At 50.1% G+C, this 114,333-nt stretch carries 106 protein-coding genes, 9 pseudogenes and 1 riboswitch (1 of these 116 cut by a window edge); of the genes and pseudogenes, 52 read left to right on the top strand and 63 right to left on the bottom strand.

Annotation, left to right across the window (positions count from 1 at the left end; translation table 11 throughout):
- A protein-coding gene (locus tag ACM1PF_RS07450; protein ID WP_416673689.1) for an aldo/keto reductase crosses the window boundary here: on the bottom strand, positions 1 to 450 show its start. 633 nt of this gene lie to the left of the window's left edge; 450 of the gene's 1,083 nt are visible here — the first part of the coding sequence; the start codon lies at positions 448 to 450; its stop codon lies off the left edge, out of view.
- A gap of 127 nt (positions 451 to 577) precedes the next feature.
- Between ACM1PF_RS07450 and ACM1PF_RS07455 the strand changes: the two genes are divergently transcribed.
- The 3 genes and pseudogenes from ACM1PF_RS07455 (at position 578) to folB (ending at position 3,268) form a co-directional block, all read left to right on the top strand.
- Positions 578 to 997: a DUF29 domain-containing protein gene (locus tag ACM1PF_RS07455; protein WP_416673692.1), complete on the top strand. Its 420-nt coding sequence runs from the start codon at positions 578 to 580 to the stop codon at positions 995 to 997.
- A gap of 442 nt (positions 998 to 1,439) precedes the next feature.
- A pseudogene (locus ACM1PF_RS07460) lies at positions 1,440 to 2,764 on the top strand (glutamate-5-semialdehyde dehydrogenase).
- Between the two features lie 153 nt (positions 2,765 to 2,917).
- Positions 2,918 to 3,268, top strand: coding sequence for a dihydroneopterin aldolase (gene folB, locus ACM1PF_RS07465; protein ID WP_416673694.1), 351 nt, complete (start codon positions 2,918 to 2,920; stop codon positions 3,266 to 3,268).
- 346 nt (positions 3,269 to 3,614) lie between these two features.
- Here folB and ACM1PF_RS07470 read toward each other — a convergent pair whose 3' ends face one another.
- Positions 3,615 to 5,981: a protein kinase domain-containing protein gene (locus ACM1PF_RS07470; protein ID WP_416673695.1), complete on the bottom strand. Its 2,367-nt coding sequence runs from the start codon at positions 5,979 to 5,981 to the stop codon at positions 3,615 to 3,617.
- Positions 5,982 to 6,442: 461 nt separating this feature from the next.
- Here ACM1PF_RS07470 and ACM1PF_RS07475 point away from each other — a divergent pair, with 461 nt between their 5' ends.
- The gene (locus ACM1PF_RS07475) at positions 6,443 to 7,255 is read left to right on the top strand and encodes an SAM hydrolase/SAM-dependent halogenase family protein (RefSeq protein WP_416673698.1); all 813 of its coding nucleotides are present in this window, start codon (positions 6,443 to 6,445) and stop codon (positions 7,253 to 7,255) included.
- A gap of 164 nt (positions 7,256 to 7,419) precedes the next feature.
- On the opposite strand, the gene ACM1PF_RS07480 is transcribed toward ACM1PF_RS07475, so the two are convergent.
- The gene (locus ACM1PF_RS07480; protein WP_416673700.1) at positions 7,420 to 10,233 is read right to left on the bottom strand and encodes a sensor histidine kinase; all 2,814 of its coding nucleotides are present in this window, start codon (positions 10,231 to 10,233) and stop codon (positions 7,420 to 7,422) included.
- Between the two features lie 219 nt (positions 10,234 to 10,452).
- Between ACM1PF_RS07480 and ACM1PF_RS07485 the strand changes: the two genes are divergently transcribed.
- The gene (locus tag ACM1PF_RS07485; RefSeq protein ID WP_416673703.1) at positions 10,453 to 10,641 is read left to right on the top strand and encodes a hypothetical protein; all 189 of its coding nucleotides are present in this window, start codon (positions 10,453 to 10,455) and stop codon (positions 10,639 to 10,641) included.
- Between the two features lie 244 nt (positions 10,642 to 10,885).
- On the opposite strand, the gene ACM1PF_RS07490 is transcribed toward ACM1PF_RS07485, so the two are convergent.
- The 8 genes from ACM1PF_RS07490 to ACM1PF_RS07525 all read right to left on the bottom strand — a co-directional run bounded on the left by ACM1PF_RS07490 (position 10,886) and on the right by ACM1PF_RS07525 (position 21,485).
- Positions 10,886 to 11,434 (bottom strand): chemotaxis protein CheW, encoded by a 549-nt coding sequence (locus tag ACM1PF_RS07490; RefSeq protein WP_416673705.1) that lies wholly within the window; start codon positions 11,432 to 11,434, stop codon positions 10,886 to 10,888.
- Positions 11,435 to 11,444: 10 nt separating this feature from the next.
- The gene (locus ACM1PF_RS07495) at positions 11,445 to 12,161 is read right to left on the bottom strand and encodes a response regulator (RefSeq protein ID WP_416673708.1); all 717 of its coding nucleotides are present in this window, start codon (positions 12,159 to 12,161) and stop codon (positions 11,445 to 11,447) included.
- Positions 12,152 to 14,593: an ATP-binding protein gene (locus tag ACM1PF_RS07500; protein ID WP_416673710.1), complete on the bottom strand. Its 2,442-nt coding sequence runs from the start codon at positions 14,591 to 14,593 to the stop codon at positions 12,152 to 12,154. The genes ACM1PF_RS07495 and ACM1PF_RS07500 overlap by 10 nt, the downstream gene beginning before the upstream one ends.
- Positions 14,594 to 14,836: 243 nt before the next feature.
- Complete coding sequence (locus tag ACM1PF_RS07505; protein ID WP_416673712.1) at positions 14,837 to 18,853, bottom strand: GAF domain-containing protein; 4,017 nt, start codon at positions 18,851 to 18,853, stop codon at positions 14,837 to 14,839.
- A gap of 7 nt (positions 18,854 to 18,860) precedes the next feature.
- On the bottom strand, positions 18,861 to 19,388 hold the full coding sequence (locus ACM1PF_RS07510) for a chemotaxis protein CheW (RefSeq protein ID WP_416673713.1): 528 nt from the start codon (positions 19,386 to 19,388) through the stop codon (positions 18,861 to 18,863).
- Between the two features lie 86 nt (positions 19,389 to 19,474).
- Complete coding sequence (locus ACM1PF_RS07515; protein ID WP_416673715.1) at positions 19,475 to 19,840, bottom strand: response regulator transcription factor; 366 nt, start codon at positions 19,838 to 19,840, stop codon at positions 19,475 to 19,477.
- Positions 19,841 to 19,924: 84 nt separating this feature from the next.
- Positions 19,925 to 21,145 (bottom strand): response regulator, encoded by a 1,221-nt coding sequence (locus ACM1PF_RS07520; protein WP_416673718.1) that lies wholly within the window; start codon positions 21,143 to 21,145, stop codon positions 19,925 to 19,927.
- Positions 21,146 to 21,296: 151 nt separating this feature from the next.
- On the bottom strand, positions 21,297 to 21,485 hold the full coding sequence (locus ACM1PF_RS07525; RefSeq protein ID WP_416673720.1) for a hypothetical protein: 189 nt from the start codon (positions 21,483 to 21,485) through the stop codon (positions 21,297 to 21,299).
- A gap of 434 nt (positions 21,486 to 21,919) precedes the next feature.
- Here ACM1PF_RS07525 and pyrD point away from each other — a divergent pair, with 434 nt between their 5' ends.
- From pyrD to ACM1PF_RS07540, 3 genes are all read left to right on the top strand, one after another.
- The gene (gene pyrD, locus ACM1PF_RS07530; RefSeq protein ID WP_416673723.1) at positions 21,920 to 23,287 is read left to right on the top strand and encodes a dihydroorotate dehydrogenase (quinone); all 1,368 of its coding nucleotides are present in this window, start codon (positions 21,920 to 21,922) and stop codon (positions 23,285 to 23,287) included.
- 332 nt (positions 23,288 to 23,619) lie between these two features.
- A complete protein-coding gene (locus tag ACM1PF_RS07535) occupies positions 23,620 to 24,006 on the top strand; it encodes a nuclear transport factor 2 family protein (RefSeq protein ID WP_416673724.1) in 387 nt (128 codons plus the stop codon).
- Between the two features lie 408 nt (positions 24,007 to 24,414).
- Positions 24,415 to 25,461: a carbonic anhydrase gene (locus ACM1PF_RS07540; RefSeq protein ID WP_416673727.1), complete on the top strand. Its 1,047-nt coding sequence runs from the start codon at positions 24,415 to 24,417 to the stop codon at positions 25,459 to 25,461.
- 13 nt (positions 25,462 to 25,474) lie between these two features.
- Here ACM1PF_RS07540 and ACM1PF_RS07545 read toward each other — a convergent pair whose 3' ends face one another.
- Both ACM1PF_RS07545 and ACM1PF_RS07550 read right to left on the bottom strand, forming a co-directional pair.
- A complete protein-coding gene (locus tag ACM1PF_RS07545) occupies positions 25,475 to 25,681 on the bottom strand; it encodes a hypothetical protein (protein ID WP_416673729.1) in 207 nt (68 codons plus the stop codon).
- Between the two features lie 267 nt (positions 25,682 to 25,948).
- A complete protein-coding gene (locus ACM1PF_RS07550; RefSeq protein WP_416673730.1) occupies positions 25,949 to 26,071 on the bottom strand; it encodes a hypothetical protein in 123 nt (40 codons plus the stop codon).
- Between the two features lie 162 nt (positions 26,072 to 26,233).
- On the opposite strand from ACM1PF_RS07550, the gene ACM1PF_RS07555 reads away from it, so the two are divergent.
- Positions 26,234 to 26,431 (top strand): hypothetical protein, encoded by a 198-nt coding sequence (locus tag ACM1PF_RS07555; RefSeq protein WP_416673733.1) that lies wholly within the window; start codon positions 26,234 to 26,236, stop codon positions 26,429 to 26,431.
- A gap of 469 nt (positions 26,432 to 26,900) precedes the next feature.
- Here the strand turns inward: ACM1PF_RS07555 and ACM1PF_RS07560 are convergent, their stop codons facing one another.
- The 3 genes from ACM1PF_RS07560 to ACM1PF_RS07570 all read right to left on the bottom strand — a co-directional run bounded on the left by ACM1PF_RS07560 (position 26,901) and on the right by ACM1PF_RS07570 (position 30,568).
- On the bottom strand, positions 26,901 to 28,181 hold the full coding sequence (locus ACM1PF_RS07560) for a tetratricopeptide repeat protein (RefSeq protein WP_416673735.1): 1,281 nt from the start codon (positions 28,179 to 28,181) through the stop codon (positions 26,901 to 26,903).
- 6 nt (positions 28,182 to 28,187) lie between these two features.
- A complete protein-coding gene (locus tag ACM1PF_RS07565) occupies positions 28,188 to 29,501 on the bottom strand; it encodes a P-loop NTPase fold protein (protein ID WP_416673738.1) in 1,314 nt (437 codons plus the stop codon).
- Between the two features lie 143 nt (positions 29,502 to 29,644).
- A complete protein-coding gene (locus tag ACM1PF_RS07570) occupies positions 29,645 to 30,568 on the bottom strand; it encodes a M23 family metallopeptidase (RefSeq protein WP_416673740.1) in 924 nt (307 codons plus the stop codon).
- A gap of 742 nt (positions 30,569 to 31,310) precedes the next feature.
- Between ACM1PF_RS07570 and ACM1PF_RS07575 the strand changes: the two genes are divergently transcribed.
- Both ACM1PF_RS07575 and ACM1PF_RS07580 read left to right on the top strand, forming a co-directional pair.
- On the top strand, positions 31,311 to 32,006 hold the full coding sequence (locus tag ACM1PF_RS07575) for a 2OG-Fe dioxygenase family protein (protein ID WP_416673743.1): 696 nt from the start codon (positions 31,311 to 31,313) through the stop codon (positions 32,004 to 32,006).
- 24 nt (positions 32,007 to 32,030) lie between these two features.
- Positions 32,031 to 33,289, top strand: a pseudogene (locus ACM1PF_RS07580) (cysteine desulfurase-like protein).
- A gap of 30 nt (positions 33,290 to 33,319) precedes the next feature.
- Here ACM1PF_RS07580 and ACM1PF_RS07585 read toward each other — a convergent pair.
- The 4 genes from ACM1PF_RS07585 to hppD all read right to left on the bottom strand — a co-directional run bounded on the left by ACM1PF_RS07585 (position 33,320) and on the right by hppD (position 38,841).
- Positions 33,320 to 35,458 (bottom strand): AMP-binding protein, encoded by a 2,139-nt coding sequence (locus tag ACM1PF_RS07585; protein ID WP_416673745.1) that lies wholly within the window; start codon positions 35,456 to 35,458, stop codon positions 33,320 to 33,322.
- Positions 35,459 to 35,574: 116 nt separating this feature from the next.
- Positions 35,575 to 36,480, bottom strand: coding sequence for a hypothetical protein (locus tag ACM1PF_RS07590; RefSeq protein WP_416673747.1), 906 nt, complete (start codon positions 36,478 to 36,480; stop codon positions 35,575 to 35,577).
- 39 nt (positions 36,481 to 36,519) lie between these two features.
- Positions 36,520 to 37,677, bottom strand: a complete 1,158-nt coding sequence (locus tag ACM1PF_RS07595) for a homogentisate 1,2-dioxygenase (protein WP_416673749.1) — start codon at positions 37,675 to 37,677, stop codon at positions 36,520 to 36,522.
- Between the two features lie 36 nt (positions 37,678 to 37,713).
- The gene (gene hppD / locus ACM1PF_RS07600; RefSeq protein ID WP_416673751.1) at positions 37,714 to 38,841 is read right to left on the bottom strand and encodes a 4-hydroxyphenylpyruvate dioxygenase; all 1,128 of its coding nucleotides are present in this window, start codon (positions 38,839 to 38,841) and stop codon (positions 37,714 to 37,716) included.
- A 596-nt stretch (positions 38,842 to 39,437) separates the two neighbouring features.
- On the opposite strand from hppD, the gene ACM1PF_RS07605 reads away from it, so the two are divergent.
- The 5 genes from ACM1PF_RS07605 to crtL all read left to right on the top strand — a co-directional run bounded on the left by ACM1PF_RS07605 (position 39,438) and on the right by crtL (position 44,061).
- Positions 39,438 to 39,944: an Lrp/AsnC family transcriptional regulator gene (locus tag ACM1PF_RS07605; RefSeq protein WP_416673754.1), complete on the top strand. Its 507-nt coding sequence runs from the start codon at positions 39,438 to 39,440 to the stop codon at positions 39,942 to 39,944.
- Between the two features lie 393 nt (positions 39,945 to 40,337).
- Positions 40,338 to 41,237: a hypothetical protein gene (locus ACM1PF_RS07610; protein WP_416673756.1), complete on the top strand. Its 900-nt coding sequence runs from the start codon at positions 40,338 to 40,340 to the stop codon at positions 41,235 to 41,237.
- The gene (gene fahA / locus ACM1PF_RS07615; protein ID WP_416673758.1) at positions 41,234 to 42,544 is read left to right on the top strand and encodes a fumarylacetoacetase; all 1,311 of its coding nucleotides are present in this window, start codon (positions 41,234 to 41,236) and stop codon (positions 42,542 to 42,544) included. The genes ACM1PF_RS07610 and fahA overlap by 4 nt, the downstream gene beginning before the upstream one ends.
- Positions 42,545 to 42,649: 105 nt before the next feature.
- Positions 42,650 to 42,793: a hypothetical protein gene (locus ACM1PF_RS07620; protein ID WP_416673760.1), complete on the top strand. Its 144-nt coding sequence runs from the start codon at positions 42,650 to 42,652 to the stop codon at positions 42,791 to 42,793.
- Positions 42,790 to 44,061, top strand: coding sequence for a lycopene beta cyclase (gene crtL / locus ACM1PF_RS07625; RefSeq protein ID WP_416673762.1), 1,272 nt, complete (start codon positions 42,790 to 42,792; stop codon positions 44,059 to 44,061). Before ACM1PF_RS07620 ends, crtL begins: the two co-directional genes overlap by 4 nt.
- Positions 44,062 to 44,194: 133 nt before the next feature.
- Here crtL and ACM1PF_RS07630 read toward each other — a convergent pair whose 3' ends face one another.
- From ACM1PF_RS07630 to ACM1PF_RS07645, 4 genes are all read right to left on the bottom strand, one after another.
- On the bottom strand, positions 44,195 to 44,341 hold the full coding sequence (locus ACM1PF_RS07630) for a hypothetical protein (protein WP_416673763.1): 147 nt from the start codon (positions 44,339 to 44,341) through the stop codon (positions 44,195 to 44,197).
- On the bottom strand, positions 44,332 to 44,577 hold the full coding sequence (locus tag ACM1PF_RS07635; RefSeq protein ID WP_416673766.1) for a UPF0175 family protein: 246 nt from the start codon (positions 44,575 to 44,577) through the stop codon (positions 44,332 to 44,334). Before ACM1PF_RS07635 ends, ACM1PF_RS07630 begins: the two co-directional genes overlap by 10 nt.
- A 174-nt stretch (positions 44,578 to 44,751) precedes the next feature.
- Entirely contained in the window at positions 44,752 to 44,961 is a 210-nt protein-coding gene (locus ACM1PF_RS07640) for a hypothetical protein (protein WP_416673768.1), read from the bottom strand.
- Positions 44,962 to 45,060: 99 nt separating this feature from the next.
- A complete protein-coding gene (locus tag ACM1PF_RS07645) occupies positions 45,061 to 45,183 on the bottom strand; it encodes a hypothetical protein (protein WP_416673770.1) in 123 nt (40 codons plus the stop codon).
- A 158-nt stretch (positions 45,184 to 45,341) separates the two neighbouring features.
- Between ACM1PF_RS07645 and ACM1PF_RS07650 the strand changes: the two genes are divergently transcribed.
- The gene (locus ACM1PF_RS07650; protein ID WP_416673772.1) at positions 45,342 to 45,527 is read left to right on the top strand and encodes a hypothetical protein; all 186 of its coding nucleotides are present in this window, start codon (positions 45,342 to 45,344) and stop codon (positions 45,525 to 45,527) included.
- Positions 45,528 to 45,637: 110 nt separating this feature from the next.
- Complete coding sequence (locus ACM1PF_RS07655; RefSeq protein WP_416673774.1) at positions 45,638 to 47,125, top strand: AlbA family DNA-binding domain-containing protein; 1,488 nt, start codon at positions 45,638 to 45,640, stop codon at positions 47,123 to 47,125.
- A gap of 187 nt (positions 47,126 to 47,312) precedes the next feature.
- Here ACM1PF_RS07655 and ACM1PF_RS07660 read toward each other — a convergent pair whose 3' ends face one another.
- The 5 genes from ACM1PF_RS07660 to ACM1PF_RS07680 all read right to left on the bottom strand — a co-directional run bounded on the left by ACM1PF_RS07660 (position 47,313) and on the right by ACM1PF_RS07680 (position 49,587).
- Complete coding sequence (locus tag ACM1PF_RS07660; protein ID WP_416673775.1) at positions 47,313 to 47,885, bottom strand: Uma2 family endonuclease; 573 nt, start codon at positions 47,883 to 47,885, stop codon at positions 47,313 to 47,315.
- Positions 47,886 to 47,898: 13 nt separating this feature from the next.
- The gene (locus ACM1PF_RS07665; protein ID WP_416673777.1) at positions 47,899 to 48,366 is read right to left on the bottom strand and encodes a DUF29 domain-containing protein; all 468 of its coding nucleotides are present in this window, start codon (positions 48,364 to 48,366) and stop codon (positions 47,899 to 47,901) included.
- Between the two features lie 134 nt (positions 48,367 to 48,500).
- Positions 48,501 to 48,920 (bottom strand): type II toxin-antitoxin system VapC family toxin, encoded by a 420-nt coding sequence (locus ACM1PF_RS07670; protein ID WP_416676589.1) that lies wholly within the window; start codon positions 48,918 to 48,920, stop codon positions 48,501 to 48,503.
- A complete protein-coding gene (locus ACM1PF_RS07675) occupies positions 48,914 to 49,174 on the bottom strand; it encodes a hypothetical protein (RefSeq protein ID WP_416673779.1) in 261 nt (86 codons plus the stop codon). Before ACM1PF_RS07675 ends, ACM1PF_RS07670 begins: the two co-directional genes overlap by 7 nt.
- A gap of 212 nt (positions 49,175 to 49,386) precedes the next feature.
- Positions 49,387 to 49,587: a hypothetical protein gene (locus ACM1PF_RS07680; protein WP_416673781.1), complete on the bottom strand. Its 201-nt coding sequence runs from the start codon at positions 49,585 to 49,587 to the stop codon at positions 49,387 to 49,389.
- Positions 49,588 to 49,934: 347 nt separating this feature from the next.
- Between ACM1PF_RS07680 and ACM1PF_RS07685 the strand changes: the two genes are divergently transcribed.
- The 3 genes from ACM1PF_RS07685 (at position 49,935) to ACM1PF_RS07695 (ending at position 50,825) form a co-directional block, all read left to right on the top strand.
- Positions 49,935 to 50,123, top strand: a complete 189-nt coding sequence (locus tag ACM1PF_RS07685) for a hypothetical protein (protein ID WP_106171985.1) — start codon at positions 49,935 to 49,937, stop codon at positions 50,121 to 50,123.
- Positions 50,124 to 50,307: 184 nt separating this feature from the next.
- Positions 50,308 to 50,538, top strand: a complete 231-nt coding sequence (locus ACM1PF_RS07690) for an addiction module protein (RefSeq protein ID WP_416673784.1) — start codon at positions 50,308 to 50,310, stop codon at positions 50,536 to 50,538.
- Entirely contained in the window at positions 50,535 to 50,825 is a 291-nt protein-coding gene (locus ACM1PF_RS07695) for a type II toxin-antitoxin system RelE/ParE family toxin (RefSeq protein ID WP_416673786.1), read from the top strand. The genes ACM1PF_RS07690 and ACM1PF_RS07695 overlap by 4 nt, the downstream gene beginning before the upstream one ends.
- 89 nt (positions 50,826 to 50,914) lie before the next feature.
- Here the strand turns inward: ACM1PF_RS07695 and ACM1PF_RS07700 are convergent, their stop codons facing one another.
- Positions 50,915 to 51,109 (bottom strand): hypothetical protein, encoded by a 195-nt coding sequence (locus tag ACM1PF_RS07700; protein WP_416673788.1) that lies wholly within the window; start codon positions 51,107 to 51,109, stop codon positions 50,915 to 50,917.
- Between the two features lie 77 nt (positions 51,110 to 51,186).
- Here ACM1PF_RS07700 and ACM1PF_RS07705 point away from each other — a divergent pair, with 77 nt between their 5' ends.
- Positions 51,187 to 53,835, top strand: a complete 2,649-nt coding sequence (locus ACM1PF_RS07705; protein WP_416673790.1) for a hypothetical protein — start codon at positions 51,187 to 51,189, stop codon at positions 53,833 to 53,835.
- Positions 53,836 to 53,838: 3 nt separating this feature from the next.
- Here ACM1PF_RS07705 and ACM1PF_RS07710 read toward each other — a convergent pair whose 3' ends face one another.
- The 10 genes and pseudogenes from ACM1PF_RS07710 to ACM1PF_RS07755 form a co-directional block, all read right to left on the bottom strand.
- Entirely contained in the window at positions 53,839 to 54,063 is a 225-nt protein-coding gene (locus ACM1PF_RS07710; protein WP_416673793.1) for a hypothetical protein, read from the bottom strand.
- Positions 54,050 to 54,310 (bottom strand): DUF2281 domain-containing protein, encoded by a 261-nt coding sequence (locus ACM1PF_RS07715; protein WP_416673795.1) that lies wholly within the window; start codon positions 54,308 to 54,310, stop codon positions 54,050 to 54,052. Before ACM1PF_RS07715 ends, ACM1PF_RS07710 begins: the two co-directional genes overlap by 14 nt.
- A 41-nt stretch (positions 54,311 to 54,351) precedes the next feature.
- The gene (locus ACM1PF_RS07720; RefSeq protein WP_416673798.1) at positions 54,352 to 57,288 is read right to left on the bottom strand and encodes a tetratricopeptide repeat protein; all 2,937 of its coding nucleotides are present in this window, start codon (positions 57,286 to 57,288) and stop codon (positions 54,352 to 54,354) included.
- A 303-nt stretch (positions 57,289 to 57,591) separates the two neighbouring features.
- Positions 57,592 to 58,149, bottom strand: a complete 558-nt coding sequence (locus ACM1PF_RS07725) for a GNAT family N-acetyltransferase (protein WP_416673801.1) — start codon at positions 58,147 to 58,149, stop codon at positions 57,592 to 57,594.
- Between the two features lie 99 nt (positions 58,150 to 58,248).
- Positions 58,249 to 58,462, bottom strand: a pseudogene (locus ACM1PF_RS07730) (type II toxin-antitoxin system death-on-curing family toxin); the annotation flags it as partial.
- 157 nt (positions 58,463 to 58,619) lie between these two features.
- A pseudogene (locus ACM1PF_RS07735) lies at positions 58,620 to 58,793 on the bottom strand (type II toxin-antitoxin system death-on-curing family toxin); the annotation flags it as partial.
- Complete coding sequence (locus tag ACM1PF_RS07740) at positions 58,790 to 58,987, bottom strand: DNA-binding protein (RefSeq protein WP_416673804.1); 198 nt, start codon at positions 58,985 to 58,987, stop codon at positions 58,790 to 58,792. The gene ACM1PF_RS07740 and the pseudogene ACM1PF_RS07735, both read right to left, overlap by 4 nt.
- Positions 58,988 to 59,181: 194 nt before the next feature.
- Positions 59,182 to 59,634, bottom strand: a complete 453-nt coding sequence (locus tag ACM1PF_RS07745; RefSeq protein ID WP_416673807.1) for an HNH endonuclease — start codon at positions 59,632 to 59,634, stop codon at positions 59,182 to 59,184.
- On the bottom strand, positions 59,621 to 59,863 hold the full coding sequence (locus ACM1PF_RS07750; RefSeq protein WP_416673809.1) for a hypothetical protein: 243 nt from the start codon (positions 59,861 to 59,863) through the stop codon (positions 59,621 to 59,623). The genes ACM1PF_RS07745 and ACM1PF_RS07750 overlap by 14 nt, the downstream gene beginning before the upstream one ends.
- 15 nt (positions 59,864 to 59,878) lie before the next feature.
- Positions 59,879 to 60,739, bottom strand: coding sequence for a restriction endonuclease (locus ACM1PF_RS07755; RefSeq protein ID WP_012629988.1), 861 nt, complete (start codon positions 60,737 to 60,739; stop codon positions 59,879 to 59,881).
- Positions 60,740 to 60,769: 30 nt separating this feature from the next.
- Between ACM1PF_RS07755 and ACM1PF_RS07760 the strand changes: the two genes are divergently transcribed.
- Entirely contained in the window at positions 60,770 to 60,964 is a 195-nt protein-coding gene (locus tag ACM1PF_RS07760) for a hypothetical protein (RefSeq protein WP_416673812.1), read from the top strand.
- Positions 60,965 to 60,977: 13 nt separating this feature from the next.
- Here ACM1PF_RS07760 and ACM1PF_RS07765 read toward each other — a convergent pair whose 3' ends face one another.
- Positions 60,978 to 62,420 carry a DUF1254 domain-containing protein gene (locus tag ACM1PF_RS07765; protein WP_416676590.1) on the bottom strand — a complete coding sequence of 481 codons (1,443 nt, stop codon included), beginning with the start codon at positions 62,418 to 62,420 and terminating at the stop codon, positions 60,978 to 60,980.
- A gap of 549 nt (positions 62,421 to 62,969) precedes the next feature.
- On the opposite strand from ACM1PF_RS07765, the gene ACM1PF_RS07770 reads away from it, so the two are divergent.
- Together ACM1PF_RS07770 and ACM1PF_RS07775 are read left to right on the top strand one after the other, a co-directional pair.
- On the top strand, positions 62,970 to 63,311 hold the full coding sequence (locus ACM1PF_RS07770) for a type II toxin-antitoxin system RelE/ParE family toxin (RefSeq protein WP_416673815.1): 342 nt from the start codon (positions 62,970 to 62,972) through the stop codon (positions 63,309 to 63,311).
- Positions 63,312 to 63,315: 4 nt separating this feature from the next.
- Positions 63,316 to 63,630 carry a helix-turn-helix domain-containing protein gene (locus tag ACM1PF_RS07775; RefSeq protein WP_416673817.1) on the top strand — a complete coding sequence of 105 codons (315 nt, stop codon included), beginning with the start codon at positions 63,316 to 63,318 and terminating at the stop codon, positions 63,628 to 63,630.
- Positions 63,631 to 63,792: 162 nt separating this feature from the next.
- Here ACM1PF_RS07775 and ACM1PF_RS07780 read toward each other — a convergent pair whose 3' ends face one another.
- Entirely contained in the window at positions 63,793 to 64,266 is a 474-nt protein-coding gene (locus tag ACM1PF_RS07780) for a type II toxin-antitoxin system VapC family toxin (protein ID WP_416673819.1), read from the bottom strand.
- A gap of 146 nt (positions 64,267 to 64,412) precedes the next feature.
- Here ACM1PF_RS07780 and ACM1PF_RS07785 point away from each other — a divergent pair, with 146 nt between their 5' ends.
- Complete coding sequence (locus ACM1PF_RS07785; protein ID WP_416673821.1) at positions 64,413 to 65,675, top strand: transposase; 1,263 nt, start codon at positions 64,413 to 64,415, stop codon at positions 65,673 to 65,675.
- 29 nt (positions 65,676 to 65,704) lie between these two features.
- Here ACM1PF_RS07785 and ACM1PF_RS07790 read toward each other — a convergent pair whose 3' ends face one another.
- Positions 65,705 to 65,920 (bottom strand): hypothetical protein, encoded by a 216-nt coding sequence (locus ACM1PF_RS07790; RefSeq protein WP_416673824.1) that lies wholly within the window; start codon positions 65,918 to 65,920, stop codon positions 65,705 to 65,707.
- Positions 65,921 to 66,363: 443 nt separating this feature from the next.
- Between ACM1PF_RS07790 and ACM1PF_RS07795 the strand changes: the two genes are divergently transcribed.
- On the top strand, positions 66,364 to 66,495 hold the full coding sequence (locus ACM1PF_RS07795) for a hypothetical protein (RefSeq protein WP_416673826.1): 132 nt from the start codon (positions 66,364 to 66,366) through the stop codon (positions 66,493 to 66,495).
- A gap of 86 nt (positions 66,496 to 66,581) precedes the next feature.
- Here the strand turns inward: ACM1PF_RS07795 and ACM1PF_RS07800 are convergent, their stop codons facing one another.
- Together ACM1PF_RS07800 and ACM1PF_RS07805 are read right to left on the bottom strand one after the other, a co-directional pair.
- Positions 66,582 to 66,830 carry a hypothetical protein gene (locus tag ACM1PF_RS07800; protein WP_416673828.1) on the bottom strand — a complete coding sequence of 83 codons (249 nt, stop codon included), beginning with the start codon at positions 66,828 to 66,830 and terminating at the stop codon, positions 66,582 to 66,584.
- Between the two features lie 416 nt (positions 66,831 to 67,246).
- Positions 67,247 to 67,363 (bottom strand): annotated as a pseudogene (locus ACM1PF_RS07805) (type II toxin-antitoxin system HicB family antitoxin); the annotation flags it as partial.
- A gap of 68 nt (positions 67,364 to 67,431) precedes the next feature.
- Between ACM1PF_RS07805 and ACM1PF_RS07810 the strand changes: the two are divergent.
- The 3 genes from ACM1PF_RS07810 to ACM1PF_RS07820 all read left to right on the top strand — a co-directional run bounded on the left by ACM1PF_RS07810 (position 67,432) and on the right by ACM1PF_RS07820 (position 70,803).
- Entirely contained in the window at positions 67,432 to 68,175 is a 744-nt protein-coding gene (locus ACM1PF_RS07810) for a cytochrome c biogenesis protein CcdA (RefSeq protein ID WP_416673830.1), read from the top strand.
- A gap of 118 nt (positions 68,176 to 68,293) precedes the next feature.
- On the top strand, positions 68,294 to 69,661 hold the full coding sequence (locus ACM1PF_RS07815; protein ID WP_416673831.1) for a cytochrome c biogenesis protein: 1,368 nt from the start codon (positions 68,294 to 68,296) through the stop codon (positions 69,659 to 69,661).
- Positions 69,662 to 69,777: 116 nt separating this feature from the next.
- A complete protein-coding gene (locus ACM1PF_RS07820; RefSeq protein WP_416673832.1) occupies positions 69,778 to 70,803 on the top strand; it encodes an aspartate carbamoyltransferase catalytic subunit in 1,026 nt (341 codons plus the stop codon).
- Positions 70,804 to 70,866: 63 nt separating this feature from the next.
- Here the strand turns inward: ACM1PF_RS07820 and ACM1PF_RS07825 are convergent, their stop codons facing one another.
- On the bottom strand, positions 70,867 to 71,841 hold the full coding sequence (locus ACM1PF_RS07825) for an RsmB/NOP family class I SAM-dependent RNA methyltransferase (protein ID WP_416673834.1): 975 nt from the start codon (positions 71,839 to 71,841) through the stop codon (positions 70,867 to 70,869).
- Between the two features lie 339 nt (positions 71,842 to 72,180).
- On the opposite strand from ACM1PF_RS07825, the gene ACM1PF_RS07830 reads away from it, so the two are divergent.
- From ACM1PF_RS07830 to ACM1PF_RS07860, 7 genes are all read left to right on the top strand, one after another.
- On the top strand, positions 72,181 to 73,236 hold the full coding sequence (locus tag ACM1PF_RS07830; RefSeq protein ID WP_416673836.1) for an ABC transporter substrate-binding protein: 1,056 nt from the start codon (positions 72,181 to 72,183) through the stop codon (positions 73,234 to 73,236).
- Positions 73,237 to 73,610: 374 nt separating this feature from the next.
- Positions 73,611 to 74,588, top strand: coding sequence for a S1 family peptidase (locus ACM1PF_RS07835; protein ID WP_416673838.1), 978 nt, complete (start codon positions 73,611 to 73,613; stop codon positions 74,586 to 74,588).
- A 55-nt stretch (positions 74,589 to 74,643) separates the two neighbouring features.
- Complete coding sequence (gene purE / locus ACM1PF_RS07840; protein WP_416673840.1) at positions 74,644 to 75,159, top strand: 5-(carboxyamino)imidazole ribonucleotide mutase; 516 nt, start codon at positions 74,644 to 74,646, stop codon at positions 75,157 to 75,159.
- Positions 75,160 to 75,310: 151 nt separating this feature from the next.
- Positions 75,311 to 75,679: an STAS domain-containing protein gene (locus tag ACM1PF_RS07845; RefSeq protein ID WP_416676591.1), complete on the top strand. Its 369-nt coding sequence runs from the start codon at positions 75,311 to 75,313 to the stop codon at positions 75,677 to 75,679.
- 216 nt (positions 75,680 to 75,895) lie between these two features.
- Positions 75,896 to 76,327, top strand: a complete 432-nt coding sequence (locus ACM1PF_RS07850; RefSeq protein WP_416676592.1) for a Mini-ribonuclease 3 — start codon at positions 75,896 to 75,898, stop codon at positions 76,325 to 76,327.
- A 762-nt stretch (positions 76,328 to 77,089) separates the two neighbouring features.
- A complete protein-coding gene (rlmB, locus tag ACM1PF_RS07855; protein ID WP_416676593.1) occupies positions 77,090 to 78,046 on the top strand; it encodes a 23S rRNA (guanosine(2251)-2'-O)-methyltransferase RlmB in 957 nt (318 codons plus the stop codon).
- Between the two features lie 83 nt (positions 78,047 to 78,129).
- Entirely contained in the window at positions 78,130 to 78,414 is a 285-nt protein-coding gene (locus tag ACM1PF_RS07860) for a DUF1816 domain-containing protein (protein ID WP_416673841.1), read from the top strand.
- A gap of 119 nt (positions 78,415 to 78,533) precedes the next feature.
- On the opposite strand, the gene ACM1PF_RS07865 is transcribed toward ACM1PF_RS07860, so the two are convergent.
- On the bottom strand, positions 78,534 to 79,403 hold the full coding sequence (locus tag ACM1PF_RS07865) for an alpha/beta fold hydrolase (RefSeq protein WP_416673842.1): 870 nt from the start codon (positions 79,401 to 79,403) through the stop codon (positions 78,534 to 78,536).
- 184 nt (positions 79,404 to 79,587) lie between these two features.
- Between ACM1PF_RS07865 and gatA the strand changes: the two genes are divergently transcribed.
- Together gatA and ACM1PF_RS07875 are read left to right on the top strand one after the other, a co-directional pair.
- Positions 79,588 to 81,039: an Asp-tRNA(Asn)/Glu-tRNA(Gln) amidotransferase subunit GatA gene (gene gatA / locus ACM1PF_RS07870; RefSeq protein WP_416673843.1), complete on the top strand. Its 1,452-nt coding sequence runs from the start codon at positions 79,588 to 79,590 to the stop codon at positions 81,037 to 81,039.
- Between the two features lie 87 nt (positions 81,040 to 81,126).
- Positions 81,127 to 82,056: an alpha/beta hydrolase gene (locus ACM1PF_RS07875; RefSeq protein WP_416676594.1), complete on the top strand. Its 930-nt coding sequence runs from the start codon at positions 81,127 to 81,129 to the stop codon at positions 82,054 to 82,056.
- A 401-nt stretch (positions 82,057 to 82,457) separates the two neighbouring features.
- Here the strand turns inward: ACM1PF_RS07875 and ACM1PF_RS07880 are convergent, their stop codons facing one another.
- Entirely contained in the window at positions 82,458 to 85,664 is a 3,207-nt protein-coding gene (locus ACM1PF_RS07880; RefSeq protein ID WP_416673845.1) for a hypothetical protein, read from the bottom strand.
- 123 nt (positions 85,665 to 85,787) lie between these two features.
- Here ACM1PF_RS07880 and ACM1PF_RS07885 point away from each other — a divergent pair, with 123 nt between their 5' ends.
- A complete protein-coding gene (locus ACM1PF_RS07885; protein ID WP_416673846.1) occupies positions 85,788 to 87,377 on the top strand; it encodes a glycoside hydrolase family 57 protein in 1,590 nt (529 codons plus the stop codon).
- A gap of 75 nt (positions 87,378 to 87,452) precedes the next feature.
- Here ACM1PF_RS07885 and ACM1PF_RS07890 read toward each other — a convergent pair whose 3' ends face one another.
- Positions 87,453 to 88,301 carry a tetratricopeptide repeat protein gene (locus tag ACM1PF_RS07890; protein WP_416673848.1) on the bottom strand — a complete coding sequence of 283 codons (849 nt, stop codon included), beginning with the start codon at positions 88,299 to 88,301 and terminating at the stop codon, positions 87,453 to 87,455.
- Between the two features lie 812 nt (positions 88,302 to 89,113).
- Here ACM1PF_RS07890 and ACM1PF_RS07895 point away from each other — a divergent pair.
- Positions 89,114 to 90,409, top strand: coding sequence for a hypothetical protein (locus ACM1PF_RS07895; protein WP_416673849.1), 1,296 nt, complete (start codon positions 89,114 to 89,116; stop codon positions 90,407 to 90,409).
- Positions 90,410 to 90,506: 97 nt separating this feature from the next.
- Here the strand turns inward: ACM1PF_RS07895 and ACM1PF_RS07900 are convergent.
- The 5 genes and pseudogenes from ACM1PF_RS07900 to thrB form a co-directional block, all read right to left on the bottom strand.
- Positions 90,507 to 91,711: pseudogene (locus ACM1PF_RS07900) on the bottom strand (homocysteine biosynthesis protein).
- Between the two features lie 197 nt (positions 91,712 to 91,908).
- Entirely contained in the window at positions 91,909 to 92,094 is a 186-nt protein-coding gene (locus tag ACM1PF_RS07905; RefSeq protein ID WP_416673850.1) for a hypothetical protein, read from the bottom strand.
- Between the two features lie 254 nt (positions 92,095 to 92,348).
- Positions 92,349 to 92,525 carry a DUF4278 domain-containing protein gene (locus tag ACM1PF_RS07910; protein ID WP_416673852.1) on the bottom strand — a complete coding sequence of 59 codons (177 nt, stop codon included), beginning with the start codon at positions 92,523 to 92,525 and terminating at the stop codon, positions 92,349 to 92,351.
- A 34-nt stretch (positions 92,526 to 92,559) separates the two neighbouring features.
- Positions 92,560 to 92,686: riboswitch (Glutamine riboswitch) on the bottom strand.
- Positions 92,687 to 92,852: 166 nt separating this feature from the next.
- Positions 92,853 to 93,008 (bottom strand): hypothetical protein, encoded by a 156-nt coding sequence (locus ACM1PF_RS07915; protein WP_416673853.1) that lies wholly within the window; start codon positions 93,006 to 93,008, stop codon positions 92,853 to 92,855.
- A 27-nt stretch (positions 93,009 to 93,035) separates the two neighbouring features.
- Positions 93,036 to 93,964 (bottom strand): annotated as a pseudogene (gene thrB, locus ACM1PF_RS07920) (homoserine kinase).
- A gap of 440 nt (positions 93,965 to 94,404) precedes the next feature.
- Between thrB and ACM1PF_RS07925 the strand changes: the two are divergent.
- Together ACM1PF_RS07925 and argS are read left to right on the top strand one after the other, a co-directional pair.
- Entirely contained in the window at positions 94,405 to 95,025 is a 621-nt protein-coding gene (locus ACM1PF_RS07925) for a CP12 domain-containing protein (RefSeq protein ID WP_416673855.1), read from the top strand.
- A gap of 176 nt (positions 95,026 to 95,201) precedes the next feature.
- On the top strand, positions 95,202 to 96,965 hold the full coding sequence (argS, locus tag ACM1PF_RS07930) for an arginine--tRNA ligase (RefSeq protein WP_416673856.1): 1,764 nt from the start codon (positions 95,202 to 95,204) through the stop codon (positions 96,963 to 96,965).
- 48 nt (positions 96,966 to 97,013) lie between these two features.
- Here argS and ACM1PF_RS07935 read toward each other — a convergent pair whose 3' ends face one another.
- From ACM1PF_RS07935 to ACM1PF_RS07955, 5 genes are all read right to left on the bottom strand, one after another.
- Entirely contained in the window at positions 97,014 to 97,733 is a 720-nt protein-coding gene (locus ACM1PF_RS07935; protein WP_416673857.1) for a Uma2 family endonuclease, read from the bottom strand.
- Between the two features lie 139 nt (positions 97,734 to 97,872).
- Positions 97,873 to 100,041, bottom strand: a complete 2,169-nt coding sequence (locus ACM1PF_RS07940; protein WP_416673859.1) for a PAS domain S-box protein — start codon at positions 100,039 to 100,041, stop codon at positions 97,873 to 97,875.
- Complete coding sequence (glsA, locus tag ACM1PF_RS07945; RefSeq protein ID WP_416673861.1) at positions 100,031 to 101,062, bottom strand: glutaminase A; 1,032 nt, start codon at positions 101,060 to 101,062, stop codon at positions 100,031 to 100,033. Before glsA ends, ACM1PF_RS07940 begins: the two co-directional genes overlap by 11 nt.
- Before the next feature lie 11 nt (positions 101,063 to 101,073).
- On the bottom strand, positions 101,074 to 101,832 hold the full coding sequence (locus ACM1PF_RS07950) for a MinD/ParA family ATP-binding protein (protein ID WP_416673863.1): 759 nt from the start codon (positions 101,830 to 101,832) through the stop codon (positions 101,074 to 101,076).
- A gap of 454 nt (positions 101,833 to 102,286) precedes the next feature.
- Entirely contained in the window at positions 102,287 to 102,730 is a 444-nt protein-coding gene (locus tag ACM1PF_RS07955) for a hypothetical protein (protein WP_416673865.1), read from the bottom strand.
- Between the two features lie 175 nt (positions 102,731 to 102,905).
- Between ACM1PF_RS07955 and recR the strand changes: the two genes are divergently transcribed.
- Both recR and ACM1PF_RS07965 read left to right on the top strand, forming a co-directional pair.
- Positions 102,906 to 103,526: a recombination mediator RecR gene (gene recR / locus ACM1PF_RS07960; RefSeq protein ID WP_416673866.1), complete on the top strand. Its 621-nt coding sequence runs from the start codon at positions 102,906 to 102,908 to the stop codon at positions 103,524 to 103,526.
- A 282-nt stretch (positions 103,527 to 103,808) separates the two neighbouring features.
- Complete coding sequence (locus ACM1PF_RS07965; protein WP_416673867.1) at positions 103,809 to 104,129, top strand: hypothetical protein; 321 nt, start codon at positions 103,809 to 103,811, stop codon at positions 104,127 to 104,129.
- A 301-nt stretch (positions 104,130 to 104,430) separates the two neighbouring features.
- Here ACM1PF_RS07965 and ACM1PF_RS07970 read toward each other — a convergent pair whose 3' ends face one another.
- Positions 104,431 to 104,778 carry a hypothetical protein gene (locus ACM1PF_RS07970; protein ID WP_416673868.1) on the bottom strand — a complete coding sequence of 116 codons (348 nt, stop codon included), beginning with the start codon at positions 104,776 to 104,778 and terminating at the stop codon, positions 104,431 to 104,433.
- A gap of 244 nt (positions 104,779 to 105,022) precedes the next feature.
- On the opposite strand from ACM1PF_RS07970, the gene ACM1PF_RS07975 reads away from it, so the two are divergent.
- From ACM1PF_RS07975 to ACM1PF_RS07985, 3 genes and pseudogenes are all read left to right on the top strand, one after another.
- Entirely contained in the window at positions 105,023 to 105,481 is a 459-nt protein-coding gene (locus tag ACM1PF_RS07975) for a site-2 protease family protein (RefSeq protein WP_416673869.1), read from the top strand.
- Positions 105,478 to 106,224, top strand: a complete 747-nt coding sequence (locus ACM1PF_RS07980) for a CBS domain-containing protein (protein WP_416673870.1) — start codon at positions 105,478 to 105,480, stop codon at positions 106,222 to 106,224. The genes ACM1PF_RS07975 and ACM1PF_RS07980 overlap by 4 nt, the downstream gene beginning before the upstream one ends.
- A 58-nt stretch (positions 106,225 to 106,282) precedes the next feature.
- Positions 106,283 to 106,694, top strand: a pseudogene (locus ACM1PF_RS07985) (nuclear transport factor 2 family protein).
- Between the two features lie 451 nt (positions 106,695 to 107,145).
- On the opposite strand, the gene ACM1PF_RS07990 reads toward ACM1PF_RS07985, so the two are convergent.
- Positions 107,146 to 107,382, bottom strand: a complete 237-nt coding sequence (locus tag ACM1PF_RS07990) for a hypothetical protein (RefSeq protein WP_416673871.1) — start codon at positions 107,380 to 107,382, stop codon at positions 107,146 to 107,148.
- Positions 107,383 to 107,854: 472 nt separating this feature from the next.
- On the opposite strand from ACM1PF_RS07990, the gene trpE reads away from it, so the two are divergent.
- Both trpE and ACM1PF_RS08000 read left to right on the top strand, forming a co-directional pair.
- Positions 107,855 to 109,414 (top strand): anthranilate synthase component I, encoded by a 1,560-nt coding sequence (gene trpE / locus ACM1PF_RS07995; protein WP_416673872.1) that lies wholly within the window; start codon positions 107,855 to 107,857, stop codon positions 109,412 to 109,414.
- Between the two features lie 145 nt (positions 109,415 to 109,559).
- The gene (locus tag ACM1PF_RS08000) at positions 109,560 to 110,201 is read left to right on the top strand and encodes a Crp/Fnr family transcriptional regulator (protein WP_416673873.1); all 642 of its coding nucleotides are present in this window, start codon (positions 109,560 to 109,562) and stop codon (positions 110,199 to 110,201) included.
- A 2-nt stretch (positions 110,202 to 110,203) separates the two neighbouring features.
- On the opposite strand, the gene ACM1PF_RS08005 is transcribed toward ACM1PF_RS08000, so the two are convergent.
- Both ACM1PF_RS08005 and ACM1PF_RS08010 read right to left on the bottom strand, forming a co-directional pair.
- Positions 110,204 to 111,181, bottom strand: coding sequence for a septal ring lytic transglycosylase RlpA family protein (locus ACM1PF_RS08005; protein ID WP_416673875.1), 978 nt, complete (start codon positions 111,179 to 111,181; stop codon positions 110,204 to 110,206).
- A 50-nt stretch (positions 111,182 to 111,231) separates the two neighbouring features.
- A complete protein-coding gene (locus ACM1PF_RS08010) occupies positions 111,232 to 111,840 on the bottom strand; it encodes a hypothetical protein (RefSeq protein ID WP_416673877.1) in 609 nt (202 codons plus the stop codon).
- A 405-nt stretch (positions 111,841 to 112,245) separates the two neighbouring features.
- Here ACM1PF_RS08010 and ACM1PF_RS08015 point away from each other — a divergent pair.
- Together ACM1PF_RS08015 and ACM1PF_RS08020 are read left to right on the top strand one after the other, a co-directional pair.
- A pseudogene (locus tag ACM1PF_RS08015) lies at positions 112,246 to 113,060 on the top strand (DUF3598 family protein).
- Between the two features lie 24 nt (positions 113,061 to 113,084).
- Positions 113,085 to 113,954, top strand: coding sequence for a transglutaminase family protein (locus ACM1PF_RS08020; RefSeq protein WP_416673878.1), 870 nt, complete (start codon positions 113,085 to 113,087; stop codon positions 113,952 to 113,954).
- The last annotated feature ends 379 nt before the right edge of the window (positions 113,955 to 114,333 follow it).

Genomic DNA, 114,333 nt, shown 5'->3' on the forward strand with positions numbered 1-114,333 from the left:
CGATCGCACCAGATCATCCAGGGTTCGCATCACTTCCTCGGCCGGGGTAATCCGATCCCAGGTATGAAGCAAGTACAGATCAATATAATCAGTTCCCAACCGCTTCAAGGATCCTTCCACCGCTCGCAGGATATTCTTCCGTCCGTTTCCTCCGGCATTCGGATTGCTGGGGTCGGCACTGTAGGAAAACTTGGTCGCCAGGACAATGCGATCGCGCAAGTTTCGTTCTGCAATGAATTGACCAATCCAGGTTTCGCTGGTTCCATTGGTGTAGAGATCGGCAGTGTCCACAAAATTCCCACCGGCATCCACATAGGTATTAAAAAGCTGGCGGGCCGTCTCTTCATCCGCTCCCCAACCCCATTCGGTTCCAAAGGTCATCGTACCGAGGCAAAGCCGACTCACTCTTAAACCAGAGCGTCCCAGTGTGTAGTAGCGATCGAGGGGCATGAACCATTACTCCTGGTTGAAGGGATTCTATTAAGGATAGAATGAGTAACTGAATTTGAGTTGTTTGGATCGCTACGCACTGAGAAAAAGTTCTCAAATAAGCAGTCATGACGATCTGGAGGGCGATTTGACCTACAACCGCGACTTTTACGCCTGGACGAAGGAGCAAGCTGGGTTGCTGAAGCAGCATCGAGCAGATGAGCTAGACTGGGAAAATTTGGCAGAGGAAATTGAAAGTTTGGGGAAACGAGAACGACAGGAGCTACGAAATCGACTGGCAATTTTACTGGGACATTTATTGAAATGGCAATACCAATCTGCAAATCGCAGCACCAGTTGGAAAGCCACCATCCGCGAACAGCGTTTACAACTGATTGAACTACTGCAAGACAATCCCAGCCTTAAACCCCATATTCCTGAAGCTCTGAATTTTTCCTACCCGCGAGGAGTCAATCTTGCCATCCAGCAGACAGGGCTAGAAACCTTTCCCGGTCAATGTCCTTACAGCATGGAACAAATATTAGATCAACAGTTTTTCCCAGAGTAATTACAGCAATTTCAGCAGGAACTGAAATCTACCCTCAGCCCATCTCGGGAGGAGATTGATTCAACAACCTGTATAGCAACTCTACTTTGCTGACTGGGCGGGCAAGACTTCGGATCTCGGCGTGAGCTCGGTCGAACGCTTGAGCCCTTCGGCGTGAGCTCAGTCGAACGCTCACTCGAGCCATCGAAACGCTGCCCACCCCACAAGAATTTCAGTTGATTTAATCTCCCTTCCTGAAGCTGGAACAACTCAACAACTATGATTAGATAAAGAATGGTTATTTAAAGGCGGAAGACAGAAGGCGGAATTAAAGCTTTTCCTGCTTCCTATTTCCTACTTCCTATTTCCTACTTTCCACTCAGTCCTCAGTCCTCAGTCCTCAGTCCTCAGTCCTCAGTCCTCAGTCCTCAGTCCTCAGTCCTCAGTCCTCAGTCCTACTCCCATGACAGCGCAATCCCTCTCCCTCCCCCTCTCTGAACTGGCTCAACAAACCCGCGCAGCCTCTCGTCACCTGGCGGTACTGTCCACAGCGGAACGAAATCAGGCGTTAGAATCGATCGCCTCGGCATTGGAAGCGGCCTCTGCAAAGATTCTGGCAGCGAACCAGGAAGATTGTGAAGTGGCGGAACGGGAAGGGTTGGCGAAGGCGCTGTATGGGCGGTTAAAGCTAGATGCCAGTAAGTTGCAGGCGGCGATCGTGGGGGTGCGCAATGTAGCGGAACTGCCCGATCCAGTGGGCGTGCGGCAAATTCATCGAGAACTGGATCAGGGTCTTATCCTTCAGCGGGTCACCTGTCCCCTGGGCGTGTTGGGGGTGATCTTTGAAGCGCGACCCGATGCGGTGATGCAGATTGCAGCGTTGGCAGTGAAGTCGGGGAATGGGGTGATTTTGAAGGGGGGAAAGGAAGCGGTACGATCCTGTGAAGCGTTGGTGCAAGCGATCCATCAAGGACTGGTGCAGGCGGGAATTGATCCGGCGGTGGTGCGGTTATTGACGACCCGCGAGGAAACCCTGGAACTGTTGCGCCTCGATCGATTTGTCGATCTGATCATTCCACGCGGCTCCAATTCATTCGTCCGGTTTGTGCAGGAAAATACGCGGATTCCTGTGTTGGGTCATGCGGATGGGATTTGTCATCTATATGTTGATCAAGCGGCAAACCTGGATCAGGCGTTGACCATTACCATTGATGCCAAGACGCAATATCCCTCGGCCTGTAACACGATCGAAACGCTGCTGGTTCACCGGGCGATCGCAGTTGATTTCCTGCCAAAAGTTGTAACAGCTCTGGGCGATCGATCGGTAGAAGTGCGAGCCGATGCCGCTTCCCTTCAGATTCTTGAGGGCACAGAAAATGCATCCCAGGTGAAGCCAGCCACAGAGTCCGATTGGGCTACGGAATACAGCGACCTGATCCTGGCAATTAAAATAGTCGATTCCCTGGAGGAAGCGATCGAGCATATCAACACCTACGGATCACGCCATACCGAGGCGATCGTCACGAAAGATGATCAGACCGCCAACACCTTTATCGCCCAGGTGGATGCAGCAGGGGTATTTCACAATTGCTCGACTCGCTTTGCCGATGGCTTCCGCTATGGGTTCGGGGCTGAGGTGGGGATTAGTACCCAAAAGATGCCCCCCAGAGGCCGGTGGGTCTGGAGGGATTGGTCACGTACAAGTATCATCTGGTGGGGCAGGGACAGATCGCGGCTACCTACACGGGGTCAGAGGCGAAGGCGTTTACCCATCGGGATTTGGATTAGTTGGGGTTAAGGAATCTGGTCGTTTTACGTTGTTGACTGGGCGGGCAAGATACCCACCCCACAAGAGTTTGGGTGGGTGGACTGGGTGAGTAAAATCCTACCCTGTAAGAGTTCTGGTATATTTGAATCCTTTTGCTGAGGGAGTATGGTGTAATGGACTCGATTCATGTGACGGGTATTCGGGCCTACGGTTATGTCGGGGTGTTGCCGGAGGAACAAACCCTGGGGCAGTGGTTTGAAGTGGATCTGACCCTGTGGCGCAGTTTGTCCGAAGCTGGGAAGAGCGATCGCCTGGAAGATACCTTTGACTATCGATCGAGCATTCAGGCGGTGAAAACCCTGGTGCAAACCGCTCGATTTAAATTAATTGAAATGTTGGCCGAGGAAATTGCCCAACAGATTTTAGCCCTGGGCGGTGTGGAGCAGGTACGGGTACGCATTACAAAACCCGCCCCACCCATTCCTGACTTTTCGGGCACAGTAGCTGTCGAAATTGTGCGATAGGGACTGCAAGTTAAAGCTCTTGTGGGGTGGGCATCCTGTCCACCCAGTTCACCAACCACAACTCTTGTGGGGTGGGCATCCTGCCCGCCCAGTCCACCAAGACAGAACCACCACATAGATGATTTCCTTCCCTCACTCCTGAGGCAGTGGAGTCTGTTCAGGAAAATCCTGGCGGAGGGGTACAGGTTCCGGAAGAAAGGAACTGGGTTCTGGTGCAGTGAAATCCAAATTACTCGGTGGTTCAGGTGAATATACCGGCGGCGGTGGCTCCTGAACAAAGGGATCAGCTTCGACGGGCGGCTCGTGGATATAGGGAACCGGGGGTTCCTGGACGTAAGGATCTGGCTCAACGAATCCTGATCCAGGTTGTGGGGGTGGACGGAAGATCGGCGCAGGCGGTTCCTGGACGATCGGCGCAGACGGGGGTTCCTGGACTACAGGATTGGCAGGGGGGAGGGGGTTCCTGGCCTACAGGATTGGCAGGGCTGGAAGGAGAGGAGTTGCCCACTGGAGTCGATCGGGGAGTCGATCGGGGAGAGGACGATGGCGCAGAGGAGGGGGTTGAACCAGAATCCGTTGCAGGCGGATCGGTTGCAGGCGAATCCGCAGGCTGGGCAGGTGTATCACTGGCTAACTGGAATGCCCCTTCCTGAACCCGGCGCATCTGGTACCGAGCATCGGCAACGCGATCCTGACGACGTTGTTGGGCATAGAGATCAGCCGCTTTTTGCAAATCAGCAATGGCTTCTGCATCGTTCCCCAGTTCAGCCTGGCGGATTCCTCGACCATAATAGGCAGCCGCAAAATCCGGATTAATTTCGATCGCCTCAGTGTAGGCTTGAATCGCGCCCGGTCGATCGCCCTGGATCGCCAGCACATCTCCCAAATTGTGACGGGCCACTGCATCTTTAGCATCCCGCTGCATCGCCTGACGGTAATCGTCTACGGCAGCTTGATAATTCCCCAACCGCACCCAAACCACCCCCCGATTGTTATAAGCATGGGAATCATTGGGATTAATTTGTAAGGCTCTGGTGCAGGCTTCGATCGCTTCTTCGTGTCGTCCGGCGTTGCTCAGGTGATTACATAAGCTGGCAAAGGCGGCGTAAAAGTTGGGATTAATCTCCGTCGCTTGCTGACAGTTTTCGATCGCCTGTTCTGCCTCGCTGAGTTGACCGTGAGCCTGACAGCGGGTGACATAGGCATTGGCGTACTCCGAATCCAGATCGATCGCCTGAGTTGCATCATCGATCGCCCCCCGGTAGTCCCCTAATCGGAAGCGGCCAGCACTCCGGAAGTAGTAGGCATCGGCATCACTGGAGTCTAACTGAATCAGACGGGAACTGAGTTGCACCGACTGGGTATAAAACTCATTGGCTTTGACCTGATCCCGTTCGCCTGCGTAAATGTTGCCCCAGTTCAGGTGTCCGATCGCATTATTGGGATCAAGATCCAGGGCTTGCTGACAGTCAGACCTGGCTCCCTCATCATCCTTCAAGGTCAAACGACTGCCACAGCGACGGGCATAGGCATCGGCATAGTTCGGGAAAATTTGAATTGCTCGATCGAAGTTGGCTAATGCCCCTCGAATGTCACCATATCTGGCTCGATCGCGTCCCTGGTTATAAAACACCTCGGCAATGAGGGGGCGTTGACTGTAGAGGATTCCCCCCAGGGTCAGGACGGCAGTTAAACCTGCAACCATCCAGCGTTTGCGGCGGGTGGAGGGGGTGGGAGTGATGGGTTGGGTAGGAGCGATGGGTTGGGTGGGTGAGATGGGGTGAGTGGGTGAGGCAGAGGGGCGTTGGAAGGCAGGTGGTTGAGTGGGAGCCAGGGTAGAGGCGATCGGTTGAGTTGGAGGAATTCTGCCCAGGACTCCATCCATTCCGAGATTCACTAAATCGGACAGGACTTGATTGGCCGATTGATAGCGTTGCCGACAGTCCGCCAGCACCATTTTGTCCAGAATATCTGCCAGAGCAGGGGAAACGGGTTGTCGATCGCGCCAAACGAGTTCACCAGGAGGAGTGCTGCTGGGATCTTTCAAACTAGAAACAGCTTCGGGGGCGAGTCCCAACAAAGCTTGAATCGCAGTCACTCCCAGCGCGTAGATATCACTATTGAATTGCGGCTGCCCATTAAACTGCTCATAGGACATATAGCCCGGTGTACCAATGGCGATCGTCGGTGCATTTTGCCCCTGGGCAATTTGGGTTTCCAGTTCCTTGACGGCTCCAAAGTCAATCAGGACAATCTTGCCATCAGTATCGCGCCGCATCAGGTTTCCTGGCTTCAAGTCCCGGTGGATCACCCCCTGGCTATGGACAAAGGCCAAAACCGTCAGTACTTCTGTCAAAAATTGGCTGACCCGCGCTTCCGACCAGGATTTGCCTGCCCCAATTTCGTGGGCCAGAGATTGTCCAGGGATGAATTGCTCGACTAAATAAAATTCTTGCCCCTCTTCCAGATCGGCTAATAGCGTTGGAATCTGGTCATGGTGGCCTAATTTCTCTAAGATTTCCGCCTCTTTCTTAAAAAGACGACGGGCGTGTTGTAAAGCCTGCGGGTTGTTGCTGAAGTAATGCAGTTGCTTAATTACGCAGTCAGGATGCCCTGGCCGTTTTGTGTCTTTCGCCAGAAAAGTTTGCCCAAATGCACCTTTGCCCAGCACTTGAACAATTTCGTACCGCCTGTCGATCAGCACACCAATCATGGCACACCCTACCCTCTTGAAACTCCATCCCTGCAGAACGCGATCGCCGCTCTGCTCACAACAACTCTGTTAGTAACTTCGCTGTTTCAGAGGGGAATTCCGGATGAAGGGAGTGAGGAGTGGGGAGTGAGGAGTGAGGAGTGAGGAGTGGGGTGTAGTGCAGGTATCTTGCCTGCCGGGAAATAAAGCGATCGTCAGTGGGTCGCAAACCCTGTTTAGATCCCCCCTAGCCCCCCTTAAAAAAGGGGGAACCGTTCGCGGAGCGTGTGCGCAGCACAGACCAAAAAAGGTTTGAAGTCCCCCTTTTTAAGGGGGATTTAGGGGGATCGAACGCAGGTGTTGCCGTGAATGCAATCCATTTTCGATCTACTGATCGTGTTAAGAATGATGATGAGACGATCCTGGTAGACTTAAACCGCTTGCAGGCGATCGTCGAAACGCGACTGTGTTCAGAATTTGTTATGACCAGTTACCCGATCCTGACCCTACTGAGTGATTTTGGCTGGAACGATGTCTATGTTGGTGTGATGAAGGGAGTCATTGCCCAAATCAATCCCCAGATTACGATCGTCGATCTAACCCACGAAATCCCGCCCCAGAACATCACAGCGGCTCAGTTTAACCTGCTCAATGCCTATTCCTACTTTCCGGAGGGTACAGTTCATGTCGCTGTAGTTGATCCAGGGGTGGGTGGCATGCGGCGAGCGATCGCCCTGCAACTGGCAACAGGGATCTTAATCGGCCCAGACAATGGCATCTTTACCGGATTTTTACAGCAACCGATTCTGCACGTAGTTGAACTGAATTCCCCCCAATACTGGCGCGTCCCCAACCCCAGCAACACCTTTCACGGTCGAGATATTTTTGCCCCCGTGGCCGCCCACATTGCCAGTGGCGTTCCCTTCACCCAGATCGGCAACCCGATCGACCCTGCCACCCTGCTCCAACAACCCATTCCCCCCTGCACTGCAACCCCTACCGGATTCACTGGAACGATTCAACATATCGATCGCTTCGGCAACAGCATCACCACCATTCCAGGAGAATTCGTGCAGGGAAAAGCCTGGTCAGTCCAGATCAGCAAGCGCTCCATTCCCGGACAATCAATTCCCGGACACAAAACCTACAGCGACGTTCCCCCCGGTACTCCCCTCGCCCTGATCGGCAGCCACGGCTGGATCGAGATTGCCATCAACAGCGGCGATGCCGGACATCAACTACGGCTAGACTGGAACGATCGAATAGAGGTAAGAGTTGAGGAAAATAGGAAGTAGAAAGTAGAAACCAGGAAAAAACCGCAGCGCAGGCATCCTGCCTGCAAACGATCGCCCCCTCACTCCTCACCCCCTCACTCCCCACCCCTTCACTCCCCACTCCCCACTCCTCACTCCTCACTCCTCACTCCTCACTCCTCACTCCTCACTCCTCACTCCTCACTCTACAAAAAGCTACTGACCTCACTATCCTGCCTCCCCGAAGGCAACAGCCCAGAAGCGATCGGAATAATCAAGCGGCTCAGGATTCTACCATCCTCCAGCTTGTATAGATTGAATTCACCACCCAGCTTTTGCATCAAGGTCTGGCAGATGGCGAGATGTCGTCCGGGGGGTTGATCCAGGGTAGAAGGAGCCAGGAGATCGCCCGATCGCCCAATTTGTAATTCATCGACAAGCCGCTGTTCGATCGCCCCACCGTCTGTCACCGATAGTTCTAACCAGCGAGTATCCATTTGGCGACACCAGATATCGATCCGACCGCCGGAGGGAGAACGATGGCAGGCTGCAATTAAAATTTCGTTCAGGACAAATTCGATCTTGGCAACGTCGCCCCCAATGCTGAGATTGGCTTCGCTATGAACCTGTGACCAGAGCTGTCGCTGTTTGATCAACGCATCGACTCGCTCCAGCGATCGCTTCAGCAGGCTAGCCAGGGGAATGGTTTCGTAGTCGCTATGAAATTTCCACTGCTCATGTTTCAGAACAGATGTGATGTTAGTGAGGGTGCTGCCCAAATGGCGCAGAATTTGCTGAAATCGCATACTTGCCAGAGCCTCTTTCTGGTGGCTCAATTCATTCAATCGGCGAACTCCCACCCCCAGAACCCGGTAGAGTTCCTCCAATCGGCGTTGCTTGTACCAATTCAGTTGCTCCAACGCTTCCCGCTGTTCCATCAGGGATTCCGTTAATACCAGATACCGCCGACACCAGGCCAGTTGGCTGGATAGGATGCCAAAGGCACTGAGTTGATTTTCTGTCCAGGTGCGATCGCCCGTATCCCCAATCAGGACAATTCCGGTTGGTTCATGTTCCGGGGCGGTGCGGAGGGTCATAACCATCACCTGCCCAATTTCAGCACCATTCAACCACTGGCGCGTTTCGGGTGCGAGATCTTCCACCTTAACTGTCAGCAATCCATCGGTCTGAAGGGCCCACTGAATCAGCAGATCGGTATAGATCGGAATCGGGCTTTCCGTCAGGACTCCAAAGGGTAATTTGCTGATGATTGGAGCAACCACTTTACCCATCGTGCGTCCGGGTTGCCAGATGATCAGGGTAGCCAGGGGAACCTGCAACAGTTGGGCGATTTGCTGCATGGCGGCGCGTTCCAGACTGTCAAGTTGATGCATTTGCTGCATACTGGTCAGCCCCCACTGCACCGACTGGTAGGTTTTATGGAGTTGATCCATTTGCCGCTGGAGGTTGAGTTGATGGAGCAGTAAGCCTACCTGTTGGCTCACCACTTTCAGCAACTCCCGCTCTACCCGGTTCCAACTCCGCGCCGCCTCATTCCCCACAATCACGATCCCTTCCAGCGGCTGACCGATCGCCGTACTACACACCATCACCGATCGCACCTCCAGATCCAGAAAAGCCTGCCGCCAGGCCATCAGCTTCAGGTCATCCTCTAGATTTTCAATCCCGATCGCCTCGGTGCTGCGCTCCAGCATTTGCCAGTCCACTGGGTTCAAATGATCCAGGGGCGACACCAGGGGACGACGGCTGTTGGGCTGCATTTGATAGGAAATTTCAAAATTTTTCAGATCGGGGTCATGCATCAAAACCAGAAACCGACTGACCTGAAGCCGTCTACAAACCTGCTCTGCACAGCGTTTCATTGCCGTTTGCCAGTCCGCTTCGCTGTAGAGGGCGTGGGAGACTTCTGCCGTCAGAGCCTGATCTAGCTTCACCTGCTGAATGGATTCTTCCATTTCCTCCAGGGGGGCAGTTAACGCAATCAGTTGGGCGGCTCCCCGGACGTAGTTTTTCTCCTCTTCCGACCAGATGCGGGCTTCGGTTCCTTCTACCGCCAAAAAACCCCGCAATTCTCCTTGAAACAAAATCGGCGCAGCAATCAGCGATCGGGCTTGAATTTGCTGCATCAATCGTCCTGTGACATCGGTTTTCAAAGAACTCAGGGCTTCCCCGATTGACACTACCTGATCACCCGTCAGGGCTTGATAAAAGCCAATCACCTCCTGAACAGGAATCCCCACATCCGGTGGATTATCCGTCGCGTTGACAGACTTATCCCGGTTGCCCAACCGTCGCCAGAAGTAACGGCGTTGGGGTTCATACCAGTAGACATTAGTGCGCGCAGGGGCAATAAATTGATGGGTTTCATCAATAATGGCTTCCAGACGTTTCTTCAGAGAAGGGAGCGATCGCAGCTTGGACAACAGATTTAAAAGCGGTTCATCTGGACGTTTAGCCTGCTGCCGCTGCTGCTCCATCTCCAGTTGGTAGAACGCCTCCGCCAGTCCCCCAAAAATCAGAGACAAACGCACCTTCTCATCCGCATGGGGGGAGGTTCCCCACAGAGCTGACCCCAACAGAATCACACCAAAACACCGATCCTTATGGCGCAGAGGAAAGATCATCGTGCCCTGAATGTTGAACCGTTGGGCTGCTTTCCGCCATTCCCCTGCCCTTGGCTCTTCTCGTAGATCTGGAACTCCGATCGGTCGCTGTTGAATCACCACCTGCTCCAGCAGATCGCCCGGATTCAAGCTGATCCGCTGCCGCAAAAAGGAATGATCTCCCATCGGCGTGATCCCCCCCTTGCCCAACAGTTGATGCTCGACCCGTTCGTACAGTCCCAGCCACAGCAAGGCATAGTGAAATTCCGTCTGAAGATACTCCAGCGTCAGCTTCACCAGGCCATCAACCGTTTCCTCTTCCCGCAAAGCTTGAAGAGTGCGTCCGAGGGCAACTAATTGTCGTTCATGGCTCGATGGCTCCTTTTGCAAACCCATGCCTATCTAAACTCCTGCATCACACAGGCTGCCTGTGGACGATCTTCAGTGGACAAGTTGATCTCATTCCGAGGATTGAGTTCTAGTGAGCAAAGTTGGACTCAGAACATTAAAGAAATTAATCAGATAGAGATTATTTCATATACTCTCAAGATTTTGGGCGATCGAGGGGGTTTCCTGGGATATTTCCGCAGATCACCCACAAAGACTAGATTTAGAATGCCCTCAAAATGGGGTAGCCCTATCTTTGTGGTTTGCGAAACTCTACGGCAGCTTCGGGAGCAACCGTTGTTGGGGCAGAGCAGGCGAATTTTGTTCCGGGGCGCAACGGAAAATGGCCGGGGCATTCCTGACCCGACTCATCAATACCGGCTTTGCCTTTGGGTGATGGCTAGGATCATGAATTAAATCACCTGTCAATCGTCCTATCTGTTTGACTGGGCGGGCAAGATGCCCACCCCACAAGAATTTCAGGTTATTCAATTTGGATTCCTAGTTTACTGACAGGCAAGACTTCGGCTTAAACGCTCAGAGTTCGGCGAGGCTCACTCGAGCCGTCGAAACGCTGCCTGCGCTACGGAAACGGAAATTGCTCAATTTGCATCCATGGGATGCTCCCATCTTCCAGGCTCGCCCACGTCCAATCCGTACGTCAGATTCCCCCGTTTTCCCTGGGGGATGCGGGTTGAAGGGCAAGGGGTGCATCCAGGGCGATCGCGCGCACCAGGAATTGGGGATCTAGCAAAAATACGAGGGCAGTCGATCGGGATGGGGAAGGAGAATGGGGGGATTCGGCTGAATGAATCACTGCATGGCTGAGCCGTTCAATGGCATGGGACGGATGATGGGATTGGGGTAAGCGTTGGATCTGAGTTGCGGTGCACTCCACGACATCGGGGGGGTGATCCAGGGGTATGCCATACAGTTCTCCGTGGGGGCTCGCCAACAGTAGCAAAAATGAGGGCGGTTCTAAAGCTGGAGGTTTGGCAGGGTCAGTGGAATGCCCCACGCTGATCAATTGATGCAGATTCAGCACTTTTACGACATGGCGACCGAGGTGAATCAGACCGATGGACTGGAGTGGGTTGTCGGCTGGATTGGGATAGTTAACCACCCGGAGCACCTGATCGAGCGGCAGGGCAAAGCGATAGGTGGCGATCGAAAACACGATGAGTTTGATCGGGTTGGCATCGTTTGGCATAGGGGTGATCTCAGGGTGTGTCCAATACTCTCCGTTCCAGCAGATCCGCGACAAGGGACAACAGCTTGTATTCAATGTAGGGCTTTGTCATGTAGGCCGTGGCCCCCAACTGAGCCGCCAGGGAGCGGTGTTTTTCATCGCTGCGAGAACTCAAAATCAAAATGGGAATGTTGGCCAGTTCGGGCATTTGCTGCGATCGCCTCAAAAACTCAAACCCATTCATTCCCGGCATTTCAATATCACAAATCACTAGCTGGATATGGGGTTGCTGCTGGAGTTGTTCGATCGCCTCCTGCCCGTTGGTGGCCTGCAAGACTTGATATCCAAACTTTTCCAGGGTCAGCGCCAGGGCTTGTCGGGTGGTAATCGAATCTTCGGTGATCAGAATGAGCGGTTGCGATCGAGCGTTGTGCTGGGGCGGAAACGGGGGCGATGGGGGAGCAAATTCCCGTTGGGCAGGTCGGGGTATCTCGGAGGGTGGAGGGGGAGTTCGATCGCCAGAAGCGAGAAGTCGGTGGGATGAATGCCCCCAGCCCTCAGCAGTTTTGGGGGTAGCGGGTTGGGTCAGAACCGTTTGCAGTAACCGGGTGCCATCCAGCACGAGGGCCAGTGATCCATCGGCGAGGATGCTGGCCCCATGTACGCAGTCAGGCGAGGCAATCAAGTTACTTAACGGACGAATCACTAATTCCTGCTCTCCAATTAACCGATCGACCTCTAAGCCCAATAAAGTTTCGTGGTCTCGCAGCAGCAGAATCGGTTTAACGGGGTCTTTGGCAGGGGGAGGGGGGAGAGGTCCAGGGGTGAATGGTAGTTCAGGGCAGCGGTGAGGGAGTGAACGGGAACCAGTTGGAACCGATCGCCCTTTCGCCATTGCAACACCTTACAGTGATTGCGCTCCTGAATTTGCTGAGGCAGGGGAATTAGAATTTGCTCGATCGCATCATCTAAAAAGGCATAGATTCTGGAGTTGGCTTCACAAACCAGTAGGGGGGCGATCGTCAAATTAATGGGAATTTGGAGGGTGAAGCTAGTACCCTGGTGCGGGTTTGAGTGAACGGTGACAGAACCTTGCAGGGCGTTGATTTGATTGCGGACGACATCTAAACCAATGCCACGTCCAGAGAGATCACTAACCTGCCTGGCGGTAGAAAAGCCCGTTTCAAACAGTAGCTCGGTCAGGTCGTTGGGCGACATCTGAATGGCTTGTTCCAGCGAAACCCGTTGGTGTTCCACGGCACGTTGCCGAATCTGGTCAAAATCCAGCCCCCTGCCATCATCCCGCACTTCAATAACTAAGTATTTGCCTTGATTATGGGCAGAAATGACAATCTGTCCCCGATCGGGTTTACCGAACTGTTGCCGCAGGGCGGGGGGTTCAATCCCGTGATCAAAGGCATTACGCACCAGATGCAGGAGGGGATCATACAACCGCTCGGCGATCGCCTTGTCTACTAAAACCTCTGTACCTTGCAAACTCAGCGTAATCTGCTTATTGTGCAAGGTTTCAAGCTGTTGTAGGACATGGGGAAAGCGATTAAAAATTGTCCCCATCGGCAGCATTCGCGCTTCAATCAAGGCATTGCGGGTGGTGGTGAGCAGTTGCCGCTGTTTTTCCAGAGTTTGATTTGCCTGCCGCGCAAAGAGATCAACCGCTTCGACGGTTTCGGTAATCTGCACCATATCATCCAGGAGCGACTGGGTCAGTTGGGTGGTTTGCTCCAGTTGCAGGGAATCCAACTGCTGCTTCATTTCAGGAGCGGGGGTTTGAAGTTTGGTGCGACGAGTGCCCCGCCCCGGTTTCGGAGTCCGTTTTCCCGGTTCTGATGATTGAGTTGATAGTTGGGCTGAGATCCTGGACTGGCGATCGGAGAGGATTTGTAATCGGTTGAGAATTTGCTGATGGTGCTTCAAACGTGAGAGCAGCGATCGGACGGAGGATTGCAGTTGCTCAACTTGCAGAGATTGGTAGTTTTGATTCGTCAGCAGTTCGCCGATCGAATAATTGAGGTGATCCAAATCCTTCACATCCACCCGCACGACCGGAGGGGGAGAATCGCTGACTTTGGTGGTGATGGGCGTTGGTGTACCCAGGGGAGACGGCAGGGAGGGAGGAGGCAGGTGGGGAACGTACCCATCGACGGGGATGGGGGATGGAACGATCGAAACTGGATTTTCTGGGGATTTTTCTAAATCTGTCTTTTCTAAATCTGTCTTTTCTAAATTTGTCTTCTCTAAATCCGTCTTTTCTAAATCTGCCTCTTCTAAGTCCACCACCTTTCCCCAAATGCTTTCTAAAAGGGGATGGTTTGAGTCTGAATCTGTCCGATCTGCGCCCACTTTGGAATCTGTGGGAGATCCAGGAAGCTGTTCCGCCAGGTTTGCCCACCGTTGCAAAGTTTCGGAAGGTTGTCCCCCCTGAGTTCGATCGCCTGCCAACACTGCGGCCTGCCCCTGCTGGAAATCCGCGATTGCCTGTTGCGCAATCTCCATCACCTGATCTGGATGATGGTTCAACGCTGCGATCGTTGCCTGGGCAATTGCCCCGAATCCAGGGAGTCTGAGCGACTCACCAATGCCTAAAAAAACTTCAGCCTGAGTTCGTAGCAGGGCCCCAACCTCCTCTGCCTCCGATTGCTCCAAACTCGTAGACAACTGTTGCAGCCGTTGCGCCACCCCCACCTCAAAAATCGACTGAACAATGTCGAAGCCCAGTTCCTCTGAGGAAGGGAAAGCAGCCTGTTGATCAAAACAATCGCCCAGTTTTTCCTGTAATTGGGCAAAAATTGTGGCCGTGCGATCGAGAATTTCCGCCTGATCGATCGTGCCCCCCGTCAGTTCAGCAGTCAGCGGCAGCCGCAAACACTCAAACCCCTCAAACAACAGTGCTTCCACCTCTGGATCAATCACCGCCTCTGGATTGCAAAGCGACTTAAAAATATCCTCCAGGGAATGGGCGACGGTAGCGATCGTTTCCAGTCCCACACTATTGGCGGCTCCCTTCAGGGTATGGGTCGCCCGCAGTAGATGATGCACCTGGTTGATACTGCGATCGGTCTTGAAGTGCCGCAGTCCTTGTTCCAGAGCTTGCAATAATTCAGGGGCTTCCTGGAGAAAGTATTGATACGCACGTTGGCGGATGGAGGGGTCGGTGGTCATGGGAAACGGGGTGCAGAAGTGAGGAGTGAGGAGTGAGGAGTGGGGAGTGGGTAGGGGCGAATCGCGATTCGCCCGTACAAGGAGTCAGGAGTGGGGAAGAAGATTAGGAATCGCCTACCTCTTGTGGGGTGGGCATCTTGCCCGCCCAGTGAGCCAACGTAGAATGGGCAGTACCACCGCAAGCCAGAAACTTGCACTACAGTGAGTCCCCCTAAGCAACCGTGAATTGTTCACTCTTCGCTTTCAGATCCTGGCCAGGGCCAGCAGATCTTTGAAGGAAGTGGAAATGGCATGGGAATCTTCTGAGGTTTTGGTGGCGATCGCAGCAACATCGCTCATGGTTTGCGTCATAGATTGACACTGTTGGGTTTGTTGTTGCATGGCGTGGGTAATGTCGGACACCACCTGACTAATTTGGCTTGTGGCATCGACAATTAAATTCAAGTTTTCCCGTGCTTCGCTGGCCACACGAGTTCCAGAAGATACCTGTTGAATGCTGGTTTCCATTGCAGTTGCTACTTCTGCGGTGCTGGCTTGAATGTCCTGCACCAGTTGTTCAATTTCAACAGCAGCATCAGCCGATTGACGTGCCAGAGACCGGACTTCATCCGCAACCACCGCAAAGCCTCGCCCGTATTCACCCGCCCGAGTTGCCTCGATCGCTGCATTCAGGGCCAGTAGCTGAGTCTGCGTGGTGAAGTGGCTGATCACGCTGACGACTTTAGAAATCTTTTGGGAGGAGTCGCTCAGTCGCTGCAATCGCTGATTGGTTTCCGTCACAATGTCGCGGATTTCCTGCATTTCATCCACCGTACGATCCATCGCTGCATCTCCAGCAATCACCGTTTCATTGGCCTGCTGCACCGCGGACTCCACCTGCTGCACATAGGTTTCTACGGATTGGGTAGACTGCACCATCCGTTGCACTTGCTCCAATGCCTGATTGAGGGATTGAAGCTGCTCCTGAGCTTGAGCGGCAAGACTGACGATCGCACCCTCGCTGGCTTGCGAGGTTCGAGCCACCTGACTGGAGGCTGCCTGCATTTGCACGACAATTTGCTGCAAACTGTTGAGGGTGTTGTTGTACGCATCGGCGATCGTCCCCACTTCATCATCGGTGACCGGGGCACGCACGGTTAAATTCCCTTCCAGCGCAGGACGTACCGCCAGTAGCAGTTGAATCACTTCCTGTTGCAGCGTATCTTTGGCATCTTTGTCTCGCTGGGCGGCGGCGGCTAACTGCTGCGACTGCTGCTTTAACTGCTCCACATATTCTCCCTGCTGGATCGCAACGTTCAGTTGAGCAGCGATCTGTTTGGCAAATTCAATGTCTACATCCTGCCACTCTCGCGGTTCTCTGCAATGGTGAATGCAGAATAGCCCCCAGAGGTCTTCGCCCTTCAGCAGAGGGACAACCAGATTGGCGCGAACTTGAAACTGGGACAGGACATCAATGTAGCAGGTTTGCAGTCCCGCCTGATAAATATCTGCAACGGCCCAAACTCTCCCCTTGCGGTACATTTCAGCGTAGTTTTCGTTAAAGCAATGATCCTCAACTCGGACTTTCAGGGCCGAAACATAGCCTGGTTGCACATCTTCTGCGATCGTTTGCCCGGTGGTATAGTTCGTTGCTGGGTCAAACTGAAAGATAGCCACCCGATCGACCTGCAAAAAGTTGCGAATTTCTTTGGCGGTGGTTTTGAAGGTAGTTTGCAAATCCAGGGAATGGCGAATCCGATCGACAATTTTGTTGATCAAGCTCGATCGTTCAACTGTCTGCAGGAGTTGATGGGAACTGTGTTGCAGTTGCTCCAAATAGTCAATTTGCTGCAATGCGGTTCCAACCTGAATGCCAATCCGCTTCAGAGCCTCAACCTCTGCCTCTGCCCAGGAACGGGGTTGCGTGTTCTGGTATGCTGCCAGCAGTCCCCACAGTTCCCCTTGTTTGAAAATGGGAGTGACGACAAAGGCGCGGATGTCCAGTTCCTCCAGGCATTCCACTTCGGTGGCAGAATGGCCGGCTGTGTAGATATTGTTAACCGTTAAACTTTTGCCCTGGGCATACCGTCCAGCGGGTTCCAAATAGGTTGGTTTCAACCAAACGGCGCGATCGCCTGCTGCGTTCAAGCTGTCCTGCCCTGGATTACCGGCTACGGTGAGCAATTCACTCTGCTGATCTGGCTGCACCCGATAGAGCGCAACGCGATCGCACTTTAGCAAACGACGCACAGAATGGCTGGTGGTTTGTAGCACCGAATTCAAATCTTGAGACTGAAGAATTTTAGGAATAATGTCATTCACCGCCTGGCTCACTTGCGCCATTTGGGTCATACGGACAGATTGTTCCTGTAATTGCATCAGGTAACTCGCATTCTGCAAAGTGGCTCCTAACTGCCGTCCAATTTCCGACAGCAGCGACACTTCACTGGCCGACCAGTTGCGGGCACCCGTATGTTGAAAGGCACTGAGAAGTCCCCAGAGGGTGTCACCTTGTTTGATGGCAACCACCGCAAAGGCCTTCACCCCAAAGTATTCCAGGGTGGCAATGTGGCAAGGACTCAATCCCGCCTGATACACGTCATTCACCACGTAAGGCATATTCTTTTGCAGTCGTCCGCCCTGATGTTCCTGAACGTAGGTATCCTCCCAGGCACTCCCCACCAGAGCCGGAAAACCGCCCGCCTCAGACTCATAAACAAAATCTCCAAAATAGTCTGGGCGAAACTTGTAGATGGCAATGCGATCGACGTTGAGTAATCTTTGGACTTCCTGTACTGCCGTCTGACAGGCCGTTTCCAGGTATGCAGAATTGCGAATTTGATGGATAAGCGTTGGCAGTTCCTGGCGATATTGTTCTGCCTTTGCTTTCTCTTCAAGAAATGCCGCTTGCTGTAATGCCGTTCCCACCCGGTAGCTGGCCTGGGACAAAAACTTGACCTCATCCGTTGCCCACTGCCAGGGGTCACTATGGTGAAAGGCTGCCAAAAATCCCCAAACGGATCGCCCTTGCAGGATCGGTACGATCGCACAGGCTTTGATTTCGTATTGCTCTAACCTACTCAGGGAATTATCACTGACACTCTGAGAGGAAAGATCGGGGATGGTAATGGGTTGGTGATAGCGATCGCTTTGGGGATGCCAAACTCCTGCTGCTTTCCAGGTTTCATTCAGCATAGATACCCCGTCACCAGCCCTGGACTCGGAAACTACACTGACCCGGTCATCGGAACGCACCTGAACAATTGCCACGCGATCGACGTTGAGATATTTCCGCACGTCTCGAACGACCGCTTGCAGCAGGATCTCTGGTTCAAATGATGGGTCTGACTGTGATGATAAACTCAGCTTTTCTTGCAGGCGTGATAGAACCTGCTGTTCTCGGTCAAAGGCGATGGGCTGTAAACATAGCCGCAGTTCAGCAATGATTTGATTCAGCAGTACAACTTCCGACTCTTGCCATTGTCGCGGATGGGTGCATTGCTGTACGACGAGCAGACCCTTGAGCTGATTCCGAATAATGATGGGTAAGCTGAGGCTGGCTTTTACCTGAAAGCGATCGAGCAGTTGTTGTTGGTAGGGGCTGAGGGAAGTCTGATTGCTGTCGTGTAAAGCGACATAACTCTGCTGGTGATAATCCCTGGGTTGGCTCGCTCCAAAGGCGATCGCAGGCAGCGACTCTCCTAAGCTGGGGGTGTAGCCGTCCACAACAGTCTCCGATGTAACAACACCCTGACGCTCCGATTGAAAGTGATAGACCAAAACGCGATCGGCTTGCAGGTATTGCTGCACTGCGGTTGTGATGATGGTATACAGCGTATCAACCGATTCCGCCTGATGCATTCGGTTTGTGGTGGACAGCATCCATTCCAGTAAGGAAGTGGAACCGTCATTCAAAGGCGGAGGGTTGGAAGCGGGAGATGAAGCGATCGAAAATTTAGAATTCAGTCTTGCTCTAGATTGCTCTAGGTTCATAACAGTGGTTCCTGTAGCAGTGGAGGAATGGGTGGACGAATCCGCTGTGCGGGTTTTAACGATTGAGTCTGGATCGTTGATTGATTGATTCAGTGAATCTAAACACGAATCTTCCATCGGATCGAGTGCGTTGGAGTAGGGAAGAGGGTCTGGCAGGTCTGGGTTCTGCAACAATGCCTGTCTCTCAAGATTCTCAAGTTTCTCAGGTTTCTCAGCTTCCTCCGCTTCGGCGGCAATCCGTCGCACTAATTTCCACAACGGAGACGCTTCGACATTAAAGAACTTCAACGGCAACTCACCTCACGCTTTTCCATACTGGACAGTCTGCGATCGCCTTGAGATTTAACACCACTCCATTGTTTTCAGGCAAAAGTCCTGCAATTAACGGTAAAAGCCCTGGTGAAAATAAACCGGGGAGAACAGGCTGTAGATGCTGAAGGTCATGGAATTCAACATCGCCAATATGCGGCACTCCCACGCCGATCGAATGGTTGTTCACCTGCACAACTATCACGACAAGGATCGGGGAAGCGGGATCAAGTTGCACCGATTCGTGACCCCAAAAATCATAAAAGTCGATTACCCAAAGCATTTCTCCACGCCAGTTGCAGATGCCCAGCACATAGGGGGGCAGCTCTGGAACGGGTAGAATTTTGGCAATTTCAATGTTAAAAATCTCTGTTATTTGATCAAGCGGCACGATCGCACTATCCTGATGTCCTAACGCTAACCGCAGCGATCGCTGACGGGTTTCTGGAGGAAGTGGATCCAAAATCAGGGTATTAAGACTATTCGCTAGATCGATGTCTAGTGATTCCGCCATCGTCAAATGTTTCTCCAGTATCGCTTCTCCAGGGATTCTTCTCCGGTTACTCTTAATCCAGGGATGCACTTCTCAGCGAACAGTACTTAAGCTGCCATCAACCGCATTACAGTGCGGGTTAGCTCACTTTGATCAACGGGCTTGGGTAAGTAAGCATCCGCTCCCAATAATGATCCCCAAAGCTTGTCTGCATCACTGCCCTTTGTTGAGCAAATCACTACCGGAATTTGTTTCGTATCAGCATTCGTTTTCAAATCACGACAAAGTTCAAACCCACTTTGCCCCGGCAAAATAACATCCAGTAGCACCAAATCAGGGTGATAAATTTGAAGTTTCGCGCGAGCCTCCTCACAACTGCCAACGCTGATAACCAGGAAGCCGGACTGCTTCAGATATTGAGTCAGTAATTGTGCGTCAGTCAGACTATCTTCAACCAGAAGAACCGTAGTCATGATGGTTTCCTATAATACAAATCCTCCCTTTAAGCCTTTCTGCGAAATTTAACCGCTTCCGTATGGAATTCAAGAATTTATGTCTCAATTCTGTTGAGATGATGATGGTAAGTAGTCCCGCAGGACGGGAATGATTTTGTCTGGCTCGATCGGCTTAGATATAAAGCCCGAAGACCCAACCAATTTGGCTCGAACGCGATCGACGATGCCATCACTGCTGGTGACGATGATGATGGGAGTGTTCTGGAAGGCAGAAATCCGGCGAATTTGCGCGCACACCTCGTAGCCATTGGTGACCGGCATCAACAAATCTAAAAAGATCGCATCTGGCTTTTGCTCCATCAAAATCGGCAGAGCCTGCAACGGATCCTGAATGCTGATAAATCGACACCCCGCTTGCGCCAGGATTTGGTTCATGGCGATGCAATCGAACCGACTATCTTCGATATACGCCACCAGCGGACTGGTCGATCGCACCTGGGAAATGGGAGTGACTTGATCAAACAAAAAGCCCAGTTTAGAACCTGGATCCCGTTGCCAGTCGCGCACCTCAATCAAACCGATGATGCCCTTGCGGATATAGGGAAGCAGCGATTGCGTCAATGCCACTAACGGCTGCTTGAGTTTGACCGCCAAATCCCTCAAGGTGCGATCGCCATTAATCCAGGTGGTCAGGTTGTGGTAAACCAGCAGAGAGGTTTGCTGCTGTAATTCTTGTGCATCCCAGATCACCGGCGACCAATTGGGCGACCAACTACCCAAACCAGCCTGATGCCAGTCCTTCCAGGATTCCAGAGCCTGATGCCAGATCTGTTCAACTGGAATTACGCCAGCGGCAGTAGCGGCCATTGCTGGAGGCAGTTGTCCATAGATAAGTTGCGCTTTGAGGCGATTGCGATGCTGTTTCCCCAGTTGAATCAGATCAAACAAAATTTCTCTCAAATTGCCTGCCACCACCGATGTCATCTGTTCCTGAGAGACTTTACCCTGCTGGGTTAATCGCCTTAACATGGTTTGATCTATATACTGAGAGGAATACTCGGCGTGAGCCTGGCGATGTCCCGATGGCTGACTGGACTCGATCGCCAACTGGGGGCAGTATTGAGCCACTTGCCGACACCATCGTCGAACTGGATGCACACTGCTTGAGCCTTCAATCAACCCTCCTCCATAAAAAAAGAAGTTCCACTGCAACCCAGCAAAATCCTGAATCTTTAGTTCGAGACGACCCGTGAACTGCTTTTGTCCACAAACTCGAATATTCATCTCCAACTCATCTAATGTGCGAATTTCGTAGGCTGTCATTGAAGCATAGGAAGAAACAGAAGTTGAATATGCAGACAAGGAATTCAGCACGTTTTGCAAAACCTGAATATACGCCAGAGAACAATCTTTTTGGGAAATACTTTTAGAACCTATCCGCAACCTCCACCAGGAGTTTTGGATTCCAAAAACTCTAATGAGTTTTCAGATAGGCCCTTAGAGCCACAAAGGTAGAGCAACACAAATCATCGGCTTCAGGGCTGACGGACTGACACCGATCGTTACATTCGGTTACATTATGCCCATTTGTGGCAGCGATCGACAGTACGAAACAGTACAAAACGGAATTTCTAAAGCCAATTTGATCGCAATATGAAATCATTATGAAATCATTATGAAATCATTGCGAAGCCAGCCCTCAAACAACCGATAGATGCTAAGCAAATTGCCCTATTGTCATCATTCACCCTGTTTTAGACGCTAGAGCTAATTCATCACTGATCAACAATTCGGTAGACGCTGCGCCTTCAGATACATCAGACAAGCATCGCTCCCCTTGAGTACAATACTCCCTAACTGCTTCGCTTGCCACCCTTATCCGAGTGTTTTTCCCACGCCATACTGGCCACCTGACTACCCAGAGGCACATTAAATGCTAATCAGTAAATGTGTAAAACCTGTGCAATCGATACAATCGTGAACGAGTTCAGGCTTCACAGCAGAATCATCTCGACCGATAATTCTAAGTTAAGCCAATGGCAACCGTCCATTACACCCAACTATCCCGCTGTCGATCGAATCTCACGAGAGTAACCCTTGAAACCACATTTTGATCTCTATACCTCAGCCATCCGTCCGTTGCTGTTTTCTGGACTCAAAGCCGATCCAGAATGGCTGCATTCCCAGAGTATGCAGATCTTGAATCTGCTGAATGAGCAAGGACATCGCTTTCCCATTCAACAACTACGCCATCAACTACACCAGTCTTTTTGCTTTAGCCATCCGATTCTGGAACAAACCCTCTGGGGCTGCCCGTTCCAAAATCCGATCGGTCTGGCAGCCGGTTTTGATAAAGATGGGATTGCGGCTCACATCTGGTCAGATTTCGGCTTCGGCTTTGCGGAACTGGGCACAGTCACCCTCCACCCCCAACCGGGCAATCCCAAACCCCGTCTATTTCGTCTGCTGGAAGATCAGGCTGTCCTGAACCGGATGGGCTTCAACAATCAGGGGGCAGAGGCATTGGCAGAACGACTGATGGGGAGGGTAGAAGTCAGAAGTCAGAAGTCAGAATCAGAGGAAAACCAAAGCCCAACCAACGAATCTCCTCACTCCTCACTCCTCACTCCCCACTCCTCACTCCTCACTCCCCACTCCCCACTCCCCACTCCCCACTCCCCACTCCCCACTCCTCACTCCCCAATTCCCCTCGGCATTAACCTCGGCAAATCCAAAATTACCCCTTTGGAGTCGGCAGTAGAGGATTACTTGGGAAGCTTTCGGCTACTGAAGGATCTGGGGGATTACTTTGTGGTGAATGTGTCTTCGCCTAATACACCGGGACTGCGATCGCTCCAGGCAACCGAACAACTGGCTCCGATTCTGGCAGCCCTCCAGCAGGAGAATCAGGGACGAAAGCCCATCCTCGTCAAAATTGCGCCGGATCTGGAGTGGGAAGATATCACATCGATTCTGGAACTGGCTCAGGATCATCAACTGGCGGGCATCATTGCGACGAATACCACCATTCGGCGTGATCAGTTGAAGACTCAGGTGATTGCAGCAACCGGAAACCCGGTCACGGAAGAGGCGGGAGGGATTAGTGGGCAACCTTTACGAGCGCGATCGACGGAGGTGATTCGATTTATCTACCAGCAAACGGGGGGAACCTTACCGATTATTGGGGTAGGTGGCGTTTTTACGGTGGAGGATGCCTGGGAGAAAATTACGGCGGGTGCAACGCTGGTGCAAACCTACACGGGTTGGATCTATGAAGTGACCCTGGATGGTACGGCGAATCTTAAGAGGATTGGTGCAGAAGTTGGAGGAGCGGGGAATGAAGACGATCGGGGAGGCGGTGGGAAGTGGGGAATAAACCTTAACCTGGTTGCCAGATATGAATGCTTCTATTCAGACATTGAGAAGATCCTCAGAGTTCTGACTCGAATCTGGTTGAGGGTGTAAGCCGGTAGACACCTTAGGGTATTGAGTTAAAAGCGAAGTGGTAGAAGGTGCGGTGAATGCCATTGGCTCATGAGTAAGAAGTGTGCGGAGTCACTAAAGAGGTAATGAAGGCAGGGGAAATACGTTTGAGATTGCGCTTGAACTCAAAAAACGACAGGGAGCGATCGCCTTGAACGACCCTATTGATGCAAATGGATCAACTTCCGTAGCGCAAGCATCCTGCCTGCCTGTGAATGTTTCTGATGCAGATCAAAATTGACATACACCTGATCACCTTTTCCTTGCTGGATGAAGGAGAATAATATTGGATTGAGATAAAGGCGACGTATCCAATGGAGAATACCTTAATTGAAGAGCTAGAAGAGAAATTACGACAGGCAATGCTCAATAGTGATGTTGCCGTGTTAGACGATCTCATCGCCAACGATTTAGTCTGGACAATGCATACAGGGTTTGTGAGCAACAAAGAGCAAGATCTGGAAGCGCACCGCTCTGGAATTTTCCGATTTACAACGTTGGACATTAGCGATCGCCAAATTCATCCTTTTAGTCAGGATTGTGTCATCGTCACCTTGAAAGCGAAAATCGAAGGCATTCTTAACGATCAAGTGTTTTCTGAAGTCTATCGATTCACTCGCGTCTGGTTACAGCGAAACAACCGCTGGCAGATTGTCGCAGGTCATGTAAGCCAAATTATTCCCCTTCACTCCACGTCATGAAAATTCTAGTGGCAGTATCACCTGGCGATCGATACCACTCGGTTTCGAGAAGAGTTGGGCTATGTGGAACCCATTACTGAAGAGGACGCATTGCAGCAAACGATCGTCTGGGAGCAAGAGAACCTGACCGCAACCAGTCCAGAGTAATTAAACATCATTTAGCAGAAGATAAAGCGGTGGGATGCCCCATCCAGGATTAGGCACTGGTCTTGCAATCAGCGGTGGTTTAAATGGAAGCAGTAACGAGATTCTACTGAACAGCCGTAGGATGGCTTCAGCATAAAGCTTTTTCTGGGTAGAGCATCAGTCTTGTCTATTCTGGTATCTGAAAGATTGCCGGATAAACCAGGATTTTAGATGAAAAGGCAATAGTCAGGTGCTATTTAATTTCTAAGCCCCCTGAGCACTATGCTGATAAAACACCCCAACCCATCCCACACCATTCCCCAAAACAACACCATTCCCCAAGACAGTGAATTGACTGCTGATCAAGCCCTGCGAAAACTATTAGCGGGCAACCATCGATTTGTGAGGCAGAAAGCGCATAACCCCAATCAGTCTGCCGATCGCCTGAGTGAATTGAGTAAAGAACAAAAGCCCTTTGCCACGATTCTCGGTTGTTCTGATTCCCGCGTGCCGTTGGAAGTGATTTTTGATCAGGGGTTGGGGGATCTGTTTGTGGTGCGAGTGGCTGGAAATGTGGTGACACCGAGTGAGCTTGCCAGCATCGAGTATGGGGTATCGATTCTGCAAACCAGAGTACTGCTTGTGCTGGGGCATAGCCAGTGTGGTGCGGTTAAAGCAGCCTTGACTGGGGGGCAGTTGATTGGGCATTTGCATACGCTGACAGACCTGATTCAACCGGCGATCGCTCGTTCCCTCCGGCAACCTGGAGATGCGATCGACAATGGGGTGAGAGAGAATATCCTGCTGCAAACGGAGCGACTCCGCAATGCTCCGATCGTGGCTCAATTGCTGGACGAAAAGCGATTGCAGCTAGTTGGCGGCTATTTTGATCTCAAAACTGGCGAAGTTTCGATTTTGTCGATCGCCACTTCTCAACAGGCCACAATTCGCACCCACGGAAAGCCTGTTTTCTCCCGATTTTCCCGGCTAGATGGGCAATCTCAGCCGAAGCGAATGCTGCATCTCAAAATCACCAACCTTGATTCAGGCGAATACCAGGAAGTTTTTTGTGCGCCAGAGCTAAATGCTCAAACTGAATGCACGATCGGCAGAGGTCGGGGTTGTAATCTGGTGCTGAACGGTGACACCATCGATCGGATTCACGCCAAAATTGTGGTTCAGCCGGAAGGCTACTGTTTAATCGATGCTAACAGTAGAGCAGGCTGCTACTTGAACGATCGCAAAATTCATCCCAATCAGTTGTACCCGTTAAGCCAGTCTGATGCGATCGAGATCGGCAATTTTTTCATTCTGGTTCACCAGTTCTAGCGATCGCCCCTCCCTAAGGCTGATTCCGCAGTTCTCGGACAATCTCCTGCGCCAAGTTTCTCGACCAGACGGAATCGAAGGGGCAGAGGATTTGCCGATTTTCAGGAGAAGTCCAAACCAATGCATCTTCTACATCGGAGATTCTGTAGGTTTCGTTGAGCAGGATGCGAGTGAGGAGTTGATGCAGGGTTCTGGCTTGCTCGTCAGTGAGGGTAATCATGGCTGGAGTCTTTGGGGGTAGATGGTTTGAGGAGAGGGATGGTTGGTGGAATGGGCGGGCAGGATGCCCACCCCACACGAGGTTGGACTGGGTGAGCAAGATGCCTGCCCCACAAGGGTAGGTTCTGGGGACTGGGCGGGCAGGATGCCCACCCCACAAGAGGTTTCACTGGGGACTGGGTGAGCAAGATGCCCACCCCACAAGGGTAGGTTCTGGGGACTGGGCGGGCAAGATGCCCACCCCACAAGAGATGTAGTGATTGAGTGGTTATGGGTGTTTTTGTTTGGATAGGATTACCAGGGCTTTGTCGATGTCTCGAACTTTGATGGCACGGAGGGCGGTGAGGAGGGCGCGAAGGAGGGCGACTTCATCATCAGTAAGGGTAATCATAGGAATAAAACCTCATGAGCGTGTAACCCAGATCTCGTAGGAGTCCCAGGTGATTTTTGTATTGTTTTAATGATAAGGTAATAGCCTTTATAAGGCAATATCCCTAGATTTGAATTACTAAATTAAAGATCATGGGTAAGTCGCCTTGATATCTTTAAATTCGTGCCTAAGCCAGCTAAACCACAGATCAGGGTCTACATTACCGAGGAAAAGGATCGCCTGCTGAAAGCAATGGCAGGCATTAAGGATTCCTCGGTTAATGCAATTGTGAATGAGGCGATCGATCGTTGGTTGGAGGAAGCAGAGCAAAAGGAAGTTATTGAGAAATTTAACCTCGATCGGTTGGATGAGGTGGGTTAGCTGGTTGGCTGACAAATCTTTTTTGTAGGTTGGGTTGAACAGCGTGAAACCCAACGCCTTCCTGCATTTCGTTGGGTTACGCTATCGCTAACCCAACCTACAAGAGAATCTGGATCGGTTAGCTGAGAAGGACAGACGATCGCTCAGTGTGACTGTGGAGATACTTCTTACTGAGGCTTTAGACACTTTAGAGGCAAAAGAAAACAAAGGTTGAGAGACTTAGCGATCGCCATAAAATTGACGAAATTGAGGATGATTAAACCTGACGTTGTGATGTTCTGGGCGATCGACGGAACAGTTCATTTCACTGGTTTGGCTCACCCGCTCCATCCCTCGTGAGTCATCATCTGTGAGCTATCCACCAGATGAGCAGCACCAGAAGGAAAACCGACAGCTCTAATAGAACGTAGTGCCATCCCCTGAGCCTGAAGAACAACCCCGGAAACCAGGTTTTTGAAGCTGGAGTGGGCTATTGTAGTTCAGCAATTTTGTTCAGGGCATATTGTTGAAGAGGTTCAAAGCCAATCCTGCTGGCCAGTTCTGCGGCTTGTTGCAATGCTTCGATGGCGGCATCTGTCTGTTGAAGCTGGACATAACAATCTGCCATAAACAGCAGGTTGCGGCTCTGGCTGTATTGGTCGCCAGTTTGTTGATAAATTGTCTGTGCCTGTTGTAGATAATCTAACCCGGCTGATCGGTCTTCCTGCAACTTGCCAAATTCTTGCAGGACGTTGGCTTCTCCGATTCGATCTCCCACTTCACGATAAAGTCCGATGGCTTGCTCATAGTTCGATAACGCTTCATTACTTCGTTTAAGAAATTGCAGCACATCGCTGATCGCTTGTAAGGTGTTGGCTTCTCCGATTCGATCTCCCACTTCCCGATACAGATCGAGCGCCTCCTGATAAGCCTCAGCCGCCTGGTTGACATTGTCTTGCAGTTCAAAATATAAATCCCCTAACCGTTTTAAACTTTCCGCCAGTTCTGCCTTTGAACCGAGCCGACGTTGCAGTTGAATCGATCGCCTGTAGGCTTGAATCGCAAACTGACGATTTGAACTGCTGTGAAACCGTTGGGCATAAACCTGGCCTAGCTGCTCGTACAACTCTGCCAACTGTGGCGCATCCCGTCCCTGCTGCTGCTCCATTGCTTCAATCCGCGTCAACAGATTGGCTAGCTCCGGATCCAGGGGTTTTGCAGGAGACTTGGGGAGATGTGACGCTGGAGATTCTATGGGTTCAGGCAAACCCGCCTTGCCCACAAACCAAAACACGCCACCCCGCCAACTCCAAAAATCGGGAGCCTTTTCCGCCAATTGGGCTAATAATGCCGAGTTCACCCAGATCACCACTGGAAAATTAAACTCCCGCAACGCCTCTCGCGTCCATTGCAGATAGCCCAACAACCGCTCTTGCTCAGAAGTTGCTGCTCCTAAACGCACCCCCAACAGATCATTCAACCCCTGTACTGTCACCACACCAGAGCCTTCCTGCTGCAATTCAGGCTGTTGTTGCACCAGTTGCTGTAGGGTGTATCGCAAACGCGGATCTTGCCGTTGGATAAAAACTCGGTAATGGGCAATGCCCTGCTGCTGTAACTCAGCAATGTAGGTTTGAATCACCGTTTCCTGCAAGTTGAGGTCATCACACACGGCAATCAGCAAATCCAGTTTGCCCTGACTGGCTTCCAACGCAACCATCAGACGGTCATAGCTGTGTTGATCCTCTAGCTCCCATTCAACGGCTTGCATGATGATTTAACCATCCTGTTCCGATTCAGTTTCAATCAAATTTCTGCGTTTCAGCAACTCCAGCAGCATTGGATGCACATCATACCAGAGGTCACCGTTGCGATACTCCAGCACATACAGTCCGTGCAATAGGAGCAAAAATTCTGGATCATTGACCTCCTCTGGCTCTCCATGATGATACGTGGTGGCTAAGATCTGGTAGCGACTGGTTCCCAAGGAAGCAGCAAAATCATTCCGCAGATCGCGCAAAGCCAATTCTAAAATCTCATCGGTAATTTTGATTTCTGTTCGTTCCGGTTCACGACGCAGCAGCAGCAAACATTGGGAACAACAGGCCCGCGCAATCCTCACCAGTTCCCGCATGACCCCGCCACTACTCAAAATCAGCTCGTGGGCCGTATCTGGTTCAATCAGATCTGACTCGATCCGTCGCTGAAGCACCTCCAACAGCAGCCTGACCTTACTCTCCTCTGGCACTGCCCCAGAACGGTGGCGATTTTCCCTGGAGAAGAACTTGACCACTTCCATTTGCTGAATCGGACTCCCCGATGCCGTTTGCAAAATCGTACGCAACTCAATATCCCGGATCACAGCAATGGGAATGGTAAATACAATGCGAATCTTCGGCTGAAACAGGGCATTGATATTCTTCTTGTAGATTTCTTCCACAAGCTTGAGATCCAGCTTGTCCAGATCATCAATAATCACCAAAACTTCTTTTTTCGTCGCATCTCGAACACATTTGGCAATAGTTTCAACTTTCTCCACTAGCTCAGAAATGCGCCGTTCGTAAGTGCGCTTAATTTCCTCTCGAAAGGTTGATTCCGTTTTCAGCTTGGCTGTCACCAGTTTCAGGATATCTCCCCCAATCCCTGCCTCTCCCGTGAGACTGCGAGAAGTCGTTTCAGTGCGGGTGGTGGCAAGCCAGGTGAGAATGGCATCTTTTTCTTTCGGTGGAATGGGCACCTGCCGCTCAGTGGCTTTGCTCAGAAGCTGTACGGCGATCGCGTACAGGATATTGATGTGATCCACCGCAGACATTTCCACCATCTCCGCAATGGAAAAGAAGACGACAAAGTAGCCCTGCTGCATCATCTCCCTGCCAAACCGAGCCAGCAGCGTTGATTTACCGCAGCCTCGATGCCCAGAGAAAATCAGCTTGCCGTCCTGATCCGCATCATCGATCGCCTGCTCCAAGCGGGCCAGCGTGTCCTGCCCATAATCCACCCGAAAATCCTCGATCTGCTGTGCGCTCAATAGAGGAAACAAATCTAGATCACGGTAGGCTTGGCGGAATCTTTCCAGGAGCGATGCAGGCATGAAGAACGGTCATAATAACACTACTGCCATTATCATACCGACTAGTTAAAGCATTTTTCAGCTAAACCTGACTGTATTCCCCTCTTGGGAGGGGTTAGGGGTGGGTCAAGCCCCGATCGCACCAGGGTGTTACCTTCACCTGATTAAAAATAATTCAACGGATCACGAGCCACTGCATTCAACTGAATCTCAAAATGCAAATGGGGCCCAGTGACATGGCCTGTACTCCCCGACAAACCCACGATCGCTCCATCAGACAGTCGATCGCCGACTTTGACGAATAACTGATCGAGATGGGCATAGAGCGTTTCGTATCCTTTACCATGATCAATCACAATCTTTTTACCATATCCATCACTCCACCCCGCAAATACAACTGTTCCTGCTCCAGCCGTTCTAATAGGCGTACCCGTTGGCGTACCAATATCAATTCCCTGATGAAAACGCACATCGCCCGTAATCGGATGAACTCTGCTGCCAAACTTACTGGTAATAGGAAATCCTACGACAGGATTAGTAAACCCAAATGCTCGTTCCTCAGTGAGTTCCTCAGTAGGTTCCTCAACTGTTGGAGTTTCAGTGATAATAGGTTCCTCAATTTCCGGTATCACTTCTTCCTGAATATGCAAATTCACCGCATTGAGGGCTACATTGCTTTCAGTTCTTTCTGATGGCTTTGTCTCGGCTAAAGGGATAAAGTCCTGCCGGGTTTCTGAATGAACGGAAAGCAGATCTGAAGGGATGAGTTGGGGGGGAATAGTGGATTCAGAAGCGTTAGAACTGTAGGAAGCAAGATGGACACTCAAGCACAAAAGGGCTCCAATGCGCCAGATTGCATTCAGGGGATGAACCGACTGGTTCCGGGAAAGATTGGTTTTTGTCCGTCGCCTTCTGCGCCGATGCTGACGCTGCTGAGAGCAAAACCGTTTCAGTTGGCCAATTTCGTGAATTTCGGCTGGGGTCGTTGCGGATGTCCATGCAGGAATGGGGCAGGAGACGTTAGCAAGGGGAGAGATCTGGAGGGTATAACGATCGCGCTTGTCGAGGTTGGGGGGATAAATCCTCATTGGGGGTCGCTCGGTAGATGATAGATGTAAAAATAGCCCTACTAATAGGAAGAACGTCATGAAAACTGGCTAACGATGGGTGATCAATCGCTATACAATTGGCAATCCATTCAAATCAGGTAGCTAAATATAGAAGTAGAGAGCAGGGAACACCTTGCCGGAGTATTTCCTCAATTTCCTCAGTTAGACTTAGATTTATTGAGTCTGCTCCGTGTTGTTGCCTACAAACCACAATTACCAGATGAAGATAGAAAATTCCTCAAATCCGCCTTCAGCCTCATGAAAATTTTAAAAACTTACTGCTGGCATAAACCTACTGGACTCAGGTGGGAGCTTTCAGGAACCACGCTCCGAACTCATGGCGATCGTGTTACAAAAAATACAATTAATATGAGCCTGCAATTGGGTAGATCGACGATCGCCAAAAATCCAATTAAAATTGAGAGTAGCGAGATCAACTTGTCAAATCCCCTCTTTCAAGCGCAATGCTACCAGCGCAATTTGCGTTCAATGGGGGTCTACATCTGATCTCAATTACGGTTTCAATTTACCCACAAGCAGTGTGGTTTTTTACTGCAATTCGTACGATTTCTAACTCCCTTCTCTTCATGTTGAAAACCGTTAGAGACAGGCGAAGCTTGCAATTGATGAAGTAGTCATTGCTGAAAGATTACCCAAATACCTGACACAGCAGAAGCCTGAACTGCCTGCTGGAACTGAGCAAAACGAGGTGTTGAATCAAATGTTGAATTTATCTAAAGCGGAAGAATTTATCAAGCCAGAGGCGAACTGTCTGGCCAGCTATATTTTAGAAATGTTAACGGCCATTCACGTTAACGACTTTAAACAATCCTTTGCCCATTTACCCCAAGATCCCTATTTAGAGGGAGGCTATCGCTTCAGACGACTCTCCCACTTCAAAGTCGATGGCGATCGCCTCACCAAGTTACCCCATCGTCGTTTATTTCAAAGTCGAGAACACAATCCGCTCCTGGGAGATGTGGTGCGAGAATACGCAGAATTAGATGATGAATTAATTCAACTAGAGGATTTCCAACGGTTAATTTGGGAATTCTTTCAGTTTTGCCAGCTTTGTTCTACCTCTCAGGAAATTGGCGTTCACCAGATTCGCACAACTGCCTCTTCTGAAAAATTAGGGAATCCAGCTCCTGAAGGAATTCACCGGGATGGTGTGGATGTCGTCGGCATTTTCTCGGTCGATCGCCACGGCATTGGTGGTGGTGAAACCCATCTTTACAAAACCAAAGATACCCCTCCTGCATTTAGTAAAGTATTAAATCCAGGAGAATTTTTAGTATTCCGTGATGAACAATATTTCCACTACACCTCACCCGTGAATGCGACCACGGATGAGATGGGAACACGGGATGTCTTTGTCCTCACCTGCCCCGGACTATTTCCACCCGATGAAGCATAAAGCCAGACTCAACAGGAGCATATCATGACGATTCTTGATTTGGGCTGGATTCGATCCCAGTTCCCTGCCCTGCAACAGGAAATAAACGGGCATCCGATCGCCTTTTTAGATGGCCCTGGCGGAACCCAGGTTCCTAAACGAGTGATCGATGCGATCGGTCATCACCTGATCACATCAAACGCCAATTTGCATGGAGCCTTTGCCACCAGTGTCAGAACCGAGGCACTCGTGGAGCAGGCAAGAGGAGCCGTTGCAGACTTTTTGGGCTGTGACCCCGATGAGGTGGTTTTTGGCGCAAACATGACTACACTGACCTTTGCCATCAGCCGATCGATCGGACGAGACTTGCAGCCAGGGGATGAAATCGTTGTCACCAGCCTGGATCATGATGCTAACGTGGCTCCCTGGTTAGCTCTGGCGGAACGGGGAGTGGTAATTCGCACGGTAAAGCTGAACGAAGCGGACTGTACCTTAGATATGACCGATCTGGCGCATCAAATTACAGAGCGCACCAAATTAGTGGCGATCGGCTATGCCTCCAATGCGGTTGGCACCATTAACAATGTGGCTCAGGTGGTGCGGTTAGCCCATGCGGTCGGGGCAATGGTGTTTGTGGATGCGGTTCACTATGCCCCCCACGGCTTAATCAATGTGCGATCGCTCGATTGTGATTTTCTCGTCTGTTCTGCCTATAAATTCTTTGGCCCCATATCGGCATTCTCTACGGCAAGCGAGAACATCTGACCCGCCTCCACCCCTATAAGCCCCGTCCCGCTCCTGATGAAAGTCCCTTTTGCTGGGAAACGGGTACGCAAAACTTTGAAGGATTGGCTGGATTGGTCGCCAGCATTGACTACTTATCGGAATTAGGACAACAGGTTACACCCATTGCCACAAATCGCCGGAATGCCTTGATGTCGGCAATGGTCAGTATTCAGGAATACGAACGATCGCTCTCAGAGTACATGATTCCCCATTTACTAGAGATTCCCGGCGTTACCCTCTACGGCATTACCGATCCGACCAAATTTGCCTGGCGGACTCCCACGGTGGGGCTGCGGCTGACGGGCTATACTCCCTTGGAACTGGCCAAAGCATTGGGCGATCGAGGGATTTTCACCTGGAATGGCAATTTCTATGCGCTGAATTTGACGCAGCGATTGGGACTAGAATCCAGTGGCGGTTTACTGAGAATTGGCTGTACCCATTACAACACGATCGAAGAAATTCGATGGATGTTACAGGTTCTGCATGAGCTAGCGGTGCATCCGGTTGCTGCATAAAATCCTTAACTATTCGTTTCTGGTTCGCAGTCACCTCACGCTATCCTGCTGATTACATTCGTTGCCATACCGATCGCGCAACACTCGCCGCATCACCTTATTGGATGCCGTCCGGGGCAGGGACTCTACGATCACCAGATCCCAAATTTTGAAGAGTGGGTTAAGCTGTTGGGCGATCGTCTGTTGCAGCAGGGTTTTGAGTTCGGGAGGTGATTTTGAGTGGGAATCTGCCAAAACCGCATAGATAATCAGTCGATCGGGCCCGCCTTCTGGGGGAGAAAGGGCGATCGCTGCTGTTTCACAAATTTCTGGAACTGTATTGAGTGTCTGTTCAATCTCTGCCGAACTGACCTTAATCCCCCCCAAATTCATCGTGTCATCGACTCGTCCTCCCGTGCGGTAGTAGCCGTTGGGCAGGCGTTCGAGGTAGTCTCCGTGGTGGCGGAGGGGTATGGGGAGTGAGGAGCGAGGAGTGAGGAGTGAGGAGGAGGAAGATGGATCTTGGGTTAGTTCTATGTCTTGAATTTGAAAACTTAAGCTTGGGGGGTTGGCAAAATAGACTTGATGGTGATCTTTGTTGAGTAATTCGGTGGAAAGTCCGATCGAGGGGGGAATGATGAGTCCTTCTCCTTTGTGGGCAGGGCGATCGTCTGCGTCGAGAATGACAAAATCTAATCCCAGAGCAGGTGTAGTGAACGTTGAGGGAATGCAGGGCTGAACCAGAGTTCCTGTAATATAAGCACCGCCAATTTCAGTACCACCGCAATATTCAACGATCGGTTTATATCCTGCCAACGACATGAGAAATAACATATCTTGAGGATTGGAACATTCCCCTGTGGAACTGAAGACTTTAATATGGCTCCAATCCAGTCCCTGCATACAGTGGCTGACCTTCCAACTGCTGACCAGGCTCGGTACAACTCCCAACATTGTGACGCGGGCATCCTGAATGAATTGACCATAGCCTCGTGTGGTGGGTGCATCTTCGTATAGGGCGATCGTGGCTCGGTTGATTAAACTGGTATAGATTAACCAGGGGCCCATCATCCAGCCCAAGTTGGTCGGCCAGGCGATGACATCCCCTGGATGAATATCGTGGTGCAAATGCCCATCACTGGCGCATTTAATGGGGGTGGTGTGTGTCCAGGGAATCGCCTTGGGTTCGCCCGTCGTTCCAGAGGAAAACAGAATATTGGTATGGGCAGAGGGAGGCATGGGAACGGCATCAAAGCCTGGATTCGGACTGAGGAACTCCTTCCAGGCTAAATCGCCCGATCGCAGTTCTATCACCGAGTCTGAATTCTGGGACAGCATGATCGCCATTGGTGCATTTGCCTCAACCACTTTGGTATAGAGCGGCAGTTGTTTCCCGCAACGGTGAATCCAATCCTGAGTAAAGATCGCTTTGGTGTTGGCGATCCGGAGCCGAACTGCAATTTCCGCTGGTGCAAAACTATCGGCGATCGATACCACCACGCATCCGGTTTTAATGATTCCTAAATAAATCGCAACGGATTCAGCCGTCATCGGCAGATCAACGGCGATCGCATCCCCTGGTTGAAATCCTAAACTCACCAAACCATTCGCCACATGGTTCGTTAGATCCTGCAACTGCTTGTACGTCCAGTGTTCCAGAGATTTTCCTTCTCGCTGAAACACGATCGCAATCGCATCATCAGCCGCCTGAAAACAGCTTTCGACGATGTTTAGTTGAGCATCCACGCACCATCGGGGAAATTCTACGCCCTTCGATAAATCAACCAGCTGAGTATAGGGTTTCTGCAACCGAATTCCAAGCCGCTGAATCATGGTTTCCCAGAACGAGAGGCGATCGCGCACAGACCAGGCATGGAGTTCGGCATAGGAATGGATACCTAAATTTCTCATCAGCTCTGCAATGTTCGTCGCTTGAATCTGTTCATCCGTGGGAAACCAGGCAGGCGGACATCCCTGGTGAGCCTCCCAATTGGCAAACGTAATTTTGTACAACAGTTCATGCAGTGCAAACGGGTCAGTGGGTTTCAGCAAGTTTTTGCTAATTTGTCGCCAACATTCCACAGCCGATAATTGATCGAGCCACTGATTAATTCGCGGCAGTAACTCGATCGCCTTACCCCGCTCCACTCCACACTGAATCAGTTGCTCCAACAACACGCGCTTACCCATGTACTCCCTACTCCCTACTCCCTACTCCCCACTCCCCACTCCTCCTCAGGCAGGCAAGATGCCTGCGCTACGGATCTCCATCTCCTAGTACGGGCGCATTGCGATGCGCCCCTACCTCACCCCTCACTCATCAAACCATCCCAAAATACCGCGATCGCATCCAGAATTTCCTTGCCACCCTGAATAAATTTGGCGCGATCGAATCCGGGTTTGAAGTAGACTTCTTCCAGTTCTTCCAGGGTATGTCCCGCGTGTTGTGCTTCTACCCGGTTGTGCCAGGTGAAAAATGCGAGCCGCAGGTGGGGGTGTCGGGTTTGTTTAATGAGGGTGAGTCCATCTTCTAATTCTTGCCAGAAACCGGCTGCGGCCCAGTTTTCCACCGCAAAACTGGCTCCCTCTGCAATGTTAGGATCATCACTGCCGTAAAGCCGTTGCAGCTCATCGCAAAAATGCAGCGTACTGGAACTGCCATGCTTCCGTTTGCCAATATCCTCGTAGTGCAAATCTAACCCTTCTGCCACCGCAGTTAACCATTCAAAATGGGCTGCTCGAAAGCGACAAATACCACCATCGACCGTTCCTTCCGTGCTGACAAATTCTGGATCGCCTTCCCGGTCTTTTTCGGCTTCGGTTCTGGTGAGTTTCGGCTCTGTTGTGCCATCCAATTTCCGGTAGATTACGCCTAATTCATTCAGCAAAATTTCCCGACTGGAGCGGGATTGCTGAAGCGTTGGGGAATTAATCACTTTCAGCAGTGCTGCCACTAAAAATTGGTTGGAGAATACTGAGAATTGACGGATAAAATAACGGAGTTGCTCATCGGTTGCATTACCGTTCTGAAACCATCGAGTATATTCGTTATTCGTAATTACGCGATGCTGGAAAAACTCTCGATCGACCTGATTCAAGAAGTCTTGGAAATCCTCAACTTGCTGTTGGGTTAGCTCTCCCTGCTGGAAACGATTCTGAATCCGTGAAGAAATACTGAGATGATGGGGAGATGGGGTTAAAACTGAATGCATGAGGAGACTCCTTCTAACTCTATTTTTAAGATTTAAAACTTAATCACTCCAACTGTAGGAATAGTGCTGATCCTCCAGTTCCACCGCCTGTCGGGTCAACTGGAGCGGATGAAAAGTATCAATCATTACCGCCAATTCATCCGTTTGTTTTTGACCGATCGACCCTTCATACATTCCTGGGTGTGGCCCGTGGGGAATGCCATTGGGATGAATTGTGATGGACGATCGCTCAATCCCCTTCCGCGACATGAAGTTACCCTCTACGTAATAGAGAACCTCATCGGAATCGACATTGGAATGGTTGTAAGGGGCAGGAATGGCGAGGGGGTGATAGTCAAATAAACGCGGCACAAAGGAACAAATGACAAATCCGGGAGCCTCAAAGGTTTGATGCACGGGAGGGGGTTGGTGAATTCGCCCGGTGATCGGCTCAAAATCAGCAATGTTAAAGGTGTAGGGATAAAGATAGCCATCCCAACCGACGACATCCAGGGGGTGATGCTGATAGACGTAAGTGGTGATGCGATCGCGGGCTTTGATCCGCACTTCAAACTCACCTATTTCATCGTGGGGAATTAATCTTTCCGGCGGATGCAAATCCCGTTCATTGTAAGGAGAATGTTCCAGAAATTGTCCGTAGCGATTTAGATAACGGGCAGGCGGTTCGATATGTCCCTGAGCTTCAATCACCAGCATTCGTTGGGCAACTTCTGCATCCGGCACGATTCGCCACATTACCCCCGTGGAAATCACAATATAATCTCCCGAACAGTAAGGCAATATTCCATACTGACTCTCTAATACACCGCTGCCCTCATGGATGAAAATCACTTCATCCCCGTGGGCAAACCGATACCAGTAGGACATTTCCTGGTCAGGTCGCGCCACTGAAATACACACATCTGCATTCGCCATCAACGGAATTCGGGATGTAATCGCATCTCCGCTCTGGTTCACCTGATGCGTTCGTAAATGACGATGCCGTAGATGTCCAAAATCTTCAAATTCTAGTGCGATCGTTTTTTCCAGAAAAATCTTATGAACCTGGGTGGGCGGATACAGATGATACAGCAATGACTGGATGCCCGAAAAGCCGTGTATCCCCATCAGTTCTTCGTGATACAGCGAACCGTCCGACTGCCGAAACTGCGTGTGTCGCTTGGGGGGAACTGTGCCTAAACGGTAGTAATACGTCATGGTTTGACCTCATCCAGTCCGCTTCCTTTATGCGAGTTATAGGTTGCCACGGAGTGCCTGTTCTCGTTCGATCGCCTCAAATAAGGATTTAAAGTTACCCTCGCCAAAGCTCTGGGCACCGTGCCGTTCAATGATTTCAAAGAACAGAGTGGGGCGATCCTCAACGGGTTGGGTAAAGATTTGCAGCAAATAACCGTCCTGATCTCGATCGACTAAAATCCCTAATTCAGCCAGACAGGCGATCGGCTCCTTAATTTTGCCGACTCGCACTTCTAAATCCTCATAGTAGGTCAGGGGGACGTGCAGAAACTCCACCCCAGCCTGCCGCAATTTGATTACCGTTTCAATGATATTGTGAGTCGAGCAGGCAATATGCTGAATTCCTGCCCCCTCATGAAAGTCCAGATATTCCTGAATTTGGGATTTTCGTTTGCCTGAAGCGGGTTCGTTAATCGGTAACTTAATCTTTTTAGATCCATCCTGCACCACTTTAGACATTAAGGCGGAATACTCAGTAGATATGGACTTTTCATCAAAGTGAACTAGTAATTCAAAACCCATCGTATCGGCAAAAAACTGAACCCACTGATCCATCGCCCCTAACTCAACATTGGCAACGATATGATCAATGGTTTGCAACCCCATACCCTGATGATATGGAACTGAATTCTCCAATGAATCAGAAATAGCAGGCTGAATCAAAGAGGGAGGCTGAAATTCGGGGGCAAAAATTCCCTGATAGTGGGTGCGATCGACGAACTTAATCAGAACATCACCATAGGCATGAATCGCAGCATAGCGAAGCATTCCATGCTCATCCTCAACCACAGTCGGCGGAATCGCTCCGATCGCTCCCCTTGCCGTCACTTGCTTATAAGCATCCACCGCATCCGGGACTTCCAGGGCAATCACCGCCACATGATCCCCATGTTTGAGCACCTGCTGGGCGATCGGATGATCAGAACTCAGTGCCGTACTTAAAACAAAACGGATGTCGCCTTGCTCCATTAAGTAAGAAGCGACTTTGCGACTACCCGTCTCTAACCCTCGGTGTGCCGTATTAGTAAATCCAAAAAATGTTTGATAAAACCCTGCTGCCTGCCTGGCATTACCTACATAAAACTCAAGGTGGTCGAAGCAAAGAATTGGAAAAAAATCAGTCATCAGGTTCCTCCCAACTAGAGGAAATAGTTTGAAGAATTGCAATTGCCAAAACAGTGCGTAAACTTTTTTGACAATTTTCGCGTAGGTTGGGTTGAGGAACGAAACCCAACACTTGAATCTTGCACGCTTGTTGGGTTTCACTTTGTTCAACCCAACCTACAAAAGAACTGGAGTTTCAGGAGATTGTCAGGAAAGTCAATCCCAACCGCTGCAACTGAAAATCTATAGTAAAAGTTTGTAAACAAAAATATCGTTGCAACAATTGGACTTGAAGCGTTAACTGTGTTGTGCCAACTGTTTAGGGGATTTCCTGAGGCTTCTCAGAGCAGTTAATAAACTAAACTGAGAAGCCATAATTAGATTATAGATTTAACTTCCAGGAGTTGTATGGTAAGAATCGTTAACTTGTGAGCTTGACTCAGTAGGCGTGTTTTACTAGGGAAAGAATACTCTGTCATCTATAACTCTTGTGGGGTGGGCATCTTGCCCGCCCGGTCAACCAAGTAAAGCCATCACACAGGTTATTGATTCCTAACCCCAAGCTACTGATAAAATTTGGCTGCTTCATGTACCCACCGAAAGAAATCGCTTAAACCATGCCCCAACCCATGCCCAAATCACCGGAGCAACTTAAACTGCTTGACGACAAAGATCGGCTCCTCCTGCGACTGCTCCAGCAAAACAGCCGCATCAGCAGTGCAGAATTAGCCCGTCAACTCAACCTTTCGCCACCAGGCTTACAAAAGCGGCTCAAACGACTGGAGGAAAACGGCTTTATTGAGGGTTACGTGACGCTAGTGAACCGGGAAGCCTTGGGTTTAGATTTGTTGTGCTTTACCCAGGTGACGCTTTCGCATCAGCAACCGGAATGTGTGGGATTGTTTTGTGAACGAGTTAAGGATTTGCCGGAGGTGCTGGAATGCCACCATTTAACGGGGGAGTTTGACTATCTGTTGAAGGTGGTCGTTCCCAATTCCCAACAGCTAGAGCAGTTTTTGGCGAAGAAAGTCAGGACTTTACCGGGAGTTGATAAAATTCGCACCAGTATTGTACTGAGTGAGGTTAAGTCATCAACTCCTCTACCGTTAGAGACATCGGAGTAGAATTGCAGGGTGAGCAGTTGCACACCGAAGTCCAAAAACTGCATTGCAGAATTAACCGGATTAAATTTTCAACTTCCATTACATTGCGTTAGGAGGATGATTAGGAACGGTAAATTTTAAGTTATTTTACAACTTGTTGAAGCACCCGCGAATGAATTGCGGGCTATGGGGTGAAGTCCATTCAAATGGACTAATTCTCCAGCCCAATTCGAGCAGCCATTGTAGAGGGCAATGCTCACCGAAGGCTAGAAGCTTGCTAAAACGATTTTTCAGTCTGATTGATCAGACTTTTTCGATGTAGCCCGCAATTCATTCACGGGCGATCGCAGAACGAAGCCAAGATGTCAGTCAGACGAAATCTTGATAAACCCAAGATTGCAGGAGGTACAGCCCTTGACCTCACTTAAACCCCTTCTCTCATCGATCGTGGACTATGCTGGACTCTTCCCTCCCGCCCAGCTCAGTCTGCCTGAGGCAATGAAGATTTACGATCGCGCCCAAACTTCTCCTCACAGTTGGATGCTCGATCGGTTTGTGTTGCCAGCTTCCCGCTTAGCTGAGCTAGTGAACTTTCTGGCAGATTCTCAAGCAAAGGATTCAACCCAACCCTTATCCCTCAGCGTGATTCTTTCCAAAAATTGGGCAACTGAATTAGAGCAGCTTCGCCCCTTCACGGCAGGCTCTCACTTGAAAAAAACTAGTAAACCGATCGCCCTCAGCACCTTAGAAGTGGCTCCGCTTCCCCCCGCTGAAATTCAGGAAGTCTGTTCGCAGCTGCCGGATCAAGTCACCTCTTTTTTCGAAATCCCGTTTGATGCTGAGTTAGATCCTTATTTGCAGGTTTTGCAACAAACCAATGCTGCCGCCAAGCTGCGGACGGGGGGTGTTACGCCTGAAGCCTTTCCCAACAGTACCCAACTCTGTGGGCGGATTCTGGCTTTGGCTGAAGCTAAAATTCCCTTTAAGGCGACCGCCGGATTGCATCATCCCCTCCGCAGCAAGCACCATTTAACCGATCAAGCAGACAGTGCCAGCACCACCATGCATGGTTTTCTGAATGTGGCAATTTTGTCCGCCTTTGCCCACCAGCAAACTTTAACCCATGATGAAGGAATTGCCATTTTAGAGTCAACCTCGATCGCCTCTTTTCAGTTCACCGACACAGAAATTCATTGGCGCGATCGCGCTCTTTCCCTGGATGAAGTGATCCACTCTCGTCAGTTTTTCCGTTCCTTTGGGTCGTGTTCCTTCCAGGAGCCGATCGATGATCTCCATTCCCTAAACCTCCTATGACTTGTTCCATTGATGCCACCCACGATGTCAATTTGCGAAGCTGGGTTGAATCGGCAAACCAGACAGACACAGATTTTCCCATCCAAAATTTACCGTTTGGCGTGTTCCAACGTCCGGGCAGCCCTGAACCACCGCACATTGGCGTGGCGATCGGCGATCGAATTTTGGATTTAGCGGCTTGCTACGCCGTTGGACTGCTTCAGGATCTCCCGGAACCCCTACAGGTTGCCTGTGTTGCCTCTGTGCTCAATCCCCTGATGGCAATGGGACGATCGGCTTCCTCGCCTTTACGTCATCATGTCAGCCAACTCCTCCAGGCAGGCAACCCACCGCCCTCCGCCGACAAAATTCTGGTTCCGATGGCGGATGCCGAAATGCGAGTGCCTGCCCTGATCGGCGACTACACCGACTTCTACGCCTCCATTTTTCACGCTACCAACGTCGGTAAGCTGTTTCGTCCCGACAATCCCCTCCTCCCTAACTACAAATATGTGCCGATCGCCTATCACGGACGGGCTTCGTCCATCGTTGCCAGTAACACACCGATTCAGCGTCCGAGTGGTCAACGGAAACGCCCAGAGGATAATGCTCCTGGCTTTACCGCTTCCCAAATGCTGGATTATGAACTGGAGGTGGGCTGCTTTGTGGGCTTGGGAAATGAATTGGGAGAATCGATCGCCCTTGAGCAGGCGGAGGAGCATCTGTTTGGGCTTTGTTTGGTGAATGACTGGTCAGCAAGAGATATTCAAGCCTGGGAATATCAACCCCTGGGGCCCTTTTTGGCAAAAAGTTTTGCCACGAGCCTCTCTCCCTGGGTGGTGACGCTGGAGGCATTGGCTCCCTTTCGCAGTTCTGCCTTTACCCGTCCCGCAGACGATCCATCCCCCCTGCCCTACCTGACCTCCGCCGCCAATCAACAGTCCGGTGGAATTAACCTGACGCTAGAAGTATTCCTCTCCTCTGCCCAAATGCGCCAGGAAGGACGAGAACCCCTGCGCTTGAGCCAAACTAACTTTCAAAAAATGTATTGGACTGTGGCCCAAATGCTGACCCATCACACCAGCAATGGCTGCAATCTGCGTCCGGGAGATCTATTCGCCAGCGGCACCGTTTCAGGTGCAGAGGCAGGGACTCAGGGCTGTTTGCTGGAACTAACCCAACGCGGTAGCCAACCGATCGCCCTCCCCACCGGAGAAATGCGATCGTTTTTGCAGGAGGGGGATGAGGTAATCCTGCGGGGGTATTGTGAGAAAGAGGGTTATGTGCGGATTGGGTTAGGGGAATGTCGTGGGCGAGTGGTGAGTTGAGACAAAGTTGAAACAAATTCGTTGGTAGCCGAGCAATCAGGTGCAAGATTTCAACTCGTGACTTACGATCAAAATGAGATCGAGTTGGGATGAGGGCTGCTGTCGATGCCAGAACAGTTAGAAGAACGAGTTGCTCATTTGGAAGCTGAAGTTGCACAGCTAAAAAGCCAAGTAGAAAATAGTGCATCCTTTAAACCTTGGTGGGAGCAAATTGTTGGAACATTTGCTGATCATTCCGCGCAATCATGAGTGTAGTATTTGATGCTTTAGTTGTTGGTTCTGCTCCCGCAGGATTGTCCATCGCTGCTGCGCTTTGCCATCAAGGTTTGAACGTTGCAGGGTTAGCAAAAGCACCTCCTCCAGGAGAATGGCCAAACACTTACGGGATTTGGTGTGATGAATTAGAACCCATGAACATGACTCATCTGCTGAGTCATCGGTGGCAAAACTCCGTCAGTTACACGGCTAAGAAAAAAATTTTGCTGCACCGTGAGTATGGGTTATTCGATAATCTCAAATTGCAGTCCCACTTTTTGGAACAGTGCGAACGCGGCAAAATGTCGTGGTATCAGGGAACTGCTGCCGGGATTGAACATTTAGCAACCCATTCTTGTGTGACCACAACTGAAGGAACAACCGTGTGCGCCAGAATCGTGATTGATGCCAGTGGTCATCAACCGGCTCTGCTCAAAAGACCCCAAAACGATCGCACTGCTTATCAAGCCGCTTACGGTATTGTTGGCACTTTTTCAGCACCGCCGATCGAACCGCAACAGTTTGTTTTGATGGACTACCGAGCCGATCATTTATCACCTGACGAACGGCAAGAGCCTGCAACATTTCTCTACGCGATGGACATGGGAAAGGGGGTATTCTTTGTAGAAGAAACCTCCCTGGCAAACAGCCCTGCCGTTTCATTTGAGGTTTTGAAAGACCGTTTGAACAAACGTTTGGCTTTTCGGAATGTGCAGGTGAATGAGATTCATCACACTGAATATTGTTTATTCCCGATGAATTTGCCATTACCTTTTGTCAATCAATCAGTCATGGGCTTTGGCGCAGCAGCCAGTATGGTTCATCCCGCATCGGGTTATATGATAGGTGCTTTGATTCGCCGATCGCCCCTCGTAGCAAAAGCGATCGCTGAGGCATTGAATCATCCCCAAACTTCTCCTGCCTCGGTTGCAACCATAGCATGGCGTGCCCTGTGGCCAACTGACGAAATCCGAAAACACGCCCTATATCTGTTCGGGTTAGAAAATTTAATGCGGTTTGAAGAAGCAACATTGCAGGCTTTCTTTGCATCTTTTTTTCAATTACCGTTACCCCAATGGAGCCGTTTTTTAGCAAATACTTTTTCGACTCCAGAAATTCTGCAAATGATGCTGAAACTCTTTGCTCAAACAACGAATGATGTGCGCTGGAATTTAATTCGCTCTGCCTGGGGCGATCGCAATTTGTTGTGGGAAATGTGCAATCCTAAAGCGCATTACCTGAATTCCGCTCACAAACATTAGTCACGGTTCAAGCTGGGCATACTAGGCATAAATTTATACTTAAGATCTAGGATTAAACAACTTGCACAATGTTTTACTTTGCTGACTGGGCGGACAGGATGCCCACCCCACAAGCGTTGGAGCGATCGAGGGTTCACTGCTGCTTTTGTTTGGACAGAATCACCAGGGCTTTGTCGATGTCTCGAACTTTGATGGCGCGGAGGGCGGTGAGGAGGGAGCGAAGTAGGACGACTTCATCATCGGTGAGGGTGATCATGGTACTGACCACGATCATCGCCAATCGTTTGCTTCCAGGGTTCTGAGGTCTTGCTGGAAGTCTTCAACGCCGTAATGAATGGGGATTTTACGGCTACCTAAGATGCGTTGAAACTCCAGTTGGTTCATCTCTGCAAACTGACTGGCGGTGCCCAGAGTAATTTTTTCCTGCTGAAGTAGCAGAATGGCAATTTCGAGCTTGAGATCGGCTTCAGTAATGTGCGCCGTTTGCAGAAACTCATCGGGAATGATTAAACTCATGGTTCTAACCTCCGTCGTTTATTTGCCTTATTCCACTATCTCCTTACCCAAAAACATTCGTGTCATAGCGAACGCTGGGCTTGTTGACAACCATCGCTCAAGACCTCGATCGATTTGTTAACTTCTATCTATTATGCAGTCGCGGGCACAGGGGCAGTTGCTACTGCCCATCCCTCACTCAGGCTGATTCCGCAGTTCTCGGACAATTTCCTGCGCCAAATTTCTCGACCAGACGGAATCGAAGGGGCAGAGGATCTGCCGATTTTCAGGGGAAGTCCAGACGAGGGCATCTTCTACGTCAGAGATTCTGTAGGATTCGTTGAGCAGGATGCGGGTGAGGAGGTGATGCAGGGTTTTTGCCTGTTGGTCGGTGAGGGTAATCATGGGCGGAGTCCTGGTTTGGGTGAATGGTTTGCAGGGGAAGGTTTGAGGGACTGGGCAGGCAAGATGCCTACCCCACAAGAGTTTTAATTAGTTGAGGGTTTACTGCTGTTTTTGTTTGGACAGAACTACCAGGGCTTTGTCGATGTCTCGGACTTTGATGGCGCGGAGGGCAGTGAGGAGCGATCGGATTTGGGCAACTTCATCGTCGGTGAGGGTGATCATGGGTAAATCTCCATTAGGGCGTAACCCAGTAAGCACAAAGTTTCTGGGCGTTTTTCTTTGAAAGTATCTTACAAGAAAAATCTTATGATGGCAATTGCCCTATAGCCATATATGTAGATTACCCTCATTAGAACTCTGCTTAAGAGAAAATAGGGCTTATGCCAAAACGTAAGCCCCAAGTCAGGATCTATGTCTCTGAGGATGTTGATAAACTCCTCAAAATTATTGCTGCCGTTAAGGAAATCTCCGTCAATGCCCTGATGAATGAGGCGATCGAAGATTATCTGAATAAGCCTGATGTTCAACAGATCATCGATAAACACAGGTTGGATGACTTGGATTAAGAGTTAAGGTAAAGCGTAGGAACTGTAAATTTCACTCTGTCTGCTCAACTGCCTCACTACTCGTCTAATTGATTTGCACCTACCCCTTCTGGAATAACTTGTAGCGAATTATGTTATCTGAAGAACAGATTATCGAACTGATAGCAAAAGGCGAAAACGAAGCTATGGATTTTAAACGAGAATTAAGTTTAAAGTCTGCATCAGAAAAATCAGAACTAATTAAGGATGTTATTTCCATAGCTAATTCAAAGCATGATACAGGCTATCTCATTATCGGTATTGATGATAATGGTGATATCATCGGCATTGGCTCAATAGAAGAGGAAAGAATTCAGCAAATCATACATAGTTACATTAATCCGAGTTTGGAAATTAATTGTTACTTGGCTTTTCTGAGCAATAATTTATTAAAAGTTGGAGTTATTGAGATAAGAGGGTCTGAAAGACCTTATAAAGTTTCAAAGTCAACTGATAGACTGCTGCAAAATGATGTTTTTGTAAGACATGGCTCTGTTGTTGCTAAAGCTAGTCCAGAAGAGATTCACCAAATGTATAATCAATCTCGTATTCCTTCTGAAAGATTTGGCTATGTTCAAGCCGCAGAAGCATTCTTGAAATTGAATGATTTTCAAAGGGCTATTGATTCTTATTCAAGGGCTATTGACTTATTCCCTACAAGTGACTTATTTTTACTTCGCGCAAACGCTCATGTAAGTCTCTCTCATGCTCTTGAAAAAAAACGAGATCACTTTTTTGACTCGTTTTCTGATCTCAAAGAGAAGGAAAATATTACGCTAGAATTAGAAGAAATTAATAGTTCTATTGTGAAACAACGGGACAAAGCTCTTAAAGATATTTCAGATGCTCTTCTTTTAGGAGCTTCATTGTCAATCGAAAAACAAGCACGTTTTGAACGTCTTAAAATACTTGCTAATTTGGCAAAAGATAAAGATACAGAGGAATGGAATGAAGATCTTACTTGGCTGAAGCAACATACAAAAGATAAAGAACTTGGTAAAGTTCTTCTTTTGGAAGTGAGGAGAATTGAGTGTAAGAGTGACCCTTTTTACTATGCACCAGATGAGTATGCGATGTCACTACTGGATGAAATTCTTAGGCTTGGCTATGACCATGTGGATGTATACATTTACAGGATAGACAATCGTATTGGTGAGTGTAACTATGGGCTTGCTTTAAAGGAATCAGAAGCAGCTTTAAGTGTGACGAGTGAACATGACAAAATTTTAGAAGTGTTGTGGAGGCGCGCACGGGCTTTGTCTAGCATAGCTTGGGTTCATCCGAATCGATTTAATGAATTACTTGATTTATCCGAGGAAATTGACAAAAAATACGAAAAAAAGGAATTCGAAGGTTGGTTTGCAGGAATTATTGGAATTGAAGAAGAAATTCTTTGTAGATGTGCAATGGCATTAGAATATGGCGGACTTGACAAAGGAGAGCTAAAGAGAGCCTTAAGAATAGCTCAATTTTTCAGGAAATCGCTCTCAACATTTGAAGGGAAAAATCCTAGATTTGCAAGTATAATCCGTAAATTTTTAGATCACGTTACTGATACCGACGAAATGGAAAGGCGTTAATTTAACTAGAGAACTTCTGGAAATCGAGGGTGTTTAGATTTTTGTGTAAGCCTGAGAAACTCCATCAACATAGTATCCTTAAGCCATTACTGCCCAACCGTTTACGCTTCCTGAAACGGAAAAAATCGATCGTTGAATCGCCGCGATCGACTAATTACCTTGCATCGATCGTGATTTGCTGAACGAATCAGAGCATATTGGGGAGAAAGAGTTGATTCAGTGGAACCGCAATATCAGGAAATGCAACAGGGGTAAGTACCGTGTTGGCAGCCAGAAGTGTTTCCTGTTGATAGCCCTCTGAAGTCGGTTCCCGAAAGACGTAAACCTGTTGGGTATTCACATCCAAAATCCAGTAGTCAGCAATCCCTGCCCTGGCATAGATTAAGGCTTTTTGCTGCCGATCGCCCAGTAACGTAGAATCAGCCACTTCAATGATCAGGAAAATATCATCGGGTGTCGGATGACGATCGCCATACTCATTTGGGTCAGTGCGAACAACTGCAATATCGGGTTCCGGTTCTGATTTGGGTTTCAGCGTGACCGGCAACTGCATCCGCATATAGGCAACCGTTTCCAGCAGTCGATCCAGATAGCGAAACGCCCGTTGAGTCGTTGCCGCGTGGGGTGGCAATTGCGGATTCATCTCGATAATCTGTCCGTCTAATAGCTCAACGCGATCGGTTCCCGTCAAAATGCCAGCTTCCAGCATTCGATGGTATTCGTCCACTGTCCATTGTTTGGCTTTGGTTGGTGGCATCATGCATTCCCCTCATTCACATTCCATTGCTGGCGGTAGGATTGGGCAAAAAAGATTCACTGAGAATGTCAGCAATTGTAAAAGGGCATTGCTCTGAAATCGAGGCGATCGCCAGTCCCGTTTCGCTAGCGGCATTCTTCCGGGCTGAATCATACGCCTGTACCAGCACCTCAGATGGATAGCTCCTTAAACTGGGGCTGTCCTGCAAAATTTGGGCAATCTCTTCTCGATTATTGCGGATTGTAATTTCCCAGGATGCACTCCGATGAGAAGGTTGATACTTCCATTTCAATAGATGCAGCAAAAGCACCTTGAGCCTGCTCAAAATTTCGCGCTTATCTCGCTTGCTCATGCTTTCCAACTCATCAATTAAGTTGTCAACATCAATCTCCTCAAAACGCTTCGCCTTCAACAGTGCGATCGTCTCTTCAATCCAACCGTTGAAATCCTCGTCATAGCGAACGCTGGGTTTGTTGACAACCATCGCTCAAGACCTCGATCGATTCGTCACCTTCTATTATGCGGTCAAAAACTCATTCAACTCATCGAAGGGACAGAGGATCTGGCGGTTTTCGGGAGAAGTTCAGAGCGGGGTAGACCTGCATCAAAGTTTTGGGACTATTTTTCAGGCATGATAACGGGAATCTCCTGATTTCGGTGCTTTCGATAAACTCTGAAATCGCTGTCCAGCGTCAAAATCCTGCTTTTAGGATATTGCTCTGTCATTCTCACTAAACAGGCATCTGCTAGCGACATGGGGACGTTTTCATAGCGAGCAACCAATTCCTCGATTGCTTGTACGTCATCCGAAAGACAAAAGGGAATTTGTACGGCTCCTCGATTGATCAGCGATAGCACTGCGTCTTGACTGCGAGAATCTCGTTGCAATAGGAAACAGGCTTCTGTAATGACTGCTTCACAAGTTAGGAGTGGAGCGGTCACAGGGGTTACAGTTGCTACTGCCCATTGATGGAATCGGTCGGCTTTGCTCAGTAGGGCAACTAACACACCTGTATCGAGTAAAATCTGGGTCATGATTCGCCAAAACCTGCCATGTAGCTTTTATCGGTAGACAGGTCAGGGGGCAATCCTTCTAGAGAACCAATTAATTCTCCAGCGACTTCGAGAAAAGAGATGGGGTGATCTGCCGTTGCAGGTGGTTCGGAGGAGACAATGGAGGTTTCATCAATCACCAATACAACTTTGAACGTTCCAACCGGCAAGTCTTCAGGTAACTGGATCTTGAGTTCCTTGCTCGGTGTAATGGTGGCGATCGTTTCAACCGTTTTCATTGTGGTGTTTCCAGAACGTTAGCTTTACTCTAGCAAGGTTTTCTTTGCGATCGACTCAAATTGCCCGGTCTGCTCAGGTATGGGCGCGATCGGTTTTCCAATTTCTCTGGTTGTTCAGTTAATCGGTCATTCCAACTTCTAGACTGGGCAGGCAAGATATCTACCCCACTAGAGCTTCAAGCCGACTAAACGCCGATCGCACTCCACTAAGGCTAATTCCGCAGTTCTCGGACAATTTCCTGCGCCAAATTTCTTGACCAAACTGAATCGAAGGGACAGAGGATTTGACGGTTTTCGGGGGAAGTCCAGACCAATGCATCTTCTACATCTGAGATGCGGTAGGTTTCGTTGAGCAGGATGCGGGTGAGGAGGTGATGCAGGGTTCTTGCCTGTTCGTCGGTGAGGGTAATCATGGGGGGAGTCCTGGTTGAAGGTGAATGGTTTGCAGGGGAAGGTTCGAGGGACTGGGCAGGCAAGATGCCTACCCCACAAGAGTTTTAATTAGTTGAGGGTTTACTGGTGGTTTTGTTTGGACAGAATCACGAGGGCTTTGTCGATGTCTCGGACTTTGATGGCGCGGAGAGCGGTGAGGAGCGATTCCTTCGGATAGCTTCGCTAACGGATTTGGGCGACTTCATCATCGGTGAGGGTGATCATGGGTAATATCTCAATCAGGTTTAGTTGATATTATCCGCATATTCGCAGATACGTAAGAGTGAGTGAGAAGATCTTACTTGTACTTTTGCGGCTACATTGACGAGTGAGTCCCAAGAAAAGACCAGAATTGAGAATCTACCTGGATTCTGACTTAGATAAGTTGGTCAAGACGATCGCCACGATTCGGGAAGAATCGATTAGTGCTGTGGTAGCTGAAGCCTTAGAGTTGTGGCTGCAACAATCTCAGCAGCAGGAAATTATTGAAAAGCACAACTTAGATGAGTTGGATTGAAGGGATGGGGAGGGCGATCGGGAAATCAGAAATGTGCAGATATCTGCTGGTATTTGGGGCGATCGGGTAGCTTCCTGTTTAAGACATAAAGACATAACTGACATAACCGATCGCCCATCCCAAACTTGAGGCAAATCACAGGTTTGTTAAAATACGGACAGAGCTTAAGATTCTGCGAGGGTTTATGCGATCGATCGAGCAACTGACAGAGGAAATTCTTGCTCTTCCTAGCGCGTCTAGAGCACTCTTAGCAGAAAAGCTCATTGAAAGTCTGGAGTTTGATATTGATCCAGCTATTCAAGCCGCTTGGATGACTGAAGCAAAAAAACGACGAGATGAGATTCGGGACAGCATTGTGCAGCCCATTCCAGGAGAAGAAGCGTTGGCTCAAGTCAGGCGGCTACTTGAACAATGAGATACGTCTTTCACCCTGACGCACTCACTGAATATGCTGAAGCCGTTCAATACTATACGCAACAGCGGACTGAGGTTGCCCAAGCTTTTATTGATGCGATCGAGGATGCGGTTTATCGAATCAGAGAATCTCCTACACGCTACAGGGTGATTGATGAAGAGATTCGACGATGTATGACCCGTAAGTTTCCCTATGGAATCATTTATACAATTGAGCAAGATTACATTTTGATTTTGGCGGTAATGCATTGCAGTCGGGAACCTGGATACTGGAAGGATCGAAGATAGAAGAATCGAAGATAAATTTAGTCATCATCAGTCAATCCATCGTTTCAAGGGTCGGTGGTTGCTGTATGCCAAAAGCCGATCGCACTCCACTAAGGCTGATTTCTCAGTTCTCGGACAATTTCCTGTGCCAAGTTTCTTGACCAGACTGAATCGAAGGGACAGAGGATTTGGCGGTTTTCAGGGGAAGTCCAGACGAGGGCATCTTCTATATCTGAGATGCGGTAGGTTTCACTGACATGAGCAAACTTTAGACTTTGATGATTATTAGATGAAGAATCCAGCATTTTAGTGTTTGTCGCTCCACGCCAAGGTTCATCTGTACTATAATCTAAAGGAAATTTTAAACCTTGGTGGGATAAATATGGAAATCAATGTCCAATGTCAGCGGATTTTGGAAGGGATTGAACAATTAGAAAAATATCTTCAGGAGAAAATTGCGAAGGAAGCATTAGACCTAGACTCGAACTACGAGACAACTAGCAATCAAGAGCTACTATCAAGGTTGAAGAAGAGCCTGCTTCAATACACAGATCGTGGCAAAAATCTAATTTATGTTGGTTTTATGGGCCATTTCTCAGCAGGCAAATCAAGCACTATAAATTCCTTACTTGAGTTGCAAGGAAATTCTGAAGAGGCTAGAAGAGTAGGATTAAATCCTGTTGACAAATCAATTACTCTGATTACTCACAGCGAAAATAAGGATTCAATCTTCAAAACCACTAAGGAAGGCTTGATTTCAATTAGAGCGAGTTTTATTGATAGTGATCTATTGAAGAATGTCGTAATAGCTGATACACCAGGAATTGGTGATCCAATTCTTGCAAGTGAGATAGCAAGAGATTTCTTGCCAATTTGCGATCTAATAGTTTATTTTTTCTCTGCTGCTATTCCCCTTGATAGCTCAGATGTTCCTCTATTACAAGAAAAGTATTCACAACTAGCTTTTATTCCTATGCGCTTTGTTGTCACACGGGCAGATGAGTTCAAAAAGAATCATGGACTCCCTTTTAGCAAGGAGAACTTCAATGAAGAGCAAGCTAATATTTTTTCAAATGAGTTAATTCAAAGAATTAATTTATTGTTTAAAAATGATTTTTATATTGACGAGAGTCATATAACCCTTATTGATAATAAGTCAGGATTTAATATGGACTATCTTCGCAATGTAATTCTTGGGTTCTCCAATTCATCTGATATACAGTCGCAAATCAATATACATAGCCACAAAATCGTCTATTTTAGGGATAGCGCAGAGAAATTAAAGGAGTTCTTTCGTTGCTTTCTGTTTAGCAAATTAGAAATATTGTCCAGAATCATCAAAACTTCAGAGAATAACATTGAGCATTTTCAAGGCAAAATTCGTTTGACTAATAACGCACTTACCGAGTCTTGGAACAAAGTAATGTCTTCAATTTATAGAATAGAAAATGAGATTTATGGACGAATTGCATTAGCTCCTGAGATTCCTGAGCCGATAGACTTAATTTTTAGAAATAGCAATTCAAATTTCTTGAATTTTAAGCTCAGAAATGAGGCTGAAAGAAGAGCGAATTTAATTGTATCTGATATTAGGCAGGACGTTATATTGTCGGTTCGGAATGATGTTTTAGATAAAAGACGCAAAATCAATAGTCTTCTATCACTTAGGAATTTTTCTGATTTTGAACCCTTAAAACTGAACTTTTCAGATTTACAGAAAGACAGAATGTCTAGCCGTATAGAGCTTTTGCCGACAACAGATTTTTCCAGTGAAGCATTAAAAATTCGAGGAGACGCTGACAAGAATTTAGAGCAATATCAATATGAATTGAGAGTTACATTGGAAGAATTAAAACTATTGTTGACTGAACAACAACCAGTCAAAGAGTATAAGTTGCTATTAGACCAAGCCATCAAGAACCTTAATAATGATTTTGATGTCTATTTTGAGAGTATCAAAGTGTATAGAAGTGGTGTATTTTCGCTTAATGTCAAAGAGGCGATATCGAAGCTTGGTCTTGGTCGGCGGATGGATGAATTAGAGGCTGATGAATTAACTAATGAACAAAAGGAGATAATTAAGCAAGATGCTCAGAAACATGTTTTTCCAGGTGCTTCTCAAGTTTTTTTAAATCCTTTAAAAGATATAGCTAGTTTGCAAACACGCATTGAAGAGCTTCAACGGAAAAACAATTTATTATTTATGAAAAGGGGCATTGTACTTGATGATTTATTAGAAACCTGGAAGAATACTGAGGTAGACAATATCAAATCTCAAATAATTAATGAGGTAGAAACTGCCATTAATAGTTTTGAGCAAGAAGTAAATAATAAGCTACAACAGGTACTTACTAAATTTGTTGATGAATGGGAAGTTGAAGTAAGCAAACTGAGATCTGAAAGAAGAAAGCGTTTTTTGAAATTCACTGTATCTTCTGGCTTAATTGGCTTATTTTTGTACTTTGCGTATGTCTTTGGTGCACAAAGAGAAACAGCTAACAATTTTTTTGTGACACTTTTAGTTGGTTTAGCAATCAACCTCTTTAGTGATTGCATAGGTTTTGTTCTGGCAAAAACAACAGACAAATTTCCAAGAAATCTTAAAGCGAAGGAGAGTACTATACTTGGTAAGCTCCGTGATGAATACTCGAAAACAATCGATGAAAATATTACTAAACTTCAAAACTCAATAGACGTAGACGGTGAAGATTTATACACCTTTTGGAATAAGCTCTTGGTGACCGATCTTCAGAAAGTTTGGTTCGAAAAGAGGAAGGCTTTTATTAATGATCTGAAAGCAAATATTGAGGTTTACTCTGAACTTAAACGAGAGTATTTGCAGATTGTTGATACTGCTACAGAGTCAGCATCAAGTTACTTTTCTGACCCAAATAGTAACCTTGAGAAACTAGTTGAATTTTCAGATGGACTACAGAAAGATTTAATAAAACCATCATTTGACTTACTAGCTGAAACAGAGAAAAATCTCAATACCGTTATTCAGAACATTCAGGAGGTTAATTTTGTTTAGCTTTCAATAATCTGTTGCTGACGAAAATTGCTGAAATGCCACATTCTTCAGCAGAAGAATAGATGAAGATTTCTCAGGAAACCCTAGCAACTCAATCCGAGTCACACAACTATAGGCACAACTCCTGGTTTCAATCGCGCGATCGGTTATGACCTTGATCACCGTTTCCTGTTGCTTCACTAAACCAATCACATAATTCGTATCCAGAAGAAACCTAGCTCCACTCATCGCGCATTCTTCTCTGGAGTTCGATCGGATCTTCATTAAAATTTGGCGAATCTTTCAAAATTCCAGCATAGTCTAACAGAAGCCCTCTGGCTGGGTCTGCCTGCTTCGCAGTGGAATCCAAAGTCGGATTTTGCTTCACCTGGAGTTGAGTTTTTTGTTGTAAAGACTCAATAAACGTCAATACTTGATTGACTTCTTCTTCTGGCATTCCTTTCACCAATTCATAAACCTTCTCGGCTGCATTCATATCTCCTATGCCTCCATCAGAGGATTATCACTCATCCTGCCTCATCGTCCCCCTGTCAACTCCTGAAACCACGTATCCCTGGAAAGCTCCCCAAAACTGGGTTCCGTCTTCGCCTCCCGTCCATAGCGCGGATTCAGTTCGATCGCCTTTTCTAAACTCTCCAACGCCAGATCGCTTTCTCCCTGAATGGCGTAGCAGGTGGCTTTATTGTAGTGGGCACTGGCAAAGTCCGGTTTGATCTTAAGAGCGCGGTTCAGGCTGGCGATCGCTTCCTTGTCTCGTCCCAGTTGCAGCAGGACGTAGCCGCGACTATCCCAGGCTTTGTGGGATTCGGGGTTGAGTTCAGTGGCTTTGTCCAGGGATTCCAACGCTTCCTCGTTGCGATTTAGCTCAATCAAAGACAGTCCCCGGTTCAGCCATGCCACCGGGTTTTCCGGTTCCACCTGCGTGGCGCGATCGAAGGCAGCAAAGGCATCCTCTGGGCGTTGCATCGAGCCGAGCATCACTCCCCGGTTAATCAATGCCTCATGGTAATCCGGCTTCAGTTCGATCGCCTTATCCAGCGAAGCCAGGGCATCATCAAACTGCTTCAACCGTCCCAGGGTAATGCCCCGATTCAGCCAGACCTTTGCCTCCTCCGGCTGGTAATCTACAGCGCGATCGAAGGCAGCCAGAGCCGCATCGTACTGCCGCAGTTCCTTCAACACAATCCCCTGGTGATACCAGACGTTGCCGTTGTTCGGCTCCAGTTTCAGGGCGCGATCGAAGGCGGAGATGGCTCCCTCGTAGCGTTTCATTTCCTCCAGTGCCATACCCCGCTGAATCCAGGCGTTAGCATTATTGGGCTGCTTGGCGAGTACCTTATCGTATTGTTCGATCGCATCCTCATAGCGTTTTTCTGCCACCAACTGTTCCGCCTGCTGGAAGTACTCCTCCACGGTGGTAAACAGATCCGGCTGGGCAGATTTGAGAATTTCAAACTGTTGGGTTAGGGTATCCAACCGCCGCTGCACATCTGCCACAAAGGAGTCGGCAATAAATTGGGGCGACACCTCCGAGAGCCGTTTCATAATCTCGGCTTTTTCCGTTTGCGCCTCGGACTGGAGGGCATTCAGTTGGGTAGCCACATCCGATTCCAGCCGCTTCAGGTTTTCAATCACATTCGACTTCTCCGATTCAGCCCCGGATTGCAACTCGGTCAGCTGTGCTGCAAAGCGAGATTCCAGCCGCTCCAGGTTTTGGCGAATTTTCTCCCGCTGTCCCTGCACATCAGATTTCAGGGTAGCGAGTTGCGCCACCAGATCCCCTTCCGATTTCTCCAAATTCTGCAAAAGCTGATCGCGCCGTTCTCGCGCCACCCCCTGGAGTTCTGCCAACTGCCCCTCCACCTCGTCTTCCATCCGCTTCAGGATCTGGCGTAACTCTTCCTGCTTCGCCTGCACATTCACCTGCAAATCCGATCGCCTATTGGCAAAGTCGGTGTCGATCTGCTCTAACAATCGCCGCAATTCTTCCTGTTTCGCTTGAGCATCCACCTGAACATTCGACTTTTGCAGCGCACAATCCCGCTCCAGTTGATCCAGCAACTGTTGCAACTCGGACTTCTTCGTTTGGGCTGCGGTTTGCAACTCAGACTGCTGACGGGCAAACTCAGCATCCAGTCGGGTCAGGTTTTGCTGAATGCCTTCCCGCTGGCGTTTCACGTCTGCCTGGAGTTCGGCAATGCGGGCAGCAAACTGGGTTTCTAGCTGCTCCAGGGTGCGACGCACCTCCTGCCGTTGGGTTTCCGTCTGCGATTGCAACTCGTTGCGCTTATTGGCAAATTCCGCCCCAAGCTGTTCCAACTCCCGCCGCACCATGTCCCGCTGCATCTGCACATCGTTTCGCAACTCCGATCGCCCCACGGCAAAGTCGGCAGCAAGCTGATCAATGTTTTGGCGCAGGGAGTCCCGCTGGGCATGGATATCCGTTTGCAACTGAGCCACCTGGCTGGTCAATTCCACCCGCAGCCGCTCCAGCCCATCGAATAGCTCTACCTTGCGGCGATCGGCATCTGCCTGGAACTGAGCGAGTTGATTAACAAAATCGGACTCCTGCTGCTGGAATCGTCCGATCGTTGCTTCCTTGTGCTGCTGAACGTGGCTTTGGGCATCTTGGCGCAGTTCTGCCAGGAAGGGTTCCAGCTCGGCTTCTAAGTGCTGTAACCGCTCAACGGTTTGGTCTTTGCGGTGCTGGGTGTTGGTCTGGAATTCCAGGAGCCGATCGCCAAATTCAATTTCCGACTGCTCCAGGGTTTGCAGAATTTCGCTCTGGCGGGAATGGGCGGTAAGCTGCAATTCCGAGAGTTTGGCGGCAAATTCTGTTTCTAGAGATTCCAGCTTATGTTGGGCAGCTCTCAGTTGGTTGTCGAGTTCTGCTGCCGTCTCCTGCTTGCGCTGGGAAATGTCGGTGATGAGCTGAGCCACATTCTCCCGCTTCGACTCAATTTCTTTCTGGAAGGTTTCCGCATCTTCCCCTAAATCAGCGGCATAGTCTTCATACTCCTGCAATAGCTTCTTGACTTCCGCCTTGGCATGGGTAATCTGGCTCTCCAGATCCCCCAACTCCTTCAGGTGAGACTCCACAATCAGCGTCACTTCCCGAATCACCGATCGCCGCAGCAGATATAGCCCGGTCATCGCCGCAATCAACAACAGCGACAATACGACCAGCATCACATTGAACAAGGTCGTGGTCTGGTTCAATTGCCGCAATCGTTCCAGCTCTGCCTGTTCGGCAGCGGTGAGGGGTTGGTCTGGCGTAACCTGAGCCAAGAGGATCTCGTTCGCCTGCACCGTTTCCGCAACGGGGCGATCGCCTCCGGTAGGTCGTAGACCATCGGGTTTAGCCTCTGCCGCACCGCCCATGAGCAGGAGTACGGATAACAGAACACCACTGTGTCGCGCCAATGCGAAGCCCTCTAGTTGATTGCGCTTCATCGAGCCTTCCCTTGTCTGCTGGGTTAATGATCCTACCTGGATATCCAGATACTTAGATATATAGACAGGAGTTGTCTATCTTTACAAGGGTAATCAAATTTGGGCAGGTTGCGGAAGCTTATGATACTGCGGATTCCCTCACCGTTGCATTGGCGCATTAAAACCAGCCATCAAACCAGTAATGATTACCGCTTTGCACAACCAGCAAAAATCCAGTGGGTTATGGTTAGCGGTTGCCAGATTGATTGCAGTACCAGTAGAGAACAAAAATCCGCTGCACCACGATCGTTATATAGTGATGTGTTATACAGCAATGCGACGTTGCCATTGTTCCCTCGTGATTCGCCACTCTACCTCGTTCCAACCTTTTTCGGCCATCCATGTCGAACTCGCCGGATAGGTAGCAACGACTTCCGCTCCGACCCACTCTGCCAACCGAGTAATCCGCACGTTTGCACTTACCGTAAAGCCAGAGATCACCTCTAGTCCGAGTTCTCCAAACCCAAACTCAAGCAGGGCACGCCCAACCTCGATCGCGTAGGCATATCGTCCCCAGTAGTTGGGTGCAAGTTCAATCCCCAATTCCATCTCACCTGCATCATACCCTCTTCCCCGCAGTCCGCCGCAGCCGATAAGCACGGAAGGTTCACGCCGTTGCACAATTGCCAGTTGGTAGTTGAGCCGAGGATGCTCAGAAGCCCATGTGCGAAATGACTCAAACAAACGGGTTGAATGTTCGAGACTAGCTTTACTGGGTTCGCGGAAGACATGACTGCGAGGATCAGCTTGATAGTCTAAGAATGACGATCGATCTGCCTCAATGAAATCACGCAGCAAAAATCTTTTGGTTACAATCTCCATATCAGCAAGCTTAATGTTGGAACTGTATAGCGTTCCTGGTCAGCGGTTACCAAAACTTTACAACACAGCCAGCTTCAGGAAATCTGCTGCACCAGGGTGTTAGCTGACAATTGTGTTCTGCTGCAACCATTCTACAAATCCCTCACGCTCTAATTTGCCCGATGCGATCGCCAACACAACACGCTCTTGTTCATCTACAGAGGCGTTGATTTCCAACCTATTCAGAACAAGAAAAGTCTCCGTTGCAGCATGATCTGTACGCTTGTTCCCATCTACAAATGTGATGATTCATGATGATCGAAAACCCTAATTTCAGTAGATCACAAACCTTGTTTAGATCCCCCCTAGCCCCCCTTGAAAAGGGGGAACCGAGCCGAAGAGGGGTTGAAGTCCCCCTTTTTAAGGGGGATTTAGGGGGATCAACCCCAGGGATCCCTGTGAAACGAACCCATTTTAGATCTACTGAATTTTGCTGCTTTCTCCAGCAAACTTGGGTACAGATCTTCTCCACCAAACGTCATGCGGAGTTGGGCGATCGCTGATTCTAACAAACCCATATCTCGGATACCTAACGCTCCACCGGATTGCTCAAGAATCCTGTGGTGCAGTTCTAATATCTCTATTAATGTCAAATAGCGGATCATGCCAAATGCTGATACAGTTCAGCATTCTTCATCAGCACATAATCAGCTGCATTAACAAAATCACCTTTTTGCAGATTTAGCCAATCTTCCAGGCTCGCCTTCAACAGCACTTCAATCGCAATGCCATGTACTTTTGCCAAATCCTGCAGCTTTTGGAATTGGCTGTCTGAAAGATCAATTGTGATAGAAGTCACAGCGATCGCTCTCCAAATGTTTCTGAGTCAAGTTTAACATTCACTCCTACCCGATAACCTCACTGTACTGCCCCAGCCAAAAACGAAGCCAGCTAACGTTGAAGTTGTGCGGCGGCAGACAAGCTTGAATTCTCACCGATAACCTCTGTACCGTCCGCACCAACGCAGTGTTAGCTGGCTGGCAACAACACTACTTAGGCTTGGCATGGATCATCTGCTGGAGGATGCAACCCAGTTTGTATCCAAAATCGTCTTGTTTCTCGAATAGAATCGTTTTCTGGATAACGGATATCATTCAAATCAAGCCGCAGGCAAGTTGCACGACCAATGGGCGTAGTTCCTTCTATAACAACGCCTTGATTTAGCCAAACAAAATGCTCTTCCCACTTTTGTTTACGAGGATTGAAAATAGGAACAATCTCCTGAGTATCTGGATCAATGCCAGCTACAAAGTTATATCGCCTCTCATTGCAACGACGACAGGCAAGTGCAAGATTATCAAGTTCATCAGAACCTCCCAAAGATTTTGGAATGACATGATCAACGGTAAATCGATTGGCACTCAGCCGCTCCGGTGAATGACAATACTCGCAGACATATCTGGCGCGCTCTCGAATAGCTTGCTTGAGTTCGTCACTGATTGGCATTTTGAGCAGCAAGCATCGCGTTGATATGGGTAAAAATACGATCTAACTCTCCGATCGCATCGAGTTCAGCAATTTCATCAGGCGTGATCTGATCGGCTTTTTTCTGTTCCAGAAGATTCTCCATTCGCAGTTGAAGAGACTCACTGAATTTGAATAAATTCCAGTTATCAACTTTTTCGAGTCGGATTTCATGGATTAAAGAAGATGGTTTATTAAGAGTTGTAACCATTTAGCCCCCATTGCATTAAATTTTTGCGAACCAGTCTGTATCGACTTCCACTGACTCAATTACTGTGATCTTGACACCAAGCCCCAACTCTTTCAAGCGTTGAACTAACTGCTCCCCATCGATCAGATCGATCGGCGGTGCCCCATCTCGTGTTGCCTCCTTAATCGCATCTCTGGTGAATGTGCCAGTCGTGATAAATAATCCCTTGTCAGTGCGCCCTTGCATGGCTCCACGAAAGTCTCGAATTTGACCCGCCGTGACTGAACCTTGATAACGTTTACATTGAAAAAGCACATGAAAGCTCAGGAAACCGTTAATTCGAGCAATACCAACTCCATCTATTCCACCGTCACCAGACTTTCCTGTCACTTGAACTTGGATAAACCCCGACTCACGCAGTAGACGTTGTGCTAAACGCTCAAACGCAGATGGCTCAAGTGTTAGCAACATTTTGTGCAACTGTTGATGCCATGCTAACTCTTCGAGGGTTTCGATGGATTCAACCGTTTCAGTCGTTGGATCTGAAGGAACAGCCTTGCTCTTCTCTGTATCTCGAACAGCTTTAACAATTTCTTTGGCATCCAGGTCGTCAGGATTAAGCGAGGTTGAGACTAATGACCAGACGCCGCGTGCTGAATTTTGCAAAAGCCCGTATTTCTTCAAATAGGTACGGCTCCAAGCAAGACGGTACTCAACTTCGCTTTGGGAGGTACTGCCATGTGAAATTTCAAGCACCTTATCCGGCAAGTTAAGAATTTGGACTACTTTGTCGTAGATTTCCTCAGTTGTCCCAGACCCACCCAGAATTTGCAGAGCCTGAATTGTGGGTATGAACATTGAATCAAATGTTGGGACTGAGGAGGCGGATCGCTTCATACAGATGAGCCGATTTACAAAAATGCTGCTTTGTCAAATATAAATCGCTACTCAAAATATGTAACTGGTTTGCGATCGCTCAACATAGCTATTCCCACCGATAAGCTGGATGTACACCCCAACCCAAAAACGAAGCCAGCTAACGGTTCGGGTCAGCGGTTGCTGATGTCTTTGCATCGCACCCAAGCGGCTTCGGTCAATCCGCTGCACCCGAATGTTAGCTGACAGTTTCCGTGATCTACTTAATCAACTCAATCTCGCTTGGTCGCCACGTCTTGTCGAACCAGGGCTGTAGCGGTCCATAGAGCCGCAGAAGCGTATTCCATCCCTTGCCAGGGATGGTTTGCACCCAGTTGTTTTCCTTGCCAGCGGGAGCCTGAGGCCCAAAGTACACATCCACTGAGCCATCCGGGTTAATCAACACCGCCTCGTTCTGGCTGGTGACCGCTGGCCATTTCTGATCGGTCTGGAGCATAGAGCGCGTCTGGTTGTCGTAAAGGATCACCGACCAGAACTGCTTGACTGGAACGTTAGGCGGCAGATGCAGCCTGTAGTTTTTGCCACCGTCCAGCGGATTGCCTTCAGCATCCACGAAAGCCGCCATGTACTGTGACCCCTCGCCGACGGTCTTTGAATCCATCGCGGGCGTCACGCCGGTAGCGTAGAAGAAGAATGCCGCATAAGCATCGAGGATTCGCACGCCGTCCTCCTCGAACTTGTAACCGCCATAGAAGCCGGAGCGCCAGGCGCTGTTCGGGTAGTAGTAACTCTCCTTGATCCGCAACCGATAATTGATGGCGCGGGCCGTGGCATCACCAACCACGGCAGCTTCGGCAAGGATCTTTTGCATGCGCCCATCGGGCGCAAAGGGCTTGCCTTTCTGAATGCCAATCGAGGCGTACAGACCAAGCGTGATTGGATCAACCGAATCGGTCGGCTCTTCCTGTACAACCTGGTTGAGGTACTCCCAGAACCCATAATCTGCTGGGGCCAGGGTGCTGAATGCTCTGCCGGAAACATGTACGAACTTTAACTGCGGCGGATTGGCGGCGTCCTCCAACCGATAGATCTTCGTGTGCTGCTCCACGAGATCTACTCCTGGTTTCGGATCTCCATCAACCAGGAAAGAGCGCCAGGGAACCCAGACACTGAAAGTCGCTGGGCGCACGACAAAGTAGCCAGACGGCACATTGCCCTCATAACCTGGCGGCAGGATCAGGTACTTGCCTCCTTCCCCCTTGTCAGGGCCGACGGAACCGACATCGGTGACAAAGTTGTACCACATGTCGTTTATCAGCCCGAGCACCTTTGGCGGTACTTCCAGCACCAACGGACCTTCGCGCAGATCGAGCCAGAACCAGGTATACGGCGTGTTGTTGTTTGGTGTGAGGAACAGCGACTTTGAGTCCATGCGATCCTCGAAAATCGGCACCGTTAAATTGATCGGGCCAAGTTCAGCTATCCCCTTACGATTGGCTAATTGACTGACTGGCGCAAGTCCCAGCAGGTATGCTTGCACGGCTCGCTGGAAGTCGAGGTTGTCATAGAGTTTTTCGACCGTTGCGTCATCAGGAAAGCCGTCGAAGAAATTCAAAGTGCCCAAGCGGGTTTCCACCGTGTCCGGAATAGCGACTCCAGGCGGGATATCGGTAGTCATCTTCATCTTCATTTCCATATTCATCTCCTTCAGGTTTGTTGTGAAATTACCTTTGAGCCAGCTAACGGCAAAATTGAGCGGCTTCAAAGAATTTCAACCCTCCACAAATAACCTCGGCAAGACCGCTCCAACCGTGTTAGCTGAGCAACGCATCGCTCGCCTCGGACACTGAAACGATCGCTCGTCAATCTAAAAATAGCCTCGAAATATGAGGAATTCGTGAGCTGTAGACCGTCCCTCGCCAGTGCCCCCACCACCAACCTTCTGGGCACTTTTGCAATCACAAACAGAACTGAAAACACGGATTCAACCGATCGATTCCTGGGCGTTTTTGGGTTGACAGCTATCCTTTCAATAACGGAGTGTAAGGACTCGATGCAGAGCCAGCTAACCGGTTGCGGTCAGCGGTTGCCAAGATCTTTGCGTCTTACCCAGGCGGCTTCGGTTAATCCGCTGCACCGCAGTTGCCAAGATCTTTGCGTCTTACCCAGGCGGCTTCGGTTAATCCGCTGCACCGCAATTGTTGGGGTGCGCCAACTAACACAAATATATCAGATGTGATATAAACAACTCATGGACAAAACAGATAAACCATTGGTGTGGTTACATGGTGAAGTCAAAACCCCGCCCTTTAGCCAGGAAGCACGCATAGAAACAGGTGTTTTGTTGAGACGACTACAACAGGGCGAAAGTTTAGGATTGCCCCACTCAAGACCAATGCCCAGTATTGGGGCGCACTGCCATGAACTGCGGGTTCGAGATGCAAGTAAGAACTGGAGAATCATTTACCGCATTGATGACGATGCAATTCTCATTCTTGAGGTCTTTAACAAAACAACAAGAACGACACCCGCCAGCATTATTGATACCTGTCAAAAACGCTTGAGCAAGTATGACAATGATCAGGAGGATTAGGAATATGGACGAAGCTAAGAGAAAAAAACTAGAGAACAGAGGTTGGAAAGTTGGAACGGTTTCGGAATTTTTAGACCTTACGCCAGAAGAAACAACACTTATCGAAATTAAGCTGGCATTGAGCCGCAACCTAAAAGAACGGCGGCAAAAGTCAATGACTCAAACAGAACTGGCAGATAAATTACACTCCAGCCAACCCCGTGTTGCCAAAGCTGAAAATGGTGATGCGTCAGTCTCTATTGAACTGTTGATTCGAGCAATGCTGGCAACAGGTGCAACCCCTCAAGAAATTGGTCAAGTGATTGCACAAGTAGGCTGAATTCAATCTCCCACAAATAACCCTGCTGTACTGTCCCAACCGAGGACTGAAGCAGCCCAACGGTTCAAATCAGCGGCAGCAGAGAACTGACAACGAAGCAGACAGCATTTCACTCTGCCCGCTGCATTGGAATTGTTATGCCGTGATCAATAACTGTTGTCTCTATGAATAGCTAACTGTCCAATCTTCAAGCACTAACCCTGCTACTTTACTAAAATCCCGATGATTACGAGTCAACAAAATTAAGTTACGAGATAAAGCAATTGCAGCAATTCGTGCATCCATTTTGGCTAATTGAATTCGTTGAGATTCTAATTCGGCGTATGCTGTAGCTGCACTTGCATCAAAGGAAGCAACGGGTAGTACTTTGAAATCGCTTACAATTCTTGCCATGATCTCGTATCCCTTCACGACCTGATCCAGACTACGAGAACGATTGATATAAGCATGGCTTCCAAGCATTTGCTCATGGAACGTCACAACAGATATCGCAAAGTCTGATACTGAGTGCTGTGCCATCCTCTTCGTAAGATTTCTGTAATCCTCCCCTACCTGGCGTTGCAGAATGCTCAAATGGTCAGTATCTAACACAATAGTCCGGACAGTTTTTAGGGAGAAAAATAGGGAGGTAGACAAAAGCCACCCTCCTTTTTAAGGTGCATATATGAACAACAGCACCGGAGAGGTGGCGATATGGATATTCTACAAGCCCTATTTGCGCAAATGGGGCATTTAGCAAACCCCAACGACAGTTTCTGATAACCCTGTTCTCTACCATCCTGTTGTTGTGTGGCCGGGTCAACTTTACCAATCTGAGCCGTTATAGCCCACTGTCAGAGCGAACTTACCGGCGGCAGTTTGAGCAGGACTTTGCCTTCGTCCAATTGAATCAACACACCATTGCAGCCGCCATTGCGAAACCAGAAGAGGCGATTGGGGCGATAGACTGCTCGTTTATTGCCAAAAGTGGCAAAGCAACCTATGGCGTGGATTGGTTCTACAACGGCAGTGCCAATCGCAGCGAGAAGGGTTTAGAGATTTCGGTGATAGCGGTGGTTGATGTGGCGGCTCACCAGGGCTATACCTTGTCGGTACAGCAGACACCACCCTCTCCGGTGACCTCACGCCGCAAGGGAACGCGCAAAACCACGCCAGGAAGAACTCAACAACGGGTTACAACCGAAGCCATTCAACACGCCCAAGCCTATCTCCAACAACTTCCCGACAAGGGTCAACCTGCGGATGGTTCGACCCCATTGCCATCCCCTTCCCCCAAACTCACTCGCATCGACCACTATTTGCACCATTTGGGGGCAACACGTCCTTATTTCCCTGAAGGTCTGCGCTACTTGGTGGGGGATGGGTTTTATAGCAAGCAGAAGTTCATCGATGGGGTCGTCGCCCTCGACTTGGAGTGGATTGGCAAACTGCGTTTGGATGCCGATCTCCGTTACCTGTACACCGGTCCCCAAAAAAAACGAGGGTGCCCTCGCAAATATGATGGCAAAGTGACCCTCAATGACATCTCGCGCTTCACCTGGGTTGAAGATATTGAACCCCAGTTGAGCCTCTACACAGCCCTGGTCTGGCACGTTTCCCTCAAGCGCACCCTGCGCTTAGCCCTCCTCGTCGATACTCGCAAGGCGTCTAAAACAGGGATGGTGCTGCTCTTCTCCACCGATACCAACCTCCATGCCAAACAAATCTTTACCTATTACAAAGCCAGGTTTCAAATTGAATTTATTTTTAGAGATGCCAAGCAATTTACTGGCCTCAGTGCCGCCCAAACCCGTCACCCCAAACGGCTTGACTTCCACTTTAATGCCAGTCTAAGCGCGCTCAATCTCGCTAAATATGATGCCCAAACCCGTCATCCCCAAGACAATGCTGACCCTGTTCCCTTTTCGATGGCCAGTTATAAACGCATGGCCTTCAATGACCATCTGCTCGAATGCTTTATTCGCCAGTTAGAGTTAGACCCAACTTCGATTAAATCCCATCCCAACTACCAGAACCTTCGTTCTCACGGCATCATAGCCGCTTAATTCTGTCCGGACTATTGCTAACAAATACTTCATGGCTCATCTTGTGCTTCGAGCAAAGACTCATCTCCCTGGCGAATTGCTCGCCCATAAGCAAGTACTTCCTCAAAGGCAGGCTCATCTTTGAATGATCCTGTAATTTGTTGCAGCCAGTTTATCGGCTGAGAAATTACAATTTGCTGCTGTAATTGGGCGATCGCAGCTTCTACTGCTGCAAGGCGTTCCTCCAACGAAGCATTAGTCGTCATTTCCATCCCTCCTTGCTGAGTACTAATGAAAATCGAGTTCACGTCCCCTATCCTCTCGATTTTACTCAACATTCGACAGACACAAAATATCCAACATGAGAAGATGGGCTTCGGGTTACTGTCTCAACCAAGGACTAAGCGGCATAACTATTAATAGGCTGAATTTTTCTGTCTAAGATCCCGATTTAGGGTAGATAGGCAGAATGATTCGGTATAACACCCAAAATTTGCTGCATATCCAGATTATTTCTGCCTAAGATCCCAAATTAGGTGGATAGGCAGAACGATTCCGCATAAGATCCCAAATTACTACTTATGCCGATTATTTCCGCATAATACTCCGTTTGACCTGATTAGCCAGAATCTTTCCGCATAATTTCAGATTCCTATTCCTTGCATAGATAAGGTGCACTATTGGGTGCACAGTGCATCTACTTTTCTCTATGCAACTACCTTCTAAAAAGTTGCTAAATCAGGTGCGAAATGCCATTCGTCTCAAGCACTCCGCCGATCGCCCTAAAGAAACCGATGTACGATCGTGGATTCAATCGCCTGTGCGATCGCCTACTTCATAGACAGAGCAGGCAAGATGCCCACCTCAAAATGGTAAGGGCGCACAGCAGTGCGCCCTTACATCTATTGTGTACCCCCAACGTCTGACTTAGAGCGTCATCGATCGCACATAGATCCGCATAATTTCACCCGGTTCTTTGGTGGTGGCTTGCTGGATTTGTGAGAAGGGGAGGGGTTTTGACCAGTCTTCGACTCGGCAAAAATCGCATTGATACAGACGAGCGATCGTGATTTCCACATCATCGGGTTGACCGATTATCAGGATTTTTACCGATCGCCGGGCAGAGGAAATCCGTCGATCGCCTGCGGGAGGCAGACCGAATAGTTTGTCAGCCATAGTTCATGAATCTCCTTATTTTCCAGGGTTTGAAGAAACCCCAGAGACTAGCCCTCAATGTCAGACAGGGCAAGCGGAAGGCATCGGGTGTTATCATACACCCTAGCCTGGACTAGCCTCAGTAGTCTGGGTCAGGAGGTTAAGCGTTTTGCTTGGCTGCGGACGCTTGACCTCCGTTAGAGAATTCGTCTCCAGGTCGTCCAGCTATCCCCCAGGTTTGTGCAACCCAAAAGACAGCCATAGCTGAAGAGAGTAGCATTAATCGATCGAGCAAATCAAGTCAAAAATGTTACAGTTCGATCGAGTTTTGCTGCATCGTCAGAGGGGTAAGCCACGCTCGGCACAAACTTGTCAACAAGCCGCGATCGCAGTTTTAATGCATTTTTAATATTTTCCAATGCTTCTTCGCGGGTCTAACCTTGACTGACACAACCTGGAACCCTGGGATACTCTACGATCCACATCCCATCTTCATCCCGATCGAGCATTACAAAACAGTGTCGTTCAACAATCTCCCCAATCTCCCCAGTCATCCTCCTCCTTGCTCAGTCCTGCCACTCGGTAAAATAGTAAATGCCCGATCGCACCCCATCATCAGAGCATGTTAGATAGCTTGCAAACCGAGTTATATTATTTAGAGCATTTCGCGGACGACCTGGTCTCAGCTCAATTGACTCACCTATCCGTTGTGAGTGTGGGAATCATCTTTTTAGCAGGGTTATTAACCAGTCTGACTCCCTGTATGCTGTCGATGTTGCCCATTACGATCGGTTATATCGGCGGCTATGAAGCGAAAAGCCGGGTGCAGGCGGCGGCACAGTCCACCTGGTTTGCTTTGGGACTAGCGACGACACTGGCTGTTTTGGGCATTGTGGCAGCCGTGGCAGGCAGAATCTATGGGCAGGTCGGGATTGGCTTACCGATCGTCGTCAGTATTATCGCCATTTTGATGGGGCTGAACCTGCTGGAAGCATTGCCCCTGCGCTTACCCAATTGGGGCGGCATGGACTGGATCTCGAAGGACTTACCCGAAGGTGTGCGATCGTACCTGATTGGGCTGACCTTCGGACTGGTCGCCTCTCCTTGCAGCACCCCTGTCTTAGCCACCCTCCTCGCTTGGGTATCCACCACCCAAGATCCGATCCTGGGCGGAATTTTGCTGCTCTCCTACACTGCTGGCTATGTTGCTCCCCTGATCCTGGCGGGAACCTTTACTGCCTCCATCAAAAAAATTCTGGAATTGCGCCGTTGGTCGGGCTGGATTACCCCTACCAGTGGAGCGTTGCTCGTTGGGTTTGGGGTCTTTTCACTATTGTTTCGACTGATGCCGTCTGGGCAGGTTTAGGGATCAGAGAAAGGCGAACCCAATTCGCCCCTGCCCCACTCAAGGACGAACCCAATTCGCCCCTGCCCCATTCCTTGTCCGGGCGAACCCAATTCGCCCCTACCCCACTCCCCACTCCATGACTTCTCAAAACCCTTCTGATTCAAAATTTATTAATATCCGCAAAATTATTAGTGATTACTTTCGCAAAGAGTTGATTCCCCTCCTGGCTGATCTGCGGCTGGCCATCGTGCTGTTATTGACGATCGCCCTGTTCAGCGTCTCTGGCACCGTGCTCGAGCAGGGGGAAACTTTATCTTTCTATCAGGCAAACTACCCGGAAGATCCAGCATTATTTGGTTTTTTGTCCTGGAAAGTGATTCTTACCCTGGGATTGGATCACGTTTACCGAACCTGGTGGTTTTTGGCCCTGCTAATTCTGTTTGGTTCTAGCCTGACGGCTTGTACCTTTACGCGGCAATTTCCGGCCCTGAAGGCGGCGCGAAAGTGGAAGTTTTATGAACAACCGCGTCAGTTTCAGAAGCTGGCTCTGAGTGCGGAAGTGGAAAGGGGATCCCTGGAGAGCCTGCCCACGCTGCTGGCTCAAAAGCGGTATCGAATTTTTCAAGATGGGAATAAGCTCTACGCTCGCAAAGGGATTGCTGGACGCATCGGGCCAATTATTGTCCATGCCAGTATGCTGCTGATCCTGGCGGGATCGATTTATGGAGCTATGACGGGCTTTTTTGCTCAGGAAATGGTTCCCAGTGGAGAAACGTTTCAGATTCGCAATATCTTTGATGCAGGGCCGTGGGCAGAGCCGCAAATCCCCAAGGACTGGTCGGTGAAGGTGAATCGCTTCTGGATTGATTACACCCCCGATGGCACGATCGATCAGTTTTATTCGGATTTGTCGGTACTGGATCAATCAGGGCAGGAAGTCGATCGCCAGACGATTCATGTGAACAAACCCTTACGCCATCAGGGAGTGACCCTGTACCAGGCAGACTGGGCAATTGCCGCGATTCGGGTGCGGATTAACAACAGTCCTTTCTTGCAGTTACCGATGGCCCAACTGGATACGGGTGGGCAGGGTCGCGTGTGGGGCACCTGGATTCCCACTAAGCCAGATATGAGCGCAGGGGTGTCAGTGGTGGCGAAAGACCTTCAGGGAATGCTGCTGGTGTACGGCATGGATGGACAGTTGGTGGGAACGGTGCGGGAAGGAATGTCTACGGAGGTGAATGGAGTCACCCTGGCAGTAGCTGAAGTCATCGGCAGTACAGGTTTGCAAATTAAAGCGGATCCAGGCATTCCGTTTGTCTATGCTGGGTTTGGGCTATTGATGCTGAGTGTGATGATGAGCTATGTTTCTCACTCACAAATTTGGGCGTTGCAATTGGAGGATGGATCGCTCTACGTGGGGGGCAGAACCAATCGGGCCCAGGTGGCGTTTGAGCGGGAAATGGTAGAGATTTTAGATCAGGTGCAACCCAAAGAAACTTGAATTCGTTTTTCAGATTGTCCCGATCGGTTCATCATAGAGGTGATCTGTCTGTATGATTGCTCTGAAACCAGAAAACTCGTTCGTGACGGGTTTATCTGCCATCCATTACCCTCCCTATGGTCACTACAACCTGGAATCGTCGTCATGTCATTTCGTTAGCGGATTTTCAGCCAGACGAATATGATACGGTTTTGCATACTGCTGCTAGTTTCCGAGAAGTCCTGTCGCGTCGTACCAAGAAAGTTCCGGCACTCCAAGGGCAAGTGGTTGCCAATTTGTTCTTTGAACCCTCCACTCGCACCCGCAGCAGCTTTGAATTAGCCGCCAAACGGCTTTCTGCGGATACCCTCAACTTCGCCCCAGGCACCTCCTCCCTCACCAAAGGTGAAACCATCCTGGACACAGCGAAAACCTATCTGGCGATGGGAACCGACATTATGGTGATTCGGCATCGGGAAGCGGGCGTTCCCCTCATGATCGCCGATGAAATGGATCGGTTAGAGACGCGGGTAGGAGTTTTCAATGCAGGAGATGGACTCCATGAACACCCCTCCCAGGCGCTGCTGGACTTATTCACTGTTTGCACATTGATCGATCCCGACAATCCCAGGTTGTCCCTGCTCAAAGACAAAAAAATTGCGATCGTCGGGGATATTCTCCATTCCAGAGTAGCTCGTTCTAACATCTGGAGTTTCACCGCGAGCGGAGCAGAAGTTCACCTGGCCGCGCCTCCCACCCTTCTCCCCAAGCTGTTTGCCGACTTCGTTAACCCAGACCCCACTCATCGTTCCGCATCCCCCTTTCCCCTCCCCCGCAAACTCTTCCTCCACTGGGATCTCGAACCGGCCCTGAGAAATGCCGATTTTGTCATGACGCTACGCCTACAAAAGGAACGGATGACGCAGCATTTACTCCCCAGCCTGCGGGAATACCATCAGCGGTACGGCATCACCAGAGAGCGGTTAGGACTCTGTCAACCTGATGTAAAAATTCTGCATCCGGGCCCAGTGAATCGCGGTGTGGAAATCAGTTCAGAGCTAATGGATGATCCAAAGCTGAGTTTGATTTCGCAGCAGGTCACCAGTGGGGTAGCGGTCAGAATGGCGTTGCTGTACCTGATGGGCAGCGGTAAGAACGGCTAGAAAAGGGAGCTGCATAAAATGGCATCCTAACCCAAAAGTCGCCCAGCCCAAAAGTCGCCCAGCCTAAAAAGTAACAAACTTGGGATGGTGGAAAATCTCAGCCGGAATTGGGTTCGATCGCGCCCCTTCCGTATCCCGATCTGTATTCTGAAACAGCACCGTAAACGCGCCAGACCCCAACCGCTCCTGGGGAAACATACGGTAGCAGGGCAAATCGGTTAAGTGCGATCGATAGGGTTCTAAATGAGGGACAGGGACAGGTTGGAAGTGGGGAAAGCGATCGAGAAACCATTCACTCACCTGCTCGTTTTCTTCAGGGGAGTAAGCACAGGTCATGTAAGCAAGATAGCCCTGCGGAGCCACCAGTTGGGCAGAATTGGCAATAATGCGCTTTTGGCGATTGGCGTTTTTGTTGATGGTGACAGGATGGAAACAGCCTGGCGCTTTGCCGCCTTTCGCCAAAAGGGACTGACCTGTACAGGGGGCATCCACCAGTACCACATCCGCCGTTTGGGCCAGTTCCGTTGCCAGCACGCCAGAATCCCGACTGAGGACGATCGCATCCTTTACCCGGCACCGCTTGAAGTTGGACACCAGGGCCCCAATCCGTTTTCCAATTACTTCATTACTCATGAGCAACTTGGGCCGAAGCGCAACCCAGGCAAACAGGCTTTTCCCCCCCGGAGAGGCACACATATCAACAATCAAATTCACTGGAGACTTGATTGCCAGCAACACCGAAGCTGCAAACACCGAAGAAAAGTCCAGACAGTAAAAATAGCCCTGGTCGTGGAGTGGGTGCTGTCCTGGTCTGTCAGAGGGTTTTGCGGCAGGAACGAGGCGATCGACAAATTCGGGTTGCCACGACACCGGAGGTTCCAGGGTGAAGGGCATTTCAGCCGGTTTGGGCTGACACCAGAGAATGCAGGGACTAAAGGGTTGAGGGTGTGTCAGGGCTGTAATAAATTGCTGCTGTTGGTCAGATGCTTCAAACAACCGTTGACTGAACTTGACTAACAAATTGGAAACGTTACCCACCCAGCGATGCTCCGATCGAATTGAACCTTTGACATTCCTTTGACAATTTCCGTAGCGCAGGCATCTTGCCTGCCAGTGAAGTATCCATCACACCCATGCAAAAGTGGGATACACCCGCTCCCATGCTTTAGCGTACCTGAGACTGCCCAATGGAGCAATTTAACCAACCCCATCATTTTGAACCGACAAATAGACTTAAACTGACAGGTAGATCCAGGATAACCAACTGCTCAAACGCCAGATAGTTATCCTAATAATCTCCGCCGCATCTGTGTCCCTGAACACAACCAATCACCTACTGCATCCTCAAGACTTAGATCATTTGCACAAGGAAATTCTATGCTGCATCGCATTCTCACTACAGTTTTAATCAGCTTCCTGAGCTTGACTTCTATTTTCTGGGCTGCTCCCTCCGCTCAGGCAGCGGATTGTACCCTCACAGCGATCGTCTGGGAGGGCTATACGGATCCATCTTTTGTCGATGAATTTACCGCTCAAACAGGCTGCACGGTGAAAGCCACTTATGCCGGTTCCAGCGATGAAATGTTCGCTAAATTCCGTACGGGAGGTGGACGCACTTACGACATCATTTCTGCTTCGGGCGACATTACCGAACGCCTTTATAAAGCAGGCTTAGTTCGACCGATCGACACCAGCAAATTAACGAACTATAGCACTATTTTTGAACCGTTCCAGGGCGGGAAATGGAACACCTTTGACGGCAAGCCCTACGGGGTTACCTTTGCCTGGGGGCCCAATGTTCTGGTATACAACAGCAAACAAGTTCGACCCGCACCACAATCCTGGGATGTATTGTTTGATCCAGCCTATGCAGGGAAGATCTCCATTCCCGACAACCCGATGACGATCGCCGATGTGGCTCTCTGGTTAGGCAAACCCGATCCCTATGAGCTGACAGAAGCCGACCTGGCTGAAATCAAAGACAAATTGTTGGCACTTCGCCCCAGCATTCGTAAATTCTGGACGACCGCAGGCGAGCTGGCAAACCTGTTCCAGTCGGGTGAAGTGGTGATGGCCCACGCCTGGCCCCTGACCTACAAACAGTTGAGTGAAGCGAATTTCCCAACTGGCTCGGTCAGTCCTCAGGGAAAACTCACAGGCTGGACAGATTCCTGGATGATCTCCAAACGATCGCCCAACGCCGATGCAGCCTACCAGTGGATTGACTTTATCCTCAGCGGTGATGGACAGAAAGGCGTAATGGATGTGACCGGATACTCCGGCGCGACGGAGTTAGGGGTTGAGGCGATCGGCAAGGAACGGGCCCACGAATTATTTATGGATGACCTGTCTTTGCACTCCCAAATCAATATGTGGCAGAGTGTTAAAAATTACGACCAGTGGGTGCAGCTCTGGAACGAAATTCGGAGTTAGGGGTAGCCATTTATCGTTTTCGGGTGGGTGCAACCCTGATCAGGAGTAGGATACTCACCCGATCGATCAGGCTTATATACCATTTTGATTACCCATTGCTCCATGCTTCAATCCTCTGGCGTGCCGCATCAAATCTCTACTTTTCTATTGATAAACCAGGACCGATTGCTGATAGGTTGTGCGATCGCGGATTTATGACTAAAGTATTCATAGGTAAAATACGCTAGTTTAATGATTAGCACAATCCTTAATCGAATTCCGTTTATATATTCATTGTATTTGCAGCATTCCCAGCGTTTTTGTGCTATAGACTTGCATCTGCCTGCACGCTGAATTTCCGTAGCGTCACTTCATTTAGCCAGAGAGAGTCGCTTATGAATCATCCTCCACACCGTCCCGAGCAACGTCCCTACTGGCAGAGAGATCCCAAACCTTCTCGGCTGCTAGATCGGGCAGGCGCATTTCTCCTGGGTTTTGGGGCCTTTGCCATTATCCAGGCGATCGTGCGTCCTCCAGCAGAAACCCCGTCCACTCAGACCAGCTCGTCTCAAACAACAGAAGAGCAACCCTCTGGATGGTACAGCCCACCCGCCCCTGAGACTCAAACTCAAGCGCGCGCCCAAACCCCGCAACCCCTCGAAACAGTTGATGTGCCTGAGGCAACGATCTGTGTTCAAGGCACCCTTCCCAATGGTATGGAGGTCTGCGCCTCTGGGGTTTCCATTGATCCGCAGCTTGTGGGTATTGACCCTGATGAAGGGTCTGTTGTCGTCACTAACTTTCACGTCATCCTCAATACGGGCAACGAACCACCTATCCGCCTGGGTAACGACGGAGATTGGTATAGTTCAGAAATCCTGAAACGATCGCCAGACATGGATCTGGCCTTGCTTTACGTGCCTGATGTCCGGCTTCCCGTCGCAGCCCTGGCGGATACTGCCCCCGAAGGACAAATTCCAGTGCGAGCGATCGGCTTTCCTAACAATCAGCCCCTCACCGTTCGAGATTCAACACTGCTCGGCAAGATTCAAGAGTGTTTGGCCGTTGCGCCCTGTCTGGCTCTCCAACCAGGGACTATCACTCACGGCAACTCTGGTGGCCCCCTCGAAGCCGATGGAGTGGTGATCGGAATTAATCAGGGTGAAACCATTCGGGAAATTGCCATCCCCATTGAGCAGGTTCACTATTTCCTGTCTGATGCCGTCGAAGATTCAGACATCATCCCGCCCCAATACCAGCGGGCAATGCCACCGGGAATGCCGCCGGGAATGCCACCGATGTATCCCGCCCCCAGACGACCCCTTCCGCCTCCCCCCTACGGTGGCTATCCCCCACCCCGGCGCTGGCGATAAGGTCGGTGGGGTAGCTTAGTGGGGTAGTCTAACGCTCCTTAATCCTCGATTTCCTATGTCTTCTCCCCTGATCGGCATCATCATGGGCAGCGACTCTGATCTGCCTACCATGCAAGCAGCGATCGCAGTCTGCGAAGAATTTGGTGTAGCCTGCGAAGTATCCATTGTTTCAGCCCATCGTACGCCAGAGCGAATGGTGGACTATGCCCAGAAGGCCCATCTGCGCGGGTTGAAGGTGATTGTTGCTGGGGCAGGGGGAGCCGCTCATCTGCCAGGAATGGTGGCTGCCCTGACCCCCCTCCCCGTGATTGGTGTTCCCGTCGCAACTCGCCATTTACAAGGCGTTGACTCTCTCTACTCAATCGTGCAAATGCCAGGTGGCATTCCAGTGGCAACAGTGGCGATCGGTAACGCCAAAAATGCTGGGCTGTTAGCCGTACAGATCCTTGCCAGTCACCAGCCTGATCTATTGGAAAAGGTGCAGCAGTATCGCCAGAGTCTTCAAGACATGGTGATGGAAAAGCAAGCGCGGCTTGACCAACTGGGGTATCAGGATTATCTGCAACAATAGTCTAGCCCTCCCCAACGAAGGTCAAAAATATCCTCCCAATGCTCAAGCCGAAGGGTTGCATCCTGTGCTATCCTAACCTATACTTAATCGTCGGATTTATTAAAGAAGACGTAAATGTCCACTTAGTAAGGCACTACCATAGGAGGGTTTTATTCCTGAGACGCTCACCTTAACTCTTAGTCTGAAAGGCAACCGGGAAGTGAGGGACAACTGCCAAATTTTCCGTCTTGCGGGCCTACTGGATGCATATTCAGAACAGGCATTTCTCAAGGCATTGGACAAATTTGCAGAAGAAAGTCCCAAAAACTTCATTCTTGACCTTTCTCAAATTGACTTTGTGGACAGTTCTGGCATCGGTGCGTTGGTCAAGATTGCCAAGAAGGTTCAGAACGCGGGTGGTACATTCCAAACGGTCACGAATCCCAGAGTGACACAGACTGTTAAGTTGGTTCGGTTGGAACAGTTTCTTTCCCTTCAGCCTTCGGTGGATGATGCACTTGCCAAACTCAAGCAAAGTTAGCCAATCTGAACCTGGAGGTATCTCTACTTCCAGGTTTTAGAGTTTTTTCAGATATCAATCAAAAAATCGCTCAGATTTGCGCCACAAATGAGCGTTTCCAGTGAGCATTTCATTGTGTGTTCGTTAAGATGAGATAGTTCCGTATTGGGGTCTTTGGTTTCTGTGGAGCCTGGAGTGGATAGTGCTAATGTGCAAATGACAGGCCAGGCCCAGATGATGCCTGAGCGATCGCAGCCGCTACCCTTTTTGCCAGATGAAGCAGAAGCGCTTGTACAACGGCTTTCTCCGGCAGCCCTGGCTTATCTGGGTGATGCTGTTTATGAGTTGTATGTTAGAGCGACCTATCTAGTGCCGCCCAAGCGTTTGCAGGATTATCACCTACAGGTTGTGTCTCGTGTTCGGGCGGAAAGTCAGGCCATGTATTTAGAATTGCTTGAGCCACACTTGACGGATCAGGAGCAGCAGATTTTGCGCCAGGGCCGGAATGCGGTGAATCAAAAGCCGAAGCGCGTCAAGCTGAAAACCTATCAACAAGCCACCAGCCTCGAAACCTTGTTGGGCTACCTTTACATCACCGATCCCCAGCGATTGTTTCAGCTTTTGGCACAAATCAACTTAAAGCGACCGATTGATCCAACTGAAGACTGATATCACTGGCGTGGGGGTGAGATGAACCAGAAAAAACCTGTTGCAACCGAAACTAAGCTAGGGATGAATGCTTGCCGCAACCTCCCGCTAAAACGACTTGGAACCTGAATTAAATAATCTGACCCTTTTCTGTCCTTTTTTTTCTGACCCTTTTAATGATCTGATTCATCTAACCTGAAAAACTACGTCTGTTGGATTTGGCAGTGACAGGGCCTCTACCGCAGGAAATTGAGATCTAGAGCAATTTGCGTTCTCTATCAAAGAATGATGACTGGAGAAAACCCGTTAGGACTTTCCGGTCTGACTTGATGGGTTCACGATCGAGCGTTCACCCCTACCCTTTCGCCCAAGGATAATGACATCATGGCTGCTAAACCCCGTAATTTTAAATCAGGTCGTCCCCAGCGGCAGAACACACCAAAGGGTGCATTCAAAGGTTCACCGAAACGACATAGGGGATCATCTGACTCTGACCCGAAGTTGAAACCGAAACAAGATGGATCTGAGTCCAACTATCGCCGGTCTTCCAACAAAGGGCAGGCTAAACATAAAGCGCAGCAGTACGCCGCTCGATCGAATCAGTCTGAGTTTCGTCCACCAAGGTTAAGAAATTCTGACATTTCTCAAACCCATCCATCCCATCATCCAACGACTCATCCTTTATCCGATTCCCCTGATCAAGGGGTTGATCCCTCCGAGCAATTTGGCGATCAATTCCCTCAATTTTCTAACTCATCCGCCAAGCCCTCGCCAGATCAACCGATCCCCGCTCCAGGCTTTACGAAAGCGAAGGGTAAAATCCGAAATCAGGCATCTGGTCGGGATCAATCATCTCACCGCCGCAAATTCGATCGCACGCCACGATCCCCAGAAACCTCAGAAACTCACGTCATCCCTGATACTGAATCAGACACTGATTTGATCTACGGTCGTCATAGTCTCCTGGCAGCTTTAGAAGGCGATCGGTATCTGAACCGGATTTGGGTACTCCCCAAACTACGCTACGATTCTCGCTTTCACTCCCTTCTGTCCCAAGCAAAGGCAGACGGTACAGTAATTGATGAAGTTGATTATCGGCGGTTGGATCAGATTACCCATCATGCCAATCACCAGGGAATTGCCGCTCAGGTTGCTCCCTATGAGTATCTTGAGCTTGCCGAACTGATTGAGAAAGCGAAGGCTGCCAGTGAACATCCGGTTCTGGTTGCGGCTGATGGCATCACTGATCCCCATAATCTGGGTGCGATTATTCGTACGGCAGAGGCCATGGGGGCACAGGGACTGTTGATCCCGCAGCGGCGGGCTGTCGGCGTGACTTCCACTGTCGTTAAAGTTGCGGCTGGGGCTTTAGAAAGTTTTCCAGTTGCAAGGGTTGTCAATCTCAGTCGGGCCCTGGAAGAATTGAAGAGTGCAGGCTTCTGGATCTATGGCATGGCCGCAGAGGCCAGTCAATCCATTGACACCGTGCATTTCGACAGTTCTGCCGTGTTGGTCGTCGGTTCTGAAGGGGAAGGGCTTAATTTACTGACGCAGCGTTGTTGTGACGTTCTCGTTTCAATTCCGATGCAAGGTAAAACCCCAAGCCTGAATGCTTCTGTTTCGGCAGGCATGGTTCTTTATGAAGTTTCTCGCCAACGCCGATCGCAAACCCTTCGTTTGGAAAATTCACCGAAAGGTGCTTTGCAAAACCAGGTTCAACACAGTATAAACAAAGTGTGATAAAACTTTACGACGCAACCCTTGTACCCGCCCTGTAAGGCCATATTTGTGCGTCCACTGACGTTTAACATCGGTAGGAGCTTATGAAGGAACTTTGGATTCGGATTCTTGAATTTTTTGGGCTGGCATGGTGGGTTGAAGTAGCAACGGAATCACCCCGGTGTACCTACTACTTTGGTCCGTTTCTTACTGCGAAGGAAGCTCAAGCGACCCAATCTGGATACATTGAAGATTTAGAACAGGAAGGGGCGAAGGGCATTCGGGTAGAGGTCAAACGGTGCAAGCCGAAGGAATTGACGATCGAAGAAACGGCGGATGATGTCAAGTCAGCAAGGGGAGTTTCCCCGATTTTGAGTAGTCAGCTTTAGAGAAATAACCTAGCAGCTTGTAGGGTGGGATCTGCCCGCCTTACGGGATGCGGTTCTCTGGTTCAGCATCCATCCGGTCAGGTTTTACTTATGAGATACCGGACTATGAGATACCGGATTCAGGGAATCGATCGCATCCATTGCTCTAGCCAACAATCAATATCAGTGAGAACCTGGGTGGGAATCTCCCAGGGAAATAAGTGCGCGACATTCGGGTAGCAATGCCACTGGGATTCTGGCAAATGTTGGGCCGTTTCCAGGCTAGAGGCTGCGGTAATGTGCCGATCTTCTGCCCCAGCGAGCACCAGGGACGGGCATCGAATTTGAGCCAGGTTGGGAACTCGGTTGTAGCCCGATCGCAAGCTCTGTTGCAGGACCCGATTGGCCAATGCAGAGGTTTGCAGGTAAGCGGTCAAAGCCTGATCGGCCAAGTATTGATAGGTGGCAGGCGTGTGTTGCTGGATCAGGTAGCGATAGAGCGATCGTTTGCCGAAGGTGTCAATATTCCACTGCCAGCCCGGACTGAGCTTATTTAATAGTGATGCAATTCCCGTATACAAATTATCCTCCCAGGAGATGGCGGGGTGGCTGCCACGAGGTCGGGCTGCTGTAGCTACTAAAATTAGACCTTTTACCCGTTCTGGCCGTCGCAGGGCTAATTCCATCGCCAGAATTCCACCTAGCGACCATCCCAACAACAGAAATTGTTCAAGATGCAGTCGATCAATCAATGCATCCAGATCCGCCAGATGCGCCGCCATATCAAACGCTACCTGGGTTCGGCTCTGGCCATAGCCGCGTAAATCAGGAGCGATCGTCTGAAATTGGGTGGACAAATGGTTGGTAAAGACGGACATACACTGCCCTGAACCCGGATGCCCATGCAGACACAGAATTGGGTAGCCCTGCCCCTGAACATAGGTATGAAGGGCGATCGGCGCAATATTTGAGGAAGATGGATCAGCGGAAGAGAGGGGTTGGGAAGTCATAATCCAATCATCATCCAGGGGCGAAGGAGTGGGGTGAGCCAGGAGGAACGCAAAGCAGCTTATCGTTTACAGGCTACACTAAACCTGGGAAAGGTCTGCATTTAGCTCAGGATTAGCGATACACTTTTTAATTGGCTCAGTGCCTATCTGGTCACGAAGCGTAATATTTCCACGAGGCGTATTCATGGCATCCATTCGTAAGTTGCACCATCAGCTAATTCAGAAAGAAATTTCAGCAGTTGAGCTAGCTCAGGACTATCTCAAGCAGGTCAAAGCCCTGGAACCCAAACTGCATAGCTTTCTGTGTGTAACCGCCGATCGTGCCCTAGAGCAGGCTAAACAGGTGGATGCCAGACTGGCTGCGGGGGAGGATCTGGGTTTACTGGCTGGAATTCCGATCGGCATTAAGGACAATCTCTGTACTCAGGGAATTCCGACCACCTGCGCTTCTAAAATTCTGGAAAACTTTGTGCCACCCTACGAATCGACAGTGACCACCAGGCTGGCCGCTGCCGGAGCCGTAATGGTGGGCAAAACCAATATGGACGAGTTTGCCATGGGCAGTTCCACCGAGTCCTCTGCCTTTCAGCTCACGGCAAATCCCTGGGATTTAGAACGAGTGCCAGGGGGATCTTCCGGCGGCTCGGCGGCAGCGGTGGCGGCTGGAGAATGCGTTGTGGCGTTGGGATCGGACACGGGCGGATCCATTCGTCAACCGGCTTCCTTTTGTGGTGTGGTGGGCATGAAACCCACCTATGGGCTGGTGTCTCGCTATGGGTTAGTGGCCTTTGCCTCATCGCTGGATCAGATTGGCCCGTTTGGTCGATCGGTGGAGGATGTTGCCGTGCTGCTGGAGGCGATCGCCGGCCATGATCCCAAAGATTCCACCAGTCTCAAGGTCGAGATCCCCAATTACGCCAGCCTGCTCCAGCCAGATGTGTTGAAAAAGCGGAAACTGCGGATTGGCATTATCAAAGAAACCTTTGGTGAAGGGTTAGATCCCGTCGTCGGCAAAGCCGTGATGGATGCGGTGGATCAACTGAAAAAGCTGGGCGCAAAAGTCAAGGAAATTTCCTGCCCTAAATTTCGCTACGGCTTGCCAACTTACTACATCATCGCGCCCTCGGAAGCCTCCGCTAACCTGGCCCGCTACGATGGCGTGAAGTATGGCTTTCGTAAAGAAGATGCGGAAAGTTTGATGGATATGTATACGCAAACTCGCGCCCAGGGGTTTGGCCCAGAGGTCAAACGCCGGATCATGATTGGCACCTATACCCTGTCTGCCGGGTACTATGATGCCTACTACCTGAAAGCTCAGAAAGTCCGGACGCTCATTAAGCAGGATTTTGAACGAGCCTTTGCAGACGTGGATGTGCTGGTTTGCCCCACCTCTCCCATTACTGCCTTCAAAGCAGGGGAAAAGACGAACGATCCCCTGAGTATGTACCTGACGGACTTGATGACCATTCCGGTGAATCTGGCGGGATTGCCGGCCCTGAGTTTGCCCTGTGGGTTTGATCAACAGGGATTACCGATCGGACTGCAAATGATTACCAACGTCCTACGGGAGGATGTGTTGCTCCAGGCAGCCTATGGTTACGAGCAGGCAACGGATTGGCATCAGCAGCAACCTTAGGTTTGAACCCAGTAGAACCGTAGAACCTCATTAGATTTGCCCCCTGAAGACCGCTGGAATCAAATTGCTGGAATCAAATTGCTAATGATGTCTCAGCCTTACCCGGTGTTTCTAAAACCGTTCCTGCCAATTCTTGGTGGATTGGGGATCGCCTACATCGCCATTTGCGCTTTTCTGTATTTTCGGCAAACCCGGATGATTTTCTTTCCGTCTTGGCGGATTGAAACAACCCCAGCGTTTTTTAACCTGGAGTATGAGGAGATCTGGCTCACGGTATCCGAAGATCCCCTTGAGCGGATACACGGATGGTGGTTGCCCGTCGAAGCCGATCGTGAAGTGGGGGTTCTACTGTATCTACACGGGAATGGCATTAATATTGGAGCGAATATTGCCCATGCTCATCGGTTTTACCAGATGGGTTTCTCAGTGCTGTTGATGGATTATCGAGGCTACGGGCTGAGTGAGGGAGGATTTCCCAACGAGGAGCAGGTATATAAAGACACTGAAGTCATGTGGAGCTACCTGACTCAGGAACGCCAAATTCCGCCCGATCGAATTTTTGTGTATGGCCATTCGCTGGGTGGCGCGATCGCCATTGAGTTGGCCACTCGCCATCCTGAGATGGCCGGACTCATCATTGATGGATCCTTTTCATCCTTGCGGGATATGGTCAACCTGAATCCGTCCCTGCGACTCTTCCCGATCGACTGGCTGCTGACGCAAGAATTTAACTCAATTCAAAAAGTACCTGAGTTACAGTCCCCTGTGCTGTTTATTCACGGATTGGCCGACACGACGGTTCCCCCTTCCATGAGTCAAAAGCTGTATGCAGCCGCTCCAGACCCTAAGCAGCTCTATCTTGTCCCTGAAGCAGGGCACAACAACGTTGCGGAAGTGGCCGGGGCAGAGTACTTACAAACGGTGCAATCCTTTGTGCTAAAAGCGGATGCAGCGACGGATGGAAAGCTAAGTCCAATATCAAGGGCGGGGAACCGATCATCGGGAGCGGGGAACTGATCGACTGATCGTTTGATTATTCCCGCATTCCAGCATCCCGATCGGATGATTCCCCTTCGTGAGCAAGATACCGCGCTCCAGATGAACCATCCCGATTTTGCCCCTGATTTTGCCTTTGCATGACAAAATGTCACTGCTGACAAAAATTTACTGGCAACAAAAATTCACTGAAAAGCAAGATGTTCACTGGCAGGCAAGATGCCTGCACTACGGATTCTCGCGTTAAATTCTTATTGCCCTTGGGATGATGGGTGCTTCCGGGTCGGAGGGAATTCAGCCCTGAAGGGATTGAATCTAAGGGTGGGAGCATGAATCCCCCGGTTATGCCCATCACCTTTTGATGGACTCCCCATTCAACCCCGCCCAACCTCCCCCTGGCGAGGGGAGGTGCCGTAGAGCGATCATTGATTCACCTGGATTGAAGTCCCTGCCTCCTGAGAAGTGGTTCCTCCAGCAGGCTGCCAGAATACCGTGTCGATCGCCATATTTTGGACATCGGACGGAACCGTAAAGCGGCTGGTAAAGGCTACCGTTTGTCCCGGTTGAATTAATCCATCGGGAATATCTAGCCCGCCGATCGTTCCACCTCCTGCCCCCGAACGATAGGCAACACTCACAATATCGATCGCCTGTTCAGTCCGGTTGGTAACACAACCCACCAGATTGACCTGCTGTGGATTTGCCGTATTAGATTGAAACTGCAAATCACTCAAAGCAACAGGGGCACCCCCTTCAGCCGGTGGAGTACAGGCAGCAGCAGCGGCAGTGGGGTCATCAGCCACATTAGCGGCATCCGGTGAACCATTTTGTCCCACCAGGGGAGGAGGAGACGAGAGCCGCGACCAGAGGAAGGCAAAGCTAATCAAGCCCACAATCCAGCCGCTAATGCCCAGGAAAATCAGGGGGAATAACCAGGGAGAACTCCGATTCTCAGCAGGGGCTTCTGCGTCTGGATCAACCGGAACCATGCGATCGTCACGGTCTACCGTCCTGTCCAGTGACGGATCTTCTCTTGGGGGTTGACCAAATTCGTAGGCTTCAAGCTGCTCTTCCAGGGCTTCCTGAGACAATTCTTCCCGCACCGGGATCTGCGTATCAGCAAGCTGCGAACCAGGGATTTCCGTAGTTGGATACTGGGATTCGGGGGTTTCGGTATCGGGGAAAGAGGGCGGCTGCGTGGGCAGAGAGCTAGAGGAGGTGGCAAAGGGTTCGCCTAAGCCAAACTCATCGGATTGACTGTACTGATCGGGCTGATCAAAATCACCGACCTGGCTATAGTCATCTGGCTGGCTATAGTCATCTGGCTGGCCAAACTCGTCTGGCTGGCCAAACTCATTCAATGCACCGAATTCACTGGATTGCTCAAACGCACCTGGCTGACTGTACTGATCAGGCTGATCGTATTGATCCAACTGAAAATCAGTATCGATCGGCTGGGACAGGGGCGAGGCTGGATCGATATCCGTGGATGGGGTTTGGGAATCGGTGGCAAAGAAATTTTCGAGGGCTTCATCAGAAAGGTCATCGGAGGATGATTCAGAAAACGAAAATCCTTCAGGTGATGCTGAAGTATCTGTTGTTTCCAGGGGATCAAGCGGTTCCAGGGATAGCTCTGAGAGATCAGACGACAGACCAGACAAATCAAATTCGTCGGATTCACTCAAGTCGCCGGATTCAGCAAAGTTGGGTTCATCGTCCGGGAGTTGCCAATCTGTCTGATTGAACGCTTCAAACTCCCCGTCGGATGGTTTTGGTGTATCTGAAGGGAATTCGTCGGGACGGTCTCTGTTTTCTTCCATTTGCTCAATAAAGGGATTCTCGTTTGGGTCTACATAGAACTCCTCCGACGAATCTCCTGAAGGTTCCTGCGATTGAAGGAAACCCTGTGGAAAGTCCCCTTTCTCCTCCAATGCAGGAGCGGAATCAGATAAATCCGATGAATCCACTATGAACCCTGCCAATGGTTCATCCAGTTGCTCAGTGGGCATTTCTGGAAGAGCCAGGTCGGGTTCGTCCTGAAGGAATTCTATCGGGGGCTGATCCCACGACGCTGCTGGAGCATCAGAGAACGATCCAGGTTGGTCGGATGAGTCATCAAATGTTAACGAAACATCGTCTGTTTGCGAAACATCGTCAAAGGATAGCTCACTTGACTCATTTCGGAACTCATCTGACCCAAAATCGTTGGATGACCCAAATCCTGAGCTAAATTCATCTGCCTCAAACGATCGAGTTCCACTCTGCGGTTCGATCGCCGTCTGCCCATCCTCCAAAAAGCTCAAGTCCTGCTCAGGCGTATCCACTGCCATGTCGTAGGAATGGGTCGTAAATTCAGCGGGTAAATCCCGCAGGAAGGTAATCGAATCTTCTGCGACGGGTGCGGAGGTTGATTCAGCGATCGGTTCAGATGTCTCTTCAAAAAAATTGACAATTTCTGCTTCCGAGGGTAGTCCAGCTAGCTCATCCAAATCTGGATCGAACGAAGGCGATGCCTCAGCCAAAGCGCGATCGGCAGATTCCTCGAAGGTTTCTTCCGATCTGGGCAAAAAGTCCAGCAATATCTCATCCGGTTCATCTTCTTCGCCCACTAGCTCCTCAAAGTCCAGAATCGGAGCCTGAATCTGGTTATCCATGAAATCTGTCAAAATTTCATCTGGCTCATCTTCTTCACTCTCCAGAGCACTCATCCAGTCCTGTTCCGTGTTCTGAGATTCGGCAGATCCAGCGGAATCAGCAAAGGCATCCAGCTCCAATTCAGCGGAATCAGCATCTTCAGGGCGATCGGAGGACAAATCACTCAGAAACGCATCATTGCCGAACTCTGAGAAATCCTGATCCAGGTTGCGATCGCTCTCAAATTCCGAAGACTGCCAGAACTGGTCGGATTGCCCCTCATCGGGAAACTGTATCCCCAGGGATGCATCCGACCCATCCTCAAACTGCATTGCTGGCTCTTCTGGCGCAGAGGACATCAGATCAGACAGAAAATTATCGGGCTGATTGGTTTGTTCCTGCCAGATCGTTTCAATCTGCTCCTCCAACAATTGGCGTTGGCGGTCTGAAATGGGTTGCTCTGGCTCCTCGGAAAGCAAATCCTGAAGTTGGGATAGGTCAGTCAACTGAGTCAGTTCATTCAGCCGTCGTTCATCCTGTACGGATTCCGCCACCGCATCCATGTTGAAATCGTCATGGTTGAAATCATCATGGAAACCCGGTTCTGTAGCGATCGCATCCGTCACAGCACTGGGTTCTAATTCCGGTGTCACCACTGGCGCGGCAGGAACTTCTGGCTCAAACTCAGGTATGGGAGTTTCTGAATTCAGGTGTAACTCCTCTGTCCAGGAGGAAAAAGCTGACCCGCTTTCTCGCCCTGAGACTTTGACCGATTGAATGACCTGAATCCCCAGGTTACTAATTCCCTTTTCCACAAAAGCCGTGAGTGCCTGTCGGTTTGGAACCCGCTCTGCCTCCAGGAGCACCTCCAACCGATCGCCATACCGCTCAACCGTAGCCGTCATGCCTTTGGGTTGCAGGGACTTGTTCATCAAAGTGGCGATCGCATCGGGATCACCCTGTTTGGCTTGTTCTATGAGATGTAGCTGTGTCATAACTCAACAATTTGACCCATCATTCGTTTTGCTTAATTTTTGCTTTACAATCTTGGCATTAGCTTGTCGCATTACCCATTAGATAGAACTTGCCCACTTTCAGCCTGTGACTTTCTCTGACCTATGAGCCTTGGATACCTTGCATTCGTTTTACACGCCCATCTGCCCTTTGTGCGGCATCCGGAAAGTGATTATGTTTTAGAAGAGGAATGGCTGTTTGAGGCAATTACAGAAACTTACATCCCGCTGCTACATATGTTTGAGGGACTCAAGCGGGATGGCATCGATTTCAAAATAACCATGAGCATGACTCCCCCTTTGGTGTCAATGCTGCGCGATCCATTATTACAGGAACGTTACGACAGTCACCTCAGCAAGTTACAGGAATTAATTGAACGAGAAATCGATCACCACGTTCACAACGGACACCTCCGCTATTTGGCAGAGTTCTATGCCAATGAGTTTAGCAAGGTCAGACAAACTTGGGAGCAGTACAACCATGATTTGGTGACCGCCTTTAAGCAGTTTCTCGACAGCAATAACCTGGAAATTATTACCTGTGGAGCAACCCACGGGTACTTTCCCTTAATGAAAATGTACCCACAGGCGGTGTGGGCACAGATCCAGGTTGCTTGTGAACATTATGAAGAAAACTTTGGGCAGCCGCCTAAGGGAATTTGGCTCCCTGAATGTGCCTACTACGACGGATTGGAGCGGTTAATTGCAGATGCTGGATTGCGCTACTTCCTGACGGATGGCCACGGCATCCTGTATGCTCGCCCCCGACCCCGATTTGGCACCTATGCCCCCATCTTTACGGAAACCGGAGTTGCTGTGTTTGGGCGTGATCATGAATCGTCCCAGCAGGTCTGGTCATCGGAAGTGGGTTATCCTGGCTCCCCAGAATACCGAGAATTTTATCGAGATCTCGGTTGGGATGCCGATTATGAGTACATTAAGCCTTATATCATGCCCAATGGTCAGCGAAAAAATACGGGCGTAAAGTATCACAAAATTACAGGTCGAGGGCTGGGGTTAAGCGACAAAACCCTATACGATCCCCACTGGGCGAAGGAAAAAGCAGCCGAACACGCCGGGAATTTTATGTTTAACCGGGAACAGCAGGTGGGGCATCTGTACGAAATCATGCAGCGTCCTCCCATCATTGTTTCCCCCTACGATGCGGAGCTGTTCGGTCACTGGTGGTACGAGGGCCCGTGGTTTTTAGACTATTTATTCCGCAAGACCTGGTTTGATCAAAGTACCTACGAAATGACTCACCTAGCGGACTACTTGCAGAGGCATCCAACCCAGCAAGTTTGCCGTCCGGCTCAGTCTAGCTGGGGCTTTCGAGGTTTTCATGAATATTGGTTAAACGAAACCAATGCCTGGATCTATCCCCACCTGCACAAAGCAACGGAACGGATGATTGCCCTCTCGCGCAGAGAGGCACAGGATGAGCTAGAGTGGCGGGCCCTGAATCAGGCTGCCAGGGAACTCCTGCTGGCCCAATCTTCGGACTGGGCTTTCATTATGCGTACTGGAACGATGGTTCCCTATGCCGTGAGACGCACCCGATCGCATCTCCAACGGTTTAACAAAATTTGGGAAGACTTCAACCAGGACAAGATTGATGCAGGCTGGCTAGAGAAAGTCGAGGCGATCGACAATATCTTTCCGAAGGTGAATTATCAGGTTTATCGGCCGTTATGAGGAGGAGCAGCCAGTAAGGGGAATGCAGAACAGTCATGTCCCAGAACCCGGTAGGGGCGGAATGCTGTACTCCCCTTACTCTGCCTCCGCCGGACTATCGGACTCTACGTTCGATGAATTCCCCTCTGAAGCTGGCTCGATCGTCTCATCGACGGCTGGAGCAGGAGTATCGGTCTGGGTAGTGGTTGTAGCACCCGCAGCAGCTTGCTGAATTTGATCCTTGTATTGATCAGGCGCGAGGGCTTCCGCCGAGGCAAATAGCGGTGCAGCTTCATCGTTTCTGCCCTGAGCTTGCAGAACCAGGGCCTTACCGAGAATGGGCCGGAAGTCTTCTGGACTGCCTTCGATCGCCCGATCAAAGGTAGCAATGGCTTCTTCGTACTGTTCTTGCTTAAAGTAAACTTCTCCCAGCAAAACGCGCACCGAGGCCACATCAACACTGCCTGGCTGAATTTGGTTGGCCTCATTGGACGTCTGGAGGGTGTCCTCTAATAAGCCGATCGCCGCCTGGGGACGTTCCTGTTGCAGCAAGAGGGCAGATAACCCCTTTAGCGCATTCACATCTCCAGGACGAGTTTCCAGAACGCCACGATAGGCCTGAGCTGCGCCCTCCAAATCACCGACCTGTTCCTTCACCTGCCCCAACAAAACTGCATAATCCGGCTGCTCAGGATTGTCAGCCGCTAGCCGCTCTAAAACCGGAATTAGAGCTGGAATATTGCCCTGCTCAATCCGCACAGCCAACAGCCCTCGGAGGGCAGACTCATTATCTGGCTCCCGCTGGAGTACCGCTTCATACCCCCTGGCTTCAGTTTCCAGGCGATCGTCCGTTGATGCCGTCGGGCTGTTGGCGATCTGGGGCGTACCTTGAAACGCACCAATCAAAGGCGCAACCGAAAGTCCCACAAAAGCAAGCACTGCCATTCCCAGGATCGTGGTGATGATCCAACGATTTCGCTTATCGAACACATCTCGTCCCAAACTCTACAGCCATCTTAGCGATCTCTGCCTATCCTGCTGCACCACCAATGACTGCACCACAGGTTCTCTTCAAACCTTTCTCTCCTCACCTCTGACTCATCAAAACCAGCAAAATAAAGCTTTGCAGAGAATTTACAGCAGAAATCCCTGATCTGGGTGATCGCAATTGTATAAACAAATTGGATGAATCAACCAGATTATTCTCAATTCCTCCTTAACATATGGCAACGGTCTAGACTCAAAACGCTAGACTCAAGGAAACCTCATCTTTAGTCGCTTTCGGTTCGAGAAGTGTGGTTCTATCGATCGCTCTGTAATATGAAGTCTAGGGTGAAATGTCTAAAATTCAAAGCAAGCGCAAAGGACATTTAGGCCGAATGCTAACCTAGTGTTTAATTCCAAATTGGAATTTTAATGCTTGGGTTCATATGCTGTTGCTTTAGCGACCGATGAACGGCTAGGTTTCCGCTATGTAAGGAGGTTCTATGAGTTCTGCTGATAAATCCCATCAGTCCCCCAAATCGGCTGCAAAACCGAATGCCCAGGCTGATGTTAAAACCGATTCAGTCTCTCAACCTCCATCGTCCGCAGAAACTAAAATGGATCAGCCTCAAGACTCCCCTCTGACCGCAGTGCCTCCTGCTCCTCATCATTCATCAGCGACCATGTCATCTACAGAAGAAAGGCCATCATCGGAAAATCCTTCATCGACCAATCCTTCACCTGCGAAATCAGCTGCGAAAGAGCAGGCATCCGTGAACGATCAATCTAAAGATCCATCCTCCGGGAAAGATCAAAAAAATCAATCTGGGAGTGATCAATTACAGACCCAACCAGCAACCGTTGCTGAAACGCCTGCGGATCTGCCTCCCGCGGCTCAACCTTCAGAGTCTGAAGCAACTCCCGCAGAGACAGTGGCGGCTCCAGAGCTAACTGCTCCGGCTAAACCTGAGGCGATCGAACCTGCGGCAACCAGCACCAAGCCTGCATCGGATGAACCGAACAGCTCGAATCAAGCCATTGTGCGGCAGCAGCCTATCCCGCCCGCCAGTGAACCCATGCAGTATCGGGCGATCGGTTTAGTTCGGGGTAAGTATGAAGCATCTGAAGAACAGTTCACGCGGGGTAATTTGCTCACCGATGATGGATTTTCCATCGGGGCAGTGCTGCTGGGTCGGGTGATGAGCCTGGTGAAGAAGCATCTCGATTTGGAACAGCCCCATCTATGGGTGGTTTATCCTCGCACCCGTGAAAAGGGAGATAGCGACCTGCACGTTCAGATTGTTGGGGTTTGGGAACCTGAAAAGCTGAATCGGATGGATGGCGAAGGGGCGGAGGATGACCAGAGCGGTTTCGATGCCGCTGAGTTGGAATCTGAACTGGAGGATGACGCGGAAGCGGCCAAAGCCCTCGCTAGCGAAACGGCTGAGGCTGAGGAACCCGAAGGAGCAGAAATTGAGCAGGATGATTCTGAGCCTGATTCTGAGCCAGCCGATCAACCCCCGCAACAGGTGGAAGCAACGGACACCCCCGCTAAGGCGGAAGCAACCCCCCTCCCTTCTACGGATTCCGACCTGGACGACAAATACTTTTCGGTACGGGGCGAGATCATTTATCAATCTGTGGAAGAAGAGCGCATCTTAGTTAAAATTCGTCGTGTTCCCAAGCCTGGAACAGATGAGTCAAAGGCCTTTAAGGTGTCCCTCAAAGGAAAGCTAGAAGGTAAAGCAGTCGGATACTTCTGGGATTTGAATGTCCAGCGTGAAGGGAACGAACTGGTGGTGCGGGATGGCACCTTAATTGCAGCCGTTCCACCCCAAAAACGGAAGAGTGGCGACGGTGGTTACAGGGGCGGCGGGGGCAAACCCCGTCAACGACGACCGCAGGCAGGGCCTCCCGGACGGAAACGCTGGAGTGGGCCTCCCCGTGACGGACAACAGCAACGTCCCCCCTCTCGCAGTGGCGATCGCCCCAGCCCAGCCCAGGGCCGGAGTCCTCTACCGAAGCCCGTCATTAAGCGACGGAATAATCCTGAAAACAGCGAGGGGTAGATGCAAATGCTTGCAGGAGGTTTATCCTACCTGCTCTACCCACCTGCTCTTTAAAAAAATATTGGGGATGGGAGGTTCTCCTTATCCCCTTCTTGCCTTATCCCCCTTCCAGAGAAATCTGAGTTCCCCACTCCTCCTGGGCCAGAAAAGTGCGTTCCATAGGGATAGCAGCCACGGGTTCCGTCAGGGTGAATTGTCCTGACTCAATCCACTGCTTCAGTTCCAGGGCAACCTGGCGCGATAGGTAGATGCTGGCTAAGGGAGCAACCCGCACCGTTTTACCTTCGATCGTAATTCGTCCTGATTTGAGTTGAGCATAGCTGACCAGACCAAAGGTCGGACGCACTCGACGCGGAATGGAAAAATCGACGATCGGCGCGGCCAGATCCTGATCTTGAATCGCACAACGGGCCACGACTTCCTCTCGCACCACCGGTAACGGGACTCCCACCCCCAACATCAGGGATGCGCCATAGTTTTTGAAGTAGCAACCCCGAACCCAGCGAGAATTCATCTGTTTGGCATCCCCCATCAGGGCCAGGGTTGAAGCTGGGCCAATTGGTGTCCGGTTAGGCAGCCGCTTCTGTTGGGGAAAATGCTGGGTTCCTTCCCCCACTACGTAACCCATACCACCGCCTAAAAAAATCCGCGATCCGATGCCGATGAGTTCCAGATCCGGATCGTTGAACAGGGGAGAAATGGAGCCAGGATTAGAATACACTGCATTCCCTAAGTGGGGGTGCAGGGGCCCAAGTAGGTATGCAAAAGCCGATCGCTACCATTGACTCCTACAATAAAGTTTTGATATAGATTACGCGGATTAAATAGGTAGAACTGATTGATTGTATCGCGGGTGATGGTGGTCTCAAAGGCTGGGCGAGAGTAGCAGTCTGTCACGTGGCCGATCGCCCGCAGGTGAACTGCCTTTCCAGCGATCAAATCAGCGATGACGTGACCACCGCCCCGCTCCTTAAACTCCGGACTATCCGCTCCTTCCCCCATCCCCACAGAATCTGCCAACTGAGCCGCGCCTAAGTACAAATCAACGGCTCCAAACCCAGAATAGGCCAGAACCCCATCTAACCAGCACTGGCGAATGTTGATGGGCGGATCTGTGTGGCCAATATTCAGAATTGCGCCAGAGGACTCCATCGGCTCAAAGGTTCCCGTCGTGACCACATCCACTTCCCTGGCCGTCTGAGTAACACCGACCGCTTGCACTCGTGCTTTCAATTCTTCAACGGTCATGACCACCGCCTGGTGCCGTTGGATTTTTTCGTTAATTTCAGCGATCGATCGCATAGGGAGTGGGGAGTAGGGAGTAGGGGTAGGGGCGATAACTCCTTTGGAGACGCTGCGCGAACGTGATTCGCCCGGACAAGGGGTAGGGGTAGGGGCAAATCGTGATTCGCCCGGACAAGGGGTAGGGGTAGGGGCGAATCGTGATTCGCCCGGACAAGGAATGGGAAATAGCGGTTTGATAAAAGTTCTCCCGAACCTTATCCCTGCTGCTTCCAGGCTTTCCAACTGAACAACATCAGCATGATCAGAGTAGGTGAAAATACAGCAATGAGGGCGTTAGCTGGAGTGGCTGCGATGGTAAAGGAGGGAGCTAAATATTTAATAGCAAGCGATAGTCCGGTAGAGAGTAGAAAGACTTTCAGGATAAAAATAGCAATGTTCATGCTGGCAACGTCCTGGGCGATCGAAGCTCACGATAGCAGTTTATGTCCACGAATGAAAAGGTGAGACGAACCAGAGGATCCAGACGAGCCAGAGGATCCAGGAGAGCTACGGTCGAAGAAAAACCAGCTAAAGAAAAAGCACTCCGGGGGGGAGTGCCTTTAGCCTACTGCATTCAGGAGAAGAAAGGTCTTCGTTACACCTACTCCTCCGCTTTTCAGTCCAAGTTAACCACTAGGTTCACATCATCGTTCAACTACTTCACCCAGGCACCACGATACTTCAGCCGTTGGGGAGGATGCTGCTCCAGATTGCGCTTAGGTTGACGAAGCTTGGCAGCAGCCCCACGATAGTGAGCAACGATGCCGCTATCTGCCATTTCAACATTGAGATCATCGTGATTGTAAGTTGAGCCGCGATAGTGTAGTTCCATTTGAGGATCGCCTCCATAGTTTGATTGAGGATGAGGCGCGTTCCTTCGGGATGCTTCCCTACTTCCGTCCCCTACTGGATCTGCCCGAAGGATCTCGCTTCAGAATTTCCCTCCAGGCAACCATGTGAACCAATCGAAAATGAGTGAAGGGGATGAACGATTGAAATTCTGTATCTATTGTTACCTTTTGCCGAATTGCTGTCAACCTGCCTCAAGATGGAGTTTCGGGGTGCAGAGGGTGGGAGTCAGAAGAAGAATGCTGCTATTTTGAGGCTTTGAAGCGATCGATCGCAGCTATGGCTCTGAGGTGTCAGACATAATTCGTAACTAAACCTGACGATCGCGCGGGCCATCAAACTCGCACAGGTAAATCGTACAGGCTTCTTCCCCGACCCCCGATGCATCGATCGCCTTTTGCACCTGGGGCGTAATGTTGATGATTTCCACCTTTTGCTGAGTGTTGACCTGAAATGTCGATCGCATTGTGGCTGTTTCCGTTATTGAGTCATGCTATTCAGTTTCTTCTAATACCGCGCCAGTTGCATCCAGTTGCAGCACTTCAACCTGAACCTGCACTCCCTGAGCAATCCAGGCATCTTTCATCGCCGATCGTACCCTTTGGGCATGCTCAGCATCTGCCAGGGCCAGCAGGGTTGGGCCAGCTCCACTAATCACCAGACCGTAGGCTCCAGCCTCCAGGGCAGCGGACTCCACAGCGTTGTAACCCCGAATCAAGGTTTGACGATAGGGTTGATGCATTCGATCCTGGAGGGCGGTTTGGAGCCAGTTCGATCGCCCGGTTGCCAGTCCTCGCAACAGTACTCCCAGGTGTGCCACGTTAAAAATGGTGTCTGGACGGCTGTAGTGGGGGGGAAGAACGCGGCGAGCTTCAGCGGTGGATAGCTCAAAGTCGGGAATGGCCACAATGGGAATCACCGTTGGATGCCAGGGCACATCGCAGATCGTCCAGGTTTCATCCGGGGCTGTAGCCGCCAAGCAGCAACCACCGACCAGGGCAGGCACTACGTTATCAGGATGGCCTTCCAGGTCGATCGCCAGTTGCATCACAGCTTCGGGGGACAGCGGCGAACCTGCAAACGCATTGGCTCCCACCAATCCACCGACGATCGCAGTGGCAGAACTCCCTAACCCCCGCGCCAGGGGCACCCCTAAATTAATCGCAAGGTGAATGGGTGGAATTGGTTGCTGAATCTGGTGATACAGGTGCGCAAATGCCCGATAGGCTAAATTGCTGTCGTCCGTCTTGACTCGTTCTGCCTCCAGTCCGCTCACGGTAATCGTCAAGGACTGCTGCGAATCGGTGGGAAGCGGGGAAAACTCAAAGCGGTTGTAAAGCGTCAGGGCAGCCCCAATGCAATCAAAACCTGGCCCAGGTTCGCAGTGGTAGCAGGAACAGCAACGGTAAAACAGTTTGACATAGGTGAAAATCGAATAGACAGAGCGAATAGTGCCAAATCGAAATGGGAGCATCCCAATTTATGCAAATTGATCGATTTCCGTAGCGCAGGCATCTTGCCTGCCAGTGAACTATCCATCATGCAAATGCAAAAGTGGGATACACCCGATCGAAATTATGCCCGATCGAAATTATGTCAGATCTGAGTTGATCGACTGAATCACTGCGACAGGATAGATGCGCACCGGGTTATTTTCGATCGTTACTAAGGATCATGGATTAAATAACCTGTGCAACGTTTCACTTCGCTGACTGGGCGGGCAAGATGCGCACCCCATAAGAATCCTAGGTGATTAAATTCGTATTCCTAAGGGTCAAAACTAAAGGTAAAAATCATTAGATTCTTTAAGAAATGTGTCGAAAATACGCAACAATGGGGACGGAAGCTCAAGAGGTGAATTTATGTTAAAAGCGGCAGATGTAATGACGAAGGACGCAGTCACAATTCGTGGGTCCGCAACGGTAGCCGATGCCGTCAAACTCATGAAAGACAAAGGGACTCATACTCTGATTGTCGATCGCCGCTATGAACAAGATGCCTATGGCATTATCACGGAAACTGATGTGGTATATAAAGTAACTGCCTATGGTAAAGATCCCAAGCGGGTGCGTGTTTGCGACATTATGACGAAACCCTGTATCGTCGTTAATCCAGACCTGGGTGTAGAGTACGTGGCACGGCTGTTTGCGAACACCGGGATTCATCAAGCTCCTGTCATTAAAGGAGAACTTTTGGGCGTAGTATCGATTCGAGATATTTTGCTCAAGGGAGACTTCGTCGAGCAGCCTAAGGAAGTCGTGCTGGCAGAGCGCATTCAGCAGGCGATCGAACGGGCCCGGACGATCTGTGCTGAGAAAGGAGCAACTTCTACAGAGTGTGCAGTCGCCTGGGATGAGGTAGAAGAGTTGCAGGCAGAAGCATCTCATCAAAAAGCTGGAAAGCTCTACGAAACCAAAACTGCTTTTGAATCCTATTGTGAAGAAAATCCTGATGCACTGGAAGCTCGGATTTACGACAGTTAGGACTTTGCTGGGCTTGGGCACGCCAGGCTCCCTCTGACTGAAACTTGAGATGGGACTGAGATTGAATTCAGGTCGTATCCCATCAAAGCTGAAGTTTCGATCGAGTATTCCGAAGCTTGATCAGGGCCTGGTATACGTTAGAGTTAAATGTCTGGCTTGCCATCTCTAATCAACCTATGAAGAACACGATCGCCCTTTTAAAAACTCGTCTGGAAGCCGCTCTGGTCGCTGCCTTTGGCAAGGAACTGACGGGAACTGACCCCATTTTGGTGCCAGCAAGTAATCCTAAATTTGGCGACTATCAGGCAAACGTTGCAATGTCGTTAGCCAAGCGGTTGGGGCAGGCTCCCAGGGCGATCGCTGAGCAAATTGTGCAAAATCTCGATGTCGCAGATTTTTGCGAACCGCCAACCGTTGCTGGCCCTGGATTTATCAACTTCACATTCCAAACTCGCTATCTGGAAACCCAGCTAAAAGCAATTCAGGCCGATCCTCGCTTAGGGATTGCCCCCACCGAACCGCCCCAGCGGGTGATCGTAGACTACCCCAGTCCCAATATTGCGAAGGAGATGCACGTTGGACACTTGCGCCCTTCGGTGAACGGGGATTGTCTGGCGCGAATTCTAGAATTTTTGGGCCATGAGGTGCTACATCTGAGTCATGTCGGGGACTGGGGCACACCGTTTGGGATGCTGATCGCTTACCTGGAAGAGGCTTATCCAGAAGCTCTGGCCACTTCAGACTCCCTGGATTTAGGAGATTTGGCTTCTTTCTATCGATCGGCAAAAAAACGATTTGACGAAGACCCGGCGTTTCAGGAAGCAGCCCGTTTAGCGGTGGTCAAGCTCCAGGCAGGGGATGAGGAAACCATTCACGCCTGGACAATTGTCTGTGGCTTGTCCAACCGTACCAACCGCAAGATTTATGAACTGATGGGGCTATCCCCCAAGATTCAGGAGCGGGGCGAATCTTTTTACAATTCCATGCTGCCTGATGTGGTGGAAGAGCTGGAAAGATTAGGCTTGCTGGTGGAAGATAGTGGCGCAAAGTGCGTGTTTTTAGAAGGGTTCACCAATAAGGAAGGAAAGCCCTTGCCGTTAATTGTGCAGAAATCCGGAGGGGGTTATAACTATGCCACAACGGATCTGGCAGCGATTCGGTATCGGGTCAATGTAGATAAAGTACAGCGATCGATTTATCCAGTGGGTGTAGAGCAAACCAACCACTTCATGCAGGTGTTTCAGGTCGCACGACGGGCGGGTTGGCTAACGGATGATCTTGAATTTATTCACATTCCCCTGGGGCACATCCTGGGAGAGGATGGCAAAAAACTCAAGAGTCGATCGGGGGAAGCACCCCGGATGCTGGATTTGCTAAATGATGCGATCGATCATGCCCGTGCCGATTTAGAGAAACGCTTGCAGGAAGAAGGACGGCAGGAATCTCAGGAATTTGTTGACCACGTGGCCAGGGTCGTCGGCATCAGTGCCATCAAATATGCCGATCTGAGCCAGAATCCCACCAGTGGCTATGTCTTTAGCTTCGATCGCATGCTGGCTCTCCAGGGCAATACAGCTCCCTATATGCTCTATGCCTATGTGCGGGTACAGGGCATCAGTCGCAAAGGCGGCATTGATTTTACAACCCTGGGCACTGACGCACCGATCGGGTTACAGGAAGAAGAGGAGCTAACTCTGGCGAAACACTTACTGCAACTGGATGAAGTGCTAGCGATCGTGGAGGAGAATCTTTACCCCAATCGCCTCTGCGAATACCTGTTTGAACTGAGCCAGAAGTTCAACCGATTTTACGATCGCCTCCCCATCCTGCAAGCGGCAGAACCCGATCGGACTTCGCGGCTGATCCTGGCTCACATCACGGCAGAAACGATTAAGTTGGGACTATCGCTGTTAGGCATTCCTGTACTGGAGCGGATGTAGGTTTTAAGGGATGAGAAAGTTTTGAGACACTCGCAAACCTGATTAGATTCAAACCTCATCCAGGTTAATGTCCAACGCCCGCAACTTTTCAGCTAACCGATCGGCTCGCTGACGTTCTTGTTCTGCCCGTTGCTGCGCCTGGTCTGCCCGTTGCCGTTCTGCTTCTTCGGGTAGGGGAATCAGCTCACCCTCTGCCGTGAACCAGCGCAACTGCCGCTCATGAATGCCTAGCTGTAATCCTAACTGCTGACTGGGCAAATGTCCTGCTTCGGTGGGGGCGATCGCTTCATAACTACCATTGACTAACCGAAACCCGGCAAACTCCAACGTCTCTGGATGAAACCAGTAATACTCCGGCAACCGCCACACGTCCTGATACAGCGTCTTCTTTGCTCCTTTATCCACCCTGGCAGTGGAGCTAGAGAGCAGTTCAATCACTACATTGGGATACTTACCGCCCTCATCCCAGATTGCCCAACTGCGACGGTCTCTCTTCTCGGTTCCCAGCACCACAAACACATCGGGCCCACGAAAGTCCCGCGTTTTTAGCTGCTGCATGTTGTAGTAGACAGTCAGGTTGCCGGAAATGTAGAAGTCTGGGCGATCGTGCCACCAGGCTTTCAATAGTCGAATCAGCAGGTCAATCTGATGGCGGTGGAGGTCGCTTTCCAAGGGTGGTTCGTCACTGTATAAGTTGCTTGGAGGCAGCCCAATCTCGTCAGCAATGTCCTCACCAACCCCAGGGAGATTCTCATCCAGACGAACCATAGCCAGATACTCCGGTAAGAGGCTTTCCAATATGGCTTTCAGTATAACTTGAGGGAAATAATCACTTAACAGAATAGCCGCTATTCGTCATCTCGACTCTGACTCGAAAGAACGCGACCAGGGAAAGATGAGTTGCGCTCTAACTCCAAAACTCATCCAGGTTCACCTCCGCAATCTCCTGCTGCACTTCCTGGAAGTAATTACTATTGGTCAGCAGTGCGACTTCTTTCTCGCGTTTTTGGTGATCAATTTCAATTTGAAGTTCTTCTAGTTGCTTCTTTAGCTCCGCTTCACGGCGTTTGCGATCGTTAATGTCCTGAACAATCCCTTCGTAATACAGAATCTTGCCATTATTGTCTTTGACGGCACGGGCATCAATTTCGACCCAGATAGTACTACCATCTTTGCAATAGCAACGGTACTCAAAATTCTTAACTGCATTTTGTTGTTCCAGAAGTGCTCGAAACTCAGCCCGTTTTTCGGGATCGACATACAGTTGTTCCCCAATATTGGTGATGCTAGCCATCATTTCAGCCGGAGAGTCATAGCCATACATTCTCGCCAGGGCGGGATTGGCACTAATAAATTCTCCAGACGGCGAGGATTGGAAGATTCCCTCCAGGGCATTTTCAAAAATACTGCGGTAGTTCTCCTCTGCAATGCGCAGTGCCTCTTCCGCCCGCTTCCGAGCCGTAATATCCCGCACCATGATCAGCACCTCATCCTCTCCCAGCACCAGGATCCGAACTTCCTCCACCTGGGTTTGCTCGTCGATCGAGATTTGCTGTTCGTAGACCTGGAGTTCTCCCGTCGTGAGGGCTTGCTGAATATGATGCATTCGCAAATTTGCCAGATCGGGAGGGAGAGACTCATGAACCGTATTGCCTGGGCTAAATTTTTGCACCCCGTGGACTCCTTGTAGGCGATCGCTCCCGACAATATCCAGGTACGTCCCATCCCCCCTGGCGCGAATCATCAGATCTGGAATCGCAGTGACAATGGCGCGGTTAGTCGCCTCACTCTGGCGAAGTGCTTCAAAAGATGCCTTCAGTTGACCCGCCATGCGGTTAAAGGAACCTGCTAACGTATCTACTTCAATAATCGGGCTGGGTTCAACCTGTTGATCAAGATCACCCTGGGCAAACTGATTCGAGGCTTCGGATACCCGCAGCAGAGGACGAGTCACCCACCGGGAGGTGAACAGACCAATGGCGATCGCCCCCACCAACGCTGCCAGCATCAATCCCAAGGTATTACGCCGACTGGCATGGATCTGCTCCATAAAATCGGCTTCTGGGATGGTCAGCACCACCAGCCAGTCCAGATTATTGTCCCGAAACGGCACCACCTGAACATACTGCTGTGCGCCATTGAGCCGATAGTCCAGTTGCTGCACGGATTGAATCTCGTTGAAATCTCCAAAGCGGCGGGTGAGATCCTCAGCGGTGGCTCGAATCGTGTCATTCTCACTGTCTGTGGCGAACAGCCGATCGCTTTCTTCCCCATTCTCCTGTACGATCGGCTCCTCGGTGGACGTGGCGACTAATTGCCCCGATCGCTCCATGATAAAAGCCGTGCCAGTTTTGCCAATCTGGAGACTTTTGAGAAACTGGTTCACCTCGCGCGGCAGAAAGAAGTCCGTGGCGCACGCCCCAATCAGCGTATTGTCCTGGGAATCGTAGACCGGCAGGCTGGCGGTGATGGTGGGAAATCCGGTGGCAAAGGCGATGTAAACGTCGCTCCAGGCTGCCTGCTGCGTTTCCCTGGCGGCTTCATACCAGAGGCGCGTTCGGGGATCATAGGGGCGATCCAGGGTGCCAACCTGAATGGTGCGATTCCCCTGCTGATCAAAGCCAAAATCCTGACGAATAAAGTTGGTGGAGGCATTGCTGTAGTGCAGAATCACCTGCGAGTTTCCCTGATCAAACGTGCGACTGGCTCCAAAAAAACTGCCCGCCTCATCGCCGCAATAGACATAGCTGAGGGTGGGGTAAATCTGCATTTGCTCCCAAAAGTAATGCTCCCCCCTGGGATTGCTGATATCCAGATCGCCCTGGGCAAACGCACTTGCATTCAACTGATTGATTGTCCTGGGCGCGGCTGTGTAGGACTCCAGCTTTTCTGTAATCCGATGGGTGAGTTCCGTTCGCAACTGACTGGCGACATCGTTAACGGCCCGCTGGCCACTGCGGTAGGCAATGAAGCCCACCAGCCCAACGGCAGTAATGATCTGGAGAATAAAGGGAACGACGAGGGTAGTACGGAGGCGGAGTTTGTGCAGGGTTTGACGCTTCGCTCTACCAGTCATTAATACCCTCCCCGCCAGCAATCCACTCCTGCAAATCTCGCTCTGCTTTTGCCACGTTAAAGAGATGCAGCCCAAAATCTTGAGCCAAATCTTCGCAGACCCTGATGCCGCGGACGCTATTCCCCTTGGGATCCAGCGGCGGTGAGAAGGTGCCAATCCCCAATTTGCCCGGAACCACGGCGGTAATGCCACCACCCACCCCACTCTTGGCCGGCATCCCCACGCGATAGCACCATTCGCCCGATGCATCGTACATGCCGCAGGTGAGCATGACGCTGATCACATCCTGGACATAGTGTTCATCGATCGCCCGTTCCTGTGTCACCGGATTCACGCCGCCGTTGGCTAAGGTGGCAGACAACATCGCCAGATCCCGCGCATTCACCAGAATCGAACACTGCTGAAAATAGAGATCCAGCGTTTCATCAATCTTCTCGCTGACCATGCCAAAATTCAGCATCAGGTAAGCGATCGCCCGATTGCGATGGCCCGTTGCCTTTTCCGACAGAAACACCGGCACGTTGATATCGTGTTCTCGACCGGTATAGCGTTTGAACATTTCCAGCACCCGCTTCAGCCGTTCGGTGCCGCTTGAACCTTTGATTAAATCGGCCGTGGCGATCGCCCCTGCATTCACCATTGGGTTATAGGGACGATTGGTAGTCTCATCCAGGACGATGGCATTAAACGCCTCCCCCGTCGGCTCCACATTCACCTTGCTGTTGACGTACTCCCGCCCGTAATCCTCCAGGGCCAGCCCAAACACAAAGGCCTTAGAAATAGACTGGATCGTAAACAGCTGATCGCAATTGCCCACTTCAAACACCTGACCATCGGCGGTGACGACACAAATGCCGAACCATTCTGGCTTGGCCAGTGCTAATTCGGGAATGTAATCTGCGACTACCCCATCATTTAGCGATCGATACTTCTCGTACAGATCGTTGAGATAGTTGCGAAAGGGCGATGTGGCTGCTGTAATGGAACTGGTAAGGGATTGCAAATCTCCGATTCCTGACATAGCTTCTCTCCTTACCCCTCCATGATTTGCTGAGCAACGCTGCGAAATTCCTGGCTAATGGGATGATCGGGATAGGTGACGCAGAACACCCCTTCACTGGCAAGCTGCACAATATCTTCCGACAGGGGAAAGATGCCTGCTACCGTTTCTCCGTAGGTTGCTTCAACTTTCTGCTTCAATGCTTCCGGGTTGATTTTGCTATGAGCTTTGTTGATTGCCAGCAACATTTTGCGAACTTTAAGCTGCCGTGCCACATCCATCGTGACGGCGGTTCCCTGGTAGTCCTGCTTATCCGGGCGCAGGATCAAAATCAGAACATGGGAAATGGCGATCGACAAAAAGGTTTCTTTTGACAATCCCGGATGGGTATCAATAAACAAATAATCAAGCTGTAAAGACTTCACCAGACTGCGAAATCCATCATTCATCAGCCGGACATCGTAGCCATCCTTGAGAATGCGGGCAATGTCATCGGCTTTAACACTGGATGGCACCAGAAATAAACGGTTTTCCCCCTCCAGCCCAATATTGGCACTGACATCATAAGCGGTCTCCTCGATCGGCGTTTCCCCCCACAGGTAATTGTTGAGGGTTTTGCCCATCTGTTCAGGTTCCAGACAGAAGAGGTTGTGAATTCCCGGAGAGGGAACATCGGTGTCTACAACCCCAACCCGGTTTCCTGATGCAGCTACGGTAGCTGCCAAATTGGCAGTGAAGTTAGACTTACCCGTACCACCCCGGTAGGAATGAATAGAGACGACCTTAGGCATTATTAGTACAGAATGATTAGCGTAAAGAACAAAGTTAGTCTGCTATCTGAGTATCAGATATCTAAGTAACAGACTTGTCTGACTGAGTTCTGTAAAAACTTTTATTGCTTTAAAGTATCTAAGCAACAAAAAGATATCAAACAAAGTAGTTTCCTATACGGAAATCCATGAACACTTTGTTCGTTTTATTTCTTTGACGCACTGTTTCGAGGCTTAGGCCAAGGATGCTCTGGTGCAGCATACCAATTCCATCTGACGATTGCAAATTGATTCCCGTAGCGTCGGAATGCATTCTGCGATCGAACGTTATCTGAGGAATGCGAATTGAATCAGCTGAAATGCTTGTGGGGCAGGCAGCGATTCGACGGCTCGACTGAGCTCACGCCGAAGTCCGAAGTCTTGCCCACCCAATTAGCGAAGTAACACGTTGCCCAGGTTATTGAATCTATGCGCCTCAGTTACCAAAGCAGACTTGTAGTGACCCAAAGTTATTTCCCAGCGTGAAATCATCATCATTGATGCGCAGGGCAACGATATTAACTGGCTGCAAAAGATCCTGAGGTTCATTTAACCAACTGTAAGTCGAACCCGGTACACCCACTAGCAATGCTCCCAGAGGAATTGTTTCGTCGTAGCTGAACCCGTCATACCCCTCAATCTCTGAAAGGTTAGAGTATCCCTGAGGCCCGACCCGATTCAGGTTCAAAACATCGACCGTCCAGGAACCTCTGATGCGGGTAACGCGGCTGTAGGTATTAGACAGTTGCAGATACTGCCAACCCCGCTTGGCATCCACACTGTAGCAAGTCGTACTGGTACGGGCATCACCTGAAGTTGGCAATGAACCGATCGCAGTTGCAGTCAAAAGACCCAGAGTCAGAAGCTTTAAAGGTTTCATAGTTTTTGAGATTCAGCTACTTAATCCTGCACTACACCTTTTCAAGGTCATACCCAAACCATCGGGCAACTTGCAAGGGGAAGCGTTAATTCTTGATAAAAAGACTTAATTCGGCGTAAAAAGTTCTCTGATCCTACATGGTGGTTCTACTCGTTATGATGTAATTCTGGAAGAATTGCCGAGAGAAGGGGGAAATCTGACTGTCTACACTCGTCCGCTGGCTCGATTAATTGAGCAGCTCCAGCGCTTACCGGGAGTTGGGCCGAAAACAGCCCAGCGGTTAGCTCTGCACATTCTAAAGCGTTCAGAATCCGAAGTTCAAGCACTGGCCCAGGCAATTCTGGAAGCCAAGCAGCAGGTAGGACTCTGTTCGGTCTGCTTTCACCTGTCCGCAGAACCCGTTTGTGAAATTTGCCGATCGCCCAATCGAGATTCCCATACTATTTGCGTCGTTGCCGATTCCAGAGATGTGATCGCGCTGGAAAAGACCCGTGAGTATCGCGGCAAATATCACGTTCTGGGCGGACTGATTTCACCCATGGATGGAATTGGGCCCGATCAGTTGAATATTGCTCAGTTAGTACGGCGAGTTGGCAAGCAGGAGATCAAAGAAGTCATTTTGGCCATCAGCCCCAGCGTCGAGGGTGAAACCACAACACTCTACATTGGACAATTGCTCAAACCATTTACGCGGGTAACGCGAATTGCCTTTGGTTTGCCGATGGGAGGTGACCTGGAGTACGCCGATGAGGTGACCCTGGCTCGGGCCCTGGAGGGACGACGGGAACTGGATTAAGACTTTTTAATGTAAGGATTTCCAGACATTTGCCTCAGAAACTAGCCCCTTGAAGCGATCGCATCCCCTTTTTCCGGTCTGGACACCCCAGAAATCGGCACAAAGGTAGAGGGCGATCGCAATTGCCTTTTACACACTGGAATTAGCGTTTAACTGTCCCTGCCCTGCAACCTCGTTGTAGGGCTTTTATTTTGCTATTTATCTTAAAAATTGTTAAAGAATAAACTAAATTGGATAGGTACTCAGGATAGATTGCAGCAAGAGTCGTAGCAGAGGTTGTCCATGAAGATAGTCTGGGAACCCAGCATTTACGTAGGGAACGCGCCAGTATTTTGTACCCTTTGCGGTCAAAGATCCTATCCTGTCAGGAATCAACAGAATCAGTTTTTACTGGCAGTGATCTATAACGATCGCGGTGTGGCCCTGGGGGAAGCCTGTCGAGATTGCGTTGCAGTTGGAACAGCAGGAATTCACTCTCGGTTACAAGAACGCATTCAGTCTTTGGAAGCGAAAGTCGCCGAATTGCGCACCTTTGCTGAAGCTGAAATCCAAACACCGTCTCTGGAACAGGAGTTTCAGGTGCATCGATCGAATATTTCTTAGGAAATGCAAATTAAATCAGCTGAAATGCTTGTGGGGGGAATATCCTGCCTGCCCAGTCCATCAGCAGCGTCTAGTTAACGGGAGCCAGGTGACAGTGCCAGGTAACAGGAGCAACGCTCAGGAACGTTTGCGCTTGAACACGAGCAGGGCGGCAATCAACAGAAAGCTACCCATTAGCAACGAAAAGGCTAAAGTGCTGGCGAACCAGTTAAACCAATCTATGCTCACCATCGCTCTATTACGTGTTCCAAGGCTCAACTTTTGCTTTTACCACTTTTGCTTTTTACCTTCTGCCTCGCGCTTATCCCAGTTCCACTAATTTGACGATGCGGTGAGCCGAGATTCCTCTGGTGGCGATCGCAACGGCACTCAGATTACTGACTAAACACAGACATCCTAAAAAGGTGAGGATGTACGTAGGGGCCATTACAACCCCGATCGATAACCAGGTAAATACGTGCAGCAGGATGAGCAAAGCGTAGAGGCTGGAGATCTTTGCCATGAATTGCACCTGGGCGATCGGACGACCCAACCCCGTAAAGAGCAGGGTCTGGGAAGTGGCTAGTAAGTTAGCTGGAACCAGCATGGCACAGATGGCAACGCAGTGAGTTCGGGAAAATTCAAACAGGACGTTAATTAAATCAAGCATTCAAAGATTCATGATAGGCCTATTGCCCCAGCATACCCATTGCCCCCTCCAACTGGGAATCTCTTTATGAAGAATTAAGTCCTTACCGCGACTCCCCACTCCTTAAAGGATTCGTTCATAAACTTTTCATCGGGGTAGACTGAAAGTACAGAGAATGTATGGGCGAGGAAAGGATTCAACGGTATTGTCCTTGAAAGTTCGATCGAACCCGCTTCTCTGAACTAGACACATTGGAAAGTCCTTCATGAAATCAGGTTTCCGGATCGGCTCCATCCTGGGTATTCCTTTACGAATTGAAACCTCCTGGTTCTTAATCCTGGGGTTAGTCACCTTTTACTACGGTTCAGTTTGGCAACAAGAGAACTGGGGAGAAACCTGGGGCTGGGTCGCTGGGTTGGTGATGGCGTTGATGCTGTTTGGCTCGGTGCTGCTCCATGAGTTGGGTCATAGCTTTGTGGCAATGGCGCAGGGCATCAAGGTGAATTCGATCACGCTGTTTCTGTTCGGCGGAGTCGCCTCGATCGATCAAGAATCGAAAACACCAGGACAGGCGTTTCAGGTGGCGATCGCAGGGCCTGGCGTTAGTTTTGGACTGTTTGTTGCCCTACTGCTGGCGGATTTTCTCCTACCTCTACCGGATCCTGCCCAACGAGTCGTGCAAGAATTGGCCGAATCAATATCTTGCTGGCCGTTTTCAACATGATCCCAGGACTCCCCCTGGATGGTGGACAGGTTTTAAAGTCGATCGTCTGGAAGCTGACAGGCAGCCGCATGAAGGGAGTTCGCTGGGCCGCCCGAACAGGGCAACTCCTGGGCTGGACTGCAATCCTCCTGGGAGTCATGGGCTATTTTACGCCGTTCCCCCTCAACTCATTGTGGTTAGCTCTACTGGGCTGGTTTGGAGTGCGGAATGCCAGAGCCTATAGCCAGGTGACTGATCTCCAGGAAGCACTGATGAACCTGGATGCAGCAACCGCCATGACGCGAGCCTTTCGGGTCGTAGATGCAGAGATGAGCCTGAATGAATTTACCCAGAGCTATCTGGAGCGGGAAGTGGCCCATTCTGAAGTGTATTACGCCTCGTCGGACGGTCGCTATCGCGGACTGGTCGCTGTGGAAGATCTCAGTGCGATCGAGCGGAGTCAGTGGGAAAACCAAACGCTGCACAGCATTATTCACCCCCTTACCGAGATTCCATCTGTCCGAGAATCCACACCCTTAACCGATGTAATCAACCGGATGGAAGCCGAAAGCGTCCGGCGGATTACCGTTTTGTCTCCAGCCGGAGCAGTGGCTGGAGTAATCGATCGGGGTGATGTGGTACAGGCCCTGGCAGCCAAGCTAAAAATCCCCGTTCCTGAAGCACTGATCAAGCAAATCAAAGAAGAGGGGGCTTATCCACCAGGACTACAGATTCCTGCTCTGGCCAAAACTGCGACAGATTAACTTCCCGACAGAGCGATCGTGGTTTAAGCTAATCTTGTTTTTGGTTTTTACAAATTCCATGCCTGACACTCAACTAATTCTTGCTGCCAATCAAGATTTCTATCGCGCCTTTGAGCAAAGAGACATTGAAGCGATGAGTACCCTTTGGTCAAAAGGAACAGATTGTCTTTGCATTCATCCCGGTCGGCGCCCTGCGCGGTTGGGAGCAAATCCGAATGGCGTGGGAACAAATTTTTCAAAATACGGAAATGTTTCAAATTTCCACCAGTATCATTACGGCTGATGCCAGCGGCAACCTGGGGTACATCGTTCTGGTGGAGCAAATTTCCCAAATCATTCAGGGCAGGCAAGTCACGATTCAGTCGATGGGAACCAACATTTTTGAAAATATGGCGGGAAACTGGTACTTAATCCACCATCACGGTAGCCCGATTATGCCCGCAGCACCTCCAGGGCAACAGTCACGATAGGGAGTTGGGAGTCGGGAGCCGGGAACGAGCCAGGAGCCAGATTAGAACCAGAGTAGGGTGAGCCTGTCCACCCCCTGCTTCAAGTCCCTCAGCCTGCATTGACCAGAGAGCAAACCAGATATCCAGATTTATAGAGCAATAATCCCCCCGCCTCATTCAACAGGCATGAATGGAGGACAAGGGGATGCTTTATCAAGCGATTAACCGGGTTAGCTCAGGTAAAAGTTCAAAGCAAAAATTGATGGTGGTAAACCTGCGATAGCGAGCTAGTAGACCTCGGCAACAATACGCCCACCTTTCGTAGTGCAGGCTTCCCCTGCGCGGGCAAGATGCCCGCTCTACGGTTGCTCAATTCACGCTCGCTTCTACTAGCATGGCAAACCTGAGTTAGCCAATCGAACCCATCAGACCATTCCACCTGGACGATCGAGCCAGTCAGCAGAGCAGAAAACTACACAGGGATAGCCTCTGGAGCTGCAAGTGCCAGGATATGGTAGCAAGAAGGTGTATCGTCTCCTAAAACTTCATTGATTCGGTCTCGAATCTTCAAGTGTAATACCTGGATAGAGTCGGTGAAGTCATGCTGAACATGCAATACAGCGGTTTGTTTCTGGTATTGCTTGCCATAGTAAGCCACAAAATAGGTGTAGCGGTTGGCACTTGGAGCATCTAATACAAAATCTCTCATTATCGAAAACCTCTCTTAGCCGGAGGTAAATAACATCAGAACAGTGGAAGAAAGGGCTGAAAAGCAGTGAGTGGTCAGAGTCCTTATTGATGGATACGGAAGTAAGCTCCACGTTTCCGGTCAAATCAGGCATTTAGTATTCGTATCTGTTTAGTGCAGTGAGTTTGACTACGCTTAGACTACGCCTGTTGGAAGTTGAACTCCTCTGTGTTTTTACTCTAATCCGCAAAACGCAGCTGGTTGAATGCTGTAGAGTTCACTGAGTGGGTGCCCGTTGCTAGTGTAGACGAATTTAATCGACTTATACGCCCAATCTTCTCAAACCGGAAAACGAATTTCATCCTGCTATAAGATGACCTCACTGGATGAGATGGGAGTGGTACACTACAGGATGCTCAGTATGGTACGCTCCAAAATTCTGATCTGACGTTCGGATCTGAACACTATTTAACCTCGCAATTGCTGTAAGGGCATGATTTCTCCAAACTTTGACCAGTTTTTGCAACTCGCACAACAGGGTAACTTTGTTCCGGTGTATCAAGAGTGGGTGGCCGACCTGGATACGCCTGTGTCTGCCTGGTACAAGGTTTGTGCAGGACAACCCTATAGCTTTTTGCTGGAGTCTATTGAGGGAGGAGAAACGCTGGGGCGATATAGTTTGTTGGGCTGTGATCCACTGTGGGTCTTAGAGGCACGCGGCGATCGCACCACTCAAACCTACCGGGATGGTTCCACTCAAGTCTTTGAGGGTGATCCGTTTGTGGCGTTGGCAAACTGTCTGGCTCCGTTTCAACCCGTTAACCTACCGCAGTTACCGCCCGGCATTGGCGGGCTGTTTGGCTTCTGGGGCTATGAACTGATCCACTGGATTGAGCCAAGGGTTCCAGTGTATCCCGCTGCGGAGGGTGATTTGCCGGATGGATTATGGATGCAGATTGATCACCTGCTGATATTTGATCAGGTTAAACGCAAAATTTGGGCGATCGCCTACGCAGATTTGCGGGATCCTGCAACCGATCGTCGTCAGGCTTATGATCAGGCTTGTGCTAAAGTCACTCAGTTGGTCAGCAAGCTGCAATTGCCGATTTCGTCCCAGGATTCTTTTCTCCGGTGGGTTTCTCCAGCATTCACTCAGGCGGCAAAACCAAAGCATTCTGCGAATCCTCTCTACACCAGCAATGTGACTCAGGCAGAATACTGTGCCAACGTCGAAAAAGCCAAGGGGCATATTCGGGCGGGAGATATTTTTCAGGTCGTCATTTCTCAGCAGCTTTCCACCCAATATCAGGGCGATCCCTTTGCTCTGTATCGATCGCTCCGGCTGATCAATCCCTCCCCCTACATGGCCTATTTTCACTTCCAGGACTGGCAGATTATTGGTTCCAGCCCAGAAGTCATGGTTAAAGCTGATCTGTCCCCTGAACAAGATGGCAGCAAAATTGCCACGGTGCGCCCGATCGCCGGAACTCGACCCAGGGGCAAAACCCCCCAGGAGGATGCCGCCCTGGCTGAAGATTTGCTGCAAGACCCGAAGGAGCGGGCAGAACACGTCATGCTGGTAGACCTGGGACGAAATGACCTGGGGCGGGTTTGTGCCAGTGGAACGGTGGCAGTGAATGAGCTGATGGTGATTGAGCGATACTCTCACGTCATGCATATTGTCAGTAACGTGACGGGGGTTCTGGCTCCCGAGAAAACAGCCTGGGACTTGTTAAAAGCTTGCTTTCCAGCAGGAACCGTCAGCGGTGCGCCAAAGATTCGGGCGATGGAAATCATTCATGATTTAGAGCCTTGCCGTCGAGGGGTTTACTCTGGAGCCTATGGGTATTATGACTTTGAAGGACAGTTGAATACGGCGATCGCCATTCGGACAATGGTGGTGCGCAGCCAGCCGGACGGACAACATCAGGTAATGGTGCAGGCAGGAGCCGGACTGGTGGCCGATTCTGATCCAGAACGGGAATATGAGGAAACTTTGAACAAGGCGAGGGGAATGCTGGAGGCGATTCAGTCCCTTAACCCGTTACCCTGAATCTACGATCGCCACAATTCCTAAAAATTCTCAAGCATTCTTAACTTCTCTTGGGACGATGGATAATATTTCCATAACCTACCGATTACCAATCCTTTAGATTTGCGGTCTAGTGTGATAGAGAAAACCTAGACCCGTGATCGTTATGCTCCATTCCTACGCTCTGGAAGCAACTCCGCAGCCCGACCTACGTGAACTGTTGGAGGAGCTGTACAGGGGACGAAATTTACAGCCCTACAGGAGTGGTCAGCCGATTCGGATGCTCTCAGATGAGATTTTGGTGGTGTGTCGAGGTGTCGTTCTGCTAGGGACACTGTACGACAATGGTGATGAAGCACTGTTGGGGTTAGCGTGTCCATCTATGCCATTTGGTTTACCCCTCTCATTGATTCATCCTTATCAAGCAACTGCATTGACCGATGTTGACCTGATGCGATTGCGGTTGATGGAGATAGAGCAATCCCCCATGCTGGCTCAGGGAATCTTTCATCATCTTGTGCGGCGAGTGCAGCAATCGGAAGCTGTATTAGCGATGGTGGGATATCGCCGGGTTGAAGAACGACTGCGCCACTTTTTGATCTTGCTGAAGCAAGAAGTCGGACAACCCATTGAAAATGGAGGCACCCGCATTAGTGTTCGGTTAACCCATCAGCAGCTTGCCAATGCGATCGGCACCACTCGCGTCACGGTAACTCGACTCCTCAGCCAGCTTCAGGAGGAGGGTTGGTTGGTGGTTGACAGCCACCGTCACATCATTCTGCCATCCCATGTGCCAGCCCTGTCTTAGGATCAACGGCTGCTCCGGGTTAGCGATGCAGACAAAGCAGATAAACCGTTTGCTGACCTGACCTGAGCCAGTTCTTCATTTTCCATGATCACGGCTTCGTAGGGCACCACCCCCGTCAGTTCGCTGTCCAGATAGCGTGCTGCTTCCCGCGACAGATCCAGCGATCGATCCTCAAAGTAGGGGCCGCGATCGTTAATCCGCACAATCAAGCTCTTACCTGTGAGCAGATTGGTCACTTTCAAGTAGGTGTTGAAGGGAAGGGTGGGATGGGCTGCTGTCAGATCCGTCTGGTTAAAGATTTCCCCTGTTGCAGTTAAACGCCCATGAAAATAGGGGCCATACCAGGAAGCAGTGCCCTGAATCTGTTGATCGGTTGGCGTGAGCCGATGCATTTGACTTTGGGCTTGTGTCAGGGGAATCGGAGGGACATCCAACGTCTCTCGCAGATTGTTAATCCAGGTAATGGCTAGCAGCTCAGGATTGCGATCGAGCAAAGCCGCTAACTCTGGATCTACCCAAAACAAGACTGTGTCGCCTACTTTTCCGGCTGGCATCCCGTTGATTAGCGCAGGAGTTAGATGGGATGGCTCAAAATCAGAGTTTCGCAAGGCATGCTGCAACCGTCGAGCCAATTCCTCTGCCCGTTCTGCAGTTGGCAATTCTGCAACCAGTTGATCCTTCACTCGAACTTGAAACACCCTGTCGGCAGGTTTGGGTGCATTAGCATCCCGTTGCCACAACTCTGTGCACTGCCCAACATTTAATTCTCGAATGCCATGTCGGCTCGTATAACTCCAATGACGATGATCGGAATCTGGAGATGCCAAACAAGGATTCTTCGCGGGCACGATCGTTACGAGGGGAGTTGTAAACCGAAAAGCCTCGCGGATGTCTCCCGTCCAGCGAAACAGATTGCTGACCACCTGTAATACCGGATTCGCCAGATCTTGCCCAGTTACCGCCTGTGAGGGGGGATTCAATCCTGTAATGAGGGCTGGAAGGGTTACAGATGAACTCAGCCCGGATGAACTCAAGACAGATGAACCCAACCCAGATGAACCCAATGAAGTTGCCGCCCCACGCTACCCAGCAGTGCCAGATGCGCTATCATCTCGGAAAGTTGCCCTGGATAGAGTATTGGACTGGGATGGAACCTGGGATGCAGCCCTGAGCCTGACTGACTGATTACCCTCTGCACCACCCAACTGGGCTGAAATACGGCGATCGACGGTGGGATTGACAGGGACGATCGGTTCCAGGATAGGAACGATGGCACAACGATCCGGCGGAAAGGAGAATAAGACCCTTCAGGCGACACCTGAAACCAGGGATTCCCCCTGCCGGGAGACTCAACCAGCCAATCTGAAGCCTTCCTGGCAACAGGGGCGGGCAAGGCGGAGAAAGGCTTTGCAGGTGACTCAGATAGTCCGTTGATGGAAGTCGGCGGACGGGTTGAATCAGTTGAATCAGCTGAACTAAATGAATGGTTAGGGAACCGAGAACCAACCACTCGACTGATCAAGGCGATCGAACGATTGGAAAGGGTGCGGCTGAGATGTTCTAAAGGTCGTGGGGATTCGTGCGGTGAAAAGAAGCTGCTAACTGCCGAAATGACCCACAAAAGTCCAAAAAAATTCATGGATCTGCAATATCTAGTGTAGATGTCCCAAAGTGATGATGAATGACGCTCAAACAGGAAGGAATGAACTCCCGGCTGCTGATGAATTTCATTTAAAGCCTGTATGAAAACAATATGAAGTCCTGAAACAAAGCTAGATCTTACACAGTTTTATCCACTAAACCTAGAAAATGATAAAGTTTTGTAAAACAGGACTAATTTTTTGAGAATACGATCGTCCGGATTTGATGACCTGTACCTCAGGGTATAAATGCAAAGCAAATCCCTCAGCCATGGAAAGAACAAGGGATCTGCAATAAAATGGCACCCCAATCTTGGCAGAAATCTGTTGTAAGGGCGCACAGCTGTGCGCCCCCAGCGGGTACGTTATTTTTCTGCGTCCTCCTAAGGTCAAAAGGAAGCAAAATGTCTCAATGGAAAAACTTGCTGTGCAACCTGGGAGCGTGGGAGGGATCGTTTACCCGAATGTCAGCCCAGGGGGTAGTTCAAACTGATATTCCCAGTCTCGTAACGCTGGAAGGCTTGAACGACAACCAGACGATTCGCCAAACAATTCAGCATTTTTCAACGACGGGTGAACTCACTCAAAACAAAGTGCTGGAGTACTCTTCCCTCAGTCGGAGTGTGCTGGTTTTTGAGAATGGAGCTTTTTCCCAGGGTTCAATGCAGTTTGCCCCTTTTCTGAGTTTGGCGCAGAGATGGGGCTAATTCATGGCGATCGCCGACTCCGCCTGGTGCAACTCTTTGACCAGGGGGGCAATATTTCTTCCCTCACTTTAATTCGAGAACATCGACAGCATACTTCTGCGGTTGAGCATCCCCCTCTGACAGTGGAAATGCTGCTGGGTGAGTGGCAGGGGGAAGCGGTCACACTGTATCCAGATTGGCAAACGCCAGAACGGTACGATACTCGACTGGTGGTTAGTTTAGAAGGCGATCGGTTACGGCAACAGCTCATGACCTCCCAAATAAACCTGACCTCCACTGCCCAAGTCAACGGTTCAACGCTGCTCTTCACGGAGGGTCGCTATCCCCTCCAAGTTTTACTATTACCGGATGGAGCCTCTGCCAATACGCCCATCACCGTGCCCAAGGGCATTCCATTTTTCCTGGAAGCCGGGTGGCTGATCAGTCCCACGTTGCGGCAACGTCTCATTCGACACTACGATGCGCAGGGAGGATGGCATAGTCTAACCTTAGTGACTGAACAAAAGGTTTAACCAGGGATGGAATTTTAAAAACCCATGCCGATCTACTACGTCGAGCACAGCATTACCTACACCTACGATCGCCCAGTTGAGTTAGCGCCCCACACCATTCGGCTCCGTCCCCGGTGTGATATCACGCAGAAGCTACACGCCTTTACATTGGCGATCGAGCCAGAACCCACCAGAGTTTCAGAAATTTTGGATTTAGATGGCAACTCCATCTATCGCGTTTGGTTTCAGGATGAACCGTTGTCCAGCCTGTCCGTGAAAGCTGTTTCCGAGGTGAAAACGTTCCGCGAAAATCCATTTGATTACCTGCTGGAACCCTGGGCGATCAGCCTGCCGATCGACTATCCCGTGTCGTTGAACGATCGGCTGCAACCCTATCTCAGGGGACAATTTTCTCGGCTAACAGGAGATATTGATCCGGCTGCGATCCGGCTGGCGCAAGACATCTGGGACAAGACCACAGGTAATGTCGTTCCATTTTTGTCGGAACTGAACCAGCAAATTTATCAAAACTGTAGCTATACGCTTCGGGAAACGGGCGCAGCCATGCCTGCCGGAATCACCTGGACTACCCAATCTGGCTCTTGCCGCGACTACGCTGTGCTGTTTATTGAAGTCTGCCGGGCTGTGGGACTGGCGGCTCGCTTTGTCAGTGGCTATCAGGAAGGGGATCTCGACAGCAACGATCGTCATCTTCATGCCTGGGCAGAGGTTTACCTTCCCGGAGCGGGTTGGCGTGGCTATGATCCCACCCACGGACTCGCCACCGCAGACACGCATATTGCCCTTGTCACCAGCCCAACTTCAAAGGACACTGCTCCCGTGGCGGGTACGTTCAAGCAAGGCAGGAGCGCACAGTCCAATATGAACTATGAGTTAAGGATCAGTCGAGCGTGAGTCGGGAGCCGGGCAGGGGTAAATTGCATTCACCCGCACAAGGAACCGGGTAGGGGCGAATTGCTATTCGCCCACGCAAGAAGGCAGGCAGGGGTAAATTGCATTCACCCGCACAAGGAATGAGGCGTAAAAAGGTAGCGATCGAGGACAGGAGAGCTTTGTTGAGAAAAATTAAATAATTATAAGTTTTTGATAACTGGGGACGAGACTTTTTTGTCCCTCAAACTTTTGAAATCGAAAAATTGCATCCCCTTTGATTTTCCCGACGTAACCCCCCACTGGGAAAGCCTTATAGAAATATCCCCCCCACTTACGGCTCCCCTCCTCACTCCTCACTCCTCACTCCTCACTCCTTATGTAATTTTCGCTACAAAAAACT

This window comes from Egbenema bharatensis FJBBOT/2019 (assembly GCF_048077055.1).
Classification (GTDB): domain Bacteria; phylum Cyanobacteriota; class Cyanobacteriia; order Elainellales; family Elainellaceae; genus Egbenema; species Egbenema bharatensis.

Coding starts and splice junctions, on each gene's coding strand:
- ACM1PF_RS07680 (WP_416673781.1), bottom strand. CDS start 49,587: ATGATTACCCTCACCGACGAACAGGCAAGAACCCTGCATCACCTCCTC.
- ACM1PF_RS08010 (WP_416673877.1), bottom strand. CDS start 111,840: ATGAATTTTTTTGGACTTTTGTGGGTCATTTCGGCAGTTAGCAGCTTC.
- ACM1PF_RS07515 (WP_416673715.1), bottom strand. CDS start 19,840: ATGACTACGGTTCTTCTGGTTGAAGATAGTCTGACTGACGCACAATTA.
- ACM1PF_RS07790 (WP_416673824.1), bottom strand. CDS start 65,920: ATGACGACTAATGCTTCGTTGGAGGAACGCCTTGCAGCAGTAGAAGCT.
- folB (WP_416673694.1), top strand. CDS start 2,918: ATGGACTCGATTCATGTGACGGGTATTCGGGCCTACGGTTATGTCGGG.
- ACM1PF_RS07665 (WP_416673777.1), bottom strand. CDS start 48,366: ATGGTTGTCAACAAACCCAGCGTTCGCTATGACGAGGATTTCAACGGT.
- ACM1PF_RS07635 (WP_416673766.1), bottom strand. CDS start 44,577: ATGAGTTTAATCATTCCCGATGAGTTTCTGCAAACGGCGCACATTACT.
- ACM1PF_RS07650 (WP_416673772.1), top strand. CDS start 45,342: ATGCCAAAACGTAAGCCCCAAGTCAGGATCTATGTCTCTGAGGATGTT.
- ACM1PF_RS07485 (WP_416673703.1), top strand. CDS start 10,453: ATGCCCTCAAAATGGGGTAGCCCTATCTTTGTGGTTTGCGAAACTCTA.
- ACM1PF_RS07475 (WP_416673698.1), top strand. CDS start 6,443: ATGACCAGTTACCCGATCCTGACCCTACTGAGTGATTTTGGCTGGAAC.
- ACM1PF_RS07800 (WP_416673828.1), bottom strand. CDS start 66,830: ATGGCTGACAAACTATTCGGTCTGCCTCCCGCAGGCGATCGACGGATT.
- argS (WP_416673856.1), top strand. CDS start 95,202: ATGAAGAACACGATCGCCCTTTTAAAAACTCGTCTGGAAGCCGCTCTG.
- ACM1PF_RS07470 (WP_416673695.1), bottom strand. CDS start 5,981: ATGATTGGTGTGCTGATCGACAGGCGGTACGAAATTGTTCAAGTGCTG.
- ACM1PF_RS07675 (WP_416673779.1), bottom strand. CDS start 49,174: ATGAAAACGGTTGAAACGATCGCCACCATTACACCGAGCAAGGAACTC.
- ACM1PF_RS07540 (WP_416673727.1), top strand. CDS start 24,415: ATGCTGATAAAACACCCCAACCCATCCCACACCATTCCCCAAAACAAC.
- purE (WP_416673840.1), top strand. CDS start 74,644: ATGTCTTCTCCCCTGATCGGCATCATCATGGGCAGCGACTCTGATCTG.
- ACM1PF_RS07830 (WP_416673836.1), top strand. CDS start 72,181: ATGCTGCATCGCATTCTCACTACAGTTTTAATCAGCTTCCTGAGCTTG.
- ACM1PF_RS07880 (WP_416673845.1), bottom strand. CDS start 85,664: ATGACACAGCTACATCTCATAGAACAAGCCAAACAGGGTGATCCCGAT.
- ACM1PF_RS07585 (WP_416673745.1), bottom strand. CDS start 35,458: ATGGGTAAGCGCGTGTTGTTGGAGCAACTGATTCAGTGTGGAGTGGAG.
- ACM1PF_RS07700 (WP_416673788.1), bottom strand. CDS start 51,109: ATGCTGGATTCTTCATCTAATAATCATCAAAGTCTAAAGTTTGCTCAT.
- ACM1PF_RS07980 (WP_416673870.1), top strand. CDS start 105,478: ATGATCCCAGGACTCCCCCTGGATGGTGGACAGGTTTTAAAGTCGATC.
- ACM1PF_RS07905 (WP_416673850.1), bottom strand. CDS start 92,094: ATGAACATTGCTATTTTTATCCTGAAAGTCTTTCTACTCTCTACCGGA.
- ACM1PF_RS07835 (WP_416673838.1), top strand. CDS start 73,611: ATGAATCATCCTCCACACCGTCCCGAGCAACGTCCCTACTGGCAGAGA.
- ACM1PF_RS07775 (WP_416673817.1), top strand. CDS start 63,316: ATGGACGAAGCTAAGAGAAAAAAACTAGAGAACAGAGGTTGGAAAGTT.
- ACM1PF_RS07605 (WP_416673754.1), top strand. CDS start 39,438: ATGCCCCAACCCATGCCCAAATCACCGGAGCAACTTAAACTGCTTGAC.
- ACM1PF_RS07765 (WP_416676590.1), bottom strand. CDS start 62,420: ATGAATATGGAAATGAAGATGAAGATGACTACCGATATCCCGCCTGGA.
- ACM1PF_RS07690 (WP_416673784.1), top strand. CDS start 50,308: ATGCGATCGATCGAGCAACTGACAGAGGAAATTCTTGCTCTTCCTAGC.
- ACM1PF_RS07720 (WP_416673798.1), bottom strand. CDS start 57,288: ATGAAGCGCAATCAACTAGAGGGCTTCGCATTGGCGCGACACAGTGGT.
- ACM1PF_RS07755 (WP_012629988.1), bottom strand. CDS start 60,739: ATGAAGCGATCCGCCTCCTCAGTCCCAACATTTGATTCAATGTTCATA.
- ACM1PF_RS07655 (WP_416673774.1), top strand. CDS start 45,638: ATGTTATCTGAAGAACAGATTATCGAACTGATAGCAAAAGGCGAAAAC.
- ACM1PF_RS07750 (WP_416673809.1), bottom strand. CDS start 59,863: ATGGTTACAACTCTTAATAAACCATCTTCTTTAATCCATGAAATCCGA.
- ACM1PF_RS07570 (WP_416673740.1), bottom strand. CDS start 30,568: ATGAGGATTTATCCCCCCAACCTCGACAAGCGCGATCGTTATACCCTC.
- ACM1PF_RS07645 (WP_416673770.1), bottom strand. CDS start 45,183: ATGATCACCCTCACCGACGATGAAGTTGCCCAAATCCGATCGCTCCTC.
- ACM1PF_RS07770 (WP_416673815.1), top strand. CDS start 62,970: ATGGACAAAACAGATAAACCATTGGTGTGGTTACATGGTGAAGTCAAA.
- ACM1PF_RS07525 (WP_416673720.1), bottom strand. CDS start 21,485: ATGATTTCATATTGCGATCAAATTGGCTTTAGAAATTCCGTTTTGTAC.
- ACM1PF_RS07965 (WP_416673867.1), top strand. CDS start 103,809: ATGAAGATAGTCTGGGAACCCAGCATTTACGTAGGGAACGCGCCAGTA.
- ACM1PF_RS07535 (WP_416673724.1), top strand. CDS start 23,620: ATGGAGAATACCTTAATTGAAGAGCTAGAAGAGAAATTACGACAGGCA.
- gatA (WP_416673843.1), top strand. CDS start 79,588: ATGGCATCCATTCGTAAGTTGCACCATCAGCTAATTCAGAAAGAAATT.
- ACM1PF_RS07745 (WP_416673807.1), bottom strand. CDS start 59,634: ATGCCAATCAGTGACGAACTCAAGCAAGCTATTCGAGAGCGCGCCAGA.
- ACM1PF_RS07795 (WP_416673826.1), top strand. CDS start 66,364: ATGCAACTACCTTCTAAAAAGTTGCTAAATCAGGTGCGAAATGCCATT.
- ACM1PF_RS07695 (WP_416673786.1), top strand. CDS start 50,535: ATGAGATACGTCTTTCACCCTGACGCACTCACTGAATATGCTGAAGCC.
- ACM1PF_RS07975 (WP_416673869.1), top strand. CDS start 105,023: ATGAAATCAGGTTTCCGGATCGGCTCCATCCTGGGTATTCCTTTACGA.
- glsA (WP_416673861.1), bottom strand. CDS start 101,062: ATGTCAGGAATCGGAGATTTGCAATCCCTTACCAGTTCCATTACAGCA.
- ACM1PF_RS07820 (WP_416673832.1), top strand. CDS start 69,778: ATGGTCACTACAACCTGGAATCGTCGTCATGTCATTTCGTTAGCGGAT.
- ACM1PF_RS08020 (WP_416673878.1), top strand. CDS start 113,085: ATGCCGATCTACTACGTCGAGCACAGCATTACCTACACCTACGATCGC.
- ACM1PF_RS07860 (WP_416673841.1), top strand. CDS start 78,130: ATGAAGGAACTTTGGATTCGGATTCTTGAATTTTTTGGGCTGGCATGG.
- ACM1PF_RS07935 (WP_416673857.1), bottom strand. CDS start 97,733: ATGGTTCGTCTGGATGAGAATCTCCCTGGGGTTGGTGAGGACATTGCT.
- ACM1PF_RS07710 (WP_416673793.1), bottom strand. CDS start 54,063: ATGAGTGGAGCTAGGTTTCTTCTGGATACGAATTATGTGATTGGTTTA.
- ACM1PF_RS07545 (WP_416673729.1), bottom strand. CDS start 25,681: ATGATTACCCTCACTGACGAGCAAGCCAGAACCCTGCATCAACTCCTC.
- ACM1PF_RS07660 (WP_416673775.1), bottom strand. CDS start 47,885: ATGATGCCACCAACCAAAGCCAAACAATGGACAGTGGACGAATACCAT.
- ACM1PF_RS07810 (WP_416673830.1), top strand. CDS start 67,432: ATGTTAGATAGCTTGCAAACCGAGTTATATTATTTAGAGCATTTCGCG.
- ACM1PF_RS07815 (WP_416673831.1), top strand. CDS start 68,294: ATGACTTCTCAAAACCCTTCTGATTCAAAATTTATTAATATCCGCAAA.
- ACM1PF_RS07955 (WP_416673865.1), bottom strand. CDS start 102,730: ATGAAACCTTTAAAGCTTCTGACTCTGGGTCTTTTGACTGCAACTGCG.
- ACM1PF_RS07875 (WP_416676594.1), top strand. CDS start 81,127: ATGTCTCAGCCTTACCCGGTGTTTCTAAAACCGTTCCTGCCAATTCTT.
- ACM1PF_RS07885 (WP_416673846.1), top strand. CDS start 85,788: ATGAGCCTTGGATACCTTGCATTCGTTTTACACGCCCATCTGCCCTTT.
- ACM1PF_RS07510 (WP_416673713.1), bottom strand. CDS start 19,388: ATGGCGGAATCACTAGACATCGATCTAGCGAATAGTCTTAATACCCTG.
- ACM1PF_RS07990 (WP_416673871.1), bottom strand. CDS start 107,382: ATGAGAGATTTTGTATTAGATGCTCCAAGTGCCAACCGCTACACCTAT.
- ACM1PF_RS07890 (WP_416673848.1), bottom strand. CDS start 88,301: ATGGCAGTGCTTGCTTTTGTGGGACTTTCGGTTGCGCCTTTGATTGGT.
- ACM1PF_RS07590 (WP_416673747.1), bottom strand. CDS start 36,480: ATGCATTCAGTTTTAACCCCATCTCCCCATCATCTCAGTATTTCTTCA.
- ACM1PF_RS07565 (WP_416673738.1), bottom strand. CDS start 29,501: ATGCCTGCATCGCTCCTGGAAAGATTCCGCCAAGCCTACCGTGATCTA.
- ACM1PF_RS07560 (WP_416673735.1), bottom strand. CDS start 28,181: ATGCAAGCCGTTGAATGGGAGCTAGAGGATCAACACAGCTATGACCGT.
- ACM1PF_RS07725 (WP_416673801.1), bottom strand. CDS start 58,149: ATGGAGATTGTAACCAAAAGATTTTTGCTGCGTGATTTCATTGAGGCA.
- crtL (WP_416673762.1), top strand. CDS start 42,790: ATGAGTGTAGTATTTGATGCTTTAGTTGTTGGTTCTGCTCCCGCAGGA.
- ACM1PF_RS07480 (WP_416673700.1), bottom strand. CDS start 10,233: ATGGGTTTGCAAAAGGAGCCATCGAGCCATGAACGACAATTAGTTGCC.
- fahA (WP_416673758.1), top strand. CDS start 41,234: ATGACTTGTTCCATTGATGCCACCCACGATGTCAATTTGCGAAGCTGG.
- ACM1PF_RS07970 (WP_416673868.1), bottom strand. CDS start 104,778: ATGCTTGATTTAATTAACGTCCTGTTTGAATTTTCCCGAACTCACTGC.
- ACM1PF_RS07925 (WP_416673855.1), top strand. CDS start 94,405: ATGTTAAAAGCGGCAGATGTAATGACGAAGGACGCAGTCACAATTCGT.
- ACM1PF_RS07595 (WP_416673749.1), bottom strand. CDS start 37,677: ATGACGTATTACTACCGTTTAGGCACAGTTCCCCCCAAGCGACACACG.
- ACM1PF_RS07715 (WP_416673795.1), bottom strand. CDS start 54,310: ATGAATGCAGCCGAGAAGGTTTATGAATTGGTGAAAGGAATGCCAGAA.
- ACM1PF_RS07620 (WP_416673760.1), top strand. CDS start 42,650: ATGCCAGAACAGTTAGAAGAACGAGTTGCTCATTTGGAAGCTGAAGTT.
- ACM1PF_RS07910 (WP_416673852.1), bottom strand. CDS start 92,525: ATGGAACTACACTATCGCGGCTCAACTTACAATCACGATGATCTCAAT.
- ACM1PF_RS07640 (WP_416673768.1), bottom strand. CDS start 44,961: ATGATTACCCTCACCGACCAACAGGCAAAAACCCTGCATCACCTCCTC.
- ACM1PF_RS07550 (WP_416673730.1), bottom strand. CDS start 26,071: ATGATTACCCTTACTGATGATGAAGTCGCCCTCCTTCGCGCCCTCCTC.
- ACM1PF_RS07490 (WP_416673705.1), bottom strand. CDS start 11,434: ATGCCAAACGATGCCAACCCGATCAAACTCATCGTGTTTTCGATCGCC.
- trpE (WP_416673872.1), top strand. CDS start 107,855: ATGATTTCTCCAAACTTTGACCAGTTTTTGCAACTCGCACAACAGGGT.
- hppD (WP_416673751.1), bottom strand. CDS start 38,841: ATGACTGATTTTTTTCCAATTCTTTGCTTCGACCACCTTGAGTTTTAT.
- ACM1PF_RS08000 (WP_416673873.1), top strand. CDS start 109,560: ATGCTCCATTCCTACGCTCTGGAAGCAACTCCGCAGCCCGACCTACGT.
- ACM1PF_RS07705 (WP_416673790.1), top strand. CDS start 51,187: ATGGAAATCAATGTCCAATGTCAGCGGATTTTGGAAGGGATTGAACAA.
- ACM1PF_RS07520 (WP_416673718.1), bottom strand. CDS start 21,145: ATGACAGCCTACGAAATTCGCACATTAGATGAGTTGGAGATGAATATT.
- ACM1PF_RS07500 (WP_416673710.1), bottom strand. CDS start 14,593: ATGACCACCGACCCCTCCATCCGCCAACGTGCGTATCAATACTTTCTC.
- ACM1PF_RS07575 (WP_416673743.1), top strand. CDS start 31,311: ATGTTGAATTTATCTAAAGCGGAAGAATTTATCAAGCCAGAGGCGAAC.
- ACM1PF_RS07940 (WP_416673859.1), bottom strand. CDS start 100,041: ATGACTGGTAGAGCGAAGCGTCAAACCCTGCACAAACTCCGCCTCCGT.
- ACM1PF_RS07850 (WP_416676592.1), top strand. CDS start 75,896: ATGCCTGAGCGATCGCAGCCGCTACCCTTTTTGCCAGATGAAGCAGAA.
- ACM1PF_RS07915 (WP_416673853.1), bottom strand. CDS start 93,008: ATGCGATCGACATTTCAGGTCAACACTCAGCAAAAGGTGGAAATCATC.
- ACM1PF_RS07865 (WP_416673842.1), bottom strand. CDS start 79,403: ATGACTTCCCAACCCCTCTCTTCCGCTGATCCATCTTCCTCAAATATT.
- ACM1PF_RS07950 (WP_416673863.1), bottom strand. CDS start 101,832: ATGCCTAAGGTCGTCTCTATTCATTCCTACCGGGGTGGTACGGGTAAG.